The organism is Roseococcus sp. SDR (assembly GCF_019083995.1).
GTDB lineage: Bacteria > Pseudomonadota > Alphaproteobacteria > Acetobacterales > Acetobacteraceae > Roseococcus.
The window spans coordinates 110296-223187 of the sequence record NZ_JAHRCU010000006.1 but is presented as its reverse complement, the minus strand read 5'-3'; the positions used below and the strand labels follow the sequence as shown (position 1 = coordinate 223187).

General features: G+C 70.3%; 104 protein-coding genes (2 of these 104 only partly in view). 50 read left to right on the top strand and 54 right to left on the bottom strand.

Annotated features, from left to right (window positions below; genetic code table 11):
* Positions 1-3659 carry the 3' portion of a Calx-beta domain-containing protein gene (locus tag KTR66_RS09290; RefSeq protein ID WP_213612294.1) on the top strand. 1099 nt of this gene lie to the left of the window's left edge, so the window shows 3659 of its 4758 coding nt (coding positions 1100-4758); the start codon falls outside the window, past its left edge; the stop codon is at positions 3657-3659.
* Between the two features lie 15 nt (positions 3660-3674).
* On the opposite strand, the gene nusB is transcribed toward KTR66_RS09290, so the two are convergent.
* The 13 genes from nusB to glcF form a co-directional block, all read right to left on the bottom strand.
* Complete coding sequence (nusB, locus tag KTR66_RS09285) at positions 3675-4157, bottom strand: transcription antitermination factor NusB (RefSeq protein WP_213612293.1); 483 nt, start codon at positions 4155-4157, stop codon at positions 3675-3677.
* Positions 4154-4645, bottom strand: coding sequence for a 6,7-dimethyl-8-ribityllumazine synthase (ribH, locus tag KTR66_RS09280; RefSeq protein WP_213612292.1), 492 nt, complete (start codon positions 4643-4645; stop codon positions 4154-4156). The genes nusB and ribH overlap by 4 nt, the downstream gene beginning before the upstream one ends.
* 25 nt (positions 4646-4670) lie before the next feature.
* The gene (ribB, locus tag KTR66_RS09275) at positions 4671-5792 is read right to left on the bottom strand and encodes a 3,4-dihydroxy-2-butanone-4-phosphate synthase (RefSeq protein WP_213612291.1); all 1122 of its coding nucleotides are present in this window, start codon (positions 5790-5792) and stop codon (positions 4671-4673) included.
* Entirely contained in the window at positions 5789-6391 is a 603-nt protein-coding gene (locus KTR66_RS09270; protein ID WP_213612290.1) for a riboflavin synthase, read from the bottom strand. Before KTR66_RS09270 ends, ribB begins: the two co-directional genes overlap by 4 nt.
* 4 nt (positions 6392-6395) lie before the next feature.
* Entirely contained in the window at positions 6396-7493 is a 1098-nt protein-coding gene (gene ribD, locus KTR66_RS09265) for a bifunctional diaminohydroxyphosphoribosylaminopyrimidine deaminase/5-amino-6-(5-phosphoribosylamino)uracil reductase RibD (RefSeq protein ID WP_249731973.1), read from the bottom strand.
* Complete coding sequence (nrdR, locus tag KTR66_RS09260; RefSeq protein WP_213612289.1) at positions 7493-7945, bottom strand: transcriptional regulator NrdR; 453 nt, start codon at positions 7943-7945, stop codon at positions 7493-7495. The genes ribD and nrdR overlap by 1 nt, the downstream gene beginning before the upstream one ends.
* A 158-nt stretch (positions 7946-8103) precedes the next feature.
* Positions 8104-9402 carry a serine hydroxymethyltransferase gene (glyA, locus tag KTR66_RS09255; RefSeq protein WP_213612288.1) on the bottom strand — a complete coding sequence of 433 codons (1299 nt, stop codon included), beginning with the start codon at positions 9400-9402 and terminating at the stop codon, positions 8104-8106.
* A 66-nt stretch (positions 9403-9468) separates the two neighbouring features.
* A complete protein-coding gene (gene rpiB, locus KTR66_RS09250; protein ID WP_249731972.1) occupies positions 9469-9906 on the bottom strand; it encodes a ribose 5-phosphate isomerase B in 438 nt (145 codons plus the stop codon).
* A 49-nt stretch (positions 9907-9955) separates the two neighbouring features.
* Positions 9956-10789, bottom strand: a complete 834-nt coding sequence (locus KTR66_RS09245; protein ID WP_213612287.1) for a dienelactone hydrolase family protein — start codon at positions 10787-10789, stop codon at positions 9956-9958.
* Positions 10786-11844: a bifunctional transcriptional activator/DNA repair enzyme AdaA gene (locus KTR66_RS09240; RefSeq protein ID WP_213612286.1), complete on the bottom strand. Its 1059-nt coding sequence runs from the start codon at positions 11842-11844 to the stop codon at positions 10786-10788. Before KTR66_RS09240 ends, KTR66_RS09245 begins: the two co-directional genes overlap by 4 nt.
* Before the next feature lie 49 nt (positions 11845-11893).
* Positions 11894-12460, bottom strand: coding sequence for a hypothetical protein (locus tag KTR66_RS09235; protein ID WP_213612285.1), 567 nt, complete (start codon positions 12458-12460; stop codon positions 11894-11896).
* Between the two features lie 50 nt (positions 12461-12510).
* The gene (locus KTR66_RS09230) at positions 12511-13506 is read right to left on the bottom strand and encodes a tripartite tricarboxylate transporter substrate binding protein (protein WP_213612284.1); all 996 of its coding nucleotides are present in this window, start codon (positions 13504-13506) and stop codon (positions 12511-12513) included.
* Positions 13503-14804: a glycolate oxidase subunit GlcF gene (glcF, locus tag KTR66_RS09225; RefSeq protein ID WP_213612283.1), complete on the bottom strand. Its 1302-nt coding sequence runs from the start codon at positions 14802-14804 to the stop codon at positions 13503-13505. Before glcF ends, KTR66_RS09230 begins: the two co-directional genes overlap by 4 nt.
* A 73-nt stretch (positions 14805-14877) precedes the next feature.
* Here glcF and KTR66_RS09220 point away from each other — a divergent pair, with 73 nt between their 5' ends.
* Positions 14878-15684 carry a hypothetical protein gene (locus KTR66_RS09220; RefSeq protein ID WP_213612282.1) on the top strand — a complete coding sequence of 269 codons (807 nt, stop codon included), beginning with the start codon at positions 14878-14880 and terminating at the stop codon, positions 15682-15684.
* Between the two features lie 5 nt (positions 15685-15689).
* On the opposite strand, the gene KTR66_RS09215 is transcribed toward KTR66_RS09220, so the two are convergent.
* From KTR66_RS09215 to cydD, 5 genes are all read right to left on the bottom strand, one after another.
* Entirely contained in the window at positions 15690-16676 is a 987-nt protein-coding gene (locus tag KTR66_RS09215; RefSeq protein WP_213612281.1) for a tripartite tricarboxylate transporter substrate binding protein, read from the bottom strand.
* 122 nt (positions 16677-16798) lie between these two features.
* On the bottom strand, positions 16799-18604 hold the full coding sequence (gene recQ, locus KTR66_RS09210) for a DNA helicase RecQ (RefSeq protein ID WP_213612280.1): 1806 nt from the start codon (positions 18602-18604) through the stop codon (positions 16799-16801).
* Positions 18604-19002, bottom strand: a complete 399-nt coding sequence (locus KTR66_RS09205; RefSeq protein WP_213612279.1) for an OmpA family protein — start codon at positions 19000-19002, stop codon at positions 18604-18606. Before KTR66_RS09205 ends, recQ begins: the two co-directional genes overlap by 1 nt.
* Positions 19003-19063: 61 nt before the next feature.
* Positions 19064-20710: a thiol reductant ABC exporter subunit CydC gene (gene cydC / locus KTR66_RS09200; protein WP_213612278.1), complete on the bottom strand. Its 1647-nt coding sequence runs from the start codon at positions 20708-20710 to the stop codon at positions 19064-19066.
* Positions 20700-22322, bottom strand: a complete 1623-nt coding sequence (gene cydD, locus KTR66_RS09195; RefSeq protein ID WP_249731971.1) for a thiol reductant ABC exporter subunit CydD — start codon at positions 22320-22322, stop codon at positions 20700-20702. The genes cydC and cydD overlap by 11 nt, the downstream gene beginning before the upstream one ends.
* A 147-nt stretch (positions 22323-22469) precedes the next feature.
* Between cydD and KTR66_RS09190 the strand changes: the two genes are divergently transcribed.
* The gene (locus KTR66_RS09190) at positions 22470-23357 is read left to right on the top strand and encodes a polysaccharide deacetylase family protein (protein WP_213612276.1); all 888 of its coding nucleotides are present in this window, start codon (positions 22470-22472) and stop codon (positions 23355-23357) included.
* Positions 23357-23890 carry a lipocalin family protein gene (locus tag KTR66_RS09185; RefSeq protein WP_213612275.1) on the top strand — a complete coding sequence of 178 codons (534 nt, stop codon included), beginning with the start codon at positions 23357-23359 and terminating at the stop codon, positions 23888-23890. The genes KTR66_RS09190 and KTR66_RS09185 overlap by 1 nt, the downstream gene beginning before the upstream one ends.
* A 57-nt stretch (positions 23891-23947) precedes the next feature.
* Here the strand turns inward: KTR66_RS09185 and KTR66_RS09180 are convergent, their stop codons facing one another.
* Both KTR66_RS09180 and KTR66_RS09175 read right to left on the bottom strand, forming a co-directional pair.
* Positions 23948-24703, bottom strand: a complete 756-nt coding sequence (locus tag KTR66_RS09180; RefSeq protein WP_371819069.1) for a TSUP family transporter — start codon at positions 24701-24703, stop codon at positions 23948-23950.
* Positions 24700-24867 carry a DUF3553 domain-containing protein gene (locus KTR66_RS09175; protein WP_213612274.1) on the bottom strand — a complete coding sequence of 56 codons (168 nt, stop codon included), beginning with the start codon at positions 24865-24867 and terminating at the stop codon, positions 24700-24702. The genes KTR66_RS09180 and KTR66_RS09175 overlap by 4 nt, the downstream gene beginning before the upstream one ends.
* A gap of 199 nt (positions 24868-25066) precedes the next feature.
* On the opposite strand from KTR66_RS09175, the gene KTR66_RS09170 reads away from it, so the two are divergent.
* From KTR66_RS09170 to KTR66_RS09140, 7 genes are all read left to right on the top strand, one after another.
* On the top strand, positions 25067-25669 hold the full coding sequence (locus KTR66_RS09170) for a histidine phosphotransferase family protein (RefSeq protein ID WP_213612273.1): 603 nt from the start codon (positions 25067-25069) through the stop codon (positions 25667-25669).
* Between the two features lie 159 nt (positions 25670-25828).
* Positions 25829-28336, top strand: coding sequence for a chemotaxis protein CheW (locus KTR66_RS09165; protein ID WP_213612272.1), 2508 nt, complete (start codon positions 25829-25831; stop codon positions 28334-28336).
* A gap of 15 nt (positions 28337-28351) precedes the next feature.
* Positions 28352-28843 (top strand): chemotaxis protein CheW, encoded by a 492-nt coding sequence (locus KTR66_RS09160; RefSeq protein WP_213612271.1) that lies wholly within the window; start codon positions 28352-28354, stop codon positions 28841-28843.
* 11 nt (positions 28844-28854) lie between these two features.
* Positions 28855-29229: a response regulator gene (locus KTR66_RS09155; RefSeq protein WP_213612270.1), complete on the top strand. Its 375-nt coding sequence runs from the start codon at positions 28855-28857 to the stop codon at positions 29227-29229.
* Positions 29226-30323, top strand: a complete 1098-nt coding sequence (cheB, locus tag KTR66_RS09150; RefSeq protein ID WP_249731970.1) for a chemotaxis-specific protein-glutamate methyltransferase CheB — start codon at positions 29226-29228, stop codon at positions 30321-30323. Before KTR66_RS09155 ends, cheB begins: the two co-directional genes overlap by 4 nt.
* Positions 30323-31168, top strand: a complete 846-nt coding sequence (locus KTR66_RS09145; protein ID WP_213612269.1) for a protein-glutamate O-methyltransferase CheR — start codon at positions 30323-30325, stop codon at positions 31166-31168. Before cheB ends, KTR66_RS09145 begins: the two co-directional genes overlap by 1 nt.
* 38 nt (positions 31169-31206) lie before the next feature.
* Positions 31207-32547, top strand: a complete 1341-nt coding sequence (locus KTR66_RS09140; protein WP_213612268.1) for an LLM class flavin-dependent oxidoreductase — start codon at positions 31207-31209, stop codon at positions 32545-32547.
* 6 nt (positions 32548-32553) lie between these two features.
* On the opposite strand, the gene KTR66_RS09135 is transcribed toward KTR66_RS09140, so the two are convergent.
* From KTR66_RS09135 to KTR66_RS09125, 3 genes are all read right to left on the bottom strand, one after another.
* Positions 32554-33408, bottom strand: a complete 855-nt coding sequence (locus tag KTR66_RS09135; protein WP_213612267.1) for a LysR family transcriptional regulator — start codon at positions 33406-33408, stop codon at positions 32554-32556.
* Between the two features lie 209 nt (positions 33409-33617).
* The gene (locus KTR66_RS09130) at positions 33618-34337 is read right to left on the bottom strand and encodes a DUF2076 family protein (protein ID WP_213612266.1); all 720 of its coding nucleotides are present in this window, start codon (positions 34335-34337) and stop codon (positions 33618-33620) included.
* Positions 34338-34432: 95 nt separating this feature from the next.
* Entirely contained in the window at positions 34433-34858 is a 426-nt protein-coding gene (locus KTR66_RS09125) for a CoA-binding protein (protein WP_213612265.1), read from the bottom strand.
* Between the two features lie 46 nt (positions 34859-34904).
* On the opposite strand from KTR66_RS09125, the gene KTR66_RS09120 reads away from it, so the two are divergent.
* On the top strand, positions 34905-35708 hold the full coding sequence (locus KTR66_RS09120) for a S49 family peptidase (RefSeq protein ID WP_213612264.1): 804 nt from the start codon (positions 34905-34907) through the stop codon (positions 35706-35708).
* Positions 35709-35711: 3 nt separating this feature from the next.
* Here the strand turns inward: KTR66_RS09120 and KTR66_RS09115 are convergent, their stop codons facing one another.
* The 5 genes from KTR66_RS09115 to KTR66_RS09095 all read right to left on the bottom strand — a co-directional run bounded on the left by KTR66_RS09115 (position 35712) and on the right by KTR66_RS09095 (position 39949).
* Positions 35712-36311 carry a c-type cytochrome gene (locus KTR66_RS09115; RefSeq protein WP_213612263.1) on the bottom strand — a complete coding sequence of 200 codons (600 nt, stop codon included), beginning with the start codon at positions 36309-36311 and terminating at the stop codon, positions 35712-35714.
* A complete protein-coding gene (locus tag KTR66_RS09110) occupies positions 36308-37534 on the bottom strand; it encodes a sorbosone dehydrogenase family protein (RefSeq protein WP_249731969.1) in 1227 nt (408 codons plus the stop codon). The genes KTR66_RS09115 and KTR66_RS09110 overlap by 4 nt, the downstream gene beginning before the upstream one ends.
* A 141-nt stretch (positions 37535-37675) precedes the next feature.
* The gene (locus tag KTR66_RS09105) at positions 37676-38350 is read right to left on the bottom strand and encodes an amino acid ABC transporter permease (protein WP_213612262.1); all 675 of its coding nucleotides are present in this window, start codon (positions 38348-38350) and stop codon (positions 37676-37678) included.
* Positions 38351-38354: 4 nt separating this feature from the next.
* Positions 38355-39035 carry an amino acid ABC transporter permease gene (locus KTR66_RS09100; protein ID WP_213612261.1) on the bottom strand — a complete coding sequence of 227 codons (681 nt, stop codon included), beginning with the start codon at positions 39033-39035 and terminating at the stop codon, positions 38355-38357.
* Between the two features lie 62 nt (positions 39036-39097).
* Positions 39098-39949, bottom strand: a complete 852-nt coding sequence (locus KTR66_RS09095) for a transporter substrate-binding domain-containing protein (RefSeq protein ID WP_213612260.1) — start codon at positions 39947-39949, stop codon at positions 39098-39100.
* A 158-nt stretch (positions 39950-40107) separates the two neighbouring features.
* Here KTR66_RS09095 and KTR66_RS09090 point away from each other — a divergent pair, with 158 nt between their 5' ends.
* Together KTR66_RS09090 and KTR66_RS09085 are read left to right on the top strand one after the other, a co-directional pair.
* A complete protein-coding gene (locus tag KTR66_RS09090) occupies positions 40108-40311 on the top strand; it encodes a hypothetical protein (RefSeq protein WP_213612259.1) in 204 nt (67 codons plus the stop codon).
* Between the two features lie 135 nt (positions 40312-40446).
* Positions 40447-42192 (top strand): amidohydrolase, encoded by a 1746-nt coding sequence (locus tag KTR66_RS09085; RefSeq protein ID WP_213612258.1) that lies wholly within the window; start codon positions 40447-40449, stop codon positions 42190-42192.
* 12 nt (positions 42193-42204) lie between these two features.
* Here the strand turns inward: KTR66_RS09085 and mtnA are convergent, their stop codons facing one another.
* From mtnA to KTR66_RS09070, 3 genes are all read right to left on the bottom strand, one after another.
* Entirely contained in the window at positions 42205-43284 is a 1080-nt protein-coding gene (mtnA, locus tag KTR66_RS09080; RefSeq protein WP_213612257.1) for an S-methyl-5-thioribose-1-phosphate isomerase, read from the bottom strand.
* A 66-nt stretch (positions 43285-43350) separates the two neighbouring features.
* On the bottom strand, positions 43351-43821 hold the full coding sequence (locus tag KTR66_RS09075; RefSeq protein ID WP_213612256.1) for a UPF0262 family protein: 471 nt from the start codon (positions 43819-43821) through the stop codon (positions 43351-43353).
* 6 nt (positions 43822-43827) lie between these two features.
* On the bottom strand, positions 43828-44253 hold the full coding sequence (locus KTR66_RS09070) for a DUF983 domain-containing protein (protein WP_213612255.1): 426 nt from the start codon (positions 44251-44253) through the stop codon (positions 43828-43830).
* Between the two features lie 69 nt (positions 44254-44322).
* Here KTR66_RS09070 and KTR66_RS09065 point away from each other — a divergent pair, with 69 nt between their 5' ends.
* From KTR66_RS09065 to KTR66_RS09055, 3 genes are read left to right on the top strand one after another with little or no spacing between them, the layout of a single operon-like run.
* Positions 44323-44994 carry an aspartate/glutamate racemase family protein gene (locus KTR66_RS09065; RefSeq protein WP_213612254.1) on the top strand — a complete coding sequence of 224 codons (672 nt, stop codon included), beginning with the start codon at positions 44323-44325 and terminating at the stop codon, positions 44992-44994.
* Positions 44991-45389 (top strand): ketosteroid isomerase-related protein, encoded by a 399-nt coding sequence (locus KTR66_RS09060; protein WP_213612253.1) that lies wholly within the window; start codon positions 44991-44993, stop codon positions 45387-45389. Before KTR66_RS09065 ends, KTR66_RS09060 begins: the two co-directional genes overlap by 4 nt.
* 7 nt (positions 45390-45396) lie before the next feature.
* Positions 45397-46329, top strand: coding sequence for an alpha/beta fold hydrolase (locus tag KTR66_RS09055; protein ID WP_249731968.1), 933 nt, complete (start codon positions 45397-45399; stop codon positions 46327-46329).
* A gap of 6 nt (positions 46330-46335) precedes the next feature.
* Here KTR66_RS09055 and KTR66_RS09050 read toward each other — a convergent pair whose 3' ends face one another.
* The 3 genes from KTR66_RS09050 to KTR66_RS09040 form a co-directional block, all read right to left on the bottom strand.
* Positions 46336-46737 carry a hypothetical protein gene (locus KTR66_RS09050; protein WP_213612252.1) on the bottom strand — a complete coding sequence of 134 codons (402 nt, stop codon included), beginning with the start codon at positions 46735-46737 and terminating at the stop codon, positions 46336-46338.
* 63 nt (positions 46738-46800) lie between these two features.
* Entirely contained in the window at positions 46801-47988 is a 1188-nt protein-coding gene (locus KTR66_RS09045; RefSeq protein ID WP_213612251.1) for an FAD-binding protein, read from the bottom strand.
* Entirely contained in the window at positions 47985-49424 is a 1440-nt protein-coding gene (locus KTR66_RS09040) for an FAD-linked oxidase C-terminal domain-containing protein (RefSeq protein WP_213612250.1), read from the bottom strand. Before KTR66_RS09040 ends, KTR66_RS09045 begins: the two co-directional genes overlap by 4 nt.
* A gap of 106 nt (positions 49425-49530) precedes the next feature.
* Here KTR66_RS09040 and KTR66_RS09035 point away from each other — a divergent pair, with 106 nt between their 5' ends.
* The 3 genes from KTR66_RS09035 (at position 49531) to KTR66_RS09025 (ending at position 52585) form a co-directional block, all read left to right on the top strand.
* Complete coding sequence (locus KTR66_RS09035; protein ID WP_213612249.1) at positions 49531-50343, top strand: phosphate/phosphite/phosphonate ABC transporter substrate-binding protein; 813 nt, start codon at positions 49531-49533, stop codon at positions 50341-50343.
* 67 nt (positions 50344-50410) lie between these two features.
* Positions 50411-51451 carry an amino acid ABC transporter substrate-binding protein gene (locus KTR66_RS09030; protein ID WP_213612248.1) on the top strand — a complete coding sequence of 347 codons (1041 nt, stop codon included), beginning with the start codon at positions 50411-50413 and terminating at the stop codon, positions 51449-51451.
* A 105-nt stretch (positions 51452-51556) separates the two neighbouring features.
* A complete protein-coding gene (locus KTR66_RS09025; RefSeq protein ID WP_213612247.1) occupies positions 51557-52585 on the top strand; it encodes an amino acid ABC transporter substrate-binding protein in 1029 nt (342 codons plus the stop codon).
* 123 nt (positions 52586-52708) lie between these two features.
* Here the strand turns inward: KTR66_RS09025 and KTR66_RS09020 are convergent, their stop codons facing one another.
* From KTR66_RS09020 to KTR66_RS09010, 3 genes are all read right to left on the bottom strand, one after another.
* Complete coding sequence (locus KTR66_RS09020; protein WP_213612246.1) at positions 52709-53470, bottom strand: hypothetical protein; 762 nt, start codon at positions 53468-53470, stop codon at positions 52709-52711.
* A gap of 113 nt (positions 53471-53583) precedes the next feature.
* Positions 53584-57870: a CusA/CzcA family heavy metal efflux RND transporter gene (locus tag KTR66_RS09015; protein ID WP_213612245.1), complete on the bottom strand. Its 4287-nt coding sequence runs from the start codon at positions 57868-57870 to the stop codon at positions 53584-53586.
* Positions 57871-57873: 3 nt separating this feature from the next.
* Positions 57874-59010, bottom strand: coding sequence for an efflux RND transporter periplasmic adaptor subunit (locus KTR66_RS09010; RefSeq protein WP_213612244.1), 1137 nt, complete (start codon positions 59008-59010; stop codon positions 57874-57876).
* Between the two features lie 259 nt (positions 59011-59269).
* Here KTR66_RS09010 and KTR66_RS09005 point away from each other — a divergent pair, with 259 nt between their 5' ends.
* The 9 genes from KTR66_RS09005 to KTR66_RS08965 all read left to right on the top strand — a co-directional run bounded on the left by KTR66_RS09005 (position 59270) and on the right by KTR66_RS08965 (position 67534).
* On the top strand, positions 59270-60019 hold the full coding sequence (locus tag KTR66_RS09005; RefSeq protein ID WP_213612243.1) for an SDR family NAD(P)-dependent oxidoreductase: 750 nt from the start codon (positions 59270-59272) through the stop codon (positions 60017-60019).
* Positions 60016-61266 (top strand): cytochrome P450, encoded by a 1251-nt coding sequence (locus KTR66_RS09000; RefSeq protein ID WP_213612242.1) that lies wholly within the window; start codon positions 60016-60018, stop codon positions 61264-61266. The genes KTR66_RS09005 and KTR66_RS09000 overlap by 4 nt, the downstream gene beginning before the upstream one ends.
* Positions 61254-62303, top strand: a complete 1050-nt coding sequence (locus KTR66_RS08995; protein ID WP_249731967.1) for an Ldh family oxidoreductase — start codon at positions 61254-61256, stop codon at positions 62301-62303. The genes KTR66_RS09000 and KTR66_RS08995 overlap by 13 nt, the downstream gene beginning before the upstream one ends.
* Entirely contained in the window at positions 62296-63072 is a 777-nt protein-coding gene (locus KTR66_RS08990; protein ID WP_213612241.1) for an RNA methyltransferase, read from the top strand. The genes KTR66_RS08995 and KTR66_RS08990 overlap by 8 nt, the downstream gene beginning before the upstream one ends.
* A gap of 55 nt (positions 63073-63127) precedes the next feature.
* A complete protein-coding gene (locus tag KTR66_RS08985) occupies positions 63128-64234 on the top strand; it encodes an MlaE family lipid ABC transporter permease subunit (RefSeq protein WP_213612240.1) in 1107 nt (368 codons plus the stop codon).
* Positions 64234-65013 carry an ABC transporter ATP-binding protein gene (locus KTR66_RS08980; RefSeq protein ID WP_213612239.1) on the top strand — a complete coding sequence of 260 codons (780 nt, stop codon included), beginning with the start codon at positions 64234-64236 and terminating at the stop codon, positions 65011-65013. The genes KTR66_RS08985 and KTR66_RS08980 overlap by 1 nt, the downstream gene beginning before the upstream one ends.
* Positions 65014-65022: 9 nt before the next feature.
* Positions 65023-66036 carry an MlaD family protein gene (locus KTR66_RS08975; RefSeq protein ID WP_249731966.1) on the top strand — a complete coding sequence of 338 codons (1014 nt, stop codon included), beginning with the start codon at positions 65023-65025 and terminating at the stop codon, positions 66034-66036.
* On the top strand, positions 66033-66623 hold the full coding sequence (locus tag KTR66_RS08970) for an ABC-type transport auxiliary lipoprotein family protein (RefSeq protein WP_213612237.1): 591 nt from the start codon (positions 66033-66035) through the stop codon (positions 66621-66623). The genes KTR66_RS08975 and KTR66_RS08970 overlap by 4 nt, the downstream gene beginning before the upstream one ends.
* A gap of 116 nt (positions 66624-66739) precedes the next feature.
* Positions 66740-67534, top strand: a complete 795-nt coding sequence (locus KTR66_RS08965) for a DUF2939 domain-containing protein (protein ID WP_213612236.1) — start codon at positions 66740-66742, stop codon at positions 67532-67534.
* Positions 67535-67626: 92 nt separating this feature from the next.
* Here the strand turns inward: KTR66_RS08965 and KTR66_RS08960 are convergent, their stop codons facing one another.
* The 8 genes from KTR66_RS08960 to KTR66_RS08925 all read right to left on the bottom strand — a co-directional run bounded on the left by KTR66_RS08960 (position 67627) and on the right by KTR66_RS08925 (position 75523).
* On the bottom strand, positions 67627-68397 hold the full coding sequence (locus tag KTR66_RS08960; RefSeq protein ID WP_213612235.1) for an ABC transporter permease: 771 nt from the start codon (positions 68395-68397) through the stop codon (positions 67627-67629).
* The gene (locus tag KTR66_RS08955; RefSeq protein ID WP_371819067.1) at positions 68394-69155 is read right to left on the bottom strand and encodes an ABC transporter ATP-binding protein; all 762 of its coding nucleotides are present in this window, start codon (positions 69153-69155) and stop codon (positions 68394-68396) included. Before KTR66_RS08955 ends, KTR66_RS08960 begins: the two co-directional genes overlap by 4 nt.
* Positions 69156-69186: 31 nt before the next feature.
* Complete coding sequence (locus KTR66_RS08950; RefSeq protein WP_213612234.1) at positions 69187-70203, bottom strand: ABC transporter substrate-binding protein; 1017 nt, start codon at positions 70201-70203, stop codon at positions 69187-69189.
* Positions 70204-70270: 67 nt separating this feature from the next.
* Positions 70271-71146 carry a 3-hydroxyisobutyrate dehydrogenase gene (mmsB, locus tag KTR66_RS08945; protein ID WP_213612233.1) on the bottom strand — a complete coding sequence of 292 codons (876 nt, stop codon included), beginning with the start codon at positions 71144-71146 and terminating at the stop codon, positions 70271-70273.
* Positions 71147-71187: 41 nt separating this feature from the next.
* Positions 71188-72741, bottom strand: coding sequence for an alkaline phosphatase (locus KTR66_RS08940; protein ID WP_213612232.1), 1554 nt, complete (start codon positions 72739-72741; stop codon positions 71188-71190).
* Complete coding sequence (locus tag KTR66_RS08935) at positions 72734-73414, bottom strand: DUF599 domain-containing protein (protein WP_249731965.1); 681 nt, start codon at positions 73412-73414, stop codon at positions 72734-72736. The genes KTR66_RS08940 and KTR66_RS08935 overlap by 8 nt, the downstream gene beginning before the upstream one ends.
* Positions 73415-73424: 10 nt before the next feature.
* Positions 73425-74030, bottom strand: a complete 606-nt coding sequence (locus KTR66_RS08930) for a 2-hydroxychromene-2-carboxylate isomerase (RefSeq protein WP_213612231.1) — start codon at positions 74028-74030, stop codon at positions 73425-73427.
* A gap of 278 nt (positions 74031-74308) precedes the next feature.
* Positions 74309-75523, bottom strand: a complete 1215-nt coding sequence (locus KTR66_RS08925) for an NADP-dependent isocitrate dehydrogenase (RefSeq protein WP_213612230.1) — start codon at positions 75521-75523, stop codon at positions 74309-74311.
* A gap of 205 nt (positions 75524-75728) precedes the next feature.
* Here KTR66_RS08925 and KTR66_RS25175 point away from each other — a divergent pair, with 205 nt between their 5' ends.
* Together KTR66_RS25175 and KTR66_RS08915 are read left to right on the top strand one after the other, a co-directional pair.
* Entirely contained in the window at positions 75729-77075 is a 1347-nt protein-coding gene (locus KTR66_RS25175) for an Hpt domain-containing protein (protein WP_213612229.1), read from the top strand.
* 90 nt (positions 77076-77165) lie between these two features.
* A complete protein-coding gene (locus KTR66_RS08915) occupies positions 77166-78338 on the top strand; it encodes an acetyl-CoA C-acetyltransferase (protein WP_213612228.1) in 1173 nt (390 codons plus the stop codon).
* Between the two features lie 175 nt (positions 78339-78513).
* On the opposite strand, the gene KTR66_RS08910 is transcribed toward KTR66_RS08915, so the two are convergent.
* From KTR66_RS08910 to KTR66_RS08900, 3 genes are all read right to left on the bottom strand, one after another.
* Positions 78514-78747, bottom strand: coding sequence for a hypothetical protein (locus KTR66_RS08910; RefSeq protein WP_371819066.1), 234 nt, complete (start codon positions 78745-78747; stop codon positions 78514-78516).
* A gap of 243 nt (positions 78748-78990) precedes the next feature.
* Positions 78991-80346, bottom strand: a complete 1356-nt coding sequence (locus KTR66_RS08905) for an ammonium transporter (RefSeq protein WP_213612226.1) — start codon at positions 80344-80346, stop codon at positions 78991-78993.
* Between the two features lie 62 nt (positions 80347-80408).
* A complete protein-coding gene (locus KTR66_RS08900) occupies positions 80409-80747 on the bottom strand; it encodes a P-II family nitrogen regulator (RefSeq protein WP_213612225.1) in 339 nt (112 codons plus the stop codon).
* 214 nt (positions 80748-80961) lie between these two features.
* On the opposite strand from KTR66_RS08900, the gene KTR66_RS08895 reads away from it, so the two are divergent.
* The 12 genes from KTR66_RS08895 to KTR66_RS08840 all read left to right on the top strand — a co-directional run bounded on the left by KTR66_RS08895 (position 80962) and on the right by KTR66_RS08840 (position 95168).
* The gene (locus KTR66_RS08895) at positions 80962-82224 is read left to right on the top strand and encodes a UbiH/UbiF/VisC/COQ6 family ubiquinone biosynthesis hydroxylase (RefSeq protein ID WP_213612224.1); all 1263 of its coding nucleotides are present in this window, start codon (positions 80962-80964) and stop codon (positions 82222-82224) included.
* 57 nt (positions 82225-82281) lie between these two features.
* Entirely contained in the window at positions 82282-84075 is a 1794-nt protein-coding gene (locus KTR66_RS08890; RefSeq protein ID WP_213612223.1) for an IlvD/Edd family dehydratase, read from the top strand.
* A gap of 217 nt (positions 84076-84292) precedes the next feature.
* Positions 84293-85639, top strand: a complete 1347-nt coding sequence (locus tag KTR66_RS08885) for a site-specific integrase (protein WP_213612222.1) — start codon at positions 84293-84295, stop codon at positions 85637-85639.
* A gap of 376 nt (positions 85640-86015) precedes the next feature.
* Complete coding sequence (gene kdpF / locus KTR66_RS25270) at positions 86016-86105, top strand: K(+)-transporting ATPase subunit F (RefSeq protein ID WP_213612221.1); 90 nt, start codon at positions 86016-86018, stop codon at positions 86103-86105.
* Between the two features lies 1 nt (position 86106).
* Positions 86107-87804: a potassium-transporting ATPase subunit KdpA gene (gene kdpA / locus KTR66_RS08875; RefSeq protein ID WP_213612220.1), complete on the top strand. Its 1698-nt coding sequence runs from the start codon at positions 86107-86109 to the stop codon at positions 87802-87804.
* Positions 87805-87815: 11 nt separating this feature from the next.
* Positions 87816-89840: a potassium-transporting ATPase subunit KdpB gene (kdpB, locus tag KTR66_RS08870; RefSeq protein ID WP_213612219.1), complete on the top strand. Its 2025-nt coding sequence runs from the start codon at positions 87816-87818 to the stop codon at positions 89838-89840.
* A gap of 3 nt (positions 89841-89843) precedes the next feature.
* Positions 89844-90383, top strand: coding sequence for a potassium-transporting ATPase subunit KdpC (gene kdpC / locus KTR66_RS08865; RefSeq protein ID WP_213612218.1), 540 nt, complete (start codon positions 89844-89846; stop codon positions 90381-90383).
* Between the two features lie 11 nt (positions 90384-90394).
* Positions 90395-91159, top strand: coding sequence for a TorF family putative porin (locus tag KTR66_RS08860; RefSeq protein WP_213612217.1), 765 nt, complete (start codon positions 90395-90397; stop codon positions 91157-91159).
* Between the two features lie 165 nt (positions 91160-91324).
* The gene (locus tag KTR66_RS08855) at positions 91325-91555 is read left to right on the top strand and encodes a hypothetical protein (RefSeq protein ID WP_213612216.1); all 231 of its coding nucleotides are present in this window, start codon (positions 91325-91327) and stop codon (positions 91553-91555) included.
* Entirely contained in the window at positions 91552-91761 is a 210-nt protein-coding gene (locus tag KTR66_RS08850) for a hypothetical protein (protein WP_213612215.1), read from the top strand. Before KTR66_RS08855 ends, KTR66_RS08850 begins: the two co-directional genes overlap by 4 nt.
* Positions 91762-91794: 33 nt before the next feature.
* Positions 91795-94482 carry a sensor histidine kinase KdpD gene (locus KTR66_RS08845; protein ID WP_213612214.1) on the top strand — a complete coding sequence of 896 codons (2688 nt, stop codon included), beginning with the start codon at positions 91795-91797 and terminating at the stop codon, positions 94480-94482.
* The gene (locus KTR66_RS08840; RefSeq protein WP_213612213.1) at positions 94479-95168 is read left to right on the top strand and encodes a response regulator; all 690 of its coding nucleotides are present in this window, start codon (positions 94479-94481) and stop codon (positions 95166-95168) included. The genes KTR66_RS08845 and KTR66_RS08840 overlap by 4 nt, the downstream gene beginning before the upstream one ends.
* Before the next feature lie 276 nt (positions 95169-95444).
* Here KTR66_RS08840 and KTR66_RS08835 read toward each other — a convergent pair whose 3' ends face one another.
* The gene (locus tag KTR66_RS08835; protein ID WP_213612212.1) at positions 95445-95867 is read right to left on the bottom strand and encodes a helix-turn-helix domain-containing protein; all 423 of its coding nucleotides are present in this window, start codon (positions 95865-95867) and stop codon (positions 95445-95447) included.
* 222 nt (positions 95868-96089) lie between these two features.
* Between KTR66_RS08835 and hdhA the strand changes: the two genes are divergently transcribed.
* The 3 genes from hdhA to KTR66_RS08820 are packed head-to-tail and all read left to right on the top strand — an operon-like array spanning position 96090 to position 99390.
* A complete protein-coding gene (gene hdhA, locus KTR66_RS08830) occupies positions 96090-96851 on the top strand; it encodes a 7-alpha-hydroxysteroid dehydrogenase (protein ID WP_213612211.1) in 762 nt (253 codons plus the stop codon).
* A gap of 17 nt (positions 96852-96868) precedes the next feature.
* A complete protein-coding gene (locus tag KTR66_RS08825; RefSeq protein ID WP_213612210.1) occupies positions 96869-97663 on the top strand; it encodes an SDR family oxidoreductase in 795 nt (264 codons plus the stop codon).
* Positions 97660-99390 carry an alginate export family protein gene (locus tag KTR66_RS08820; protein WP_213612209.1) on the top strand — a complete coding sequence of 577 codons (1731 nt, stop codon included), beginning with the start codon at positions 97660-97662 and terminating at the stop codon, positions 99388-99390. Before KTR66_RS08825 ends, KTR66_RS08820 begins: the two co-directional genes overlap by 4 nt.
* A gap of 1108 nt (positions 99391-100498) precedes the next feature.
* Here the strand turns inward: KTR66_RS08820 and KTR66_RS25265 are convergent.
* The 5 genes from KTR66_RS25265 to KTR66_RS08795 all read right to left on the bottom strand — a co-directional run bounded on the left by KTR66_RS25265 (position 100499) and on the right by KTR66_RS08795 (position 108128).
* A complete protein-coding gene (locus KTR66_RS25265; protein WP_371819064.1) occupies positions 100499-103618 on the bottom strand; it encodes a type I restriction endonuclease subunit R in 3120 nt (1039 codons plus the stop codon).
* Entirely contained in the window at positions 103615-104646 is a 1032-nt protein-coding gene (locus KTR66_RS08810; RefSeq protein ID WP_213612208.1) for a virulence RhuM family protein, read from the bottom strand. Before KTR66_RS08810 ends, KTR66_RS25265 begins: the two co-directional genes overlap by 4 nt.
* Positions 104643-105890 carry a restriction endonuclease subunit S gene (locus KTR66_RS08805; RefSeq protein ID WP_213612207.1) on the bottom strand — a complete coding sequence of 416 codons (1248 nt, stop codon included), beginning with the start codon at positions 105888-105890 and terminating at the stop codon, positions 104643-104645. Before KTR66_RS08805 ends, KTR66_RS08810 begins: the two co-directional genes overlap by 4 nt.
* Positions 105877-107454 carry a class I SAM-dependent DNA methyltransferase gene (locus tag KTR66_RS08800; RefSeq protein WP_213612206.1) on the bottom strand — a complete coding sequence of 526 codons (1578 nt, stop codon included), beginning with the start codon at positions 107452-107454 and terminating at the stop codon, positions 105877-105879. Before KTR66_RS08800 ends, KTR66_RS08805 begins: the two co-directional genes overlap by 14 nt.
* A gap of 83 nt (positions 107455-107537) precedes the next feature.
* Positions 107538-108128, bottom strand: a complete 591-nt coding sequence (locus KTR66_RS08795) for an HD domain-containing protein (protein WP_213612205.1) — start codon at positions 108126-108128, stop codon at positions 107538-107540.
* A gap of 638 nt (positions 108129-108766) precedes the next feature.
* On the opposite strand from KTR66_RS08795, the gene KTR66_RS08790 reads away from it, so the two are divergent.
* From KTR66_RS08790 to KTR66_RS08775, 4 genes are all read left to right on the top strand, one after another.
* Positions 108767-109777 carry a hypothetical protein gene (locus tag KTR66_RS08790; RefSeq protein ID WP_213612204.1) on the top strand — a complete coding sequence of 337 codons (1011 nt, stop codon included), beginning with the start codon at positions 108767-108769 and terminating at the stop codon, positions 109775-109777.
* A gap of 437 nt (positions 109778-110214) precedes the next feature.
* Positions 110215-111018: a helix-turn-helix domain-containing protein gene (locus KTR66_RS08785; RefSeq protein WP_213612203.1), complete on the top strand. Its 804-nt coding sequence runs from the start codon at positions 110215-110217 to the stop codon at positions 111016-111018.
* Entirely contained in the window at positions 111011-111724 is a 714-nt protein-coding gene (locus KTR66_RS08780) for a hypothetical protein (RefSeq protein WP_213612202.1), read from the top strand. The genes KTR66_RS08785 and KTR66_RS08780 overlap by 8 nt, the downstream gene beginning before the upstream one ends.
* A 644-nt stretch (positions 111725-112368) precedes the next feature.
* On the top strand, positions 112369-112892 hold the beginning of the coding sequence (locus KTR66_RS08775) for a site-specific integrase (RefSeq protein WP_213612201.1). 772 nt of this gene lie beyond the right edge of the window; only the first 524 of its 1296 coding nucleotides appear in the window; its start codon is at positions 112369-112371; its stop codon lies beyond the right edge, outside the window.

Below are 112892 nucleotides of genomic sequence, written 5' to 3'. Positions count from 1 at the left end.
AGAGCGTGACCGCCAGCTTCGCCACGCAGGATGGCACGGCGCTCGCCGGGACCGACTATGTGGCGCAGAGCGGCAGCATCACCTTCGCCGCCGGCGAGACGAGCCGGACCATCTCCGTCGCCGTGAACGGCGATACGGCGATCGAGGCGGACGAGACCTTCGGCCTCGTCCTGAGCAATGTGGTCCGCGCGACGCTGGCCCCGGGTGGCGGCACCGGCACCATCCGCAATGACGACCTGCCGGCGGCCACGCTCGCCATCAGCGATGCGCAGGTGACGGAGGGCAATTCCGGCACGAAGCAGATGCTCTTCACCGTCACGCTGTCCCGCGCCCTGACCAACACGGCCTCCGTCACCTGGGCGACGCAGAATGGCACCGCGGTCTCCGGCAGCGACTACACGGCGGCGAGCGGCACGCTGAGCTTTGCGGCGGGCGAGGTGAGCAAGACCATCGCCGTCACGGTGCGCGGCGATGCGGTGGTGGAGGCGGATGAGACCTTCTCCGTCGTGCTCGGTACCGCCACTCGTGCCACCATCGCGGATGGCACGGCGCTCGGCGTCATCCTGAACGATGACGTGCCGCCCGCGCTCTCCATCAGCGATGCGCAGCTGTCCGAGGGCAATTCCGGCACGAAGCAGATGCTCTTCACCGTCACGCTCTCGCGCGCCGCGACCAGTGCCGTCTCGGTCACCTGGGGGACGCAGAACGGCACGGCGACGGCCGGCAGCGACTATACCGCGGCCAGCGGCACGCTCAGCTTCTCGGCCGGGCAGGTCAGCAAGACGATCGCGGTGACGCTGCGTGGCGATGCGGTGGTGGAGGCGGATGAAACCTTCACGCTGCTGCTCGGCACCGCGACGGGCGCCACCATCGCGGATGGCACGGGGCTCGGCACCATCCTGAACGATGACGTGGCGCCGCCCGCGCTCTCCATCAGCGATGCGCAGGTGACGGAGGGCGATGCGGGCACGAAGCAGATGCTCTTCACCGTCTCGCTCTCGCGCGCCGCCACCAGCGCCGTCGCGGTGAATTTCGCGACGCAGAACGGCACGGCGACGGCCGGGAGCGATTACGTCGCCACCACCGGCACGCTGAGCTTCGCCGCCGGCGAGACCAGCAAGACCATCGCCGTGACCGTGAACGGCGACACGGCGGTGGAGACGAATGAGAGCTTCAACCTGCTGCTCTCCGGCGCCAGCGGCGCGACCATCGCCGATGGCACGGGGGTGGGCACCATCAGCAATGACGACGTGCCGCCCAGCCTCACCGTCACCGATGCGCAGGTGACGGAGGGCGATGCCGGCACCAAGCAGCTCCTCTTCACGGTGGCACTTTCCCGCGCCGCCACCAGCGCCGTCGCGGTGAATTTCGCGACGCAGAACGGCACGGCAACGGCCGGCAGCGACTATGTGGCGACCAGCGGCACGCTGAGCTTCGCGGCGGGTGAGGTGAGCAGGACCATCGCCGTCACCCTCCATGGCGACACGGCGGTCGAGGCGGATGAAAGCTTCAACCTGCTGCTCTCAAATGCCGTCGGCGCCACCATCGCCGATGGTACGGGCGTCGGCACCCTCCTGAACGACGACGTCCTGCCGACGCTGTCCATCGGCGATGCGCAGATCACCGAGGGCAACTCCGGCACGGCGCAGATGCTCTTCACCGTCACGCTCTCCCGCGCCATGGGAAGCGCGGTGAGCGTGAACTGGGGCACGCAGAACGGCACGGCGACCGCCGGCAGCGATTATGTGGCCGGCAGCGGCACGCTGAATTTCGCCGCGGGCGAGACCAGCAAGACCATCGCCGTCGCGATCAACGGCGATGCGGTGGCCGAAGCGAATGAGGGTTTCAGCCTGCTGCTCTCCGCCGCCAATGGCGCGACCATCGCCGATGGCACCGCCACGGGCACCATCCTGAACGACGACGCCGCGGCCTCGGGCGATACGGCCAGCTTCCGCGTGACCAAAAGCTGGAATGGCGGCTTCCTGGCCGAGATCACCGTCGTCAACGACGCGACGCCGATCGAGGGCGGCTGGACGCTCGCCTTCGACGCGCCCTTCCAGATCAAGACCATCTGGAACGCCGAGATCGTCAGCCAGTCGGGCAGCCATTACGTCATCCGGAACGCGCCCTGGAACGGCAATCTCGGCCCCAATGGCACCGCCACCTTCGGCATTGACGTCGAGGGTGCGGGCGAGCCCGCGAATTACAGCGTGAACGGTGCGCCGCCGCCGCCCGTCCTGCCGGGGCTGAGCATCGGCGATGCCTTCCTCACGGAGGGCGACAGCGGCAGCGCGCTGATGAACTTCACCATCAGCCTCTCCGCCGCCGCGGCCGAGGCGGTCACGGTGCAATACGCCACGGCCAATGGCTCGGCGCTGGCGGGCCTCGACTACCAGGCGGCGAGCGGCAGCCTCACCTTTGCGCCGGGCGAGACCAGCAAGATCCTCTCCGTCGCGGTGCTGGGCGACACGCTGCGCGAGGGCGGCGAGAACTTCCTCGTGAACCTGACGGCGCCCGCCAGCCTGCGGCTGCTGGATGGCCAGGCCACCGGCACCATCCGCGACAATGACGCGCCGGCGCCCAGCCTGCCGCCGCCCGGCTGGTATTCGACCAGCGGCAACCAGATCGTCGATTCGACGGGCGAGACGGTGCGGCTGAAGGGCGTGAACTGGTTCGGCATGGAGGGGTATCTCGGCGTGCCGGACGGCCTCTATGCCCGCAACTGGCAGAGCATGATGGACCAGATGAAGGCCGTCGGCTTCGACACGATCCGCCTGCCCTTCAGCCTGGACAACATCCTGCCGGGCGCGATGCCGAACAACATCGTCTACAGCCTGAATCCGGATCTCCAGGGCCTGTCCGGCCTGCAGATCCTGGACAAGATCGTGGGCTATGCCGGCGATCTCGGCATGAAGATCATCCTCGACTGCCACCGCAGCAGCGAGGGCGCCGGGCCCAACGAGAACGGCCTCTGGTACGACCAGAATTTCTCCGAGGCGCAGTGGATCAGCGGCTGGCAGAACCTGGTGCAGCGCTACGTCAACGATTCCACCGTAATCGGCGTGGACCTGCAGAACGAACCCCATGCCGCCAGCTGGGCCGACTGGTCAGCGGCGGCGGAGCGCGCGGGCAATGCCATCCATGAGGTGAACCCGAACCTGCTCATCATCGTCGAGGGCGTGGGGGCCTATGAGGGCGACTACTACTGGTGGGGCGGGCAGCTCGAAGGTGTGCGGGACGATCCGGTGGTGCTGCAGCAGGCCAATAAGCTGGTCTATTCGCCGCATGACTATCCCTACACCGTCTATCCCAACCCCTGGCTCGACGGGCCCGGCTTCAAGGACAACCTGCCCAACGTCTTCCGCGAGCATTGGGGCTTCATCTACGAGGAGGGGATCGCGCCCATCTTCGTGGGCGAATTCGGCACGGAGCTGACCGACCCGCGTGACGCCGCCTGGCTGGACGAGATCGTGAAGTACATGAACGGGGATTTCGACACGGATGGCGTGGTGGACATCGCCGCCGGGCAGGAGGCGATGAGCTTCGCCTACTGGTCCTGGAACCCGAACTCCAGCTTCACGGGCGGCATCCTGCAGGATGACTGGACGAATGTGCACCAGCACAAGCTGGCCGCGATCGAACCGCTGCTGATCGGCTGAGGCGCGCCCAGCGCCTCAGAATTCCTCGGCGCGCAGGGCGCGGGCCAGGGCATCCAGCACGCCGTTGCAGAAGCGGGGCTCCTCGCCGCCGAAGAAGCCGTGCGCGACGTCCATGTATTCCTTGATGACGACGCGCGCGGGCGGGCCGCCCATGTCGCGCAGCTCGCCCGCCGCGGCGCGCAGGATGGCGCGCAGCACCGGATCGAGCCGGTTCATCGCCCAGCCCGAGGCAAGATGGGCCGCGATCAGCTGGTCGAGGTCATCGGTGTGGGTCGCCGCACCCCGCATGATGCGCGCGAAGAGGGGCACATCGGCTTCCTCCACCCGGCCATCCTCGAAGCCCTGCTGGCCGGGCGCGCTGCCCAGGCGGTGGCGGATGAACTGGTCCAGCACCGTCTCGATGTTCTCGCCCGATTGCTCGGTCTGGAAGAGCGCCTGCACGGCGGCGACGCGCGCGCCCGTGCGGGGCCGGCCGGGCGGCTTGGCCGCGGCCTTCACGCCAGGCCCCAGCGGCGGCGCAACGCCACCTGCATCAGCGCGGCCTGCGCGGCCTCGGCCCCCTTGTTGTGGCTGTCCTGCCGCGAGCGGGCGATGGCCTGCTCGATGGTATGGACGGTCAGCAGGCCGAAGCCGATGGCCGCACCCGTCTCGGTCGAGATGTTCATCACGCCGGAGCAGGCTTCGCGGCAGATATGGTCGTAATGGTCGGTCTCGCCGCGCACGACGCAGCCGAGCAGCACGAAGCCGTCCCAGCGGGGCTCCTCGTCATCCGCGTCCAGCGCCATGCGCAGCGTGGCGGGAAGCTCGAAGGCGCCGGCCACGTCCACCACCTCGAGCAGGCCGCCCGCTTCCGCCACCACGCGTTCCACGCCCTGGCGCATGCCGCCCACGATCTCGTCGTAATACGGCGCCTGGATCAGCAGGATGCGCACGGGCGCGCCGGGCACCTGCACCGTGTCGCGCTTGGGGCCATCAACAGTGCTCATTGATCTGCTCCGCAGATGGGGCTCATCAGCTCTCTCCCACGACGGGCCGCGTGGCGACGACGCGCAGGCCCCAGCCTTCCAGACCCACCAGCGGGCGCGGATGGTTGGAGAGGCGGATGATGTCGGTCAGGCCGAGATCCGCCAGGATCTGCGCGCCCACGCCATAGTCGCGCAGCTGCGGTGTCGCGTTGTTGTCGCGGCTGCGGCGCACATGTGTGCTGATGCCGTTCGTCCGGTAGTCCCGCAGGATGACGACGACGCCGCGGCCCTCGGCGGCGATCGCCTCCATCGCGCCATGCAGCTCGCGCACGCCGCGGCCGCCCACCATGTCATGCATCAGGTTGGCCGCATGCATGCGCGTCAGCACCGGCTCGGGCCCTGTGATGTCGCCCTTGATGAGCGCCACATGCTCGCCGCCCTCCAGCGTCGAGTTGTAGACGACGAGGCGCCAGTCGCCGCCCACCGCATGCGCGATCTCGCCCTCCTCCACGCGCTGCACCAGGCGCTCGGTGCGGCGGCGATGGGCGATCAGGTCGGCGATGGTGCCAAGCTTGAGGCCATGCATCTGCGCGAAGGAGACGAGGTCCGGCAGGCGGGCCATCGTGCCGTCGTCGTTCATGATCTCGCAGATCACGCCGGCCGGGTTGAGGCCCGCCAGGCGCGCGAAATCCACCGCCGCCTCGGTGTGGCCGGCGCGGATCAGCGTGCCGCCCTCGCGCGCCACCAGCGGGAAGACATGGCCCGGTGTCACGATGTGCTCGCGCCCCAGCTCCGGGTTGATGGCGACGGCGACGGTGCGCGCGCGATCGGCCGCCGAGATGCCGGTGGTCACCCCGTCCCGCGCCTCGATGCTGACTGTGAAGGCCGTCTGGTGGCGCGTGCCGTTGGACTGCGCCATGAGCGGCAGCGCCAGCTGCTCAACCCGCTGGCGCGTCATGGCGAGGCAGATCAGGCCGCGGGCGAAGCGGGCCATGAAGTTGATGGCGTCCGGCGTCGCGAACTGCGCGGGGATGACGAGGTCTCCCTCATTCTCGCGGTCCTCGTCATCCACCAGGATGAACATCTTGCCGCGCCGGGCTTCTTCCAGAAGCTCCTCGGTGGGGGTGATGAACTCGTGATAGCTTGTGGTCTTGGTCTGGACGCTCACGCGCGAAACTCCATCAGCCGAGCGACGTAGCGCGCCAGGGTGTCGATCTCGATATTCACCGCATCGCCGGGCTGCAGCGTGCCGAAGCTGGTGACCGCGGCGGTGTGGGGGATGATGTTGACCCCGAAGCCCTCCGCGTCAACCTCGTTGACCGTCAGCGAGACGCCATCAATCGCCACGCTTCCCTTGACCGCGATGTATTTCGCGATGTCCCGAGGCACTCCGAAGCGCCAGCGGACCGAGGCGTTCTCGGGCGTCGCCGAGAGCACGCGGCCCACGCCGTCCACATGGCCGGAGACGAGGTGGCCGCCCAGCTCATCGCCCAGCTTCAGGCTGCGCTCCAGGTTCACGCGCCCGCCGGTGCGCCATTGACCCATGGTGGTGCGCGCCAGCGTCTCGGCGCTCGCATCGACCGCGAAGCTGTCGGCGTTCAGCTCCACGGCGGTCAGGCAGATGCCGGAGCAGGCGATCGAGCAGCCGAGCGCGGCGCCGGCCAGGAATTCGGGCGCCACGCCGATGACGAGGCGCATGTCGTGCCCCTGGCCGATCGGCTGCACCTCGCGCAGCGTGCCGAGCGCCGTGATGATTCCGGTGAACATGCGCCTACTCCTTCACGAACTCGCTCATCACATCCTCGCCCACCGCCTGGCTCGCCACGCGGCGGAAGCGCGGCATGGCGGACAGCGCCGCCACACCCAGCGGGCCGGTGCTGGGCCAGCCCTCGGCCCCCATCACGCCAGGGGCATGGAACCAGACGAGCCGGTCCACAAGCCCCGCCCGGAGCAACCCGGCTGCGAGGCCCGCGCCGCCCTCGGCCATCACACGGGTCACGCCGCGGGCGGCCAGCGCCGCGAGCATGGGGCGCGGCAGGAGCCCGCCGCCAGCCGCACGGCGGATGGTCACCACCTCCACCCCAGCGCCGATATAGGGCGCCAGCGCGGAAGGGCGATGCCCTGCGCCGGTCAAAAGCCAGGTGGGGTGTCGGCCCGCTTCCCGCACCAGGCGGGCCGAGGGCGGCGTGCGCAGCCGGGCATCGGCGATGACGCGCAGCATGGGCACGGGGTCCATGCCGGGGATGCGGCAGGTGAGGTCCGGGTCATCGGCCAGGACAGTGCCGCTGCCCACCAGCACCGCGTCATGCCGGGCGCGCAGCGCATGCACGGCGCGGCGGGATTCGGCGCCGGTGATCCAGCGGCTCTCGCCCGTCTGGGTCGCGATGCGGCCATCCAGCGTGGCGGCGAGCTTCAGCGTGACCAGCGGCAGGCCCTGGGTGATGCGCCGGATGAAGCCGGCATTGAGCGCCGCGGCCTCCGCCCCCAGCAGCCCTTCCTCGACCGTGATGCCAGCCGCGCGCAGCCGGGCGAAGCCGCGCCCATCCACCCGCGCATCTGGGTCGCGCAGCGCCACCACCACGCGCGAGACGCCGGCGCGGATCAGTGCGTCGCAGCAGGGCGGCGTGCGGCCGTGGTGCGAGCAGGGCTCGAGCGTGACATAGGCCGTCGCCCCCCGCGCCGCTTCGCCCGCGCGGTCCAGCGCCTGGGTTTCGGCATGGGGGCGGCCGCCGGGCTGGGTCCAGCCGCGGCCCACCACCTGCCCGTCCTTCACCAGCACGCAGCCGACTGCAGGGTTGGGCCAGGTATTGCCCAGGCCGCGCGCCGCCAGTTGCAGCGCCGCGCGCATATGGGCCGCGTCATCCGGCATCAGGGGGCGTCCAGGCCGCCCAGAAAGGCCTGGAAATCCTTGGCCTCGGAGAAATTCTGATAGACCGAGGCGAAGCGCACATAGGCCACCTGGTCCACGCCCTTCAGCGTGTCCATCACCATCTCACCAATGCGGCGGGAGGGGATCTCGGCTTCTGTCTCCATCTCGAGGCGGCGCTGGATCCCATTCAGGATTCGCTCGATCCGCTCGTCATCCACCGGGCGCTTGCGGCAGGCGATCTTCAGCGACTTGGCGAGCTTGTCACGGTCGAAGGGCACGCGGCGGCCATCGGATTTCAGGACGGTGAGTTCGCGCAGGGTCACGCGCTCGAAGGTGGTGAAGCGGTTGCCGCAGGCCGGGCAGAAGCGCCGGCGCCGGATCGCCGCCCCATCCTCGGAGGGGCGGCTGTCCTTCACCTGGGTTTCGTCATTTCCACAGTAGGGGCAGCGCATGGAGCAACCTTCCAGCCAGACAACAGCAGCAGGACGGACGCTACCCCCAGAGAATCCGGCCGCAAAGCGGCCGGCGCGCCCAAACTGCCCTTCAGCCCGGTGCGCCTTTGGCGGCGCGAAGCCAAGCGCGCGGAGCGCGCGCCCGGCGTCTGAGGGCACTAGTAGATCGGGAACTTGGCGCAGAGCGCCTGTACGTCCTTCGCCACAGCCTGCTCCACCGCCGTGTTGCCATCCGGGCTATTCGCCTGTGCCAGCCCGTCCAGCACGCGGACGATCAGGCGCCCCACCTCGCGGAACTCGGCCTCGGCGAAGCCGCGCGTGGTGCCGGCGGGCGTGCCCAGGCGCACGCCGCTGGTGACCATCGGCTTTTCGGGGTCGAAGGGGATCGCGTTCTTGTTGCAGGTCAGGTGGGCGCGGCCCAAAGCGGCCTCGGCCGCCTTGCCGGTCAGGCCCTTGGGGCGGAGGTCCACCAGCATCAGGTGGCTGTCCGTGCCGCCCGAGACGATGGCGAGGCCGCCCTTCACCAGCTCATCCGCCAGCGCGCGGGCATTGGCCACCACCTGCTTGGCATAGGCGCGGAAATCCGGGCGCAGCGCCTCGCCGAAGGCCACCGCCTTGGCGGCGATGACGTGCATCAGCGGGCCGCCCTGGAGGCCCGGGAACATCGCCGAGTTGATCTTCTTCGCGATCGCCTCGTCATTGGTGAGGATCAGGCCGCCGCGCGGGCCGCGCAGCGTCTTGTGCGTCGTCGTCGTCGTCACATGCGCATGCGGCACGGGGGAGGGGTAGGCGCCGGCCGCGACCAGGCCCGCGTAATGCGCCATGTCCACCATCAGGATGGCGCCGATCTCATCGGCCACGGCGCGGAAGCGGGCGAAATCAATCTCGCGCGAATAGGCCGAGCCGCCGGCGATGATGAGCTTGGGCCTGTGCTCGCGCGCCAGGCGCTCCATCGTCTCGTAGTCGAGCAGCCCGTCCTCGGCGCGGACACCGTAGGCGATGGGCCGGAACCACTTGCCGGAATAGTTCACCGGCGCGCCATGGGTCAGGTGGCCGCCGGCGGCCAGGTCCATGGCGAGGAAGCTGTCGCCCGGCTGCAGCAGGGCGAAGAAGACGGCGATATTGGCCGAGGCGCCGCTATGCGGCTGCACATTGGCGAATTGCGCGCCGAAGAGCTGCTTCGCGCGCTCGATGGCGAGCGTCTCCGCCACGTCCACGAATTCGCAGCCGCCATAATAGCGCCGGCCCGGATAGCCCTCGGCGTATTTGTTGGTCATCACCGAGCCCTGCGCCTCCAGCACGGCGCGGCTGACGATGTTCTCGGAGGCGATCAGTTCGATGCCGTCCTGCTGGCGCGTCAGCTCCTGCGCGATGGCGGCGGCCAGCTCGGGGTCGGCCTCCGCCACGCCGGCCTGGAAAAAGCGGGCCGGCAGGAAGCGGGCGGTGTTCTCGTTCATGGCAAGGGTCCTTGCGGGCAGGAAAACGGCATATCACGGCCGGGCGCGGCCGTGAAACCTTACGGATCAGGTGAGGGCGGTCTCGATCTTGGCAATCCGGCGCTCATGCCGCCCGCCCTCGAAGGCGGTGGCCAGGAAGGTGGCCAGCGCGTCCAGCGCCACCTCCACCCCCGTCGTGCGGGCGCCGAAGCAGGCGATGTTGGCGTCGTTATGGGCGCGGGTCAGCCGCGCCTCCGTGCTGTTGTGCAGCACCACGGCGCGGATGGCGGGGTGGCGGTTGGCCGCGATGCTCATCCCGATGCCCGAGCCGCAGACCAGCACGCCGAAGGCCGCTTCGCCGGCCGCGACCTTGGCGGCGACCGCATGGGCGAAGTCGGGGTAGTCCACGCTCGCCTCGTCATGCGTGCCGGCGTCGAGCACCGTGTGGCCCTGGGCCTGCAGGGCGCTGAGGATGGCCCGCTTGAGCGGCAGGCCGGCATGGTCGGAACCGAGGGCGATGATCATGGTGCAGCGCATTAACATGCCGGGCCCGGCCTTCGGAACCGCGCTCTGCTTATGGCGGACCGGCGTTGGCTGCGAGGAAGGCGGCCGCCCGCGCCCGGGAATCCGCCCGCGCCGCGCCATCCGGGCCGAGCGAGACGCTGCGGCCATTGGGCAGGTATCGGGTGCGGACGCCGCCGGTCAGCCCGTCGAAGCCGTGATGCGCGCCGGGGTAGCTGACCACCGTGATGACGCCGGGCGCGCGGGCGGCGAGTTGCTCGCAGGGCTGGGGCGGGGTCCAGTTGTCCTCCGCGCCGAGCAGCATGAGCAAGGGGACGCTGCCCAGGCGCGGGGCCTCGCCCTGGCCGCAGCCGGGATAGAGGGCGATGGCCGCACTCAGCGCGCCGGGGGCTGCGGTGGCCCAGGCGGCCAGCGTGGTCGAGCCGCCATGCGACCAGCCGATCAGGATGGGCGCCTGGCCGCGCCCCCAGGGCTGCGCCCGCGCCCAATCCGCCGCCGCCAGCGCGTCGAAGCGCCGCACGCCGACGGGCCCGGCCGGAAAGCCGCGCACGCCGCAGGCCTCGCCCAGGCCGCGGCTGCCGAAGCTGTCGGGAAAGAGCACGGGGTGCCCGGCCTCAAGCAGCCGGATCGCCCAGTCGCGCTGGTGCGGCGGCAGGCGGATGGGCCGCTCGGCCGGGCCGATTCCGGAGCAGGAATGCAGCGCCACGACGGCCGGGCGCGTCGGGTTGGGTGGGATGTAGAGCAGGGCGCGCAGCGGCGTGCCCTCGGCGCCGGGCACCGTGACGCGCTGCTGCGGGAAGGGGATTTCGCGCGGCGCCTCATCGACGGTGACAGCCGAGGCGGCGCAACCGGCGAGGAGCAGCAGCGCGGCGAGGGAGCGGATCACGAGGCTTCCTTCTCCCCGGCCAGCAGGCGCTTCTTGTTGGGCACGCCCCAGCGATAGCCCGTCAGGTCGCCGCTCGCGCCGATCACGCGGTGGCAGGGCACGGCCAGGCTGACCGGGTTCTGCGCGCAGGCCCGGGCCACGGCCCGCACCGCCGCGGGCTGGCCCATCCCGGCGGCCAATTGGCCATAGGTCGTCGTCTGGCCGAGCGGAATCTGCTGCAGCGCCTCCCAGACGCGGCGCTGGAAGGCGGTGCCGCGCAGGTCGAGCGGCAGGCGCAGCGCCGCATGCGGCTCGCGCAAAAAGGCGGCGACCTCGGCCACTATGGCCTCCAGCGCCGGGTCTTCCTGGACCGCCGCATGGGGGAAGCGGCGGCGGAGGTCGCCCTCCAGCGCTTCCATCGCCTCGCCGAAGCCGATGAAGCACACACCCTGGGCCGTGGCGCCGACCAGCAGCGGGCCCATGACACTTTCGGCGCGGGCGATGCCGATGGTCTCGCCCTTGGCACCCCGCCGGGCGGCACCGGGGGTCATGCCCAGGGTCGCACCCCGCCGCTCATAGACGCGGCTTTCACTGCCGAAGCCGGCCTCGGCCACCGCATCCGCCACGCGGGCGCCCTGGCTGAGGGCCGCTTGTAGCCGGCGGGCGCGCACACCCTCGGCATAGGAGCGCGGGGTGACCCCCGTGATGTCGCGGAAGAGGCGCAGGAAATGGTGCCGGGCATAGCCGGCGCGCTTGGCCAGCGCCTCCAGGCTCGGGATGGTCTCGGAGCTCTCGATCAGCGCGACGGCCGCCGCAATGGCCTCGCGGTGCAGCGCGGCGCGCTCGCCCTTCGGGTCGCAGCGCTTGCAGGCGCGGTAGCCGGCGGCCTCGGCGGCGGGTGCATCGGCGAAGAAGACGGCATTGCGGCGCAAGGGCGGGCGCGAGGGGCAGCCGGGCAGGCAGAAGACGCCCTGTGTGGTCACGCCATAGAGGAAGGGGCCGCAGGCCGGCGTCGCGTCCCGTGCCAGCAGGGCGGTCCAGCGTTGTTCATCGAGCGTGAGGGTCGTGTCGGGCATGGGGGGAATGTGACGGCGCGGGCGGTTCATCGCCATCCGCGCATTGCGCTCACATCTCCTCGCCCTCGGCGGCGCGGGTGAGCTCGCGCAGCCGCTCGGCCCCGCCCGCCAGGCGCGGATGGATGGCGAGCGCGGCCTCATAGCTGCGCAGCGCGCCCCGCGCATCGCCCGCCTCCTCCTGCAGGCGCGAGAGGCTGACCAGGGCGGCGAAGTGGCGCGGCTCCAGCCGCAGGCATTCGCGGAGATCCCCCGCCGCCGCCACGCGGTCCCCCACCTGCTGATGCGCCTGGGCGCGCCAATGCCAGGCATCGGCGACGAGGGGGGCCAGGGTGATGGCGGCGTCGAAATCCTCCAGCGCATCGCCCGGCTGGCCGGCGCGCAGGTTGCGGATGCCGCGGTTCAGCAGCAGGGCGACGGCGGCGCTGGCCTGGCGCGCCCAGATCTGGCGGATCGCCATCTCGGCCATATGCGCGCCGCGTTCATCCGGCGCCTCGCGCAGTGCCTCGAAGGCGCGGTCGAGGTCGCGGCTGGTCTGGGATGCAGCGGGCGGCGCGGGCGCCTGGGCGAAGGCCGGCAGGGCCAGCAGCAGCGCGAGGGCGAGGGGGGCGAAACGCATGCGCCGATGTTCGGGCGGGGCAGCCCCCCGTGCAAGCGAATCCTGCCGCCTCACCCGCGACCGAGCCGCAGCCCCGTCTCGCGCACGATGGCCTGGAACTTCGCCAGCTCGGCCGCCACGAAATCCCGCGTGCTGGCGGGCGTCGAGGGTTCGGCCGGATCAATCCCGGCCAGCGTCAGGCGGCGGCGCAGCTCGGGCTCGGCCATCGCCTCCATGGCGGCGCGGTTCAGCCGCTGCTGGATGGCGTCGGGCATGCCGCGCGGGCCCTGGATGACGTTCCATGTGATGATCTCGAAGCCGGGCAGGCCAGCCTCGATCAGCGTCGGCACCTCGGGCAGTTGCGGATGGCGCGTGGGGCCGGTGACGGCGAGCGGGCGGGAGGAGCCGTCGCGCAGATGCGGCAGGGCGGAGGCCATGACCTCGGCCGAGAAGTCGATCTCGGATTTGCGCATCGCCTCCAGCACGGCCGAGCCGCCGCGATAGGGCACGTATTCGCCCTGGAAGCCCGAGCGATGGGCGAAGAGGCTGCCCGTCAGGTGCCCGATGCCGCCGGAGCCCGAACTGCCCCAGAGCATCGGCGCGCGCGCCGCCTTGGCCGCGGCGACCAGCTCGGCCACGTTCCGGTAGGGGCTGCTGCCGGGCACGACGATCACCATGGGCCCGCCGCCCAGGATGGCGATGTGGGAGAAATCGGCCACCGGGTCGTAGCGCACCGTATCGGGCAGCGCGGCCGGGTTGGTGCCATGGCTGGAGGCGGAATGCACGCCCAGCAGATGCCCGTCCGGGTTTTGCCGCGCCACATATTCGGCCCCCAGCGAGCCGCCGGCACCGGGCCGATTCTCGATGATGATGCGGGCCTGAGGTGCCACGCGCGGCGCCATCCGGTCGGCCAGCAGCCTTGCGCCGATATCCACCGATCCGCCGGGCAGGAAGCCGACGACGAAGGTGATGGGCCGCTCGGGGAAATTCGCCCCCGTGGCATTGCTCTGCGCCTGGGCCTGCAGCGCCAGCAGCGCGGGCGCGGCGAGGAGGGCGCGGCGCTTCATGCGGGCAGGCCTTTCGGCTTCGGCCCGCCCGCCATCCAGTCCAGCAGCTCCACCGTATGCACCACGGGCAGTGCGTCGCCCGCCAGCTGCGTCATGCAGCCGATATTCCCGGCGGCGATCACATCGGCCCGGGTGCGGTTCAGGTTCTCAAGCTTGCGCGCCCGCAGCTGGCCCGCGATCTCGGGCTGCAGGATGTTGTAGGTGCCCGCGCTGCCGCAGCAGATATGGCTCTCGGCCGGTTCCTTCACGGTGAAGCCGGCCCGCGTCAGCAACTGCTTGGGCAGGGCCGTGATCTTCTGCCCGTGCTGGAGCGAGCAGGCGGAGTGGTAGGCGACGGTCAGGCCCGGCTTCTCGCGCGTGGCCGCATAGGCGAATGTCTCCAGCACCTCGGTGATGTCCATGGCCAGTGCCGAGACCTTCGCGGCCTGCTCGGCTTCCGGCTCCTCGCGGAACATGAAGCCGTAATCCTTGAGCGTGGTGCCGCAGCCCGAGGCATTCACCACGATGGCGTCCAGCCCCTCGCCGTTCATCTCGGCGCTCCAGGCGGCGATATTGGCGCGGGCGGCCGCCATGGCCGGGTCATGCTGGCCCATATGGTGGGTCAGCGCGCCGCAGCAGCCCTGGCCGGGGGTTATCACCACCTCGATCCCCATGCGCGTCAGCAGGCGGATCGTCGCCTCGTTGATGGAGGGGTTCAGCACCTTCTGCGCGCAGCCGGTGAGCAGGCCGACGCGGCCGCGCCGCGTGCCCTCGGCCTTGTGGATCTGCGCCTCCTGCACCTTGCTCGGTGGCGGGAGGGCTGCCGGGGCGAGGGCCAGCATGCCACGCAGACGCTGCGCCGTCATGGACTGGCCGGGGATCAGCTTGCCGAGCGGCCGGGCCAGCGCCGCGGCCCGCAGCGAAAGGCGGAACAGCGAAGGGTTGGGCAGCACCTTCGCCAGCACGCTGCGCAGCGCGCGCTCCGGCCAGGGGCGGACATAGGTCTCCTCGATATGGCGGCGCGCATGGTCCACCAGGTGCATGTAGTGCACGCCCGAGGGGCAGGTCGTCATGCAGGAGAGGCAGGAGAGGCAGCGATCCACATGCCGCACCTCCAGCTCCGAGGCCGGGCGGTTCTGCTCCAGCATGTCCTTGATGAGGTAGATGCGCCCGCGTGGCGAATCCAGCTCATCCCCCAGCAGCAGGAAGGTGGGGCAGGTGGCGGTGCACATCCCGCAATGCACGCAGGTGCGCAGGATCTTGTTGGCTTCCGCGGTGTCCGGGTCGCGCAACTGCTCGGCCGTGAAATGGGTCTGCATCTGGCGCCCCTCATTGACTGATGCGAGGCTGTTCATGGCGGGAAATCGCCCGCAGGTGAAGGGTGGGGACGCGATGAGGTCTTTGGAAGTGCTGGCGGCCCAGGGGCTCGGTGTCTTCGCCGTGCTGGTCTTCGCGAGCCTGCTGCTGGCCTATGCCGTGGGTGTGGGGATCGGCCGCTGGCACCAGGCCCGCACCGCCGAGACAGTGGAGGCGACGAGCTTTGTCACCAACGGGCTGCTCGGCCTTCTGGCCTTCACCCTCGGGCTCACCATCGCGATGGCGCAGGGCCGGTTCGAGACGCGGCGTGCCACCTCACTTTCCGAGACCAATGCCATCGGCACGGCCTGGCTGCGCGCCAGCGCCTTCGACCATCCCCGCGCGGCCGAGATCGCGCGTCTGCTGGAAGATTACACCCGCTTGCGCCTCGCTTTCGTCGAAGCGCCCCTGCAGAGCGGCGAGGTGGAGCGGCTGAGCGCCGAGGCGACCCGGATGCAGAACCTGATCTGGGGCCACGCCACCGCCCTCACGCGCGAGCGGGCGGACCCGCTGACGGCGGCGCTGCAGGCCTCGCTGAACGACGTGATCGATCAGGGGGCGGCGCAGCGCTGGGCCTTCGCCGCGCCGATCCCGAGCGAGCTCATGCTCTTCCTCATGGGGATGGCGGTGCTGACCATCGGCACCATCGGCTACCAGTTCGGGCTGAAGCGGGTCGGCAGCTCGGTGCTGGCCATCATGCTGGTCGGCGTCTGGACGGGCGCGATGGTCGTCGTGGTGGACCTCGCCACCGCGCGCTTCGGCGCGGTGCGGCCGGATTCGGCGCCCTATCTCTGGACCATCCGGGGCTTCCAGGGCGGCGTGGTGATCCCGCCGCCGCCCTGAGGCCCTCATTCCGCCCGGATGTTCCCGGCGCGGACCACGGCGCCGAAGCGCTCGAAATCCCGCTGGGTGAGGCTCGCCAGCTCCTCCGGCGTCGAGGGCGCGGCATCCACGGCCCCTTGCGCCAGGCGCTCCCGCACGGCGGCGGCCAGCATGACGGGGCGGTTGATCTCGGCCAGGCGCAGGATGATCTCGCGCGGGGTGTTGCGCGGCGCATACATGGCGAACCAGCTTTCGAAATTCACCTCCGGGATGCCGATCTCGCGCGTCGTCGGCACGTTGGGCTGGAGCGGTTGGCGCTCCGGCTTGGTAACGAAGAGGGCGCGAAGCCGCCCCGCATCCACATGCTGGCCGAGCAGCTGGATGCCATCCATGAAGATCGGCACGCGGTTGGCCAGCACATCGGGGATGGCGGCGGCGGTGCCGCGGAAATGCACGGGCTCCGCCTCCACGCCGATGGCGCGGCGCCAGGCCTCGGTCACCACATGGGTGATGCCGCCGCCGCCGGTGCTGGCATAGGTAAAGGGCGTCGAGGCCCGGCGCATCAGCGCCACCAGCTCCGCATGGTTCTGTGCCGGCACCTGCGCCGCGATGGTCATCAGGAAGTAGTTGGTCATCATCTTCGCGACCGGCGCCAGCTCGCGCATCGGGTCGAAGGGCAGGTTGGCGTAGGTGTGCGGGTTGATCACCACCTGGCCGGAATTGGCGATGAGGAAGCTGTGGCCGTCGGTCGCGCGGATCACCGCCTCGGTGCCGAGATTGGCGGCGGCGCCCGGGCGGTTCTCCACCACCACGGGCTGGCCCAGCGCCTCCTGGAAGCCGGGGGCGGCGAGGCGCGCCAGCGTATCGGTCGGCCCGCCCGCGGCGAAGCCCACGATGAAGCGCAGCGGCCGGTTGGGCCAGGCAGGTTGGGCGAGGGCGGGGGCGGCGAGCAGCGCAGCCCCGCCCAGCAGGGCACGGCGCGGCACGGCGCCGCGCATCACGGATTCACGCATGGACATCTCCCTGTGGAACCGGGTGCGGGCGTCACGCCCCCGCTTGGCCGGCATGCGGAAGATGTATTTTTGGTAAGAAATACGCAACCAAAACGTGCAGGCCCTGGCCTGAAATCCGCGTCTCAATCCGCCTCGGCCAGCGCGGCCAGCACCGCCTCGCCATAGCGGGCGAGCTTGCTTTCGCCGACACCCGGCACCTCGCGCAGCGTCTCCAGGCAGGTGGGGCGGCGGGTGGCGATCTCGGCCAGGGTCGCGTCGTGGAAGATCACATAGGCCGGCACCTGCTGCGCCTTGGCCTCGGCCTTGCGCCATTCGCGCAGCGCGGCAAAGAGCGGGTCATCCGCCGCCGGGCGGGGTGCGTCAGCCCGGCTGCCGCGGGCACCACGGGAGCTGCGCGGGCGGATCACCTCCTCGCGCAGCATGACGCGCGTCTCGCCGCGCAGGATGGGGCGCGCGGCCTCGGTCGGCACCAGCTCCCCGTGGTTCTCGACGGCGATGTCGAGCGCGCCCTGCGCCACCAATTGCCGCGCCACGCCACGCCAGGCGGCCTCCGCCACCTCGCGCCCCACGCCGAAGGTCGGCAGCTTGTCGTGGCCGAATTGCGCGACCTTGTCGGTGAGCTTGCCCTGCAGCACGTCCACCAGATGGCCCAGGCCGAAGCGGCTGCCGGTGCGCAGCGCGGCCGAGAGCAGCTTCTGCGCCGCGATGGTCCCATCGGTCAGCTTCGGCGGCGCGGCGCAGACGTCGCAATGGCCGCAATCCTGCTCGAGATCCTCGCCGAAGCAGCGCAGCAGCACGCGGCGGCGGCAGGTGCCGGCCTCGGCGATGCCGACCATGGCGTCCAGCCGCATGCGCTCGATGCGCTTCTGCTCGTCGGAAGCCGGGCTCGCCTGGATGCGCTGGCGGGCGAGGGCGATATCGGCCGCGCCATAGAGCAGCAGGGCGCGGGCGGGCAGGCCGTCGCGCCCCGCGCGGCCGATCTCCTGGTACCAGCCCTCCGGCCCCTGCGGCAGGGAGAGATGGGCCACGAAGCGCACATCGGGGCGATCAATGCCCATGCCGAAGGCGATGGTGGCGCACATCACCACCGCATCGCCGCGCGCGAAGCGGCGGTGCAGGTCGCGCTTGTCCTCGCTGGCCATGCCGGCATGGAAGGGGGCGGCGTCATACCCGTCGGCGCGCAGCCAATCGGCCGTCTGCTCGGCCCGCGCGCGGGTGCCGCAATAGATGATGCCCGCACCCCGCCCGTCCGCGGCCTCGCGCAGGAAGGCGCGGATCTGCGCGCGCTCCTGCTCGCGCGGCTCGGCGGCGAGATGGATGTTCGCGCGGTCGAAGGAGGCGCGGAAGACGGGCGCTTCCTCCAATCCGAGCTGCGCGCGGATATCCTCCACCGTGCGCTGATCCGCCGTGGCGGTGAGCGCCAGGCGCGGCACCTCGGGGAAATCGGAGCGCAGGAAGCTCAGCGCGCGGTATTCGGGCCGGAAATGATGGCCCCATTGGCTGATGCAATGCGCCTCATCCACGGCGAAGAGCGCGAGGCGGCGCTGCGCCAGCCGCTCCAGCATGCCGTCCATGCCCAGCCGCTCGGGGCTGATGTAGAGCAGTTTCAGCGAGCCATCGTTGATCCCGCGCCAGACCTCGCGCCGGTCATTCTCCTCCAGCTCCGAGTGCAGCGCGGCGGCGGCCACGCCCTGCTGGCGCAGCGCCGCCACCTGGTCTTCCATCAGTGCGATGAGCGGCGAGACGACGATGGCCAGCCCGTCCCGGCACAGCGCCGGCACCTGGAAACAGAGCGACTTGCCGCCGCCCGTGGGCATCAGAACGAGGCCCGATCCGCCCGCCATGACGTGCCGCACGATCTCGGCCTGGCGGCCCCGGAATCCGGGGTGGCCGAAGACCTCATGCAGGACCTGGTCGGGGTCCCGCATCAGGGTGCCGCGAAGCGGATCTCGACGCGGCGGCTCTCGACAGGCGCCATGGCGAAGGGCACCTCACCGCGGCCCAGCACGAAGACGCTGTCCGCCGGCACCCCGGATTGCCGCAGCAGATCCGCCACGTGCTGCGCCCGCGCTTCCGAGAGGGCGCGGTTGAAGGCGGCGCCGCCCACCGGGCCGGCATAGCCGAGCACGTTCACGCGCACCGGGGCGAGACGCCGCGCGACCGCGGCCGATTCCACCACCACGGCCTGGGCCTGGGCATCCAGCGTGTCGCTGTCCGCGGTGAAGAAGACCACGCGCACCGGCTCGGCGGCCGGGTCGCGGTTCAGTTGGGCGCAGGCGCCCAGCAGGGGCAGCATCGCCAGCATGCCCAGCCATCGTCGGTTCATATCCATGCTCCTCGCGCGGTTTTCGTTACGGCTACAACCTATGGGGTCATCCGTGGCCGGCTCAACCCGTCGCCGGCAGCAAGTTTCCACCGGCGAGGCGCAGCACGCGGTCCAGCGGCTCGGCGCCGGTCAGCTCGTGGGTGATGATGAGCAGGCTGCGGCCTTCCGTGGCGGTGGCCAGCGTCGCCATGAAGGCGCGCTCCGCCTCGGCATCCAGGCCCACCGTGGGCTCGTCCAGGATGAGGATGGCGGCGGGCGGCAGCAGGGCGCGGGCGAGCGCGATGCGCCGCGCCTCGCCGCCGCTGAAGCGGGTGCCGCCCTCGCCGCAGCGCGTTTCCAGGCCCTCGGGCAGGCTGCGCACGAATTCCGCGACGCCCGCCTTGGCCAGCGCGCGCCACAGCGCCGCATCCGGCGCGCCGGGGGCGGCGAGGCGGAGGTTCTCGGCGATGCTCACGTCGAACAGGCGCGCATTCTGCGAGAGACAGACGATGCGTTGGCGAAGCTCCGCGCTGGCAAGATCCTGGATGTCCGTCCCGCCCAGGCGGATCACGCCGGATTGCGGGGCGGCGAATTTCAGCAGGAGCGCGGCGAGGCTCGACTTGCCCGCGCCCGAGGGGCCGAGGATGGCCACCCGCTCGCCCGCCTTCAGGGTGAGGTCCAGCCCCTCCAGCACGGGCGCGGCATCGGCGCGCCAGCCGAAGGTGACGTGGCTCAGCACGAGGTCATTCCCTGTCGGCAGCGGCGCGGGATTGGCGGGTTCCTCGACCGGCGGCTTGGTGTCGGCTGCCTCGAAAAGCCGCCGGGCGCTGGCGGCGGCCCCCGCCATCAGCGCGCCGGCGCGCGGCATGAGGCCCAACGCCTCGGCCGCCGCGATGGCCAGAAACAGCGCCAGCACCGCCATGGCCGCGCCCGCGCTGCCCGTCAGCAGGCCCCAGCCCAGCGCCGCCAGCACCGCCACCTGCGTCAGCAGCGTGCCGGCCGTGCCGGCCGCGGCCGAGCGGACCGAGACCTCGCGCTGGGCGGCCATCAGCGTGGCGTCGGCTCGTTGCAGCCGGGCCAAAGCGCGGCCCTCGGCATTGGCGGCCAGCGTGTCCTCGAGGCCGGTCACGGGGTCCACGGCGGCCGCGCGCAGCCCGCCGCGCTCATCCGCCGCGCGCTGGGCGGCGCGGGCGGCGGCGGGGGCCAGCACCAGCGGCAGGATCAGGGCGAGGCCCAGCGGCAGCACCAGCAGGAGCATGAGCACCGGCTCCGCCCCCAGCAGCAGCGCGATGGCGGCCACCACGGCCAGCGCGGCGGCCGCCGGCATCAGGCCGCCGAGATAGAGCCGGTCCAGCGCCTCGACATCGGAAATCACGCGGCCCAGCAGATCGCCCGAGCCGCGCAGGCCAATGCCGGCCGGCATGCGCTCCGCCAGGCGGCGGAAGAACCAGACGCGCGTATCGGCCAGCGCCTGGAAGGCGGCGGCGTGGGAGGCCATGCGCTCCCACCAGCGCAGCAGCGGGCGGATCAGCACCACGGGCCGCAGCCAGATCAGCGCGGAGACGCCGACGAGGCCGATGCCGCCCGCCCCGGCCGCGACACCCTTGCCGGCCAGCGCCAGCAGCGCCACGCCGCTCAGCGCCGAGAGCATGCCGATGACGAGGCCCCAGGCCAGCGCCTTGCGGCGCGTGCCCCAGAGCTTGAGGACGCGGTTGAGGTCAGCCCACATGCTGTTCCACGCGCCGCTGCCCGGCCAGTTCGATGACACGGCCGGACAGCCCCATGAGCTGCGGCGAATGGGTGGCGATGATCGCCGTCCGCCCGGTGCAGAGGCGGGCGATGGCCTCCATCACCTCGGCTTCCGTGCCCGGGTCGAGCGAGGCGGTGGGCTCATCCAGCAGGACCAGCGGGGAGTCGCGGAGGAAGGCGCGGGCCAGGGCCACGCGCTGCGCCTGCCCGCCGGAGAGGCCGAAGCCGCCCTCGCCGACCTCTGTGTCGAGGCCCTGCGGCAGATGGGCCGCGAAGGCCATGACGCGGGCGGATTCGGCGGCGCGCTGCACCTCGGCATCGGTGGCGTCCGGCCGGGCGAGGCGGATATTCTCGCGGATCGTGCCGCCGAACAGATGCGCCCGCTGGCCGACATAGGCGGAGAGGCGGCGCAGTTCGGCGGGCTTCAGGCGCGTCACATCCTCGCCATTGATGGCGATGCGGCCCGCGCTCGGCGCCGCGAAGCCCATCAGCAGCCGCAGCACGGAGGATTTGCCGGCACCCGAGGGGCCGACCAGCATCAGCGTCTCGCCGGGGGCGAGCGCGAAGGTCAGGCGGGGCAGGGCCGGGCGGTCCATGCCGGGATAGGTCAGCTCCACCTTGTCGAAGACCAGCGCCACGCGGGGCGGCACCTCCTCCAGCAGAAGACCCGTGGCGGCGGGCGCCTCCAGCAGGGGCGCGAGCTCGGCCGCCGCGCCACGCGCCGACATCGCTTCATGATAGGCCTGCGAGAAGTTCCGCAGCGGCAGGAAGAAGACCGGCACGGCGAGGATGCAGAAGAGCGCGGGGGTCGGGTCCGTCACCTGGGGCGCCAGCAGCATGCCGTGCCGCCAGGCGAGGTAGCCGAGCGTGAAGCCGGCCAGCAATTCCAGCGCGGCGGAGGAGAGGAAGGCCACGCGCAGCACACGCAGCGTCCGCTGGCGGAATTCATCCGCCGCGGCGCCGAGCGCGCGCGCCTCATCCTCGGCGCGGTTGAACTGGACGAGGGTGGAAAGGCCGCGCAGCCGATCCACGAAGCGGCCGGAGAGGCGGCCCAGCACGTCGAGCTGCTTGCGGCTTTCGACCGCCGCGCCGATGCCGGTGAGCGCCATGGCGACGGGCACCAGCAGGCCCATCACGGCCAGCACCAGCGCGCTGGTGCCGTCGAACTGCGCGACGATCAGGATGACCGCCGCGGGCCCGAGGATCGCCAGCGCGGCCGCCGGCACCCAGCGGGCGAAAAAACCGTCCAGCGCCTCCACGCGGTCCACCAGCAGGGTCGCCTTCTCGCCGACGCCGCGGGGGTCGGCCGGGCCCAGCTCCATCAGCCGGGTGAAAAGGGCGGCGCGGATGCTGGCACGCGCCCGCTCGCCCGCCGCCTGCTGCGCCATCTCCTGCGTCATGGAGAGGGCCGCACCCAGCAGGGCCAGGGCGCCCGCCGCCGCCAGCTCACCGAAGCCGCCGCCCGGAAAACCGAGGATGGTGGCGAGCAGCCGCGCGATGAGGAAGACAAAGCCCACCTGGCACAGGATCCCCGCCAGGCCGAGCGCGACAGGCCAGGCCGCACGGCCACCCTGGGCGCGGACCTGCCGCATGAGCCAGGCCGAACCTTGGCGACCGTTACGAGGCGATTCCATCGCGCCTGACACTAAAAGAGTTTACGGCCGAGCGCCACGCCTCGCTCTCTTGCCCCGGGCGCCCCGGCGGGCCAGATGGGCGCCGTCCTCAGCCAAGGGTTTCGCATGCTCCCGCATCATGGCCGCTTCCCCTATTCCCCCTGGACCGCCCGGGCGCGGGAAAGCTGGCCCTTTGGCCGGAAGCTCGCCGTCTATCTCGGCGTGAACCTCGAGCATTTCGCCTTCGGCGAGGGGCTGGGTGCGGAACTCGCCCCCGGCGGCCCGCAGCCGGATGTGCTGAACTACGCCTGGCGCGAATACGGCAACCGCGTGGGCGGCTTCCGCCTGGTGCAGCTGCTGGATGAGCTGAACCTGCCCGCGACCGTCCTGCTCAACAGCGCCATGTACCACCACGCGCCCGAGCTGGTGGCCGCCCACCGCGCCCGCGGCGACGAGATGGCGGGCCATGGCCGCACCAACAGCGAGCGCCAGAGCACCCTGCCCGAGGCGGAGGAAGCCCGCCTCATCGCCGAAAGCACGGCCGAGATCGTGCAGCATGAGGGCAAGGCCCCGCGCGGCTGGCTCTCGCCCTGGATCGCCGAGAGCCGCGTGACGCCCGACCTGCTGGTGGAGGCTGGCTACACCTACAGCCTCAACTGGTGCATGGACGACCAGCCAGTCTGGAAAACGACGCGCGCCGGGCGACTGCTGAGCATCCCCTACCCGCAGGAGGCGAACGACATCCCGGCCATCGCCGCCCGCAAGGATGGCGCGAAGCAGTTCGCCGACATCATCGTGGATGACTTCCACGAGCGCCTGCGCCAGACGCAGGATGGCGTGCCGCAGGTCATGGGCATCGCGCTGCACCCCTATATCGTGGGCCAGCCCTACCGGATGCGCGCGCTGCGCGAGGCGCTGGCGGTGATCGCCGCGCGGCGGGACGAGGTCTGGATCACCACCGCCGGCGGCATCTACGACCACTGCCTCACCTGGCCGGAAGGGAGCATCGTCTGATGCGCGCGCTGATCCTCGCCGCCCTGCTGGGCCTTTCGGCCTGCGCCGCCACCCAGCCCGGGCCGGAGACGCCGCGCACTGTGGAGCGCGTGGACCTCGCCCGCTATGTCGGCCTCTGGCATGAGGTGGCGCGGCTGCCGCAGCGCTTCCAGGACAGTTCCTCGCTGCGCTGCGAGGAGACGACGGCGGAATACGCCTCGCTGCCCGATGGGCGGATCAGCGTGCGCAATTCCTGCGTGAACGCGCTCGACCCCGCCCGGCCGCGCCGCGTGGCCACCGGCCAGGCCTATGTGGTGGAGGGGAGCAACAACACGCGGCTGCGCGTCAGCTTCTTCTGGCCCTTCTATGGCGACTACTGGGTGATCGGCCTCGACCCCGAATATCGCTGGGCGCTGGTGGGCTCGCCCTCGCGCCGTTCGCTCTGGCTGCTCTCGCGCACGCCCAGCCTGCCGCCGGCGGAGATGGAGCGGGCACTCGGCATCGCGCGCGCGCAGGGCTTCGACCTGGGGCCGCTGATCGTCGCCGGGCGTTAGGGTCTGATCCGCGGAGGTGGAATCACCGGAGCGGTGAATCAGCCCCTCGGCGAAGCCTCAGGCCAGGAGAGCAATTCCGCCGGCCGTGACCAGCACGGCGAGCGCGAAGCGCTTGTAGAAATGCTGCGGGATGACGTGGAAGAGCCGCGCGCCCACCGGCACCGAAAGCAGCAGCACCGGCATCAGGATCAGCAGCTTCGCCAGCACCTCGGCCGTGATCATCCCGAGCCAGAGCGGGCCGAGGATGGAGACGACGGCGATCAGCGCGAAGAACAGGATGAGGTTGGCGCGGTGGCGCTTGGCTTCCTCCGGCCCTGCCAGCAGATAGAGGATGACCGGCGGGCCACTCATGCCCGTGGCGCCCTTGAGCAGCCCGGCGCTGGTGCCCACCAGCAGGTTCAGCCCGAGCGGTCGGCTGCCATGGTAGCGCCAGCCCGAGAGCAGCAGCATGCCGAAGACCAGCACGAAGCCGCCGATGCAGCGGCGCAGCACCTCGGGATCGGCCGTGAACAGCACCACGGCGCCGAGTGGCGTGGCGAGCGCCGCCGCACCCCCGATCGGCAGGATCACGCGCGTATCCGCATCCTTGAAGGCGCGGGGAAGCAATTGGAGGGAGACGAGCAGCTCCATCATCAGCATGACCGGCACGCCGGCGCGCGGGCCCCAGAGCACGGAGTAGATCGGCGCGAGGATCACCGCCGTGCCGAAGCCGGCATAGCCGCGCATCAGGCCGGCGATGGCGGTGGCCAGCGCCGCCGCCCAGACGGGCCAGTCGCTCAGCAGCGCGCCGGCGGTCGAGAGCAGCGCGCTCACTCCTCCACCTGTTCGAGCGTGACGACGGCGAGGTTCAGCAGCACCTTCCCCGCATGCTCGAAATTCACCGTGACACGGTCCCCCACCACGGACTGGACCCGGCCCACACCCCAATCCGGGCAGCCCGGGTGCCGTACCCGCATCCCGGGTTCCATGCCATGCATCTCAAGACCTCTCCTCGCGCGGGGAGCTTGGCGCGCATTTAAACCATCGGGCAACCCGACTCGGCTAAGCCGCCCTGAGGCCCCCGGCCGTCCGATCCTCGCCGGCCGGGCGCCGTGAATTGGCCCGCATCTTGCGCTGCGATGCCCGAGTTGGTCACCCTGCGCCATCCTCAGCGCGGCAGATTTGAGAGAACCTGAAATGCTCCAGCCCCACCGCCTTGCCGAGCTGATGGCCGCGCGGATCTTCCATGACCTGGGCTCCCCCATGGCCAGCATCACGGCGATCCTGCCGCAGGCGACCGAACCGGCCGCCCATGCCATCGTGATGGAGACGGCTGGCGAACTGCGCGCGCGCATGAAGCTGTTCTCCGCCGCCTTCGGCCATGGCGACGATCTCGGCTGGGCCGAACTGGCCGTGCTGCTGCGGGGTGCGCCCATGGCGCATCGGGTGCGTTTCGAACTGCCTGGCGCCACCGCCCCGATGGCCGCGGGCCGCGTGCGGCTGATGCTGTCCCTCGCGCTGCTGGCCGCCGAGGCGCTGCCGCGCGGCGGCGTGGTGCGCGTGGCCGAGGATCCGCATGGCTGGGTCAGCGTCCTGCCGGAGGGGCGTGACGCCGCCTGGTCCCCCACGCTGGCTGAACTCGTGGCCGGCGGCGCCCTGGAGACGGCGCTGGCCGATGGCCCGCGCCGCGTGCTGGCGCCCTGGGCCCTGGCACAGGCCGAAGCCGAGGGGATGGAGCTGAGCTTCGCCCTCGGCATGGGCCAGGCGGTCCCGCCGCTGCGCGTGGGCCCGACCGGCTGAGGGATCTCGCCTTGGCTTGCGATGCAAAACGCAATGCAAGCCGAGGAATCGAGGGCCCTCGATCCTCGCGCCCTGTTTACGCTTTCTTCGCGAGCCCCGCGCCATCTTCCCGCCTGACGCCACCCCGCCTGTCGCGGGGCATGCCGGAAGGGACGCCCGATGGACGATCTGCTCGCCGATTTCCTCACCGAGACCAATGAAGGTCTCGCCAGCCTCGACGCCGCGCTGCTGCAGCTGGAGCGGAACCCGGCCAATGGCTCGGTGCTCTCCGAGATCTTCCGCATCGTGCACACCATCAAGGGCACCTGCGGCTTCCTTGGCCTCCCGCGCCTGGAGGGCGTGGCCCATGCGGCGGAGAACGTGCTGGGGCTTTGGCGTGAAGGCACGCTGCCGGTCACGCCGGCCGGCATCACGCTGATCCTCACCGCCGCCGACCGGTTCAAGCTCATCGTCGCCGGGCTGGAGGCCACCGGCAGCGAACCGGCGGGCGATGACGCCCCTCTCAAGGCCGCGCTGGATGCCGCCGCCTCCGGCGAGGTCGCGGTCGAGGAGATCAACGCGGAGGCGGTCATTCCGGCGGCCGAGACCATCGCCGCCGAAGGCCCCGCCGAGGCCGCGCCCGCCGCCGGCAACGCGCCGCAGACCATCCGCGTCGCGGTGGATGTGCTGGAGGACCTCATGGTCCTGGTGAGCGAACTGGTGCTGACGCGCAACCAGCTCATGCAGCTCGCCCGGGCCGAGGAGAATGCGGCCTTCTCCGTGCCGCTGCAGCGCCTCTCGCAGATCACGTCCGACCTGCAGGACGGCGTGATGAAGACGCGCATGCAGCCCATCGGCAATGCCTGGTCCAAGCTGCCGCGCCTGGTGCGCGACCTCAGCCATGACCTGGGCAAGCGGATCGAGCTGGAGATGCGCGGCGCCGACACCGAGCTCGATCGCCAGGTGATGGAACTCATCAAGGACCCGCTGACGCACATGGTGCGCAACAGCGCCGACCACGGGCTCGAGACGCCCGAGCAGCGGCGCGCCGCCGGCAAGAAGGAGACGGGGCGCATCCTGCTCAACGCCTTCCATGAGGGCGGGCACATCGTGCTGCAGATCGGCGATGACGGGCGCGGCCTGAACACCGATCGCATCAAGGCCAAGTGCATCGCGCAGGGCCTCGCCACCGAGGCGGAGCTTGCCACGATGAGCGAACGCGACATTCATCGCTTCATCTTCCGCGCGGGATTCTCGACGGCGGCCGAGGTCACCTCCGTCTCGGGCCGCGGTGTCGGCATGGATGTGGTGAAGACCAATATCGAGCGCATCGGCGGGACGGTGGATCTCACCTCGCGCGAGCACAGGGGCACCACCTTCAGCATCAAGATCCCGCTCACGCTCGCCATCGCGGCGGCGCTGATCGTCGAGGCGGGGGGCGAGCGCTTCGCCATCCCGCAGGCCGGCGTGCTGGAGCTGGTGCGGGTCGGCGGCGTGGACGGCCCGAAGGTGGAGCGCATCAAGGACAGCGCGGTGCTGCGCCTGCGCGGCCAGCTGCTGCCGCTGGTCTCGCTGCGCCAGGTGCTGCGCCTGGACCATGACGCCGGCGCCGAGGCGGAGGGCTTCGTCGTCGTGACCCAGGTGGCCGGGCAGCTCTTCGGGATCGTGGTGGATCGCGTCTTCGACACGGAGGAGATCGTGGTGAAGCCGGTCGCGCCCATCCTGCGGCACATCACCATGTTCTCGGGCAACACCATCCTCGGCGATGGCAGCGTCATCATGATCCTCGATCCCAACGGGATCGCCCGCGCCTCGGGCCTTGGCCTTGAGGGCGGCACGGAAAGCGGCGCGCTGGAGGAGGCCGCCGCGACCAGCCGCCGGAGCGATCGCCACACCGCCCTGCTGCTGTTCCGCGCGGGCCCCGGGGCGCCCAAGGCAGTACCGCTCGGCCTCGTCGCGCGGCTGGAGAACCTGGATGCCGCGCGCATCGAGCGCACGGGCGAGAGCCTGGTGGTGCAGTATCGCGGTACGCTCATGCCGCTCATTCCGCTCGATCACGGCATCATGCCGGCGGAGACGGGCGAGCAGCCGGTGCTCGTCTTCGGCGATGGCGACCGCGCCATGGGCCTGATGGTGGACGAGATCCTCGACGTGGTGGACGTGCCGCTCGAGATGGACAATGCCGGCCTGCGCCCGGGCTTCCTCGGCAGCTGCGTGGTGGATGGCAAGGTGACCGACCTGCTGGACACCGGCTACTGGCTGAAGCAGGGCCAGTCCGACTGGTTCGAGCCCGCCGTGGTCTCTGGCGCCCGGCCGCGCGTGCTGGTGGCCGAGGACAGCGACTTCTTCCGCAACCTCATCGTGCCCGCGATCATGGCGGCAGGCTATGACGTGACGACCGTCGGCAACGGGCGGGACGCGCTGCGCCTGCGCGAGGCGGGCGAGCGCTTCGACGTCATCGTCTCCGACATCCACATGCCCGAGCTGGACGGCATGGCCCTGGCCCGCGCCGTGCGTGAGGGGGGCCCCTGGGCCGAGCTGCCGATGATCGCGCTCTCCGGTTCCGCCTCGCCGGCGGATGTGGAGCGCGGCCGGGAGGCCGGCTTCAGCGACTACATCGCCAAGTTCGACCGCGACGCGCTGCTGGCCAGCCTGCAGCACTGCCTCCAGCCCATGCTGGCCCGCTGAACCGAGGAACGCCCGATGCAGACCGTCCCCACCAACCCCTCGGCCGAATCGCGCCTGCCCACCGGCGCGATCGCCTCCGATGCCGCCAGCATGATGCTGACGCTGACCGTCGCGGGGCAGCCCTGCGCCGTCCCCGTCCTCGCCGTGCGCGACGTGCTGGGCGTGCAGGCCATCACCCGCATCCCGCTCGCGCCCCGCGAGGTGGCGGGCAGCCTGAACCTGCGCGGCCGCATCGTCACCGCGGTGGATCTGCGCGGGCGGCTCGGCCTGCCGTCGCGCGCGCCGGGTGAGGTCGCCATGTCCGTCGTCGTCGAGGTGGGCGGTGAACTCTACTCCCTGCTGGCTGATCAGGTGGGCGAGGTGCTGACGCTGAACCCCGAGGAGCGCGCGCCCAATCCACCGACGCTGGACGCCTCCTGGAAGGAGTTCTCGCTCGGTGTGCATCGCCGCGATGACCATCTGCTCGTGCTGCTTGATGTCGAGCAGCTGCTGGCGCTCGGCGTCTGAGGGGGCGTGCGATGAGTGGCGAATGCCTGGTGGTGGATGACAGCGCGGTGGTGCGCAAGGTCGCGCGGCGCATCCTGGAGCGCTACGGCTTCAGCGTGCGCGAGGCGGCGGACGGGCAGCAGGCGCTGGACGCCGTGCGAACCGCCATGCCGCGCGCGGTCCTGCTCGACCGCAACATGCCGGTGATGGACGGCATCGGCTTCCTGCGCGCGCTGCGCGCGGAATACGGGCCGGATGAGCCGGTGGTGGTGATGTGCACCACCGAGGCCGGCACGGAAAAGATCCTGGAAGGGCTGGAGGCCGGCGCCCAGGAATATGTGATGAAGCCCTTCGATGAGGAGATCCTGCGCGACAAGCTGGTGCAGGCCGGGCTGCTCGCCGAATGAGTCTCTCCGCGCCGAACGCGCTGCCCAGGACTTCCGCCGCAGGCAAGCTGCGCGTGATGCTCTGCGATGACAGCCCGACCGTGCGCTCGGCGCTGGCGCGCGTGCTGGAGGCCGACCCCGGCATCGCCGTGGTGGCCCGCGTGGGGGATGGCGCGCAGGCGCTGGCCGCGCTCGATGCCGCGCCGCCGGCGGAGCGCGCGCAGGTGGTGCTGCTCGACCTCGAAATGCCCGTGATGGACGGGATGACGGCGTTGCCGCTGATCCTCCGGCGCGAGCCGAAGCCCGTGGTGATCGTGGCCAGCGCGCTCACGCAGAAGGGCGCCAGCGCGACGATGGACGCGATGCGCGCCGGCGCTTCGGACTATATCCCGAAGCCCGGGGCGGCCGGCGGTGGTCTGGCCGATCCGAATTTTCGCGCCGAACTTCTCGCCAAGGTGAAGGGCTGGGCGCGGCTGCGCCAGCCGGCCGCGCGCGCGCCGCTGGCACCCGTGCGCCCCGCGCCGGCCCGCGCGGGCGATCCGCCCAAGGTGATTTGCATCGGCAGTTCCACCGGCGGGCCGCAGGCGCTGGCCGCGCTGGTGCGGCGGCTGCCGCGGCAGATCACATTGCCCGTGGTCATCGTGCAGCACATGCCGGCCGGCTTCACCGCCATGCTGGCCAAGCATCTGGATGGCCTGGGCGGCCCGCCCGTCGCTGAGGCGCGGCAGGGCGATGTGCTGGAGGCCGGGCGCATCCACCTGGCGCCAGGGGACCATCACCTGCTGGCCAAGGCGGAAGCCGGCCGCGTGGTGCTGCACCTCTCCGACGCGCCGCCCGAGAATTTCTGCCGCCCGGCCGTGGACCCCACGCTGCGCAGCCTGATCGCCCTGCATGGCCGCGCGGTGCAGGCCGTCATCCTGACCGGCATGGGGCATGACGGCCTGGCGGGCTGCAAGGCCCTGGCCGCGGCCGGCGGCACCATCTGGGCGCAGGACGAAGCCTCCTCCGTCGTCTGGGGCATGCCGGGCGCCGTCTCGCGCGCCGGCCTCGCCGCGGCGCAGGGAACCCCCGAATCGCTGGGCGACGCCCTGGCCCGAATCTGCGGAGCGCGCTGATGACGCCCACCACCTTCGCCTTCCTCACCGAGATCGTGAAGACGCGCTCCGGCGGCATCATCGGCCCCGACCAGGGCTATATGCTGGAGACGCGCCTGGCGCCGCTGCTGAAGCGCGAATCGCTGGCCGATCTCGACGCGCTGGCCGTGCGTCTGAAAGCACCGCGCGCCGATGCGCTGGCGCAGGAGATGACCGAGCTGCTGACGACGAACGAGAGCAGCTTCTTCCGCGATACCCGCCCCTTCGAGCATCTGCGCGCGCTCCTGCCCGAACTGCACAAGGCGCGCCCCGCCGGCCAGCCGCTGCGCATCTGGTCCGCCGCCTGCTCCACCGGGCAGGAGGCCTATTCCATCGCGATCATCCTGGCCGAGCTGGGCGAGGCTGATCCGGGCTTCAAGACGCGGCGCGTGGAGATCATCGGCACCGACATCACCAGCGCCGTGCTGGCGCGCGCGCGGGCGGGAATCTTCTCGCAATTCGAGGTGCAGCGCGGCCTGCCCATCCGCACGCTGATGAAGCGCTTCGTGCAGGAGGAGACGCGCTGGCGCATCCGGCCCGAAATCGCCGCGCCCTGCCGTTTCGAGAATTTCAACCTGCTGGGCGATCCGCGCCGGCTGGGCAAGTTTGACGTGGTGTTCTGCCGCAATGTGCTGATCTATTTCGACGTGCCGACCAAGGCGCGCGTGCTGGGCGGCATCGCGCAGATCATGGCGCCTGACGGCGCGCTCTATCTGGGTGCGGCGGAGACGGCGATGGGCGTGACGACGGCGCTGGTGCCGAAGCCCGGCGAGCGCGGCGTCTATGGCCTCGCCGCGGGCGCGGAGCCGCAGCGCATGCGGGCCTGATGGTTGCGGGGGTGCCGACCGCGCCCCACAATCCCGCCATGCCCCGAGAGATTCGCCTGAACGCCTTCGACATGGCCTGTGTCGGCCACATCCAGCACGGCATGTGGACCCATCCGCGCGACACCAGTGCCAACTACAACCGCCTGGATCACTGGCTCCATCTCGCGCAGCTGCTGGAACGCGGGCTGTTCGACGGCCTGTTCCTGGCGGATGTGCTGGGCGTCTATGACGTGCTGGATGGCAGCCCGGATGCGGCGCTGCGCGGTGGGGTGCAGGTCCCGCTGCTCGATCCCGCGATGATCATCCCCGCCATGGCGGCCGTCACCTCGCAGCTCGGTTTCGGCATCACGGCCAATCTTTCCTATGAGGCGCCCTATCTCTTCGCGCGGCGGATGAGCACGCTGGATCATCTGACCAACGGGCGCATCGGCTGGAACATCGTCACCGGCTATCTGGACAGTGCCGCGCGCGCCATGGGCCTTGGCCGGCAGATGGCGCATGACGACCGCTACGACATGGCCGATGAGTACATGGAGGTGGTCTATCGCCTCTGGGAGGAGAGCTGGGCGGATGACGCCGTGCGGCGCGACGCGGCGGCGGGCATCTTCACCGACCCCGCGCGCGTGCGGCGCATCGCGCATGAGGGCAAGCAGTTCCGGCTGGATGCGATGCATCTCTGCGAGCCCTCGCCGCAGCGCACGCCGGTGCTGTACCAGGCCGGCGCCTCCGCGCGCGGGATGGCCTTCGCCGCGCGGCACGCCGAATGCGTCTTCCTCAATGGCGGGCCCGCGGCGGATGTGGCGAAGCAGGTGGCCGCGCTGCGCGCGCTGGCCGAGCCACGGCCGATTCGCGTCTTCGTCGGCGCCACGCTGGTGATGGGTCGCACGCGCGCCGAGGCCGAGGAGAAGCTCGCCGAGTATCGCCGCCATTCCAGCGTGGAGGGTGCCTTGGCGCATGCGAGCGCCTCGCTCGGCATTGATTTCGGCCGCTACGGGATGGATGAGCCGATCGAGGCCGGCCCCGGCAATGCGATCCAGTCCAATGTCTCCGCGATGCAGCGCGCGACCGGGCCGCGCTTCACCCGCCGCGGCCTGATCGACCAGTTCATCCTCGGCAGCCGGCAGAAGCCGGTGGTGGGCAGCGTGCAGGAGATCGCCGACTGGCTCGTCGCCTATGTCGAGGAGACGGGCGTGGATGGCTTCAACCTCTCCCGCACCGTCTTTCCGGAATGCCTGGTGGAGGTGGTGGAGCAGCTGGTGCCGGCGCTGCAGGAGCGCGGCGTGTACAAGACCGCCTATGCGCCGGGGACCTATCGCGAGAAGCTGTTTGGAGAACCCCGCCTCGCCGCGCCCCATCCTGCCGCGCTCGCGCGCCGTTGAGCTTGGTCAGATCCCCGCGCCGTCGCAGAGCGACTGGATGAGGAAATCCGCCAGGTAATGCGGGCCTGACGGGTTGGGCGCCGAGAACAGGCACATCTCGGCGGTGCCGAGCGGCGGCAGGTCGGGCAGCTCGACCAGCCCCTCCGGCAAGCCCGCGCGGCCCATGACGGTGAGCGCGAAGCCGGCCTGCGCGGCGGCGGCGATGCCCATCAGGCTGGGCGAGGTATAGACCACCTCCGCCGCGAGGCCGGCGCGCGCGAGGGCGGTCAGCGCGCGGTCGCGGAACATGCAGCCCTGCGGCAGCATGGCGAGCAGCAAAGGCCGGTCTCGCGTCAGTTCGAAATCGGGTGCGGCGACCCACACCACCGCCTCGGTGAAGATGACGCGGCCTTCCGTCTCGCCATCGCGGCGCTTGCCCAGCACCAGGTCCAGCTCCTCCCGCGCCAGCGCCGCGCGGAGTTCATGGCTGCGGCCCACCTCCACCTCGATGCGCAATTCGGGCCAGGTGCGGGCGAAGCTGGCGAGTGCGGGCGCCAGATGGCGCGGCACGAAATGATCCGCCACACCCAGGCGCAGCCGGCCGGCGATGGGCGGGGCGACGAAGCGGCGCACCGCCTCCTCGTTCAGCGCCAGCATGCGGCGGGCATAGGTGAGCAGGCTCTCCCCCTCGCGCGTCAGGGTCACCTGTTTCGTTCCGCGGGTGAAGACCGGCTTGCCGAGCAGATCCTCCAGCCGCTTCACCTTCAGGCTGATGGCGGATTGCGTGAGGCCGAGCGCCTGGCCCGCCGCGGTGAAGCCGCCGCGTTCGGCGACCGTCACGAAGCCGCGCAGCAGGTCGAGGTCGAGATCAGGGACGCGCATGCGCCCTTATCGGCCGGCCAGGGCACAAAAAAAAGGGCGGCCGGAGCCGCCCTTTCCCGGAGGTGCAGCGGGCGACGAGCCGCCGAACCTCCCCAACCCATCCGGCCGCAACGCGGCCGGCGCCGCCCAACCGGGCGATGGGGCCAGCGCGCCCGTGGCGCGGCGAAGCCAAGCGCGCGGAGCGCGCGCCCGGCGCTTGAGGGCGAAAACTACACATCCTCCTCGTAGCCGCCGCCGGCATCGTCATAGCTGCCCGCCGCGTCGTCATAGCCGCCATTGTCGTAGCCGCCGCCCGAGGCGTCATTGCCGCCCCAGCCGGAATTGGCCGCCGCCGCGCCGGGATCGGTCCAGGCGGAGGAGGTGGGCACCGCCTCCTGCCCGAAGGCGCCGCCGCCCGTGGCCGCCGCGGCCGAGCCGCCGCCCGAGAAGGCGTTCATCAGCATGTTGCCCAGCACCATGCCGCCGGCCACACCGGCCGCCGTCATCATGGCGGTGCCGAGGAAACCGGGGCCCTGGCGCTGCGGCATCATGCCGCCCGGGGGCTGCATGGGCTGCGGGCGGGGCGGCATGGGCGCGGGGCGCGAGCCGCCAAAGCCCAGGAAACCACGGTTGTTCGCGGCCTGCGCCTGGCGGTTGGCGTTCTCCAGCTCCCACTCCAGCTCCTGGATGCGGTTCTGCGCCTGGACCAGCGCGTGCTCCTGCACGAAGGCGGTCTGCGTCAGGCGGAAGCGCGCCTCCGGATACTTCTGGAAGAGCTCGGCGATATAGGCATCGGCGGCGGGCTCGATCGGCGGCAGGTTCGCGGCCGGCTGCGCGCCCGTCTGCGGCACGCGGCCGCCCCAGGGGCTGCTCGAGGGCTGGGCGGCCTGCTGGACGCCCGCCACGCGCATCACATAATCGCCAATGATCCGGCGTTCTTCGTCAGTCATGGGGTCCTTCCCTTCAAAAAGGGGCGATTCGGGCCGCCCTGAATGCTGGGGAAATGGCCCGGCGCCCAACGCATTTCAAGAAGTTTAGTTATTCGTCACGCGGAAGAAATACGTGCCGGCAGCCCCGCGGGGCCCCATTCGATGACCGGGCAGCGATCCATCACCACCGTCACGCCCTTGGCGCGGGCGCGGGCGGCCGCGGCCTCATCCACCACGCCCAATTGCAGCCAGACGGCGCGGGCGCCGAGCGCCACGGCCTCATCCATCACGGCGCCCGCTTCCTCGCCGCGTCGGAACACGTCCACGAGGTCGAGCGGGCCGGCCTCGGCCAGGCGCGCCACCACGCGCTGGCCATGGATCTCCTGGCCGGCGAGGCCAGGGTTGATGGGCGTGACCGCATAGCCGCGATCCAGCAGGAAGCGCATGACGCGGAAGGAGGCGCGGTCGGGCTTGGGCGAGGCGCCGACCAGCGCGATCCGGCGGGTGGTGAGGAGCAGCTCGCGAATGTCCATGGCCCTCATATAGGCAAGGGCTTGTCCCGGCGCAGCGGGGGCGCACCTTAAGGCCATGTGGAATCCCTTCGCCCCCCGCCCCCCGGTCGTCGCCCTCGTGCGGCTGGAGGGGCTGATCGCCGCGCGCACCGGTCCCTTCGGCGGGCTGAACGCCTCGGGGATCGAGCCCATCCTGGCCCGCGCCTTCGGGCTGAAGCGGCTCGCCGCCGTCTTCCTCGCCATCAACTCGCCCGGCGGTTCGCCGGTGCAATCCTCGCTCATCGCCGGGCGCATCCGCCATTGGGCGGCGGAGAAGAAGGTGCCGGTCCTCGCCTTCTGCGAGGATGCGGCGGCTTCGGGCGGCTATTGGATCGCCTGCGCGGCCGATGACATCTTCGCGGACCCCGCCTCCATCCTGGGCTCCATCGGCGTGATCTCCTCGGGCTTCGGCTTTCCCGAGGCGATCCAGCGCCTGGGCATCGAGCGGCGCGTGCGCACCGCGGGCACCGACAAGTCGAGCAACGACCCTTTCCGCCCGCAAAGCGCGGAGGAATTGGCACGGCTGGATGGGCTGCTGGCCGAGCTGCATGTGGAGTTCAAGGACTGGGTGCGCGCGCGGCGTGGCGCACGGCTGAAGGCGAGCGAGGAGGAATTGTTCAACGGCCGTTATTGGATCGGCCGCCGCGCGCTGGAACTCGGCCTCTGCGATGGGTTGGCCACGCCGGAGGAAGAGGCGCGGCGCCGCTTCGGCGAGAAGGTGCGGATCATCCCCGTGGGCCGCGCGAAGCGCCGCTTCCCGATGAGCCTGCTGCCAGGCGCCGGCGCCGCGCTCATCCAGGTGATGGAGGAACGCGCGGCCTGGGCGCGGCTGGGCCTGTAGCCCTCAGTCCTTGTGCGACAGGTAATGCGCCAGCGCGACCAGGTCGGCGTCCGACAGCCCCTGCACCGCGCCGTTCATCTGCGTGTCCGGCCCGGCGCGCAGGCCGTCGCGATATTGCGTGAGCGCGTGCAGCAGGTAGTCCTCGCGCTGGGCTGCGACGCGCGGGATCTGCGCGCGGCCGCCATAGTCGGAGACATGGCAGGTGGCGCAATGGCGCGGGCCGCTCAGCGCCTGGCCGGCGGCGAACAGCGCGCGGTCCAGCGGGCGCCGGTCATCCGGCGGGCCCGGCGGCAGCGTGGCGAACCAGGCGGCGATGTCCTGGATGTCCTGGTCCGACTTGCCGACGGCGAATTGCGTCATGGCCGGAACCTGGCGCAGGCCTTCCCGCATGAGGATCATCTGGATGGTGATGAAATCGGCCGGCTGGCCGGCCAGCGACGGGATGTCGGGCATCTGGCTGCGGCCATTGGCCCCGTGGCATTGCGCGCAGGGCTCGGCGAGTGCCGCGCCGCGCTGTGCATCCTGCGCGGGTGCCACGCCCATGGTCGAAAGAGTGGTCGCGGCGGCCAACAGGGCCGCCGCGAAGGTCCGTCGAAGGCTCATCGGCGATAGGTGATCCGGTAGATCGCGCCCATCTGCTCGCCCGAGACCAGCAGCGAGCCATCGCGCAGCACATGCACCTCGGCCGGGCGGTCGGCGAAGCGCTGGTTGGCGTCGTCACGGAAGCCGGTCAGGAACTCCTCCACGCGGGTCACGTTGCCCTGGCCGTCCAGATGCGCGACCACGACGTCATAGCCGCTGAGGCGCGAACGGTTCCAGGAACCGCGGCGCGCGATGAAGATCTGGTTGCGATACTGCTCGGGGAACATGGTGCCCGTGTAGAAGCGCATGCCGAGGACCGCGGTGTGCGGCCCGAGCAGGGCGGCCGGCTGCGAGAACTCGCTGCAGGCGCGGCCGCGGTTGTATTGCGGGTCCGCCCAGGTGCCGAGGCAATAGGGGAAGCCGAAATCCTCACCCACGCGGCGCACGCGCAGCAGGGAGTCCTGCGGGTTGTCGTCACCCACCCAGTCGCGGCCGTGATTGGTGGCCCAGAGCTCACGCGTCGTCGGATGATGGGCGAAGCCCACGGAGTTGCGCACGCCGCGCGCCTCGATGCGGCGGTCGCTGCCATCGGGGCGGAAGGAGACGAGGAGGGCGAACTTGTCGCGGTCCGTGTCGCACACGTTGCAGTTCACGCCGACATTTGTGTAGATCCGGCCATCGGGGCCGAGCGAGGCGTATTTCCAGTGGTGATTGCCGCCATGCTCCTGCTCGGTCGGCAGGGCGAAGGCGGCCGTCAGGTCCACCGGCGCCGGCGGGCTGTCGAGGTTCGCCTCGACATTGTCGTAGCGCAGCACGCGGTTGACGGCGAAGATGTAGAGGCTGTTGCCGATCATCACGAGGCCGTTGGGCTGCGGCAGACCCTGGGCGAAGATGCGCGTGCGCGTCGTGCCGTCCGGGTTGCGCGTGATGGCATAGACGCGGCCGATGGCGCGGGTGCCGGCGAAGAGCGTGCCGCCCGGTGCTTCCGCGATGGCGCGCACGCCCGGGATGCCATGGGCAAAGACCTCGGCCTGGAAGCCCTGCGGCAGGCGGATGGAGGAGACCGGCACCTGGTCGAGCGGCGTGACCGTCAGGCGCGGCGCGTGGGGCGCGAGCGTCGAGCCCTCGGGCCGGCCGACGGCCCAGCCGGGCACGGGGGCCGGCGTGGCGGCGGGCGCCTGGGCGAAGGCGGGGCCCGCCATGAGCAGCGCGGCCATGCCTAGCAGATTGCGTCGGATTGTCATGAGTTTCTCTCCCTGCTCCCTTTGCGGGCGCCCTGTTGCGAGCGTTGCCCGGCAAGGGAAGGACGAAACACCGTGGCTGGCAAGCCCTGTCGCTGAGGGGATGATTCACCGCTTCGGTGTTCCACCTCAGCGGATCATGCCCTAGGCGCGCCGCGCGAGCTGCTTGTTCTCGAGCTTGGACAGCAGCCGCACCACCGGCCAGAGCAGGATGAAATAGGCGACCGCGGCGGCCATGATCGGCGTCGCGTTGAAGGTCACGCTCTGCGCCTGGCGCGCCTGGAAGAGCAGCTCCGGCATCGCCACCACGGCGGCGATGGAGGTGAGCTTCACCACCTCCAGCGTGTTGGAGATCAGATCCGGCAGCACATTGCGCACCGCCTGCGGCAGCACGACGAGGCGCATGGTCTGCCAGCGGCCGAGGCCGAGCGAGCGCGCAGCCTCCGCCTGGCCGGCCGGGACGCTGGCGATGCCCGCGCGCAGGATCTCGCCATAATAGGCGCCGGTGTTGAGGAAGAAGCCGATGGCCACCGCCGTGAAGGCGCTGACCTCCAGCCCCGCGAAGGGCAGGCCGGCATAGACGAAGACCAGCAGCACGAGCGGCGGCAGGGCGCGGAACACATCCACCCAGGCCATGAGCGGCCAGCGCACCCAGCGGCTTTTGGCGGTGGAGAGCAGCGCCAGGATCATGCCCCCCAGCAGCCCGAGCGGCACCACCACCACGGAGAGCAGCAGCGTCTGGCCCAGGCCCTGCAACAGGATGGGCCAGGCCTCCATGAGGATCTGGATGTTGAAGAAGGCGTCTATGAAATCCTGCATGGCGCTACCGCGCCCGCTTGTAGCGCTGCTCGACCCAGCGGCCGGCGATGACGACGGGCAGGAAGAGGATGAGATAGGCGACGGCGCCCAGCGTGAGCGGCGTCGGGTTGAAGGAGAAGGAGACGCCGGCCTGCGCCGCGCCCAGGATCTCCGGCACCGCGACCACGGAGGCCAGCGCCGTGCCCTTGGTGATGGCGATGGTGCGGTTGACCAAAGGCGGGATCACCATGCGCACCGCCTGCGGCAGGATGACCAGCGCGAAGGTGACGAGGAAGCCCAAGCCCAGGCTGCGCGAGGCTTCCCATTGGCCTTGCGGGATGGCGGTGATGCCGGCCCAGAAGATCTCCTCCGCGAAGGCCATGAGCACGAGCGAGAGCGCGAGCCAGGCGGCCACGAAGCCCGACATGGAGACGCCCGCCGCCGGCAGCCCGAAATAGAGCAGCACGATGATGACGAGCGGCGGCAGCGCGCGGAACAGGTCCACCGCGAAGATGATGAGCCAGTTCACCGGCCTGAGGCCCATGGCGCGGATCACCGCCAGCAGCAGGCCGACGACCACGCCGGTCACGATGATGCAGCCCGCCAGCGCCAGCGTCAGCCAGAGCCCCTCGATGATCTTGGGCGTGTATTCGGCGGCGACGCGGGCGTTGAGGAAGCTGTCGGCGAACTTGTCCCAGCCGCTCATTTATTCAGGCCCGCGACGCGCAGCCGCCACACCAACCCTCCGCGTCGCGGGCATACTGGATATCAACCGCAAGTCGGGTTCTGCGGCGTCGCGTCATAGCCGGGCAGGCCGGGCACGCCATAGCCCGGGAATTCCACGCGCTCGGCCTGATCCGGGCCGGGTGCATTGCCGAACCAGCGCTCGCTGAGGCGTGCGATGGTCCCGTCGCGCTTCATGCAGACGATCACATCCTCCACCTGGTTGCGCAGCGCGCCGCTGTCCTGGCGGAAGGGTGTGCCCCAATGCAGGCGCGTGCCGGGCAGCACGAAGTCGGCAACGTATTGCGGCGTGCGAGAGGCCGAGAAGCGCACCACCGTGTTGCCCGAGAGGTTCGCATAGGCGCGGCCCTGGATGACGGCCTGCACCGCATCGGGCTGGGTGTCGAAAGCCAGCAGCGTCAGGTTCAGGCGCTCGGCATTGCGCGTCACCCATTGCTCATAGGGCGTGCCCTTGTTCACGCTGATGGTCTTGCCGCGCAGATCCTCCTCGGAACGGATCGGCGGCGTGCCGCGGCGGATGCCGAATTGCAGCTCGGTCCAGAGATAGCCCTCGGTGAAGAGCAGGCTCTGCGCGCGCTCCGGCGTCACGGTCGTGGGCGCGCAGAGGAAATCATACCGGCCGGCATTCATCGCGGGGATGAGGCCGGAGAAGGAGGCGCTGTCGATCACGATCTCACGCCCCATGCGGCGCGCCACCTCGCGGAAGAGGTCGATCTGGAAGCCCTGAACGCCACCCTGCAGCGAGGGGAAGGCGTGCGGCGCGAAGGTGCCGTCCACGGCGCAGCGCAGCGGCGGCTGGGCGGCGGGGGCCTGCGCGAGGGCCAGGCCCGGCAGGGCAGCGGCAGCAACGGCCGCGGCGAGGAGAAGGCGACGCATGATGGACCTCATGAATTCCGGACGGCGCGAAGCTTCCACCTGTTTCGGGTGCGACGCAACGTGCCCAAGGCGCATGCAAGCCTGCCCCGAAATTGCCTCGCTTCGTCCCTTTTGCCGCCCGACCGGCCCGGCACAACCGCGCTCAGGAGATCATCGCCATGCAGCGCGTCGGGTTCAGCTTCGTCCTTTTCGGCCTCGTCCTCATCCTGGCCGTCGTTGCCGTGCTGCTCACCGATGGGCTGGCGCCGGGGCGGGTCGCGCCGGGCTTTGCGGCGCTGGCGGCCGCGCTGGGCGGGCTTTGCCTGGTGCTTGGCCTTTACGGGCTGGAGCGCGGGCGCGACGCAACCCGTCACATGGGCTGAGACGCGGCCCCTGTCATTGCGATCGCGCAAGGCGCGCGCGGTGAAACGGCAGCGCAGCCCAGCGTTCATTCTGCTTGCTTCGAGCCTGCGAGGGCATAGGCTTTCCTGGCCGGAGAACCGGCGGAGGGGAAAGCCATGTGCAACGGATGCGTCGCCAATATCTTCGGCAAGTTCACGCTGGGCCGGGGCCCGACGCGGCGCGGCCTGCTCGCCGCCTCGGCCGTCACCGCCGCCACCGCCGTGGCGGGCAGCCCCGCCCGCGCCCAGAGCGGCCAGGCCGAGACCATCTTCCGCGGCGGCGCGGTGCTGCCGGCGCCGGGGCGCCTGGCGCCCGCGCAGGCGCTGGCCATCGCCCGGGGCAAGGTGATGCTGGCCGGCAGCGACGCCGATGTGATGGCGCTGCGCGGGCCCAACACGCGCATCGTGGACCTCGCCGGCCGCACCTTGCTGCCGGGCTTCATCGATCCCCACCAGCACAGCCTGACCGGCGGGCTGATCACCGCCGTCTTCGACGATCTCGGCTACAAGACCTATCGCACGCGGGCCGAGGTGATGGCGGCGATGCGGGCCAAGGCGGCGCGCACTCAGCCCGGGCAATGGCTGCTCTGGTGCAATTTCGACAATCTGCTCCAGGGCGGCGACTTCTCGATGGCGGAGCTGGACACCGTCTCCACGCAGCATCCCATCCTCGTCTACTACATCAACATGCATGACGCGGCGGCCAACAGCGCCGCCTTCCGCGCCGCCAACATCCCCGACGATATCGGCCCGCTGCCTGGTGGCGGGCGCTTCGGCCGGGGCCCCGATGGCAAGCTGGACGGCACCATCTTCGAGGAATCGGCGCTCCGGAAATTCGCCGTCGCCATGCCGCCCATCACGCCGGCCTTCGTCGCGCAGGCGGCGCTCAACTGGTTCCGCACCAATGCGGCGGCCGGCAACACCACCGTGCACGAGGCGGGCGTCATCGGCGATGCCGCCATGCTGCAGGGCTATGCGCGCATCGCGTCCGAGGCGATGTGCCGCGCCAGCACCAGCCTGATGTTCGAGGCGATGGCGCTGGGCGATGCCTATAAGCAGTACGGCTACGGCGCGCAGGCGACGCAGATCCCGAATTCGCCGCTGACGATCTACGGCATCAAGATCGTGGGCGACGGCTCGAACCAGACGAAATCGGCGGACCAGACGCAGCCTTACCTGGGCGGGACGAGCAAGGGCTACCCGAACTTCAACGCGGCCGACATGCATCGCATGGTGGCGGAGGTGAAGGCCAATGGCTGGCCCGTGCTGGTGCATTGCAACGGCGATGCGACCATCGACCTGGCGCTCGACGCCATCGAGGCCGCCTATGGCGCCAACCCGGCCACCGGCGTGAACCGCATCGAGCATTGCACCATCACGCGGCCCGATCAGATCGAACGCATGAAGCGCCTCGGCGTGCAGCCGAGCTTCCTGATGAACCACATCTATTTCTACGGCGCCGCCTATCGCGACACGCTCTTCGGCCCCGAGCGCGCGGCGCGCGCCGACAGCGCCGGGGATTTCGTCCGCGCCGGCATGCCCTTCACCCTGCACACGGATGCACCCTGCTCCAATATCGGCGGGCTGCAACTGATCCAGACGGCGGTCACGCGCAAATGCAGCGTGGATGGCAGCATCGTGGGCCCCGAGCAGGCGATCTCGCTGGATGATGCGCTGAAGGCCGTCACCATCCACGCCGCGGGGCAGATCGGCCAGGCGCATCGCCTGGGCACGCTGGAGCGCGGCAAGGAGGCGGACCTCACCATCCTCGAGCGCAACCCCTACAGCGTGGACCCGAACACGATCATGGACATCAAGGTCAGCCAGACCTGGGTCTCGGGCGTGGCCAAGTTCGGGGCTTGAGCCGAGGGCGGTTCACGCCTTCTCGGGGTACATCGCCAGCAGCGCGGCCTCGTTCGCCGCGCAGCGGCCGCGCTCGGTGATCAGGCCGGTGACGAGGCGCGCGGGCGTCACGTCGAAGGCGGGGTTCGCCGCCGCGCTGCCGCCGGCGACGACGCGCACCGTCTCGATGCGGCCATCCGCGGTGCGGCCGGTCATGTCGGTGACCTCGGCGCCGCTGCGCTCCTCGATCGGGATTTCGGAAACACCGTCGCGCACGCGCATGTCGAGCGTCGAATGCGGCAGCGCCACCCAGAAGGGCACGCCATTGTCATGCGCGGCGAGCGCCTTGAGATAGGTGCCGATCTTGTTCGCCACATCGCCCGTGCGCGTCACGCGGTCGGTGCCGACGATGACGATGTCCACCTCGCCATGCTGCATGTAGTGGCCGCCGGCATTGTCGGCGATCACCGTGTGCTTCACGCCATGCGCGCCGAGCTCGAAGGCGGTCAGCGCCGCGCCCTGGTTGCGCGGGCGGGTCTCATCCACCCAGACATGCACGTCGAGCCCCGCATCATGCGCCATGTAGATGGGGGCCAGCGCCGTGCCCCAATCCACGGTGGCGAGCCAGCCGGCATTGCAATGGGTGAGCACATTCACGCGGCCCTTTTTCGCCGCGATCTCCTGCAGCAAAGGCAGGCCGTTCTCGCCGATGCGGCGGCAGGTCTCGGCATCGTCATCGGCGATGTGCGCGGCCTCGGCATAGGCGACGGCGGCGCGCTGCTCGGCGGGGAGGTTGTGCAGTTTCGCGCGCTGCCGGTCGAGCGCCCAGCGGAGGTTGATGGCGGTGGGGCGGGTTTCGTTCAACGCCTCCAGCACCGGGTCGAGATTCGCGGGGTCCGTGCGCATGGCGAGTGCGACGCCATAGGCGGCGACGGCGCCGATGAGGGGCGCGCCGCGCACCTGCATGGAGCGGATGGCGTGCGCCGCCTCCTGCCAGGTGGTGAGGCGGATCTGTTCGACGATCCAGGGCAGCTTGGTCTGGTCGAAGATGCGGACCGACCATTGGTCGTCATCGAGCCAGACGCTGCGATAGGCGATTCCGTTGATTTTCATGCTTGGTCTCTACGGTCCGGAGGTGCAGGAACCTGAGGTTCCTGCTGGGGTGAGGGGCAAAGCCCCTCAAACTCGCTGATGCAAGGCCGCGATCAGTGTGAACAGCCTGCGCGCCGTCTCGAAATCCACCGCGATGCGGCCTTCCAGCCGCGTGGTCAGCAGCTCCGCCGCCTCGTTGTGCAGTCCGCGCCGGCCCATGTCGATCGCCTGGACGCGGGCATCCATGGCACCGGTGGTCACCGCTTCCTCGTGGTTTTCCACCAGCATCAGATAGTCCTTGATGAGGCGGCGGAAGGGGCCGAGGACGAGGATGATGGCGCGCAAAGGCGCGTCGTCCTTGTCGCGGATGTCGAGGATGAGGCGGCCTTCGCGCACCATCAGATGGAGCGCGAAGGGGCCGGGGCCCAGGCCCTCGGGGTCGAAGCGGTTGCCGCGCAGCAGATCCTCGATGGCCTGGCGCCGGTCCGCCTCGGCATAGGCGGAGGGCGGGGGCGGCGCCTCGGGCAACTCGATGCGGATCAGGTGGCGGTCAGGCACAGGGGGTCAGCCGGTGGTGTCGTTGCCGAAGCCGAAGCGGCTCATCAGGCCCACGGTGGCGCCCTTCACGGGGCGCAGCAGCAGGGTGGTGGCGATGGCGAAGGTCGGAATCCAGACGGCCATCTGGATCCACATCTCCGGCGCATAGGCCTTCTCGATCCAGAGCACGGGCGGGATCAGGAGGTGGCCGACCAGAAAGATGGTGAAATAGGGCGGCGCGTCATCGGCGCGCAGCTTGCCGAGCGGCGCGTGGCAGACCTCGCACTCCTTGGCGACACGCAGATAGCCCTGGAAGACATGCCCCTCGCCGCAGACCGGGCAGCGGTTCCGGGCGCCGCGCCAGAGCGAGACGCGCAGCGGCGGCAGGGCCGCGGCCGCTTCGGGGGCCGGGCGGTCCGGTTGCCAGAGGGTGGGGGGGGCTGCTTCGGGCATGGTGCACCGCACAAATGAAGGTTCGCGGGCAGTGTGGCAAGAAAAACCGGTTCCTGCCATGCTGGTCGCATGCATGGCAGAATCCTGATCATCAATCCCAACTCCAGCCAGGCCTGCACGGCGGGCATCCGCGAGGCGGTGGCGCCCTTCGCCGGGCCGGGCCTGCCGCGGATCGAGGTGACGCAGCTGGACGAGGGGCCGCCCGCCATCGTCACCTGGCGGGACTGGTTCGGCGTGGCCGAGCCGCTGTGTTGCCGGATCGAGGCGGAGCCGGCCGAGGCCTATGTCATCGGTTGCGTCAGCGATCCGGGGCTGGAGGCGGCGCGGGGCGTCACGGACAAGCCGGTGGTGGGCATGTTCCGCTCGGCGGTGGCGGCGGCGCTGACGCGGGCGGAGCGCTTCGGCATCATCGGCTTCACGGAAAAGTCGCTGCCGCGCCAGCGCCGCGCCCTGCAATCCATGGGCGTGGAGGGCAACATGGCCGGCTGGATTCCGCTGAACCTGCCCATGCATGTGCTGACCGACCCTGTGGCGCCGCAGGCGCGCATCGCCCAGGCGGCGCGGCAGCTGGCGGACCAGGGCGCGGAGGTGATCGTGCTGGGCTGCGCCGGCATGGCGGGCCATGTCGGCGTGACCATGGAAGCGAGCGGCCTGCCGGTGGTGGAGCCCTGCCAAGCGGGGGCGGCCGCCGCGATGCTCGCCGTGGTGGGTGCGCGCATGCCGGCGCTGCTGTCCGCGTGAGCGCCGATCTGCTGCGGCGCTACTACGCCGCCTTCAATGCCGGTGACTGGGAGGGCATGCTGGCCTGCCTCACCGAGGATGTGGCGCATGACGTGAACCAGGGCGGGCGGGAAGTGGGCCGCGCGGCCTTCGCCGCCTTCCTCGCGCGCATGGAGCGCTGCTATCGCGAGCGGGTGGAAGACCTTGTCGTGATGGTCAGCCCCGACGGCACGCGCGGGGCGGCCGAATTCGTGATCCATGGCACCTACCTCGTGGCGGATGAGGGGCTGCCGCCGGCGCGGGGGCAGGGTTACGTCCTGCCTGTGGGCGCCTTCTTCGAGATCCAGGGCGGGCGCATTGCGCGGGTGACGAACTACTACAACCTGCAGGACTGGCTGCGGCAGGTGGGCGGCTGAGCGCCCCATGTTCCGCCGCGTGATGGTCTATGTGCTTGCGGCGCTGCCGCTGCTGCTCATCTTCGCCGTCTGGTGGCTCTACACGCCGGACAAGCCGCGTGCCGAGCTCGAGGCGCGCTACGCCGCGGCTCCCTCCCAATTCCTGGAGCTGAACGGCGTCCGGCTGCATATCCGCGACACCGGGCCGCGCGCGGCGCCATCGGTGCTCTTCCTGCACGGCTTCGGTTCCTCGCTGCACACCTGGGAGGAGGTGGCGGGTGGGCTGGAGCGCGACTTCCGCGTGATCCGGCTCGACCTGCCCGGCTTCGGCCTGACCGGGCCGGATGCGACGGGCGATTACAGCGATGCGCGCAGCCATGCGGTGATCCTGGCCTTGATGGCGCGGCTGGGGCTGGAGCGGGCGGCGCTGGTGGGCTCCTCCATGGGCGGGCGCATCGCCTGGAGCTTCGCGGCCGCGCATCCTGACCGCGTCACGCGGCTGGTGCTGATGGCGCCGGATGGCTTCGCCAGCCCCGGCATCGCCTATGACCAGCCGCCGCGCGTGTCGGCGCTGATGCGCGTGCTGCCCTATACCTTGCCCGAGGGGATGCTGCGCGGCTCGCTGCGGCCGGCCTATGGCGACCCGGCTGTGATGACGGAGGCGCTCTTCGAGCGCTACCGCGACATGATGCTGGCGCCAGGCGTGCGCCAGGCGATCCTGGACCGGATGGGCCAGCATGTGCTGCGGCCGCCTGAGCCGCTGCTGGCGCGCATCCCGGTGCCGGTTCTGCTGCTCTGGGGGGACCGGGATGCGATGGTGCCGGTGACGAACGCGCAGGATTATCTGCGCGCGCTGCCCGATGCCCGGCTGGTGGTGCTGCCCGGCATCGGCCATGTGCCGATGGAGGAAACCCCCGCCGAGGTGGCGCGGGTGCTGCGAGAGTTTCTCGCCGCACCCTGACGCGGCTCAGATCCGGAAATAGGCCGTCATCACCAGCGCGAAGCCGACCAGCGCGGTCAGCACGGGCAGGAAGATGTTGGGCATGGGCCCATCGGGATCCGCCAGCGCGATCTGACCCGCCGCCCGACCCCCGCCGGAGAAGCCGAGGCCGAAGCCCAGCACCGCCAGGATCACGGTGATCAGGCTGGCATGCTCGGCATTGAAGGCGATCAGCCCGTCGCGCGCGCTCTCGGCCGCGGCCAGCATGTCCACCGTCAGGAAAAGATGGCCGAGCAGCCAGAGGGCGGAGCCGGCGAAGACCAGCGGCAGGGCGATGCCCATCCAGCCGCCCTGCCGGCCGGTGAGCTTGCGCGTCTCGGCCAGGACGAGGGAGGCGCCCAGGAGGCCGACGGGGATCCAGATCGTCACGCTTATCTCCGAGTGGTGAGGTCGGATGTCCGTCACCACACCGGGACGCTCTTGGCAAGAGCGTCAGGCGCGCATTCGGCCCGGATTGAGCAGCCCATGCGGGTCCAGCGTCGCCTTCACGCGCCGCGCGATCGCGGCGAGCGGCGGCGGCTCCTCCGGCAGGACGGGCACGGTGGCGGCCAGGGAAGCGGGGGCACGGAACAGGGTGAAGCTGCCGCGCCCGCCGGCCGCGGCCTGCATCACCGCGCCATGCGCGTGTTCAGTGGCGGGGCCCGCCACCCAGATCAGCCCGCCGCCCCAATCGAGAAGCAGCTTGGCGTCGAAGGCGGCACGCAGCGCGATGACGGCGCGCGGCGCGGCGGAGGGGGCGACGGAGATGCGCCAGATCGCCTCATCGGGCGTGGCCCCCAGCGGTTCGGCATCGCGCACCGCGCGCCAGAGGCTGTGGGAGGCCGCGGTGTCGAGCAGCGTGGCCTCGCCCAGTTCGGCCAACTCCTCGCGCAGCTTGCCCATGCGGTAGGTCACGCTCTCGCGGAAATCCTCGATGCGGGCCAGGGCGACGGTCCCGGTGAGGCCCATGGGCGCGTGGCCGTCCATCAGCAGGGCCGCGCCGCTCACGCCATAGGGCGAGCCGAGCGCCGCACTCAGCGCCGCCACGCCGCGCGCCGCGTCCGGCACGCGGATGGCGAGCGTGCCGGTGGCCTCGGCGCGGGGCAGGACCTTCAGCGTCACCTCGGTCAGCACGCCCAGCGTGCCATGCGCGCCGGTGAGCAGCTTGCAGAGATCGAGGCCGGTCACGTTCTTCAGCACGCGCCCGCCGGAGCGGAAGACCTCGCCCTCGCCGGTCACGGCGCGGATGCCCAGCACATGGTCGCGCATCGCGCCCCACATGATGCGGCGCGGCCCCGAGAGATTGGTGGAGACGACGCCGCCCAAGGTCGCGGCCTCGCTCGCGCCGAACATGGCGGAGAGGTCAGGCGGCTCCGCGATGATCTGCTGGTTGTTCTCGGCGAGCGCGGCCTCGATCTCGGGGATGGGCGTGCCGGCGCGGGCGCGGATCATCAGCTCCGTCGGGCGGTAGAGCGTGATGCCGGTGAGGTTGCGGGTGGAGAGGGTGCGCGCGGCCTGCACCGGCCGCAGCATGGCGCGCTTGGTGCCGCGGCCTTCGATGCCGAGCGGCTCGCGCGCCGCATGGGCGCGGGCGATCTCGGCGGCCAGCGCTTCTTCCGTTTCGGGCAGCAGGAGGCTCATGCCGCGAGCTTCGGGTTGTCGGCCAGAGGGAAGACCTTGGCCGTGTTCAGCAGCCAGTCGGCGTCGAAGGCGGTCTTGATGGCGCGCTGCAGGTCCAGCTCGCGCGTCGTGAATTGCGCGGTCATCAGGTCGCGCTTTTCCACGCCCACGCCATGCTCGCCGGTCAGGCAGCCGCCCACCTCGACGCAGAGCTTGAGGATGTCGGCGCCGAATTCCTCGGCCTTGCGGAAGCTCACCGGGTCATTCGCGTCGAACATGATGAGCGGGTGCAGGTTGCCGTCGCCCGCGTGGAAGACGTTGGCGACGCCCAGCCCGTATTGCGTGCTCATCTCGCCGATGCGCTTGAGCACGTGCGGCAGCTCGCCCGTCGGGATGGTGCCGTCCATGCAGAGATAATCGGGGCTGATGCGGCCCACCGCCCCGAAGGCGCCCTTGCGGCCCTTCCAGATGGCGAGCGACTGCTCGGCGCTTTCGGCGAGCTTCATGCTGATCGGGTTGAAGCGGGCGCAGATGTCGCGGATCTTGCCCAACAGCATGTCCTGCTCGGCATTGCTGCCCTCGACCTCGATGATGAGCATGGCCTCGGCATCCAGCGGATAGCCGGCATGGGCGAAGGCCTCGCAGGCATGGATGCAGGGCTTGTCCATGAATTCGAGCGCGACCGGGATGATGCCCGAGCCGATGATGGCATCCACCGCGGCGCCGGCGACCTCGACGGAATCGAAGGCGGCCAGCATGGCGCGGGCGCCCTCCGGGCCGCGCAGGATGCGCACGGTCACGTCGGTGACCATGCCGAGCTGCCCCTCGCTGCCGGTGATGAGGCCGAGCCAGTCATAGCCGGCCGCATCCAGGTGGTTGCCGCCGATCTCCAGCACCTCGCCCTCGATGGTGACGAAGGTGACGCCCAGCAGGTTGTTCGCGGTCACGCCGTATTTCAGGCAATGCGCGCCGCCGCTGTTCATCATCACATTGCCGCCGATCATGCAGGCGAGCTGGCTCGAGGGGTCGGGCGCGTAGAAGAAGCCATCGCCCTCCACCGCCTTGGTGATGCCGATATTGGTCACGCCGGCTTCGACCACCGCGTAGCGGTCGTCCAGGTTGATCTCCTTGATGCGGTTCATCCGCATCAGCCCCACCACCACGGCGTCCGCCAGCGGCAGCGCGCCGCCGGCGAGCGATGTGCCCGCGCCGCGCGGCACCACGCGGATGCCGTTCGCGTGGCAATAGCGCAGCACCTGCGCCACCTCCTCCGTCGTGCGCGGCAGGGTCACGGCGAGCGGCATCTGGCGATAGGCGGCGAGCCCATCCGTCTCATAGGGCTTCATGCGGATCTCCTCGCCGATCACCGCATCGGCGGGGAGCAGGCGGCGGAGGTCGGCCAGGATCGTCTCGCGCCGCGCGAGGATCTCGGGCTTGGGGGCAGGAAGGCTGATCATGGGGCGCGGTCCGCGGGTGAATCCGGCCTGCAACATGTCGTCGGGGGGGCTTTCCCGCAAGCGGTCCGGCCCGCATGCTTTCCAGCCCTCTCGCCCGGAGCCCCGCATGCCGACCTGGCGCGCCAGCCTGCCCATGTACAACCTGCCCGAGATGCGGGCCGAGAACACCGCCTTCTGGGCCGCGCTGCGGGCCGAACTGGGGGCGGAAGGCATGACCCATCTGCCGGCGGAGCTGAGCTTCGACCGCCCGCCCGTGCCCGGCGCGATCGAGGCCGAAAACCTCTTCACCCAGGTCTGCGGCTATCCGTTGCAGACCATCTTCCGGGGGCAGGCGCGGCTGCTCGGCGTGCCGACCTATGCGGTGGAGCATTGCGCGCCGGGGCGGCATGCGGCGGTCTTCATCGTGCGCGCCGATGCGCCCTACCAGAGGCTGGCGGACCTCAAGGGGGCGGATTTCGTCTTCAACAGCCCGCATTCCAATTCGGGGATGAACCTGCCGCGCCTCGCGCTCGCGCGCATCGGTGCCCGCGCCCCTTTCTTCGCCTCCATCCGCGAGACGCACAGCCACCCCGCCAATGTGGAGCGCGTGGCCAAGGGCGAGGCGGATGCGACCTGCGTGGACAATGTGACCTATGCGTTCATGGCGCGGCACCGGCCCTGGGTGCGGGAGACAACGCGCATCCTGGCGCCCACGCCCAGCACGCCCGCCATCCCCTTCGTGACCGCCATCACCACGCCGGAGCCGATCGTGGCCGCGCTGAAGGCGGCGCTGCTGCGCGTCGGGCGCGATGCGCGCTGGGCAGAGGCGCGGGCGGGGCTGATGATGGCGGAGATCCTGCCGCCGGAGGTGGCCGACTACCCGGAGCAGATCCGCCACGAAGCGGAGGCGGCCGCGCTGGGCTATCCGGAATTTCGCTGAACGGAATGTTCCTTGACCGCAATGGTGGGCGGGCGCAGCCTTTCCCCAAAAGGTTGGAGGAAGATCCATGCGCCGCATCGCCCCGCCCCTGCTGGCCCTCTGGGCCATGCTCGGGCTCCCGCTCGCCGCCGCGGCCCAGACGGCGCCGCCCACCGCCCATACCTTGGAGCAGGTGCGTGCCCGCGGCACGCTGGCCTGCGGCGTGAACGCCAATACGCCCGGCTTCACCACGGTGGACAGCCGGGGCGAGTATCGCGGCTTGGTGGCCGATCTCTGCCGTGGGCTGGCGGCGGCCATCTTCGGCGATGCGACCAAGCTGCGCTTCGTGCCGCTCTCCTTCGCCACGCGCTTCACCGCGCTCGGCGCGGGCGAGGTGGACCTGCTCTTCCTCACCAGCACGCAGACCGTGCTGCGCGACACGACGCTCGGCCTGCGCTTCGTGCAGCCCTATTTCTATGACGGGCACGGCTTCATGGTCCGGCGCGACGCGAATGTGAGCGAGGTGCGGGGCCTCGCCGGTGCCACCATCTGCCTGCAGCCTGGCACGACGAATGAGCAGATTACGGCCGAGTATTTCCGCAGCCAGAACCTGACCTTCCGCCCCGTGCTCTTCGAGCAGAACGAACAGGTGCGCGCGGCACTCGCCGCCGGGCGCTGCGACGCCTTCGGCTTCGATGCCTCGGGCCTCGCCGCCATGCGCTCCTCCCTGCCGGACCCCAATGCCTGGGTCATCCTGCCGCAACTCTTCTCGAAGGAGCCCTACACCGCCGTCATCCGGCGCGGCGACGAAAGCTGGTTCGAACTGGTGCGCTGGTTCACCTTCGCCCTCTTCGAGGCGGAGGAGGCGGGCATCACCGCCGCCAATGCGGATGAAATGCGCCGTATCACGCAGGATGCGAATATCCGCCGCCTGTTGGGCGCCGTGCCCGAGGTGGGCCAGGCGCTGCGCGTGGACCCTGCCTGGGCGCTGAACGCCATCAAGGCCATCGGCAATTACGGCGAGCTCTATGCCCGCCACCTGGGCCCCCATACGCCGCTCGCCATGCCGCGCGGCAGCAACGAACTCTGGACGCGCGGCGGGTTGCATGACGCGCCGCCCTTTCGCTGAAAAAGGGAATTACAATGCGGTCACGCCGACAACAGATCGGTTGACTCGGGGCGCGGTCCCGCCCGACCATCCTGCTCAGAAAAGCAAGGTTGAGGCAGGCAAAGCATGAAGTGGGATCGGACCATCCGAGCCGCGCTGGTCGCGGCATGTGCGATGTTCGTGGGAACGGCAGCCCAGGCCGGCCCGACGCTGGATCAGATCCGCGCGCGCGGCACGCTGATCTGCGGCATCCATACGGGTGTGGCTGGCTTCGCGTTGCCCGACAGCCGCGGCACCTGGCAGGGGCTGGATGTGGATCTCTGCCGCGGCCTGGCCGTCGCCATCTTCAATGACGCGTCCAAGGTGCGCTTCGTCCCGCTCTCCTCCTCCACGCGCTTCACGGCGCTGGGCTCGGGCGAGATCGACGTGCTGTTCCGCACCTCGACGCAGACCATGCTGCGCGACACGACGCTCGGCCTGCGCCACGTGACCACCTATTTCTACGATGGCCACGGCTTCCTGGTGCGCAACAGCCTGGGCGTCCGCCAGGTGCGCGAGATGAACGGCGCCACCATCTGCCTCATCCAGGGCACGACGAATGAGCAGGTGACGGCGGATTACTTCCGCAGCATCAACGTGCCCTTCCGCCCCGTGGTCTTCGAGCGCACCGACCAGGCGGCCGCGGCGCTGCAGGCTGGCCGCTGCGACAGCTTCGGCTCCGACGCCTCGCAACTCGCCGCCGTGCGCTCCACCATGCAGAACCCGCGCGAATGGACCGTTCTGCCCGAGCGTTTCAGCAAGGAGCCCTACGGTGCCTATGTCCGCCGCGGCGATGATGACTGGTTCGAGCTGGTGCGCTGGTACACCACCGCGCTGCTGGAAGCCGAGGAACAGGGCGTGACCCAGGCCAATGCCGAGCAGATGCGCCGCACCAGCACCAACCCCAACACGCGCCGCCTGCTGGGCGTGACGCCGGAGCTGGGCCAGGCATTGAAGTTGGATCCGCTCTGGGCCTACAATGTGGTGCGCGCCATCGGCAATTACGGCGAGCTGTATGAGCGCACGATGGGAGAGAATACGCCCGTGGCATTGCCGCGAGGCCCGAACAACCTCTGGACCAATGGCGGGCTGATGTACCCCCTGCCGATGCGATGACCAGGGTGACGAGATAAGGTCCGGCCCCGACACAGGGCCGGATCACTCGCGGCGAAAGCCGGGACTGAGCCCCCTTCGGCCGCAAGGTCGGGGGGGTTTTTCGTTGGGCCGGGCGGCTTCGCGTCAGAGGGTGAAGAGGCGCCCATGCTGCGGCATGGCGTCCGCGATGCCGCAGGCCCTGAGCGCGCGCCAATAGCTGACCGGGTTGCTGGCCAGCACCGGCTTGCCCAGTTCACGCTCTGCCGCCCGCGCCACGCCGGCGAAGGGCAGGCCGGTGCCGACCTGGATGATGGCGTCCACCTCCGCGACGTTCAGGTCAGCGACGGCGGCGCGCATGCGGTCCAGCGGCACGCGGCCGATCGAAGCGGGGCTCGGCGCGCGCAGGCCGATCAGGCGCACCACCTCATGCCCAGCCTCCTCGAAGATGCGGCGCGCGGCGGCGTCGCCCACCGGCAGGAAGGGCGTGAGCAGGCCGATGCGCACCTTTCGGCCGAACAGCGCATCGAGCGCGATGCGGATGGCGGAGGTGTAGTCGGTGACGCCACAATGCAGGCGCTCGCCCACCTCGCGCACCAGGGCTTCGCCGGCGGCGCCCCCGCCCACGAAATTCTCGACCATGACGCCGAGGATGACGTGGTCCGGCCGGCAGGGCACCAGCGTCTCCACCGCGCCCATCAGCCCGCCCACCATGGCGGCGCGCACGGCCAGCGTATCGGCATCGGCCGCCACGCGCTGCTCCGGGTTGGCGATGCGGGCATGGGCGTTGATCACGCCTTCCAGGCGGAGGTCATCCATTTCGGCCTGGACGGCGGTGTTGGTGGCCGGGGCCACCACGCCCATGAGGCAGCGGTGGCCGAGCGTATCGCGCGGGTTGATCTCGGTCATGCCGCGCAGATTGTGGTCAACCGGGGTTGACCACAATCCTCGCAGATCATGCTCCCCTCCTGGGAGGATGATTCACCGCTTCGGCGAAGCCGCCTCCGCGGATCATGCTCCCGCTACGGCACCACCCCCGCCGCCTGGTTCAGGCGGGAGCGCGCGCGGCTGGCGGCGATGCTGGCCGCGCCCTCATCATTCGCCGCCTCCAGCCGGAGCTGGCGGACGCGGAACAGGTCGAAGGTGCCGGTCTCGCCCGCGCGGAAGGCGCGCAGCGCGATCGCCTCCTGCTCGCGTGCCAGGGCCAGGCGCTGGCGGGCGATGCGCAGCGCCTCCTCGCTCGTGCGCAGCTCGGCCTGGGCGCGGGCGGTGGCGGCCTGCACCAGGCGCCGCGCCTGGGTCAGTTCGGCCGTCGCGCGGGTGATGTCGCTCTCGGCCTCCGCGCGGCGGGGCGCGTTGCGGGCCTCCGTGGCGAGCGGGATGCGCACGCGCAGGCCAAGGCTTGTCGTGTCGCTCATTCCCGTGCCGCCCTCCTGCCGGCCGAAGAAGCCGAGTTCCGGGTTGTCCATCGGCGTGGCGGCGACGAGGCGCTGGCGTGCTTCCGCATGAGCCAGCGACGCCTCCGCCGAAACCACCGCCGGGTGGCGGGCGGCCTGGCGCGGCGTCTCCACCGGCAGGTTCGGCTCCAGCCCGCCGGTCAGCGTGCGATAGGCCTGGACGGCCTGCGCCGCCGCCGCATCGGCCTGGGCGAGGGCAAGTTCCGCGCTCAGCGTTTCGTTGCGCGCCAGCAGCGCCTCGGTGGGCGGGATGTCGCCCAGATCGGCGCGGCGGGCCACGTCGCGGGCGATCTCGCGCGCCGTGTTCAGGCGCTCGCGCGCGAGCTGGGCGGAGCGGCGCGCCTCGGCCGCGTCCCACCAGGCCTCGCGCAGCAGCCCGGCGACTTCGAGGCGGCGCAGGGCGATGCGGCCATCCACCTCGGTCACCGCGCCATCCACCGTGCCCTGCAGCGCGCTGCGCTGGCCCGGCAGCCACATGGGGGCCGCGATCTCCAGATCCGTCTCGCGCACCTGGCCCGGCCCCTGCGTGCCGGAGCGGAAGGAGCCGCCCAGGGCCGGGGAGCCCGCGATGGGCGAACGCGCGGTGGCGCCGCGAGCGGCCGCCGCGCCGCGCTGCGCCTCCAGGCCGCGGAAGCCGGCATCCAGCGCGAGCGCCGCCTCCAGATGCCGCGCGAGCTGGCCGTTCCCATTCCCCTGGGCCTGCGCGGCACCCATGGGCAGGATCACCGCGGCCAGCACCGCCGCCACCGCCGCCGCCGGCGCCTTCACCCGCGGCAGGGCGAAGCGCTCATAGAGGATGGGCAGCAGGATCAGCGTCAGGCTCGTCGCCGTCACCAGCCCGCCGATGACGACGATGGCGAGCGGCCGCTGAATCTCGCTGCCCGGGCCGGTGGCGAACAGGAAGGGCACGAGGGCGAGGGCCGCGATCATCGCCGTCAGCACCACCGGCGTCATGCGGCGCTTCGCCCCCTCGCGCACCGCCTGTTCGAGGCTGAGGCCTTCCTCCGCGATCAGGCGGTTGATGTAGCTGATCAGCACCACGCCGTTCAGCACCGCGATGCCGATGAGCGTGAGGAAGCCGACCGAGGCGGGCACCGAGATGAACTCGCCGGAGGCCCAGAGCGCGATCACGCCGCCGATCAGTGCGAAGGGCACGTTGCAGAAGACCAGCGTGGCCTGCCGCACGCTGCCGAAGGTCAGGTAGAGCAGCAGGAAGATGGCGCCGAGCGCGATGGGCACGACGATGGCGAGCCGCGCCTGGGCGCGCTGCTGGTTCTCGAACTGCCCGCCCCAGATGAGGCGGTAGCCCTGGGGCAGCTGGACGCGTTCGGCCACGCGCGCCTGCGCCTCGGCCACGAAGCCGCCGATGTCGCGGCCGCGGACATTGCTCAGCACCGTCGCGAAGCGTTCGGCCTGTTCGCGGATCACCTGCACGGCACCCTCCTCCTCGCGGATTTCCGCCACCTGGCTCAGCAGCACCGTGCCGCCGCCCGGGAGTGCGATCTGCACGCGGGCGAGGTCGGCGGCGGAGCGGCGCAGCCCCTCCTCGCCGCGCAGCAGCAGCGGGATGCGGCGGTCGCCCTCCAGCACCTGGCCGACATTGCGGCCATCCACCCAGACGCGCAGCGCCTCCTGCACATCGCTCGCGTTCAGGCCGAGGCGGCCGGCGGCGAGGCGATCCACGCGGACCGTCAGGTACTTCATGCCCTCGTTGCGCAGCGCGAAGACATCGGCGCTGCCGGTGACACCGTTGACGGCGGCCGCGACCTCGCGCGCGATGCGGTTCAGCTCCGGGATGTCGGGGCCGACGACCTTGATCACCACGTCGCCGCGCGCGCCGATGATCATCTCCTGCACGCGCATGTCGATGGGCTGGCTGAAGGAGAAGCTGGTGCCGGGGAAGCCCTCCAGCACCTGGCGCACCTGGTCGAGGATCCAGGGCGTGCCGCCACGCTTCGCCTCATCCCGCCATTCCTCCGGCGGGGCGAGGGTGAAGAACATGTCCGTCTCGTTCAGGCCGACCGGGTCGATGCCGAGTTCGTCGGCGCCGGCGCGGGACATGATGCCGCGCACCTCGGGCACGCGGGCGATGATCTCGCGCGCGATGCGCTGGTCGGTCTCGGCGGCTTCCTCGACGCCGATGGTGGGGTGCTTGCGCACCGTCACCACCGGTGTCCCTTCATCCATGACGGGGATGAAGATGCTGCCGATCCGCGTGAAGGCGAGGCCGGCGAGGACGAGCCCGATGCCGGCGGTGGCCGCGACCCGGAAGGGGCGCGCCATGGCCCATTCGAGGAAGGGGTCATAGGCGGCGTGCAGCTTGCGGACCAGCCAGGGCTCCTTATGGTGGCCGCCCTTCAGCAGGAAGGCGCACATCACCGGCACCACCGCCAGCGCCAGCGCCAGCGCGGCGACGAGCGCGAAGGCGATGGTGAGCGCGACCGGCCCGAAGAGCCGGCCTTCCAGCCCCTGCAGCGAGAGCAGGGGGACGAAGACCGCGATGATGATGATGACGCCCGAGACGAGGGGCACCATCACCTCGCGCGTCGCTTCCGCCGTGAAGCGGATGCGCTGGGCGAGGGTGAGCTTGGCCATCTTCTCCATGCCGAAGCGATGCGCCGCGTTCTCCACCACCACCACGGCGCAATCCACCAGCAGGCCGATGGCGATGGCGAGGCCGCCGAGCGACATGATGTTGGCCGAGAGGCCGAAGTAATTCATCAGCCCGAAGGTGACGAGCACGGCGAGCGGCAGGCTGAGCGAGACCACCAGCGCCGCCCGCCAGTTGCCGAGGAAGAGGATCAGCAGCACGACGACGAGCGCGATCGCCTCCAGCAGCACCTTCTGCACGGTCCAGACCGCCTTCCCGATCAGGTCGGCGCGGTCATAGAAGACGACGAGGTTCACGCCATCCGGCAGGGCGTTCTGGATGGCGGGGAAGCGCGCGCGCGCCCCTTCCACCACCGAGCGCGCATTGGCGCCGCGCAGGCCGAGCACGATGCCCCAGACCGCCTCGCCCTCGCCGTCGCGCGTCACCACGCCGTTGCGCGGCAGCGCGCCGAAGCGCACATCGGCCACATCGCCCACGCGCACCACGCCGGTGGGGCGGGCGGCGAGCACGATGGCGCGCACGTCTTCCAGCGACTGGATGCGGCCCTCGGCGCGGACCAGCAGCGCCTCCTCGCCGTCGCGGATGCGGCCCGCGCCGTCATTGCGGTTGTTGCGCTCCAGCGCCTCCTCCAGCATGCCGGTGGAGATGCCGCGCGCGGCCATGGCGGCGGGGTCGGGGACGACCTCATAGGTGCGCACGAAGCCGCCCAGCACGTTCACATCGGCCACGCCGGGCACGGCGCGCAGCTGCGGGCGCACCACCCAGTCCATCAGGGTGCGCGCCTCGGTGGGGGAGAGGTTTTCGCCCTCCAGCGTGAACATCAGCATCTCGGCGAGCGGCGTGATGATGGGGGCGAGGCCGCCCGAGACGCCGTCGGGCAGCTGGTCCTCCAGCTCGTTCAGCCGTTCGTTCACCTGGGCGCGGGCCCAGTAGATGTCGGTCCCGGCGGAGAATTCGAAGGTCATCAGCGTGACCGAGAAGCGCGTGACCGAACGCATGAAGACGAGGTTCGGGATGCCGCGCATCGCGAGCTCGACCGGGGCGGTCACGCGGCGCTCCAGCTCCTCCGGCGTGAGGCCCGGCGCGCGCATGGAGACGAGCACCTGCGTCGGCGCCACGTCGGGGAAGGCGTCGATCGGCAGGGCCCGGTAGGATTGGAAGCCCCAGACGGCGAGACCGAGGGCGGCGATGAGCACCAGCAGCCGCTGGCGCAGCGCCGTATCAACAAGCTTTCCGAGCATGGTTCAGCCCCCATCCGCTTCGGAGAGCTCGGCGAGCAGCGCCAGCAGGCCGCGCGTGGCGATCTGGTCCGTGGGCGCGAGCCCGCCGCGGATCGAGGTGAATTGCGCCGTCTCGTTCAGCACGGTCACGGGGCGCGCGGTGAAGCCGGTGGGGGTGCGGATGAAGACCCAGCTGCGCTCACGGTGGCGCACCACGCTGCCGGCGGGCACGCGGTATTGCGGCATGCCGTTGCCGCGCAGCTGCAGCGCCACGGTCACCGCCTGGCCGGGGCGCAGCGCATCGGCGCCGCGATGCATCTCGGCCACCGCGGTCACGCTCTGCGTCGCGGCATCGGCGGTACGGCCGATGCGCAGCACGAAGCCTTCCGCGCCCTGGGCCGGAACGAGCACGCGGGCATTGGCTTCCAGCGCGGGCGCGCGGGAGAGTGGGACCTGGATGTTGATCCAGAGGGTGCTGAGGTCGCCGATGGTCATCAGCGGCGCGGCCTGGGCGACGCGCTCGCCCGGCGTCGCGGCGCGGCCGAGGACGACGCCCGAGACCGGGCTCGTCACCGTCAGCCCCTGCTGGATGCGGCGGGTGCGGCGCAGCTCCGCCACCTCCGGATCGCTGAGACCGAGGAGGTTGAGCAGCTGCGTGCGCTCATCCAGCGCGGCGGCGGCCGCCGTCGCCTCGGCGCGGGTGACGATCAGGCGGCGCTCGGCGATCACGCGCTCGCGATACAGCTCTTCGTCGCGGCGGAGCTTTTCCTGGGCGAGTTCGGCGCCGGTCGCGGCCTCGAGGAAGAGGCGCTGCGCCTCCACCAGCTCGGTGCTGCGCAGCCGGGCCACGGCCTGGCCGGCGCGCACCCGCTCATCCGGGGCGACGAAGAGGCTTTCGATCAGGCCCGCCGCCGGGGCGGCGATGACACGGAGCTGCGTCGGCGGCACCACCACCTGGCCGGGGAGGAGGATTTCGGAGGGGCCGGTCTCGGGCTCGACGCGGCCGATTTCGAAGCCGCCGGCGCGGAACTGACGGTCATCCAGGCGGATCTGGATATCGGGCGTGCCGGGTTGCGCGAGGGCGGGGCGCGCCACTGGCGGTTGCAGGGCGGCAAGCAGAAGCATGGGCGCGCACAAGCGGCGCGCGATGCGGACGGGCATCACGACTCTCCAAATACAGGTCCTCTGGAGAGCGCACGGCTCAGCGCTCAGGGTCCCGGAGCGATTCCGGAAGTCGGCTCAACAGGCCCCTTGGACTGGTGGGGCGTGCCGCATGCCTGCGATCTCCAGCGCCGGCCGACAAGATGACATTTGGTTCATCTGTCGGAAGGTTTCAAGTCCCGGCGGGGCGGGGCATTACAGGGGCCTGCCTTGATCCCGCCTGAACCAAGGCTTGCGCCAAACTGAACGGAGCCCTCGCATGATCATCCTCGTCACCGGCGCCACCGCCGGCTTCGGCCGCGTCATCGCCCAGCGCTTCGCCGGCACGGGCGCGCGCATCATCGCGGCCGGGCGCCGGGCGGAACGGCTGGAGACGCTGCGCGCGGAACTGGGCGCCGATCGCCTCCTGCCGCTCGTGCTCGACGTGCGGGACCGCGCCGCGGTGGCTGCCGCCATCGCGGGCCTGCCGGCCGACTGGGCCGAGATTGACGTTTGCGTGAACAATGCGGGCCTCGCCCTCGGCCTTGCCGGCGCGCAGGAGGCGGACCTCGATGACTGGGACGCGATGGTGGACACCAACATCAAGGGCCTGATGTATGTGACGCGCGCGGTGCTGCCGGGGATGGTGGCGCGCAACCGCGGGCACATCATCAACCTGGGCTCGACGGCGGGCGAATTTCCCTACCCCGGCGGCAATGTCTATGGCGCGAGCAAGGCCTTCGTCCGCCATTTCAGCCTGAACCTGCGGGCTGATCTCTGGGGCACCAAGGTGCGGGTGACCGACATCGAGCCGGGCCTCGTCGGCGGCACGGAGTTCAGCAATGTCCGCTTTCATGGCGACGATGCGAAGGCGGCCGGCGTCTATGCCGGGGCCGAGCCGCTGACGCCCGAGGATGTGGCGGAGGCCGTGCACTGGTGCGCGACGCTGCCGGCCCGCGTGAACATCAACACGCTGCAGATGATGCCGGTGGGCCAGGCCTTCGGCCCGCTGCGCGTCCACAAGGAATGAGCGGCACGACGCCGCCCGTCCCGCCGCGCCACCGCGGCGACATCCCGGCCACCGAGCTTCTCGCCAAGGCCAGCCGCAGCCTGCTGGAGGTCTGGGGCGAGGAGATGTTCCGCAATTCCGGCACGCTGCTGGAGGCGCTGGGCCAGAAGCTGATCGTCTTCAACCGCCCGGCCGCCATCGAGGCGGTGCTGGTGACGCAGGCGGAGGTCTTCGCGGCCAAGCCCGCACAGCTCTCCAAGCTGCTCGTGCCGCTGCTGGGCGAGGGGCTCTTCGTGGCAGAGGGCAGGGCCTGGGCGGGCCGGCGCGCGGGGGTGGAGCGCGCCATGGCGGGCGCGCTGGAGAGCACGCCGGATGACTGGGCCGCCTGGCCCGCGGGCGCGACGCTCGACGTGATCGCCGAGATGGAGCGGATCTCGGCCAGCCTGCTGCTGCGCCTGATCTTCGGCAGCGCGGCGGATGACCCGCGCGAGATGATTCGCCTCGCCCGTGCCTATCGCGGCAAGATCAGCGGGGCCGGGCTCGTCACCCTCCTGGCCCTGCCGGAGCCGCTGGTGCGGCTGCGCCTCGGCGGCGATGCGAAGCGCATCCGCGCCCTGGTCGAGCCGCTGCTGGCGCAGGCGCGGAAAAGCGGGCAGGGGCTCGCCGCCGCGCTGCCGGAGGCGGGCGCGCGGGATGAGGCGATCTCGCTCTTCGCCATCGGTCATGAGGCGCTCTCCGGCCTGCTCGCGGCCGCGTGTTTCCTGCTGGGCCAGGCACCGGAGGTGGAGGCGGCGCTGCACGCGGAACTCGATTCCGGCAACGAGGACGGCCCCTGGCTGCGCGCCGTGCTGCAGGAGGCACTGCGGCTCTATCCGCCACTGCCGCTGATCGCGCGCGTGGCGGGGCGGGCGACGCAGGTGGGCGTGCTGCCCGTGCCCAAGGGCAGCATCGCCTTCGTGTCGCCCTGGCTGGTGCACCGCCACGCCGACCATTGGGAGGCGCCGGATGAGTTCCGTCCGGCGCGCTTCCTGCCCGACGCGCCGCCGCCCAGGCCCTTCACCTACCTTCCCTTCGGCCTCGGTGCCCGGCATTGCGTGGGCGAGGCCTTCACCATGCAGGCCGCCATGCGGGTGCTCGCGCATCTCGCGCGGCGCGTTCGGCTGCGCCCGCTGCCCGGGCCACCCGTGGTGCCGCGCGCAGGGCTGACACTCTCGCTGGCCGAGCGCTTGCCCATGCGTCTGGAGCGGCGGGCCGATTGTCCCCTCTGATTGCCCTGGGGGCTGATCCGCGCTTCAACCGGGGCATGACCATCAGCCTCGCCGAAGCCCGCGCCCTTGCCGCCGCCGCCCTGACCGCCGCCGGAGCCAATCCGGAGATGGCGGCGTTGACCGCCGAGGCCCTCGTGGCCGCCGAGGCGGAGGGGCAGGGCGGCCACGGCCTCTCCCGCGTTGCGATGTATGCGGGCTTCCTGCGCGAGGGGCGGGCGGATGGCGCGGCCCTCGCGCGCGTGACGCGAGAGCGGGGTGGGGCGGCCCTGGTGGATGCGGGCAACGGGCTTGCCTATCCCGCGCTGCGCCTGGCCGAGGAAGAGGCGGCGCGGCGCGCGGCGGCGCATGGTGTTTCCTTCATCGCCATCACCAACAGCCATCATGCGGGCGCCATGGCTTTGCCCGTGCGGCGCCTCGCGCGGCGCGGGCTGGTGGCGCTGGCCTTCACCAATTCGCCCTATGCCATGCCGGTGCCGGGGGGCAGGCGCCCGCTGCTGGGCACCAACCCGGTCGCCGCCGCCTTCCCGCGCCGGGATGCGGCGCCGATGGTGGTGGACCTCGCCCTCTCCGAGGTCGCGCGCGGCAAGATCATGGTCGCCGCCAAGGAGGGTCGGCCGATCCCGGAGGGCTGGGCGCTGGATTCCCAAGGCCGCCCGACCACCGACGCCAAGGCAGCGCTGGATGGCGCGATGCTGGCCATGGGCGGCGCCAAGGGCGCGGCGCTGGCATTGGTGGTGGAGGTGCTCTGCGTGGCGCTGGGCGGGGCGGCCTTCGGCTTCGAGGCGGACAGCTTCTTCGCCCCCTCGCCCAACCCGCCGCGCCTGGGCCACGCGATCCTGGCGGTGGACCCCGGCGCGCTGGCGGGAAGCGACGCTTTCCTGGACCGGATGGAAGCCCTGGTCACGGCCATGCTGGGCGATGAGGGCGTCCGCCTGCCCGGCGCGCGGCGAGACGGGCTCACCGCCCGCGCCGAGGACGCTGGCATCGCCGTGCCGGAAGCGCTGTTGGCGCAGCTCAAGGCCATGGCCGATGTCTGAGTTCCGTGGCGGCTACGGCCCCTCCGCCTATCCGCCGCCGCCCCGCCGGCCGGAGCCGCAGCGCATCTGCGGGGTGAATGCGGTGCGCGCCCTCTTTCTCCGCCGGCCGGAGGCGGTGCAGCGGCTGCATTACCTGGCCGAGCGCCGGCCGGTCGCGGGGCCCCTCTGCCGCTATCTGGCGCGGCACCGAAAGGCCTATCGCGAGGTGCTGGAGGATGAGCTGGCGAAGATCGCGGGCACCGAGCACCATGGCGGCATCGTCGCCATCGCCGATCCGCGCCGCGCGCTGCCCATCCCGAACCCGCCGCCGCCCGTGCTCTTCGCCGCCCCCGTGCTGCTGGTGCTGGACGGTATCGGCAATCCGCACAATCTCGGCGCCATCGCGCGCGCGGCCGCCTTCTTCCACGCCAAGGCGCTGCTGCTCTCGGGCGACCAGCGCCAGGCGGATCTCTCGGACGCCGCCTTCCGCACCTCCGAGGGCGCGCTGGAGCACCTGGCCGTGTTCCGCGCGGAGGACCTGGGCAGCACGCTGCGGCGTTTCTCGGGCCAGTGGCATGTGGTGGGCGCCGTCGCCTCGGGCGGGCTGCCACCGGCGCGGATCGCGCGCAACAAGCCCATCGCGCTGGTCATGGGCGCGGAGGAGACGGGGCTCTCGCCCGAGATCCTGGCCTGCTGCGCCGAGCGCGTGACGCTGCCGGGCTCGGGCCTCGTCGAGAGTCTCAATGTTGCGGCAGCCACGGCGGTGCTGCTGCACGCCTTGCAGGCCTGACATCCCGGGAAACCTCTTGAACGCCTGCACGCGGGGCGTGCATGGTCCCGGCCAGATGCCAAGCGCCCCCTTCCAGGCCGAGACCGAGGCCGGCCGTCTCGTCCTGCGCTTCCGCGGCACGCTGGACACCGCCGCCGCCACGGCCGGCTGGGAGGCGGCGCATCGCGCGGCGCGGCCGGGCGATCCCCTGACGCTGGACGCGGCCGGCGTGACGCAGCTCGATTCCGGCGGCGCCGCGCTGCTCGTCTCGCTGGCGCGCCAGGCCGGCGCGGCCGAGTGGCGCGAGCCGACGGAGGCCGCGCCGCGCGGCGCCCTGGAGCGTTTCCGCAAGGCCATCCCGCCCGAGCCGCCGGCGCCCGCGCCCCGGCCCTTCCGCCCGCTGACCATGATTGGCGCCGCCACGCTGGACCGGCTTCGCGCCGTGGCAGCGCGCATGGCCTTCCTGGGCGAGACGGTGCTGGCATCCCTTCGCCTCATCCCGCGCCCCTGGCGGCTGCGCTGGGCCGAGGTGATGCGCCACCTGGACGAGGCGGGCACGCGCGCCTTCCCCCTCTGCATCCTGCTCGGCACGCTGATCGGCGTGATCCTGGCTTTCCAATCCTCCGTTCCCATGCGGCAATTCGGCGCGGAGATCTTCATCCCGCAGCTGGTCGGCATCTCGCTGACGCGCGAGCTGGGGCCCTTGCTCGCCTCGATCATCCTCGCCGGGCGCACCGGCTCGGCCTATGCGGCGGAACTCGGCACCATGCGGGTGAACGAGGAGGTGGACGCGCTGAAGATCATGGGGCTCGACCCCGTGGCCTGGCTGGTGGTGCCGCGGATTCTCGCCTCCACCCTGGTCATGCCGGCGCTGGCGATGGTGATGAACGTCACCGGCATCCTCGGCATGATGATCGTGATGGCGACGCTGGGCTTCCCGCCGGTCGCCGTGCTCAACCAGCTCGAGCAATGGCTCTCGCTGGAGGATCTGGCCGGCGGCCTGGGCAAGGCCGCGATCTTCGGGCTGGCCATCGGCTATATCGGCTGCCAGGCGGGCTTGTCCGCCGGGCGTGGGCCGCGCGCGGTGGGCGATGCGGCGACCGCCGCCGTGGTGGGCGGCATCGTGGCGCTGGTGGTGCTGGACGGCCTCTTCGCCATCCTCTTCTTCCGGCTGGGCTGGTGATGGTGGAAACCCCCCCGACTCCATCCCAGGGCGCGCCGGCGGTGCTGACGGCCGAGGGTGTGGCCATGCGCTTCGGCGCGCGCACCATCTTCAAGGATGTGACCTTCGAGGTCCGCCGCGGCGAGGTCTTCGTCATCCTCGGCGGCTCCGGTTGCGGCAAGTCCACCCTCCTCAAGCTGCTGATCGGGCTGATGCCGCCCTCCAAGGGCAAGATCCGCGTGCTGGAGGGCGACTGGACGGGGCTGGAGGGCGAGGCGCGGCGCGCGCTGCTGCGCCGCATCGGCGTCATGTGGCAATCGGGCGCTCTGCTCGGCTCGCTGACGCTGGCCGAGAATGTGATGCTGCCGATCGAGGCGCACACCAAGCTGCCCCAGGCGGCGCGCGCGCTGGTGGCCAGCGCCAAGCTCGGCCTGGTGGGCCTGGGCGATGCGCAGGACCGGTTGCCCGCGGAAATCTCGGGCGGCATGCTCAAGCGCGCCGGCATCGCGCGCGCCATGGCGCTGGACCCCGAGATCCTGTTCCTGGATGAGCCGAGCGCGGGGCTCGATCCCATCACCTCGGCGGGGCTTGATGCGCTGATCCTGTCACTCGCGCGGGAGACGGGGACGACCTTCGTGGTGGTGACGCATGAGCTGCAATCCATCCTGGCCATCGGGGACCGCTGCATCATGCTGGACAAGGAGGCGCAGGGGATGATCGCCGAGGGCGACCCGAAGCGGCTGCGGGACGAAAGCGAGCACCCCACGGTGCGCGCCTTCTTCCGGCGGGAGGTGATGTAGATGGCGAGCATGCGCAGGATCCAGCTCTCGGTCGGGCTGCTGGTGGTGGTGGGGCTGGCACTCCTGGTGGGGGTGGTGCTGTTCCTGACGCAGAACCGGCTGAGCCGCAGCGACGTGATGTTCGAGACCTATATCCGGGAGAGCGTGCAGGGGCTCGAGGTCGGCTCGCCCGTGCGGTATCGCGGCGTCTCGGTGGGGCGGGTGACCGAGATCGGCCTTGCTTCGGCCGAGTATCGCCGGCCGGAAGGCGAGGCCTTCGCCGCGGCCTTCCAGCTCGTGGTGGTGCGCTTCGCGGTCAGCCTGACGCGGGTGGGCGACGTGCCCTCCACCGATGACGCGGTGGCGGCGGGGCTGCGCGCGCGGCTGGCGAGCCAGGGCATCACCGGCGTCGCCTATATCGAGCTGGATTTCCTGGATGCCGATCGCTATCCGGTGCCGACGCTGCCCTGGACGCCCCGCTTTGCCTGGATTCCGGCCGTGCCCTCGACGGTGGCGCAGGTGACCAGCGCGGCCGAGATGGTGCTGCGGCAGATCCAGGGCATCGACTTCGCGGCGGTGGTGGCGAACATCAACGACCTCTTCCTCGATCTCCGGCGGCAGACCGATACGGGCGAGGTGGCGGTGGCGCTGCGCGAGGCGGCGACGCTGATGCAGGAGCTGCGCGCCATCGCGAGCCAGGCCGATGTGCCGGGCGCGGTGTCTGAGCTGCGCGCCACGGCCGGCGCCATCAAGGGCCTGGCCGATGGGGCCGAGGTGCGGGAGACGCTCACCGCCATGGGCGCCGCCGCGCAGGATCTGCGGCGGGCGACGGCGCGGCTTCCGGGGACGATCGGGCAGCTCGATTCCAGCCTGCGGGCGGCGCGCAACGCCACCACCGATGTCCAGGCCGAGCTGGCGCCCCTGCTGCGGGATCTGCGCGCCGCCACCGCCAATCTGCGCGAGACGACCGAGGCGCTGCGGCGCTCGCCCTCCCAGGCCTTGTGGGGCGCGCCGCCCCCGGCCCCGCCCGGAGCCACACGATGAACCGCCGCATCCTCCTTGGCCTGCCATTGCTGGCCGGCTGCTCGGTCCTGCCGGACCGGCCCTTCATCGAATCCCAACGCTTTGCCCTGTCTCCTCGGCGGGAGGGGCCGCCGGGCGCGCGGCTGCGCCAGGCCCTGCTGGTGCGGAGCATGCGGGCCGCCCCGGGGATGGAGCAGCGCGGGCTGCAGCGGCTGCGTGGCGCGGGGCAGGTCGAGGTGGCGCCCTATGAGGAATGGCTGGCACCCCCGGCCGAATTGGCGGAGCTGGCGCTGCGGCAATGGCTGCTCGCCTCGGGCCGCTTCACCGCGGTGACGGCGCCCGGTTCACGTTTGGCGACTTTTCTTGTTTTAGAGACAGAGTTGGTGGCGCTCCAGGTGGGGCCTGATGGCGCCCGAGCGAGCTTGGCGGCGCTGCTTCTGGCGCAGGCGGGTGGGCTGGGTGACGCCCGCGCCCTTGGACAAACCGTTGTGGAAGGCCGGTCTCCGGTCGCGTTGGAGGCGGGCGCGGCGCAACGGGCCGCGGCGATGCAGGCGGCGCTGGGCCAGGCCTTCGCCGCGCTCGAGTCCTGGATTGTCTCTCTAGTCTAAGTTTAGGAACGGCGTTAACCAAGAATATACGCTTTTCCCGACATATTCTCAAAATGGAGACTTTGCTCTGATTTGAGCATCAGCCATTCTCGGCCTGGGGAATATGGGGGATTAAGATGAGTACCACGTGTAGCAATACGTGGGACGAGGTCTGGGCGGAGTTTGACGCTCGCCAGGCCGCTCGTTCCGAAATGTCCAACCCGGCGGGGATGGTGGCGGGGGCCACCCAAACCGCCCCGCGGCGGGACCCGGTGGGCCGTTTGCGTGGCCTCATCCAGGCCCGGCAGAGCCGCACCGGCGCCATCCGGCGCTCCTTCCTGGAAGATTCGGTCGAACGCTGGAGCACCGAGGCCGAGCGCCTGCGTGCCGCCCAGGCCGCCCGCCGCCAGGTGCAACCCAAGCGGGGCCTTGGGCGCTTCAAGCGCGTCCTGGCCGTCATGGCCTGTACGCTGGTCGCGGTCTATGCGGGCTCGCCCGTCGCTTCCGCCGTGCAGGTGGCTGCCGCGATCCAGCGCGGCGATGCGGCGGCGCTGGCCCACTACATCGACTGGAACACGCTGCGCCCCGCGCTCAACGCGGCGCTCGCCGCCGAGACGCAGCGCAACTCCACGGCACCCATGCCGGACTTCATCACCGGCATGGCGCAGGACATGGCCGAGCGCCTGGCCTCGCCCGCCGGCCTCGCCGTGCTGCTGAACGAGCGGCTCGCCGCCGGGGGCAGCCAGCCGGCGCGGGATATGCTCAGCCGGGTGCGGCTGGTCGAGGCCGGGCTGTGGGAGGTGACGCTCACCTCGGTCAACGTGCCCGACCGCTCGGCCACGCTGACCCTGGCGCTCACCGACCCGATGCGCCTGCGCTGGGAGGTCCAGGCCATCCAGCTCCCGGCGCAGCTTCCCGCGCGGCTGCGGTAAGCGGCGGAAACCAGATCCCCCCCGGGATGGCCGGGAGCGTGATGGACGGCGCCGCGCGTCCTTCGCCCTCCCGGCCCCAAGGGGGAGGGGGCCTACTTCGCCTCCTCGTGCCAGCGGCGCAGCAGCAGGTGCGAGACGAGGGTGAGGCAGAGGAAGATCAGGATGCCGAAGGCCGAGACCAGCACCAGCGCCGCGAACATGCGCGGGATCTGGAGCTGGTAGCCCGTCTCGAGGATGCGCGAGGCGAGGCCCGAGGAGGAGCCGCCCGTGCCGGCCACGAACTCGGCGACGATGGCACCGATCAGCGACAGCCCGCCCGAAATGCGCAGCCCGGCCAGGAAATAGGGCAGCGCCGTCGGCAATTGCAGCCGGACCAGCACCTGCCAGCGGCTGGCGCGGTAGAGGCGGAACAGGTCGCGCAGGTTCGGGTCCACGCTGTTCAGCCCGGTGGTGGTGTTGGCCAGGATCGGGAAGAAGGCGACGATCCAGGCGCAGATCAGCAGCGCGAGCCAGAGATTGTCGGCCCAGATGATGATGAGCGGCGCGATGGCGACGATGGGCGTGACCTGCAAAATCACCGCATAGGGATAGAGCGACATCTCCACCACGCGCGACTGCGCGAAGAGGATGGCGAGGGCGAGGCCCAGCGTGGCGGCGACGAAGAGCGCGGCGAAGGTGATCTGCGCCGTGATGACCAGCGAGGGCAGCAGCGAAGCCCAGTCCCGCACCAGCGTCTGCCCGATCAGCACGGGGCCCGGCAGGATATAGGGCGGGATATCGCGGGCCTGCACGAGCCATTCCCAGCCGCCCAGGAAGAGCAGGCCGACGATCGTCGGTGCCAGGATGCGCAGCGCGCGGTTCATGCGGCCATCGCGGCCGAGAGCGCGTGGGAGACGGCGCGGCAGTGCGCGGCATAGGACGAAGAGGTCCGGAATTCCGGCGTGGCGCGGTCCTCGGCTGGCACATGCAGCTCGGCCGCGATGCGGCCGGGGCGGGGCGACATGACCAGGATGCGCTCGGCCAGGAAGACGCTCTCGAAGGTGGAGTGGGTGACGAAGACGGTCGTGAAGCGCTCATCGCGCCAAAGGCGCAGCAGATCCTCGTTCAGGCGGTGGCGGGTGATTTCGTCCAGCGCCGCGAAGGGCTCGTCCATCAGCAGCAGGCGCGGGCGGGTGACGAGGGCGCGCGCGATGGAGACGCGCATCTTCATGCCCCCCGAGAGGGTGCGGGGCCAGGCGCTCTCGAAGCCGGTCAGGTCCACGCGGGCCAGGGCTTCGCGGGCGCGGCGCTCGGCCTCCGCGCGGGGCGTGCCGGCCAGTTCCAGCGGCAGGGCCACGTTGCGCAGCGCCGTGGCCCAGGGCATCAGCGTGGGCTCCTGGAAGACGAAGCCGATCCGGCCCGCCATGTCGGCGCCCCAGGCGAGGCGGCCTTCGCTCGGTTCGATCAGGCCCGCGATCATCCGCAGCAGGGTGGATTTGCCGCAGCCGGAGGGGCCGAGCAGGGCCAGAAAATCGCCCTCGGCGATATCGAGGGAGACGCCTTCGACGGCCGTGACGCCGCCGGGGAACTGCTTCCCGACGGCGTCCAGTCTCAGCAGAGATACGCTGCCCGGCCGATTCACGCCCTCGCTCCGCGAGGCCGATCGGACGGGGTCAGAGCCCCACCCGCTTGTTCACGAAGCGCAGGTCATAGCCGCGCCGGAAGTCGAGCCCGGCGGGATAGATCCCGGCATCGCGCATCGTGTTGTAGAAGCGCTCCCACCGCGCATCGGTCATGGCGCCCACGCCCAGGGTGTTGGCGTCGCCCGAGATGACGATGCCCTGCTCGTTCATCACGCGGATGGCGTAGGCGATGCGCTCCTCGTTCATCTCGGGATTGTCGCGGATGATGAGGCGGTTGGCCGCGGCGATGTCCTGGCCGCGCATGTATTGCGTCCAGCCCTCGATGCTCGCGTTGATGAAGCGCTGCACCACGTCGCTCCGCTGCTCCATCATGGGGCGCATGATGTCCACGGTCGTCTGGTAATTCTCATAGCCCGCATCGGCGATGAGGAAGACCTTGGGGCGCGCGCCGGCCTGGATGGCCGAGAGCGGCTCGGAGGAGAGAAACCCCTGCTGGATGGCCATGCGGTCCACCAGCCAGGGCTGGATGTTGAAGGTGTAGGGGCGCACCTGGTCATCGGTGAAGCCGAAGCGCGCCTTGAGGAAGGGCCAATAGGTCACGCGCCCGCCCGAGCCCACCAGGATGGGCCGGCCGCGCATATCCTCGAAGCTGTTGATGCCGTTGCCCTCATGCGTCATCAGGACCTGCGGGTCCTTCTGCATCATGGCGGCGATGGTGAGCGCGGGCACGTTCTCGCGCACATAGGTCAGCGCCTGGAAGCCGTTGGACATGATCATGTCCACGCGGCCGGCGACCAGCAGGCGCACCGGATCGAGGTTCGGGCCGCCCTGGCGGAGATCCACCTCGAGGCCCGCGCGGCGATAGAGGCCGGCGGCGACGGCCTGGTAATAGCCGCCATGCTCGGCCTGGGCGCGCCAGTTGGTGTGGAAGGAGACGCGGTCCAGGCTCTGCGGCACGGCGACGCGCGCGCCGGGCACGGCGGCCAGGGCGAAGGCGGCGCCGCCGCCCAGCAAGGCGCGGCGTTGGATGCGGTAGCGGGTGCGCATGGCTCTCTCCTGCGGGGCGTGTCCGATTATGTGATGCGCGGGTCGCGATGCGCCAGGGTTTCCGGAATCACGCCCCGCGCGGCGTGCCGCGCAGCATGTTGATGATGCCGGAGAAGTCCGCCCCCGCACCGCCCTCCGCCGCGAAACGCTCGTAAAGGGCCAGCGCCGCCGCACCCAGTGGCGTGGCCGCGCCCGCCGCCTCCGCCGCCTGCTGCGAGAGGCCGAGATCCTTCAGCATCAGCGCGGTGGCGAAGCCGGGCTTGTAGTCGCGGTTCGCGGGGCTGCCGGGCACGGGCCCCGGCACCGGGCAATAGGTGGTGAGCGACCAGCACTGGCCGGAGGATTTGCTCGCCACCTCGAACAGCGCCGCATGGCTGAGGCCGAGTTTTTCCGCCAGGGTGAAGGCCTCGCTGGTGCCGATCATGGAGATCGCCAGCAGCATGTTGTTGCAGAGCTTGGCGGCCTGGCCCGCGCCCGCCTCGCCGCAATGGACGATGGTGCGGCCCATCTTCTCCAGGATGGGCCTGGCCTTGGCGAAGCTCGCCGCATCGCCGCCCACCATGAAGGTGAGCGTGCCCGCCTCCGCGCCCATGGTGCCGCCGGAGACGGGGGCGTCGAGCATGGGCTTGCCGGCAGCGACCTCGCGCGCCGTCTCGACATCGATGGTGGAGCAATCAATGAGCACGGCATGCGGCTCGGCCACCGGCGCCATCTCGGCCCAGGCGGCGCGGACATGGGCGCCGGCCGGCAGCATGGTGATGACGATGTCGGCGCCGCGCGCGGCATCGGGCGCGGATTGCGCGCGCTGGATGCCGCCCTCGGCGGCGGCGTCCATCGCGGCGGCGCTGAGGTCGTAGCCGCGCACCTCATGGCCGGCCTTGGCCAGGTTGCGCGCCATGGGCAGGCCCATATTGCCGAGACCGACGAAACCGATGCGTGCCATGAAGCGCCCCTCCGTTGCTTGCGGCGAAGCTAGAACAAGCTTCAGGCGCGCTCCACCCCGCCGCCGCGCAACGGGGCGATGAACTGGCCCACGGTGGTGAGCGGCGCGCCCGGCTGCTGCACGAAGGGCACGGCGCGGTAGAGGGCGTGCATCTGATCCCGCCCCGCGATGTGCAGCGTGTAGCCGCGGCGGTTGCTGTTGAACTTGAGGTGCGGGTTGGCGGCCATGATCTCGGGCGCGGTCGCCTGGATGTCGCTGCCATCGCCCTCGCTGGTGATGGAGGTGCCGACGAATTCCACCAGCGGGCCCACATCATTGGCCCAGGCGCGATGCACGTCGCCGGTCAGCGCGATGCCGCCCTGGCGGTTGGCGAAGATGTCCAGCAGCCGCTGGCGGGCGGCGGGGTAGCCATCCCAGCTGTCCATGCTGCGCGTGCCGCGTGGGAAGAGGCGCGGGGCGAGGAAGATCTGCTGCGCCAGCACCTGCCAGGTGGCGGGGCTGTTCGCCACGCCGTCGCGCAGCCAGGCCTCCTGCGCGGCGCCCAGCACCTGGGCGTCGGGCCGGTTCACCGCGTCGCAAGGGGTGACGACACCATCGCCGCAGGGCTGGTCGTCGCGGAAGCGGCGCGTGTCGAGCACGTGCAGGTCGAGCCGCCGGCCGAAGCGCAGGCGACGGTAGGCGGTGATCTCGGTGCCACGCGGCTTCGCGGCGGGCCGCACCGGCATGTGCTCATACCAGGCCTGGAAGGCGGCGGCGGCGCGCAGCGCGAAGACCTCGTGCGGCGTCGCCACCGGGAAGCGCGCGCCGCCGTCGCGCTGGCTGATCAGGCCGACCCAATTGTTCTCCACCTCGTGGTCGTCATAGCTGACGATGAAGGGATGCGCGGCATGGGCCGCGGCCAGGTCGGCATCGCTGCGGTATTGCGCGTAGCGCGAGCGGTAGTCGTCCAGCGTCAGCGTCTCGCCGCCGTGATGCGTGCGGACGATCGGGCCCCAGCCGCGCGCGCCCGGCTGGCGTCCGGCATATTCATAGATGTAGTCGCCATAGTGGAAGACGAAGTCGAGGGAATCCTCCGCCGCCGCGTGGCGCCAGGCGGTGAAGTGCCCATGCTCGTAGTTCTGGCAGCCGGCATTGAGGAAGCGGATCTCGGCATCCGCGCCGGGCGCGGGCGCGGTGCGGGTGCGGCCGATGGGGGTTTCGAATTGGCCGAAGCGGAAGCGGTAGAAATAGCTGCGCGCGGGTTCCAGGCCTTCGAGCACGAGATGGACGGAATGCGCGTCCTCGGGCCGGGCCACCACCTCGCCGGATCGCAGGATGCGGCGCATCTGCTCGTCGGCGCCGAGTTCCCAGCGCAGCGTGACCGGCACGGGGGCCATGCCGCCGCCGGGCTCGAGCGGCGCGGGGGCCAGGCGCGTCCAGAGGACGACGCTGTCCGGCCAGGGGTCGCCGGAGGCCAGGCCCAGCGTGAAGGGATTGCCCGGCGCCTGGGCGCGGGCGCGCGGCGGCTGCGCCACGGCCAGCGCGGCGAGGCCCGTGGCCCCGCGCAGCAGGCCGCGCCGCGCGAGGGTCAGCATGTGGCGCGTGGCGCTATCCATCGGCCAGGGCATCCCGCACCACGGAGCGGAATTCGCGCCGGTGCAACTCGCGCAGCACGAGCAGCGAGGCGATGATCAGCGCGATGGGATGGATGATCCAGGCGAGTGCCGCGAGGCCGAAATAATAGGCGCGCAGCCCGGTGTTGAAGTGGCGCGCGGCGCGGTTCGCCACCTTCGCCGCCATCTCGGCCTGGGGCGTGAAATCGGGGCCGAGGCCGATGCCGCCGATGACGATGGAGCAGTAGTTGAACTGGCGCAGCGCCCAGGTCAGTTCGAAGAAGGCGCGCACGAAGATCAGCACCAAGAGCGCGATCCGCATCTCCCAGGCGATGTCGCTGGAGGGCGCCTCGGCGAAGGGCAAGGCCGCCAGCACGCGCCGGCCGAGATCGGGCGAGCCGAGCAGGGCCACCAGGCCCGCCAGGATGAAGATGGAGGTATTGGCGAGGAAGCCCGTGCTCTGCATCAGATTGCCGATGATCGCCGTGTCGCTGATGCGGTTCTCGCGGTTCAGCAGCGCGATCATCCAGCGCCGGCGATGCTCGTCCATCGCGGCGATGACGGAGCGGCGCTGGATGCGGGGCACGCGGTCCACCACGGCGGTATAGCCCGCCCAGCAGGCGAAGAAGACCACGAGAGCCGCGACATCCAGCGTGGAGAGCAGGCCGCCGATCATCCGTGTATCATCATTGGGGGGCGAGCTTCCTCTCGACGAAATCCAGCCGGTCCTGCCCCCAGAAGATCTCGCCCTCGATGACGAAGGAGGGTGCCCCGAAGACGCCGCGATCCAGCGCGGCCTGGCTGTCCGCCTGCCGCATCGCGGCCCATTTCGGATCGGCGGCCAGCGCCAGCAGGGCCGCGCCATCCTGGCCGCATTCGGCGGCCAGCGTCGCGAAATCCGCCACCGGATCGCGATCCTCCGCCCAGAGCGCCTTCATGATGCGATGCGCGAGGCGGATGGCGGGTGCGTCGCCCCCAAGGGGAGATGGCGTCTCGCGCAGCGCGATCACGGCTTGCGCCAGCATGGCCTCGGGGAAGGGGAAGTGCTTGGGCTCCAGCGTCAGCGGCAGGCCCGTCGCCTCGCGCCAGCGGCGCAGTTCCATCATGCGATAGGCCTGGCGTTGCGGTGAGCGCTTGGGCAGCGGCAACCCGCCCGAGGCCGGAAAGATCAGCCCGAAATCCACCGGCCAGAATTTCAGCGAGGCTCCATGCTTCGCGCAGAGCGCCTCGATCCGGGCCGAGCCCAGATAGGTCCAGGGGGAGTTCAGGGAGCCGTAATAGTCCACATGCATGGCGTGCATCCTCTCAAGGCGCACAGCCTGGGCGAAAACGCGCCCCACGCGAAGAGCAAAGCCGGCGAGCGGAAGCATTTCCGCCCCCCGGAGCCCTTCCGCGGCTTTGCCGCGGAAGGAGGAGCCGAGCCCCGAAGGATCAAACCAATCCCGGGGCCCCCGTGAACACGCGAAGCGGGTTCACGGGGATGAAGACGGGGCCCCCGTGAACACGCGAAGCGGGTTCATGGGGATGAAGACGGGGCCCCCGCGAAGACGCGAAGCGGCTTCGTGGGGAATTAGCCCATCTTCTTCTTCAGGTTCTCATCGAGCTTGGCGAGGAAGGCCTGGGTGTTGAGCCAGGGCTGGTCCTTGCTGATGAGGATCGCGAGGTCCTTAGTCATGTAGCCGCTCTCCACCGTCTCGATGCACACGGCCTCGAGCGCGTTGGCGAAGTCCACCACATCCGGCGTGCCGTCGAACTTGCCGCGATAGGCGAGGCCGCGCGTCCAGGCGAAGATGGAGGCGATGGGGTTCGTGCTCGTCTCGCGGCCCTTCTGGTGCTCGCGGTAGTGGCGCGTCACCGTGCCGTGCGCGGCCTCGGACTCCACCGTGTTGCCATCGGGCGAGAGCAGCACGGAGGTCATCAGGCCGAGCGAGCCGAAGCCCTGCGCCACGATGTCCGACTGCACGTCGCCATCGTAGTTCTTGCAGGCCCAGACATAGCCGCCTTCCCACTTGAGCGCGGAGGCCACCATGTCGTCGATCAGGCGGTCCTCATAGGTCAGGCCGGCGGCCTTGAAGCGATCGGCGAACTCGGCGTCGAAGATGCGCTTGAAGATGTCCTTGAAGGAGCCGTCATAGGCCTTGAGGATCGTGTTCTTGTGGCTGAGGTAGACCGAGAAGTTGCGCGCCAGGCCGTAGTTGAAGGAGGCGCGGGCGAAGCCCTCGATCGAGGTGTTGAGGTTGTGCTGCATCATCGCCACACCGCCGGCGTCGCCGATGGCGAAGTCGCCGATCTCCTGCGGCTGGCCGCCCTCGGGCGTGAAGGTCATGGTGACCTTGCCCTTGCCCGGCACCTTCATCTCGACGGCGCGGTAGATGTCGCCATAGGCGTGGCGGCCGACGACGATGGGCTTGTTCCAGTGCGGCACCAGGCGCGGCACGTTGGAGCAGATGATCGGCTCGCGGAAGATCGTGCCATCCAGGATGTTGCGGATGGTGCCGTTCGGGCTGCGCCACATCTTCTTCAGGCCGAACTCGGCGACGCGCGCCTCATCGGGGGTGATGGTCGCGCACTTCACGCCGACGCCGTACTGCTTGGTCGCGTTGGCGGCGTCCACCGTCACCTGGTCATCGGTCTGGTCGCGATACTCGATGCCGAGGTCGTAATACTTCAGGTCGATATCGAGGTACGGCAGGATCAGGCGGTCCTTGATGAACCCCCAGATGATGCGCGTCATCTCATCCCCGTCCATCTCGACGACGGGGGTCTTCACCTTGATCTTTGCCATATCCTCAATCCCTCGTGCCGCCTTGGCGGCGCCCGGCGGGTGCCGGCCGGCTGGCGGTCGCCCTTGATGTTGCAGTGCGGCGCGCAACATCGCACCGCCGCCCCGCCGGGACAAGCCCGCGAGGGCCGGCCGCCCGGAACGTGCCGCTTGCGGCACGGAGACACTGTCTGTTTATTGGAACAAACACCCTGGGGGTTTCCCGGCCATGGCCCTGTCCGGCCGCGCGCTGATCCATTCCTTGCTGCACCGCTCCTCCATCGCCTTCATGCTGCTGGTGACGACGCTGCTGGTCGCGAGCTGGCTGCTGGTCGAGGACGGCACGCATGGGCTGCGGCAGGCGGCGCTGGCCCGCGCCACCCAAGCCGCGGCGCGCGCCGCGCTCGTGGTGAAGGACGAACTCCAGGGGGCCGAGGCGCGGCTGGTGCAGTCCCAGCGCGAGGGCCGGGCCGGGCCGGGGGTCACGATCGCGGTCCTGCCGCCGGATGTGACGGCGGCGCTCCCGGGCGCCGAGGCCGGGCAACTCCGTTTCTGGCCCTTGGCGCGGGGTGGGGCGACCCCGCCCGAGGTGCTGGCCTTTCTGGTTCCGGCCCAGCCGGGCGCGCCCACGCCCATGCTGCGCATTCCCGTGGCCACGCTGGAGGCGCTGCTGGCGCCGCCGCCGGGCACGGCGCTGCGGCTGGTGACGGGCCTCGGCACCGAACTGGCCGCCGCGGGAACGCCGGGTGACGTGCATGCCAGCCTCTGGGTGCGGGAGGGCGCGCTCCGGGTGGATGCCAGCGCGATCCCGGCCAGGATGTCACTGGCGGTGCTGCTGATCCCCTTCTTCGGGCTCGGGACGCTCGGCTTCATCTTCCGCCGGCATCTGCAGCGGACGGACCGGGTGGAGCTGAAGCTGGCCGCGCTGCGCGGCAGCCTGGCGCGGCATGCGGCGCAATTGAGCGTGAATGAGGCGCGGATGCGCCTCTCGCAGAATGAGCGACTGGCGGCCGAGCGGCGCGAGCAGGCGCTGATCGAGGCCTGGCCGGTGCCGGTGGCGCTGCTCGACCCGGAGGGGAAGCTCTCGGCCTGGAACCAGGCCTTCGAGGCGCTGCTGCCGCCCGAGACGCTGCGGCGGGACCTGCCATCGGGCATGCTCACGCGGCATCTCGATATCCGCGCGCCAGGCAAGGACAATGGCCGGCGCGGCCCGGGCAACCGCCCGCGCGCGCGGTCCACCACCATGGCCGATGGCAGCCGGCTGCTGGAAGCCCTGCCCGATGCGCCGCCCCAGGGGCTGGACGAGGCGCGGCAGCTCTGCCGCGAGGAGATGCTGGCCCTGGCCCCGCAACTGCGCGAGGCGGTGCGGCTGGGCGATGGGGCGGCGGCGCGGCGCCAGGCGCATGCGATCCGGGGCCTCGCGGCCAATTTCGGGCTCTTGGCGCTGGTCCCGGTGCTGCAGGCCCTGGAAGCCGCCGCCGCCGCACCCCAGATGGCGGGTCTGGACGCGGCGCTTGCCGCCTTCGAGCGCGAATTCGACGCGGCCTTGCGGCAACTCGGCAGCGCGGCGGCCTGAAGCCCGCGGCCCTGGGCCGCTTTGGGCGGTTGCGCGGGCGGTAACGAAGCGCGAGACTGGCGCCAATCAACTGCCTGGAGGGCATTCGCCATGGATATCGTCATCGCCTCCGCCGCGCGCACGCCGGTGGGCAGCTTCAACGGGGCCTTCGCGAGCCTCGCCGCGCATGACCTCGGCAAGGTCGCGATCGAGGCCGCGCTCTCCCGCGCCGGCGTCGCCGCCAGCGATGTGGATGAGGTCATCCTGGGCCAGATCCTCTCGGCCGGTGCGGGCCAGAACCCGGCCCGCCAGGCGGCGGTGAACGCCGGCATCCCGGTCGAGCGCACCGCCTTCGGCATCAACCAGCTCTGCGGCTCGGGCCTGCGGGCGGTGGCGCTGGCGGCGCAGCAGATCGCGACGGGCGATGCCTCCATCGTCGTCGCCGGCGGGCAGGAGAGCATGACCCAGGCGCCGCATTGCGCGCAGATGCGCGCTGGCCAGAAGATGGGCAGCCTGGAGCTGGTGGACACCATGCTGCGCGATGGGCTGATGGACGCCTTCCACGGCTACCACATGGGCAACACGGCGGAGAATGTGGCGCAGAAATACCAGCTGACGCGCCAGGAGCAGGACGAATTCGCCGCCGCCAGCCAGCGCAAGGCGGGCGAGGCGATGGCCGCCGGCCGCTTCAAGGATGAGATCGCGCCCGTCACGGTGAAGACCCGCAAGGGCGATGTGGTGGTCAGCCAGGACGAGTATCCGAAGCCGGAGACCACGACCGAGGTGCTGGCCAAGCTGCGCCCGGCCTTCAACAAGGAAGGCACGGTCACGGCCGGCAATGCCTCGGGCATCAATGATGGCGCGGCCGCGGTGGTCGTGATGTCGGCCGAGGAGGCGCGGCGCCGGGGCATCACGCCGCTGGCGCGCATCGTGAGCTGGGCGACGGCGGGCGTGGACCCCTCCATCATGGGCACGGGGCCGATCCCGGCGAGCCGCAAGGCGCTGGCCAAGGCCGGCTGGACGGTGAATGACCTCGACCTGATCGAGGCGAATGAGGCCTTCGCGGCGCAGGCCTGCGCGGTCAACAAGGATCTCGGCTGGGATACGGCCAAGGTGAACGTGAATGGCGGTGCCATCGCGCTGGGCCACCCCATCGGCGCCTCGGGTGCCCGCGTGCTGACCACGCTGCTCTATGAGATGCAGCGCCGGGACGCGAAGAAGGGCCTGGTCACGCTGTGCATCGGCGGCGGCATGGGTGTCGCCATGTGCCTGCAGCGCGACTGAGGCCGCAGGCCTCAGTCGGAGAAGGGGTCCGGGGCCAAGGGTTTCCCCCCTGGGGCCCCGGCGGGTCCAGGGCAGCGCCCTGGCCTTTTCCCTCTCGGAGCGTGCCGCGCCCGCGCTGCACGCTCTTTTTCTGTTGAGCGCGCGGCTCGGCGATCCCGCCTGAACGCGGCGCGTTTCAGATGAACTGTCCGCGCAGGAAGCCCAGCGCCGGCAGCGGCGTCCATTTCCGCGGCAGGTCCGAGCGGCGGATCGGCGTCACCGAGTAATGCGGCAGCGGTTGCTTCGAGCGTTCCAGGAAATCGGCATAGGCCCGCACCTGCTGGGCGCGCCAGGCGCGGTCCTCCAGCGCCGCCGCGCGGCTGCGGAAGATCTCGGCCACGCGGTTGGCGCGGCCGACGGTGGCGACCACGGCCCACAAGGTATCCTCGTCGCCTCGCGGCAGCGATGTGATGTCCCGCATGCCCTCACATAAGGAAACGGGCCGTCGCCGGGTCAAGCGGTTCCTGCGGCGCTCCGGCTGAAAAATCCGCCATGAAAAAGGCGCCGGAGGTTTCCCCCCGGCGCCCTTCGATTCCCCCGAACCATCAGCTGCGAGGCCGATTCACGCCCTTGGTGTGGCCACCAAGGGCGATCGGGCTCGGGTGGCGAGAGCTTACCCCAGGCGCTCGCCATGCTGCGTGACGTCGAGGCCCTCGCGCTCCTCTTCCTCGGAGACGCGCAGGCCGACCATGGCATCCACGATCTTCAGCAGGATGAAGGTGCCGACCGCCGAGTAGGCGATGGTCACCAGCACCGACTTCACCTGGATCCAGAGCATGTCCGGGTTGCCGTAGAGCAGGCCGGAATAGGCCAGCGCGGCTTCCGCGTCGTCGGTCTTGTAGAGCATGCCATAGGCGAAGACGCCGGTGAGGATGGCGCCCACGATGCCGCCCACGCCGTGCACGCCGAAGGCGTCCAGGCTGTCGTCATAGCCCAGCGCCTTCTTCAGCGCGGTCGCGGCCCAGAAGCAGATCACGCCGGACGCGCCACCGATGACCAGCGCCGCGCCGGGGAAGACCCAGCCCGAGGCGGGCGTGATGGCGACGAGGCCCGCGATGGCGCCCGAGATGGCACCCAGCGCCGAAGGCTTGCCCTTGGTGGCCCACTCGGCGAAGACCCAGGTGAGCGTGCCCATGGCGGCGGCGACCATCGTGACCAGCATGGCCATGCCCGCACGGCCATCGGCGGCGAGCGAGGAGCCGGCGTTGAAGCCGAACCAGCCCACCCAGAGCAGCGAGGCGCCGATCATGGCGAAGGCGAGGTTGTGCGGCGACATGTTGTCATGCCCGTAGCCCACGCGCTTGCCCAGCACGATGGCGGCCACCAGGCCGGCCACGCCCGCGTTGATGTGCACCACCGTGCCGCCGGCGAAGTCGAGCGCGCCCCAGGCCCAGATCAGGCCCGAGGGATGCCAGACCGCATGCGCGATGGGCGAGTAGATCAGCAGCGACCAGGGCACGATAAAGAGGCAGACGGCGCTGAACTTCATGCGGTCGGCCACCGCGCCGAAGATGAGCGCGGCGGTGATGATCGCAAACGTCATCTGGAACATGGCGAAGACCGTCTCGGGGATGGTCGTCGCGACCTCGCTCTCGCCGCCCAGGCCCTTGCCCAGGATGAAGGGGCCGTTCCATTCGATGCCGGAGAACATGATCTTGGAGAAGTCGCCGAAATAGAGGCCGCCATTGCCGAAGGCGATGGAATAGCCCGCGACCATCCAGGTGACGGCGATCAGCGCGGCCACGAAGAAGGACTGCATCATGGTGGCCAGCACGGTCTTCTTGCGGACCATGCCCGCGTAGAAGAGGGCGACGCCCGGGATGGTCATCATCAGCACGAGGCAGGTGGCGACGATCATCCAGGCGGTGTTGCCGGCGTCGAGCTTCGGCTCGTCCGCCGCCAGGGCGGGCAGCGCGCCCAGCGCGAGGGCCGGGGCGGCCAGCAAGGCGCCGCGCATCCAGGGTTTCATGGTCAGGCTTCTCCCAAGGGAAAGGGCGCGAGACAGCGCCGTGTCAGGTTGCGTGGGGCGGCTCACAGGGCGGCGCCGTCGGTTTCGCCGGTGCGGATGCGCAGCGCACGGTCGAGGTCGAGGACGAAGATCTTGCCGTCACCGATCTTGCCGGTGCGGGCGGCGCCGGCGATCGCCTCGACCACGGCATCCGCCAGTTCGGCCGCCACGGCGACTTCGATCTTGAGCTTCGGCAGGAAGCTCACCTGGTATTCGGCGCCGCGGTAGATCTCGGTCTGGCCCTTCTGCCGCCCGAACCCCTTCACCTCCGTCACTGTCAGCCCCTGGACGCCGAGCGGGGTGAGCGCGTCGCGCACCTCGTCCAGCTTGAAGGGCTTGATGATCGCCATCACGAGCTTCATCCGCCTGCCTTTCATGCAAAAATCCGCCGGCCCGAGCCCGGCTCCGGCTTTGCCATCCAAGAGTCGTGCCAGCAGCGAAACCCTTGTGCTTCCAAGCCTTGCGGGCGGCGTTGCCCAAATTGCGGGCAATTCTGCGGGCGCGAAGGCGAGTCTTTTGGCCCTCCCGGGCCCCCCTCTCTCTTGCAGCCGGCCGGAATGGCCTAAGCTCTGGGCCATGAACCTGATCGCCGCCCCTGACCTGATCTCAACCCCGAGCCTGGAGGTTGCCGTCGCCATCATCGGCGCGGGGCCGGTGGGGGCCACGCTGGCCGCGGCACTCGCCGCGCGGGGGGTGCCGGTGGCGGTGGTGGATGCGGCGCCGCTGCCGCCGATGGAACTCGCCGGCTTCGACGGGCGGGCCTATGCCATCGCGCTGGCCTCCAAGCGGCTGCTGGAGCGGGCGGGCATCTGGGAGCGGTTGCCGGGCGCGCCCTGCCCGATCGAGGGCATCAAGGTGGCCGATGGCCGGGTGGGGGAGGCGCCCTCCTCGCTCGATCTCGATTTCGAGGCGTCAGAGGTGGCCGACGAGCCCTTCGGCTGGATGGTGGAGGCTCGCGCGCTGCGGGTCGCGCTCAATGCCCGCCTGCCGCATCTGGCGCATCTGCAGGCCTTCGCGCCGATGACGGCCAAGGTGACGCGCGATGCGGAGGGCGCCACCGTGACGCTGGCCGATGGGCGGGTGATCCGCGCGGCGCTGGTGGTGGGCGCCGAGGGGCGGGGCAGCCCGCTCCGGCAGCAGGCCGGCATCGGCACGGCGCGGCATGATTACGGGCAGATCGGCCTGGTCGGCGCCTTCGCGCATGAGAAGCCGCACCACAACCGCGCGCTTGAGCTGTTCCTGCCCGCCGGCCCCTTCGCGCAGCTGCCGCTGACGACGCTCGGCAGCTACGGGACGGGCACGCTGCCGCATGCCTCGAGCTTCGTCTGGACCGAGCGGCGGGGCGTGGCGCAGCGCATGCTGGCGCTCTCCGACGCGGATTTCGCGCGTGAACTGCGCCGGCGCATCGGCGACCATCTGGGCGCGATCGAGCCCATCGGCCGGCGCTGGCACTACCCGCTGACGGCGATGCACGCCACGCGCTACGTGGCCGAGCGCCTGGCGCTGGTGGGCGATGCGGCGCATGGCATGCACCCCATCGCGGGGCAGGGGCTGAACATCGGCTTCCGGGACGTGGCGGCGCTGACGGATCTCGTGTCCGAAGCCCATGCGGCGGGTGAGGATGTGGGCAGTGCGGCGCTGCTGGCGCGCTACCAGGCGAAGCGGCGGCCGGATGCGCTGATGATGATCGGTGCCACGCATGTGCTGGAGAAGCTGTTCGGCAATGATATCGGGCCCGTGCGTTGGGCACGGCGGCTCGGCATCGCGGCGGTGGACCGGATTCCCGGGCTGAAGCGCGCCTTTGCCCGTCAGGCGATGGGCCTGCCGCTGCGCGGCTGATTGACAGGCGCGCTCCGCGCCGTGTCCCCTCGCGCGAAACGCGCGAGGACCCGCCCCATGGACGATCACGACCAGACGAAGAAGCCCTTCAGGCTGCGCAGCCAGCGCTGGTTCGATGACCCCGGCGATCCGGGCATGACGGCGCTCTACTCCGAGCGGCAGCTGAATTTCGGCATGACCTTCGATGAGCTGCAATCGGGCCGGCCCATCATCGGCATCAGCCAGACGGGCAGCGACATCGCGCCCTGCAACCGCCACCACACCATCCTCGCCCAGCGCATCAAGGAAGGCATCCGCGATGCCGGCGGCGTGCCGCTGGAATTCCCGGTCCATCCCATCCAGGAGACGCTGAAGCGGCCGACGGCGGCGCTGGACCGCAACCTGCAATACCTCTCCCTGGTCGAAGTGCTGCACGGCTATCCGCTGGATGGCGTGGTGCTCACCATCGGCTGCGACAAGACGCCGGGTGCGGGGCTGATGGCGGCCGCCACGATGAACATCCCCGCACTCGCCTTCTCCGGCGGGCCGATGCTGGATGGCTGGCACAAGGGCAGGCTCGTGGGTTCCGGCACGGTGGTCTGGGAGGCGCGGCGCATGCTGGCGGCGGGCGAGATCGACTATCGCCAGTTCATGGAGATGGTGGCGGCCAGCAGCACCTCCTGGGGGCATTGCTCCACCATGGGCACGGCGCTCTCGATGAATTCGCTGGTGGAGGCCGTGGGCATGAGCCTGACCGGCTGCGCCGCCATTCCCGGCCCGCATCGCGAGCGCGCGCAGATGGCCTATTGGTCCGGCCGGCGCATCGTGGAGATGGTGCGCGAGGAGCTGACGCCCGCGAAGATCATGACGCAGAAGGCCTTCGAGAATGCGGTGGCGGTGGCGAGCGCCATCGGCGCCAGCTCCAACTGCCCGCCGCACATGATCGCCATCGCGCGGCACATGGGCGTGGAGCACAGCCTGGAGGATTGGCAGCGCGTGGGTGCCGACATCCCGCTGCTGGTGGATTGCCAGCCGGCCGGGCGCTTCCTGGGCGAGGCGTTTCACCGCGCGGGCGGCGTGCCGGCGGTGATGCGCGAATTGCTGGAGGCCGGGCGGCTGCATGGCGATGTGATGACGGCCACCGGCAAGACGGTGGCGGAGAACCTGGCAGCGATCCCGCTCTCACCGGATCGCGAGGTGATCCGCGCCTATGGCAAGCCGATGAAGGAGCAGGCGGGCTACCTGGTGCTGACGGGCAACATCTTCGACAACGCCGTCATCAAGGTCAGCGTCATCGATGCCGAATTCCGCCGGCGCTTCTTCTCGGACGACCCCGACGTGTTCGAAGGCAAGGTCGCGGTCTTCGAGGGGCCGGAGGACTACCACGCGCGCATCGAGGACCCGGCGCTGGGCATTGACGAGAAGACCGTGCTGGTGATCCGCAATTGCGGGCCGGTGGGTTATCCGGGCTCGGCCGAGGTGGTGAACATGCAGCCGCCGGCGGCGCTGATCAAAGCCGGGATCCGGGCGCTGCCCACCATGGGCGATGGGCGGCAGAGCGGCACCTCCGGCTCACCCTCCATCCTGAACGTCTCGCCCGAGGCGGCGGTGGGCGGGGGGCTGGCGCTGCTGCGCCATGGCGACCCGATCCGCATTGATCTCAAGACGCGGCGCGTGGATGTGCTGATCCCGGAGGCGGAGCTGGCCGCGCGCCGCGCCGCCTGGACGCCGCCCGCGCTGGTGAACAAGACGCCGTGGGAGGAGATCTACCGCAATTCGGTGGGCCAGCTCGGCAATGGCGCCTGCCTGGAGGCGGCGACGCTGTATCTCAACATCCTGGAGACCAGGGGCGAGAGCCGGCACAATCACTGAATGGGTGGGGGGCTTCTCGGGGGAGTGGTGGAGCTGAGGGGAATCTAATTGCCCTTCCATGGCGGTTCACATCGATCCAGGGATACATCATAAACTACTGCTTTTATGATAAAAAAATGTCAGGTCGCTTCATGGTGGTTCAGGCCGGTTCAATAGGACTTGGGGGTAGCCTTGGGGGTAGCGTATAACGGCGGCAGTTCGGTGGAGGCTTCCCCCTATGCCCCGTTTGACGGTTCCCGAGTTGCGCGCTGCCCGGCATTCCGGCCGCGTGACCGAGGGCGGCAAGAAGCGCCCGGAGCGCGTCCCCGACGGTGATGGGCTCTATCTCCAGATCACCCCTGAAGGGGCCAAGTCATGGCTCTTTCGCTTCTCCTTTGCCGGCAAAGCGCGGGAGATGGGGTTGGGCTCGGTCGCACTGACGGATGACCGGCGAGGGCTGACGCTGGCGAACGCGCGACGAGAGGTGGCCCGGCTGGCTCTTGCGGTGCGGGAAGGCCGTGACCCCATCCATGAACGCGATGCGCGCCGCGCCGAGGCAATCGCGGCGGTGGAGGCCGAGGTGAAGGAGGCCAAGCAGAAGGGGCGCACCTTCCGCGACGTCGCCGAGATCGTTCTCACCAAGGTCGAGCGGGAGCGGACGAACGCGAAGCACCAGTACCAGTGGCGCCAGAGCCTGGAGAGCTACGCCTTCCCTCTGATAGGAGACATGCCGGTGGCCGACGTCACGGTAGCTGACGTGCTTCGCGTGCTGACGCCCATATGGGAGAGCAAGACCGAGACGGCCCAGCGCCTTCGCGGCCGTATTGAGCGGGTTCTGACGGTCGCTGCGGCGATGGGGTTACGCCCACGCGACCAGAACCCAGCGGTATGGCGCGGCAACCTGAAGGAGATCCTGCCCGCGCCATCCCGCGTGGCCACGGTCCAGCACCAACCGGCCCTCGACATGGCCGAGGTCCCCGCCTTCCTGAAGGCATTACGCGCCCGAGAGGGCGTGGCCGCGCTGTCACTGGAGTTCTGCATCCTGACGGCGGCCCGCTCGGGTGAGGTCCGCGGTGCGCGCTGGGCCGAGATGAATCTGGCCGATGAGGTTTGGGAGGTGCCTGCGGATCGCATGAAGGCGCGCAAGCCGCATCGGGTCCCGCTGACGGCAGCTGCTTTGGCGGTCCTGAAGGAGGTCGAACCTTTGCGCCAGACCGCCACGCCCGAGGCCCTGGTGTTCCCCGGCTCCCGGGAGGGTAAGGCGCTGTCAGACATGACGTTGGCGGCGGTCATCAAGCGCATGAACGGGAAGAGCGACCCGCCGGCGTGGCGTGATAAGGCGGGCAACGCGGTGGTGCCGCATGGCTTCCGCGCCGCCTTCAAGCAATGGGCGCTTGTACAGGGATGGGCGGACCACCTGAGCGAGATGGCCCTGGCCCACCAAGACGCGAACAAGGTGCGTGCGGCCTATGCCCGTGAGGATCTTTTGGCCGAACGGCGGCCTATGATGGAGGCTTGGGCACGCTTCTGTACCGCGTCTGCCGGCCAGGCGGTGGTGGTCCCTCTTCGGACGGCCAAAGGCTGACGACCAGCGCCCTAGTTGGTCGTGACCTTGCCCTGAATGCTCTTGTCCACGACAGCGGCCTAATCTCCATTCGCCTGGGCGTGGGAATATGTAGCCGCTGACGCCGTTACCTCTCTGTCCGCGTTTGTCTCCCATGGCATCGAGGCTTCTCTTGCCATACCGAGGCCACGCCGGCAGATGCCCGCATCCGGCTAGTCCCTTTACGATTCCTTGATGCGCAGCCCCCGGCTTCCGCATCGTTTCCTCACCGCGCCCGACGCCATGGTCTTCCCCTCTTCCAGGGGATTTCCATGCTTGACTTCCTTCTCCTCCTCGCCGGCTTGGCCGGCTTTGGCGCGCTGGCGCTCTATGTCCGGGCCTGCGGGCGCGTCTGACCATGGCGCTGGAACTCTGGCTGGGCGGCGCCGTCGCCCTGTGCCTTCTCGGCTACCTTCTCTGGGCCCTACTGCGGCCCGAAAGCCTCTGACATGACCATGATCGGATGGGCGCAGATCGCCCTCGTGCTGGGCTGCGCGTTGGTGCTGGCCGTTCCCATCGGGGCTTGGCTTGCCGCCATGGCCCAAGGGCGACTTGGGCCGCTCGCCCGGCTGGATACGGCAGTCTTGCGGGTCGCCGGCGTGGACGCCGCGCGCGGCCAGGCTTGGCAGAGCTATCTCCTGGCGATGCTGGCCTTCAACGCTGCCGGCTTCGTCCTGCTCTACGCGCTGCTGCGGCTGCAGGACGTGCTGCCGCTGAACCCGCAGAGCTTCGACGGGATTCCGCCTTACCTTGCCTTCAACACGGCCCTTTCCTTCGTGACCAACACCAACTGGCAGGCTTATTCGGGTGAGGTGGCCATGTCGCATCTCAGCCAGATGGCGGGCCTAACGGTCCAGAACTTCCTTTCGGCGGCGACCGGCATCGCGCTGGCCTTCGCCGTTATCCGTGCCTTCGCCGCCGGTGGTGTGACGCAGCTGGGAAACTTCTGGGCGGACCTGACCCGCGTCACCCTCTTCCTGCTGCTGCCCGGCGCTGTCCTGGCCGCCTTCGCCTTCATCGCCATGGGCGTGCCACAGACGCTGGAAGCGAGCGTCACCGCCACGACGCTCGAGGGCGGGGAGCAGGTGATCCCGCTCGGCCCCGTGGGCTTCCAGCTCGCGATCAAGCATCTCGGCACCAATGGCGGCGGCTTCTTCGGCGTGAACTCGCTGCACCCCTTCGAGGGGCCGAGCGCCCTCGCCACCAGCCTGCAGATCATCCTGCAGGTGGTGATCCCCTTCGGCCTCTGCCTCGCCTTCGGCCGCATGGTGGGCGATGCGCAGCAAGGACGCGCGCTGCTCGCCGTCATGCTCGGCTTCGTGCTGGCCGCGACGCTCGCCATCTACGCGGCCGAGGCGGCGGGCAACCCTCTGCATATCGCAGCCGGCGTCTCCCCCACGCAGGGCAACATGGAGGGCAAGGACGTCCGCTTCGGCCTCGCTCTCGCCGCCCTCTTCACCGCCACCACCACGGGGGCGAGCTGCGGCGCGGTGAATGCGATGCTGGACAGCTTCACGCCGCTCGGCGGCCTTGTCCCCCTCTTCCTCATCCAGCTGGGCGAGGTGCTGCCCGGCGGCGTTGGTTCCGGCCTTTACGGCATGCTGGTCTTCGCCCTGCTGGCGGTCTTCGTGGCCGGGCTGATGGTGGGGCGCACGCCGGAATATCTCGGCAAGAAGGTGCAGGCGCGCGAGGTGAAGCTCGCCATGCTCGCCGTGCTGGTGCTGCCCGCCGCGATCCTCGGCCTCGCCGGCCTCTCGCTGGTGCTGGAGGTGGGCACCGCCTCGCTCCAGGATGCCGGGCCGCATGGCCTGACGGAGATGCTCTACGCCTTCACCTCGGCCGCGGGGAATAATGGCTCGGCCTTTGGCGGGCTGACGGCGGATACGCCCTGGCTCAACACCACGCTGGGCTTCGCCATGCTGGCCGGGCGCTTCGGCTTCGTCATCCCGGTGCTTGCCATCGCCGGGAGCCTGGCCGCCAAGCCGCGCGCGCCGGAAGGTGCGGGCACCCTGCCCACGCATGGCCCGCTCTTCGCCGGGCTGCTGGCCGGCGTCATCCTCATCCTGGGCGGGTTGCAATACCTGCCCGCCCTCGCCCTCGGCCCCATCGCGGAGCATGTCGCGATGCTCGCCGGGCAGAGCTTCTGAAAGCCATCCTGATGCAAAGCCAGATCGCGTTGTTCGACGGCGCCATCCTCCGCCGCGCGGCGCTCGACGCCGTGCTGAAGCTCAACCCGCGCCATCTGGTGCGCAACCCGGTCATCTTCGTGACGGAGGTGGTCTCCATCCTCGTCACGCTGCTGGCCCTGCGCGATGCCGTGCTGGGCCAGCCCTTCGCCTTCCAGGCGGCGGTGGCGGCCTGGCTCTGGCTCACCGTGCTGTTCGCCACCTTCGCCGAGGCGGTGGCGGAGGGCCGCGGCAAGGCCCGCGCCGCCTCGCTGCGCGCCGCGCGCGGCGAGACCATGGCCCGCTACGTCCCGATGCCGGAGGACCCCACCCTCACCCTCCCCCGCGCGGCGGCCGAGCTGAAGCGCGGCGACCATGTACTGGTGGAGGCGGGTGAGATCATCCCCTCGGATGGCGAGATCATCCAGGGCATCGCCAGCGTGAACGAGAGCGCCGTGACGGGCGAGAGCGCGCCCGTCATCCGCGAGGCCGGCGGCGACCGCAGTGCCGTCACCGGCGGCACGCTGGTGGTGAGCGACCGCATCCTGGTCCGCATCACGGCCGAGCCGGGCGGCACCTTCCTCGACCGCATGATCGCGATGGTGGAAGGCGCTGCGCGCCAGAAGACGCCGAACGAGATCGCGCTCGACATCCTGCTGGCCGGGATGACGCTCATCTTCCTGATCGCCGTGGTCACGCTGGTGGGCTTCGCCAGCTACAGCGGCGCCGCGCCGTCCGTGGTCGTGCTGGCGGCCCTTCTGGTCACGCTGATCCCGACCACCATCGGCGGGCTGCTCTCCGCCATCGGCATCGCGGGGATGGACCGCCTGGTGCGCTTCAACGTGCTCGCCACCTCGGGCCGCGCGGTGGAGGCGGCGGGCGATGTGGATGTGCTGCTGCTGGACAAGACCGGCACCATCACCTTTGGCAACCGCCAGGCTGCCGCCTTCCTGCCCGCCCCGGGCGTGACAGAGGCCGAACTCGCCGAGGCCGCCGTGCTGGCGAGCCTGGCCGACGAGACGCCCGAGGGGCGCAGCATCCTCGCCTTCGCGCGCGAGCATTTCGGCATCACGGCCAGCATGCCCGAGGGTGCCCGCGCCGTCCCCTTTACCGCGCAGACGCGCATTTCGGGGATGGACCTGGATGGCGGCGCCTATCGCAAGGGCGCCGTGGACAGCCTGGCCGCGGCGCTCAACGTCGCCATCCCGCCCGAGTTGGCAGCCGGCATGGACCGCATCGCGCGCACTGGCGCCACGCCGCTGGCCGTGGCGAAGGATGGCCGCATCCTCGGCGCGATCGAGCTGAAGGACATCGTGAAACCCGGCATGCGCGAGCGCTTCGCCGAGCTGCGCCGCATGGGCATCCGCACCGTGATGGTGACGGGCGACAACCGCCTCACCGCCGCAGCCATCGCGGTGGAGGCCGGCGTGGACGACTTCCTGGCCGAGGCAAAGCCCCAGCAGAAGCTCGACTATATCCGCGCGCAGCAGGCGGAGGGCCGCCTCGTCGCCATGGCGGGCGACGGCACGAATGACGCGCCGGCCCTGGCCCAGGCCGATGTGGGGCTGGCCATGCAGACCGGCACCCAGGCCGCGCGCGAGGCCGGCAACATGGTGGATCTGGACAGCGACCCCACCAAGCTCATCGAGGTGGTGGAGATCGGCAAGCAGTTGCTCATCACGCGCGGCGCGCTCACCACCTTCTCCATCGCCAATGACGTGGCGAAGTACTTCGCCATCCTGCCCGCGATCTTCGTCGCGACCTATCCGGGCCTTGGCGCACTGAACGTGATGGGCCTCACCAGCCCGCAAAGCGCCATCCTCTCGGCGGTGATCTTCAACGCGCTCATCATCGTGGCGCTGGTGCCGCTGGCGCTGCGCGGCGTGGGCTATGCGCCCATCGGCGCGGCCGCGCTGCTGCGGCGGAACCTGCTGGTCTACGGGCTGGGCGGCCTCATCGCGCCCTTCCTGGGCATCAAGATCATCGACGTCCTTCTCACCCTCATCGGAGTGGCCTGAGCCATGTTGCGCCCGCTTCTCTCCCTCCTGCTCGGCGGTACCTTGCTGCTGGGCATGGCCGTGCCCGTCGGCGTCACCGCGCTGGCCGGGCTGGTCCTGCCCGAGCAGGCCGGTGGCAGCCTGATACGGCGCGAGGGTCAGGTCATCGGCTCCGCGCTGGTGGGCCAGGACTTCCAGGGCGACCGCTGGTTCCAGGGCCGCCCCTCCGCCACTAGCGCCGCGCCCTACGATGCGAGTTCCTCCGCTGCCTCGCAGCTTGGCCCGACCAGTGCCGCGCTGCTGGAGGCGATCACCACGCGCCTCGTCGGCGCCCGCGACGTGCCCGCCGATGCGGTGACGGCCAGCGGCTCCGGCCTTGACCCCCATATCAGCGTCGAGAATGCGCGGGAGCAGATCCCGCGTGTCGCCGCGGCGCGGAACCTGCCTGCGGAGCGGATCTTTGCGATCCTGGAGCGGTCCATCGAGGGCCGTGAGCTCGGCCTCCTGGGCGAGCCGCGCGTGAACGTCCTGCGCCTCAACCTGGCGCTGGAGGCTGTGCGGTGAAGGCATTTTCCATGTTGCGCCAGCTCACCTTCGGCATCGCCCTGCTGGCGGCCGTCCCGGCGCAGGCTCAGCTCCGTCTCGGTGAGACAGGGCTCTCCCTGACCGGCACCGGAACGGTCGCGACGGACTACCTGTTTCGCGGCATCAGCCAGACGCGATCACGCCCCGCCTCTCAGATCTCCAATCTGGAGCTGTCCCATGAGAGTGGCCTCTATGTCGGCGCCTTCCTCTCGAATGTCAGCTTCGCTGGGACCAATGCGCGGCAGGAGATCGACATCTTCGGCGGGTATCGGTTCGCGGTGGCCGGGTTCAACCTCGATCTCTACGGCATCTGGTACACCTACCCCGGCTACGCCCCCGCACCCGGCCAATTTGGGCTGAACTACGCTGAGGGCGCGCTGAAGGTGACGCGGGAGATCGGCTCAGTGACGCTCATGGCGACTGGTGCTGCGTCCCCCAACTTCTTCGGCTCTTCCGGGACAGGCATCTATCTTGAGGCCGGGGCGGATTGGCGCACGGGCCTTCTCGACCTGACGGCTGGCGCGCGGGTCGGCCACCAGTGGGTCGAGCGGAACATACGCTTCGGTGCGCCAGACTACACCTGGTGGGCACTGACCCTGGCCCGGGACTTCGCGATCGCCGGCATCGGAACGGTGACCGCCAGCATCGGCTACTATCAGACGTCCATCAGCCGCCAGGATTGCGCGCCCATCAATGGCCGTGGCCAGGACATCTGCGGGGCGCGTGCCCTGGCCGCCCTCTCGTTCAAGTTCTGACCATGGCCGATGCCCTCCGGCGGCGGCATCCGCCCCTGGCGCCGGAGGGGGCCGCCTTGACGCCCCCCTTACGCCAGAGCGGGGCCTTGCCGATCGCGCGCTTGCGCGGGCTTGGCGCATATCCCGCTCCTCCCCGAGACGCAGGCCCTGGGCCTGCAAGGACCCATGGAAGACCCGATCCGGTTTCAACACCTTCTCATTGCCCTCGCGCCGGCGCTCGCGCTGCTCTGGCTCTGGGGCCTGGCGCGCGTGCTGCGCGACCTGCGGCGGCGCGAGGCGCCCGGGGCCGATCTCTCGCGCTGCGGCCTGCCCAACCGGCCGCTCTCCCCGCCGCCCCTTCTGCGCTGGCTGGCCCGGCCACGCAGCCTGCCGCCGCACGGGCTGCTCCTGCGATGACCAAGCGCACCGGCCTGAGCCCGCAGTCCGCGCGCGAGGTCTGGGCGCTGGTCCTGATCCTGCTGATGGCATGGTGCGGCCTGGTCTGGACCATGCATGGCCTCGCCGCGCTCTCGGCTGGGCAGGCTCTGGCCGTCGGCCTCGCGGGGGGCGTCGCCATCCTCGCGGCGGGCGCGGCCTGCGCCTGGCGCTGGCGCCGTCGCTGACGTGCGGCCTGCCCTGGACTACCCTCGCCCGTGATGAGCCAGGCTGAGCCCGCACGCCCTGACCCCGACGCCCTCGCGGAACTCGCCGCGCGGGAGGGGCGCGGCCGGCTCAAGGTCTTCCTCGGCGCCGCCCCCGGCGTCGGCAAGACCATGGAGATGCTCATCGAGGGCCGCCGCCTTCTGGCCGCGGGGCGCGACGTGGTGATCGGTCTGGTCGAAACCCATGGCCGCGCCGAGACCGAGGCCGCCATCGCCCCCCTGCCCCGCCAGCCGCTCAAGGCCATCGCCTATCGCGGCCGGGTCCTGCACGAATTTGACCTCGACGCCGCTCTCGCACGCCGCCCCGCCATCCTGCTGCTGGACGAGCTCGCGCACAGCAACGCGCCCGGCAGCCGCCACGCCAAGAGATGGCAGGATGTGGAGGAGCTGCGCGACGGCGGCATCGAGGTCTGGACCACGATGAACGTTCAGCACCTGGAGAGCAGTGCCGAGGCCGTGGCGCGCGTCACCGGGGTGCGCGTGGCCGAGACGGTGCCCGATGCTGTGCTGAAGGGCGCCGATGCCGTGGAGCTGGTGGACATCCCGCCCGCCGAGCTCCTCGAACGCATGCGTGCCGGCAAGATCTATCGTCCCGAACAGGCGGAGCGCGCGCTGCGCGGCTTCTTCAAGGAGGGCGCCCTGGCGGCGTTGCGCGAACTGGCGCTCCGCCGCACGGCCGACCGCGTGGATGCCGACGTCACCTCCTGGATGCGGCGCAACGCGGTGGCTGGCCCCTGGCCGGTGGGGGATCGCGTGCTCGCGCTCATTCCCGGCGGCGCCGCGGCCGAACCGGTGCTGCACCAGGCCCGACGCTTGGCCGATGCGCTGCACGCGCCCCTGCTGGCCCTGCATGTGGAGCAGCCGGGCCAGGCCGAAGATCCCGGCCCCGGCATCGCCCTCGCGCAGCAGCTGGGCGCCGAGACCGAGGTGACGACGGCGACCGACCTGCCCGCCGCCATCATCGCCCATGCGCGCGCGCGTCGTGCCACCCACATCATCCTCGGCCGCGGCGCGCCGGTCTGGTGGCGGCGCATGCTGGGGCGCCGGCTGATTGCCTCGCTCGCCCGCCAGGCGCCGGAATTCACGCTGCATGTGGTGCCGAGCCCGGCCGCCGCGCGCGCCCCAGCGCCGCCCCGCGCCTGGCCGGGCTGGACCGCCTGGCTTGTGGTGCCGCTGCTGGTGGGCGGCGCGACGCTGGCCTGCGCCCTGCTGGATGGCATGGTCCCAGACGCCGCCTTCGGCATGGTCTATCTCGCCGCCATCGTCGCCATCGCCGCCACGGTGGGGCCGCTCCAAGCGGGAGCCGGCGCGGTGTTGGCCTTTCTCGCCTGGAACTTTCTTTTTCTGCCGCCGCGCTACACGCTGACCATCGCCTCCGCCCAGGATGTGCTGGGCGCGGTGGTGTTCGGCGCGGTGGCCGCCCTGCTGGCCGGAACCACTGGCCGGCTTGGCCGGAATGTGCGTTCGGCCGCGCTGCGCCTGGCCGCCTTGCGGCGCCTGACCGCGCTCTCGCGCCGGCTGAACGCCCAAGCCTCGATGCCGGAGCTGCAAATGGCGGTTGTGGAGGAAGCGGCGCGCATCGCCGGCGGCCCCGCCTGCCTGCTGCTGCCGCTGGACGAGGCGTTGGAAGCGAGCCTGCCCGGGCAATTCGCGCGCGAGGCAGCCCTGCCGGCCGAGCCCGTGCCGCGCGCCGCGTACCCGGCCGATGCGGCGCCCGATGACGGCGCCATGGCCGCCGCGCGCTGGGCCCTGGCCCGTGGCCGCCCCGCCGGGCGCGGAACCGCGACCCTGCCGACCAGCGCCTGGCGCTTCCTGCCACTGACGGCCCTGCGCGAGGGTGAAGTCGTCACACTCGGCCTGCTCGGCCTGCGCCCCGGAGCCGAAGTGCCGGACCCCGAGGCCGACCGCGCCCTCGAAGCCCTGCTGGACCAGGCCGCCGTGGCGCTGGAGCGCGCGCGCCTCGCCGACATTGCCGCGAATGCCCGTGCGCGCGGCCAGACGGAGGCGCTGCGCACCGCGCTGCTGACCAGCCTGGGGCATGATTTGCGGACGCCGCTCACCACCATCCGCGGGGCCGCCGAGACGCTGCGCAGCGCGGGCCCTGCCTTGAACGAGGCCACCCGCGCCGATCTCCTCTCCAGCATCGAGGAAGAAGCCACGCGCCTCGCGCGCTGGATGTCCGCCATCCTCGACATTGTGCGACTGGAGACCGGCCAGGTGACGCCTCGCCGCGAGCCGGTGGATCTGGCCGAGGCGATGCAAGCGGCGGCCGAGCGTGCCGCGCTGACGTATCCCGAGCGGGAGATTCAGCGTGACCTGCGCGCGGGTCTGCCGCACCCACGGCTTGATCCGGCGCTGCTGGACCGGGTGCTGGAGAACGTGCTGGACAATGCGTTGAAGTATTCGGCGCCGACGGGCGGGGTGCGCCTTTCAGCGGTGCGCGAGGGAGCGGAGGTGATGTTGCGCGTGGAGGATGACGGCCCTGGGATCCCGCCCGAGGATCTGCCGCGCATCTTTGACCCCTTCTTTCGCGCCGCCCGCGCGGACAGCATCGCGGCCGGCTCCGGTCTCGGACTCTCCATCTGCCGCGGGCTGGTGGCGGCGATGGGGGGGCGCATCACGGCCGAGAGCCCCATCGCCGCCGGACGCGGCACGCGCATCACGCTGCGCTTCCCCGCATGACGGTGGCCCCCCTTTCCGTCCTGGTGGTGGATGACGAACCGCAGATCCATCGCTTCCTCGGCCCGGCGCTGGAAGCGGCGGGCTATGCACCGCTGCGGGCCGAGACGGCCCGCGAAGGGCTGCGTCTGGCCGCCGCGCGCGGCCCGGCCTGTGTGCTGCTCGACCTCGGCCTGCCCGACATGGACGGCAAGGAGGCGCTGGCGCGATTGCGCGCCTTCAGCCAGGTGCCGGTCATCGTGGTGAGCGCGCGCGACCGCGAGGCGGAGAAGGTGGCGGCCCTGGATGCCGGTGCCGATGACTATGTCGAGAAACCCTTCGGCCTGGCCGAACTGCTGGCCCGGCTCCGGGCGGCGACGCGACGGGCCTTGCTGGTGGAGGCGCCGGTACCGCTGGTCACGGCCGGCCCGTTGGAGGTGGATCTGGAACGACGGCGCGCACGTGTCTTGGGGCAGGAAATGGCCCTCACGCCTCGGGAATGGGAGTTGCTCGCCGCGCTTGCGCGCAATCTTGGCCGTGTCGTCACCCAGCGCCGCCTGCTGGGCGAGATCTGGGGGCCAGCGCATGTCGAGGACAGTCAGTACCTGCGGGTCTATGTGGGACAGCTTCGTGCAAAGCTTGGCCCAGCCGCGAGGCTCCTGCGAACGGAGCCGGGGGTGGGCTACCGCCTGTTGGAGGCAGACGGGTGAACGCGGCAGCAGGGTGGGATGCTCCCGCCGTATTCTCGGGAGATCCGGATCACAAAGGGTCCCTAAGCCTATGGCCTGGAGACGGATTTCGAGATGCGGGGACGCGCAGACAGCTTGATTTGCTGTTGGTCGCTTAGGGCGCGGCCACGACCCGATCGACCCGACTGGTGCCTCGCCGGATCAGGCCCCAGGAACATCCGATGCCCCCGCTATTGAAGTCGGGCTTGGATGGCACTTCGAAGAAGAAGGTACGAGAGCCGCGCCAAACCCGTTCGTTTATCGCCCTGGCGCTCCGGCTTCTCCTAAGGCTGCAGCCTCGATGCGCTGGAACTCCGCCATCAACCGCGCCAGCCGTGCGACGAACTGGGCGTTCGCAGCCTTCATGTCCGCGGCCAAGGGCGCTCTTCCGTCGGGCAGGACGGCAATCCGCCAGGAACGGTCCTCGTCCTGCTCAACCCACCCGCGGCGGCGAAATCCCTCCAACTTCCGGCGCACCGTCTCGCGTGGGATCCCGGTGACCTCGGCCAATCGCTGCGCATTTGTCCAGCCTGGGCCTGTGGGGCGGCCATTGTATGTCAGCGCCCCGGCATCGCCTGAGCTGCGCGCCCCCCGCAGCTTCTCCGCCAGCGGGCCGAGGCCAAAAGCCGCCAGCAGCAGCGCATCCTCAAGGTCACTGAAATGGGCCCGCAGATCGGCCATGTGCCCCACGAAGAAGACCGACCAGGCGAGGTGGTATTCGGCGAAACGCTCGGCATAGGCGCGCCGGAACTCTTCCTCCGGTGACGGGGGAGCCTCTCGGGCAGGGGCGGTACGTCGCGTCTTGCGGGCTTCCCTCGGATGTGCCCAAAATGGGCACCCTCATTCTTGCGGCCCTGTCATCCAGGCGGCAAGCCGGTCGCTGTCACGGGGAGAGACAAGAAAATGACCGTCGAGATCAGCTTGGCCGGCCAAGTCGCCATTGTCACCGGGGCGGGAGCTGGCATCGGCCGCGCCTCAGCTGAGACGCTGGCGCGCGCGGGAGCGCGCGTCATCGTCAGCGACCGTGACGCGGCGACCGCAGAGGCGACGGCGGCCGGCATCCGCAACGCGGGCGGCGAAGCCCTGGGCCTGGCCTGCGACGTGACGGAAGAGGCGGCGCTATCGGCCCTGGTGCAGGCGGCTGTCACGCGCTTCGGGCGGCTCGACATCCTGGTGAACAATGCCGGCGGCGGCGGGCCCAAGCCCTTCGACATGCCCATGGCCGATTTCGAATGGGCCTATCGCCTCAATGTCTACTCGGTCTTCCGCCTCTGCCAGCTGGCCGCGCCGCACATGCAGGCCGTCGGCGGCGGCGCCATCGTGAACATCTCCTCCATGGCGGGTGAGAACACCAACAAGCGCATGGCCTCCTACGCCTCCTCCAAGGCGGCTGCGAACCACCTCACGCGCAACATCGCCTTCGACCTCGGCCCCATGGGCATCCGCGTGAATGCCATCGCCCCGGGCGCCATCAAGACGCAGGCGCTGGCCAGCGTGCTGACGCCCGAGATCGAGGCCGCGATGCTGAAGCACACGCCGCTCGGCCGCCTGGGTGCGGCGGAGGACATCGCAAACGCGGCGCTCTTCCTTTGCTCTCCGCTTGCCACCTGGGTCAGCGGCCAGGTGCTCACCGTCAGCGGCGGTGGCGTGCAGGAACTGGACTGAAAGAGGAGACACCCATCATGGCCTATGATTCGCTTGCCGCCTTCCGCATGGACGGCCACGCCGCCATCGTCACCGGGGGCGCGCAGAACATCGGTGCCGGCATCGCCCGCGCCTTCGCTGGCGCGGGTGCGCGCGTGATGATCGCCGACCTCGACGGCGCGAAGGCCGCCGCTACCGCCGCCAACATCGCCGCGGAGACCGGCCGGGACGTGCGCGGCATGGCCTGCGACGTGACGCGGGAGGCCGAGATCCAGGCCCTGGTTGCCGCCACTGTGGCGGCCTTCGGCGGCCTCTCCACGCTGGTCAACAACGTCGGCTGGGGTGGCGTGAACCCCGACCCGCTGGCGGTGACCGAGGCGCAGATGCTGGACAGCTACAAGCTGAACACCATCAGCGCCTATCGGATGACAGCCGCCTGCGTGCCGCATTTGTTGCAGGCGAAGAACCCGGCGGTGATCAATTCCGGCAGCTTCTCCTCCGCCGTGCCGGCCTATGACATCCTGGCCTATGCCACGGCCAAGGCGGCGCTGAACCAGATGATGGTGAGCCTGGCGCATGCGCTGGCCAAGAAGGTGCGCGTGAATTCCGTGTTGATCGGCACCGTCATCACCGCGGGCTATGCCTCGGCCGGCATCGATGCCGCGACGCAGGAGCGCATGATGCACCCCGACACGCTGACCGGCCGCCCGGGCACGCCCGAGGATGTGGCGAACGCCATGCTCTGGCTCGCCTCGCCCGCCGGCGGCTGGATCAGCGGGCAGACCATCAACGTGCATGGCGGCGGCAGCGTGGTGCGCCTCTTCGGGCATTGAGGCGGGCGCTTCTCCTCCTCGCGCTGCTGGCACTGGCCACGCCCGCGCGGGCGCAGATGGGGGGCAATGCCACGGGCCTGGGCGGCCCCGGCACGGCGGACCTGCCGGCGCTGGCGGAGGGCTCGACCATCGCGGCCGTGCGGGTCGAAGGTGCCGATGGTGCGCCCGTGGCGGCCGCGACCGAGGCCGCCGCGCGCCGCGCCTTCGGCTTGGCACCCGGCGCCGGGTTCGAGGCGATCCTGGCCGAGGCGGCGCTGGGCCGGGTGCGCGCGCTGCCGGGCCAGGGCGGCGCCACCTATCGCGTCGAAGGCGGCGGACGCAGCCTGACCATCGTCCTGCGCCTCGCCCCCGGTGCGGCCGGGCCGTCCGGCATCCTCGCCGCGCAAGGCATCCGCGCCTTCCCGACCATCTGGCGGGATGAGCGCAGCCTCGTCACCTTCATCGCCAATGGCGGCCTGGGCGCCTTCAGCGATGGCAGCCCCTGGTTCGGCCGGCCGGCGGTCTTCACGCGCGGCAGCCCGCTCGTGCTGAACCCGCCCCTGGGCGCGGGCACGGGCGCGCGGACGGGCTGGGGCGAGGCTTATGCGGAATACGGCATCGGCGGCGCGGCGCAGCTGCGGGACAGCTCCTTCTACCTCTACGGCGCCGTCAGCGGCCTTGGCGCCATTACCGCCGGGCGCGACATCTTCCGCGATGACACCCGGTCCACCAACGAACTCAACCGCGCCTATGCCGGCGTGATCTACGCGCCCACCGAGAACGACCTGCGCGTGAACGCCTCCTTCGGCAAGCAGCCCTTCACGCTGGAGGACGGCTTCCTCATCGCGCGTTTCACGCAGCGGCTGAATGCGGGCTGGCTGCCCGGCGTCTATCTCTCGCCCCGCACCGCGGCCGACCTCGCAGGGCTGGTGACGGCCCGCGCCGGCAACTGGGTGTTCCATGGCTTCTGGCTGGAGCCCAACCGGACGGAGGACATCCTCTCCCGCACGCAGATGCTGGGCGGCAGCCTGCGCTGGAACTTCGACGCGCACAGCCATGCGGCGGCAAACATCATCTACGTGCCGCAATCCAACACCGGCTATGCGGTGCCGAACGGCCTCTCCCCTGGCGGGCGCGAGGGGCTGGTGACGCTCGCCGCGCGCGGCCGGTGGGCGGACCCGGCGGTGCTGCCGGGACTCTGGGTCGAGGGCGCGCTGGCGCATCAGTCCAACACGAATTTCCCGATGTCGGCCTGGGGTGGCTATGGGCAGGTGGGGTTCCTGGCGCGCGACCTGCCCTGGCAACCGAGCCTGTCCTACCGCTACGCCGCCTTCAGCGGCGACAATCCCGGCACCACGCGCTACGAGCGTTTCGACACGCTCTATTCCGGCGGCCTCGACGAATGGCTCCAGGGCATCACCATGGGCAAGCTGCTGACTCAGTCTAACCGCGCGGTGCACCGGGTCCGGCTCAATGTCAGCCCGCGCGAGGGCACAAACCTCACGCTCGACTGGTATCTGAACCGCGCGATGGAGCTGAACAACCTCGGCGCAAATCCGCGCCTCGCGCAGCTCAGCTCACGCGATCTCGGGCAGGAATGGCAGGCGGTGCTGCGCATGCCGCTCAACGAAAAGCTCTACTTCCTCGGCGTCGCCGGCCTCGCCCAGCCCGGCGACGCGATACGCGCCGCGGGCGGGGGAGCCACCAACTGGACCACGCTCCAGGCGCAGTTGTTCTGGACATTCTGAGCTACGAGGCGGATTGGTGATGGTGCCGCGAAGCAGCCACCGCGGTGATCGCCGTCGCCTGCCCTCTTCGGCCCTGCGCTGGAGACGCTGGGCTATGCGCAGCTGTGGGCCGAGACCGCGCGCGAGAGCCAGCGCCTACCCGCTGCGCGCCCCCCCGCATGTGTGTTGCTGGACCTCCGCCTAACCAACATCGATGGTAACGAGGCGTTGGCCAGGCTGCCGGTCTGAGTGTTGTTTTCCTATGGGAGGCGCAGGTGGCGCGCTCCCTGCCGTAAGCCCCGCGCCCAGACCCCTTCGCCACCATACCGGACGTGTGCCCGCTCGCGTTCGGCAAAACGCGGTCGCCTCACCTTCTCGGGACCGTCGGCCTCCCGAATCCAGCATCGCTTCAAGCCATCCGATAGAAGCCCCATGCTTGGCCCGTGCCACTCGCCGAGGTTCAGGAGGCGGCAGTAGCCGCGCCGCATCCAGTTATCGTGCTGCACCTGGCCGTAGTGGGGGCAGTCACGGCAAAACCCACCCCAGGGGATGCCCTTGTGAGAGGCACCCTGGGGGTTTGCCGGCTTCGCCAGCCACTTCTTATCGAGGAAGGTTACCGGCAGGCGCGGGCGCCACAACTGGACGCGGGGCGGCCCAAAGAGCCAGTCACCCTTCGCTCCTCTTCGTCGTCCTCGTGCCACCTTTGGTCTCCTGGCTACGCTGTGAACAAGCCCGGTAACGGTTACGGTCGCAAAGCCGAATGTCCGGGGGAAATTGCCGAACAGCTGGATGGAGCATCCGCCCCGAAAGTTCCAGCGGGAGGTCAGTGTGCCCAGCTTCATCAAAGGCCGCGATAGGCCAGCGAGGTCGGGCGAGGAGGAGGTTAGTTGCGACCCATCGGTCGTTCGAGTTCGAGGGGCGGGGCGGTCTCGCCTGGCAGGGGGCAGCGTGAGACTGGAGGGGCCTGTGGTGAGACTCTCGCGTGTTCCAAGCCGCTGAAAATAGGCGGGTGTCTCACAGTATCACGGCGAGTCTCAGACTTTCGCGCGCGCTTCGCGCGCAGCATGTGCGCAGGGCCGGAAGCCGGTATACGACCGCCGGCGGGCGGAGCGGCCCGTTCGCCTTCCCGCTACCTCGCCATCTCAGCGGCCAGCAGCTCGGCCTGTTTCACCACCTGCCGAACCGCCGCGTCCTGGAGGTCGGGCGGGTAGCCGTACTTGCGGAGAAGCCGCTTCACCTGCACGCGGATGGCCGCGCGGGCGTCGTCGCGCTTCCACCAGTCCACCCTTGCATTCGCCCGCACCGCCCGCACCAGCTCGGCCGCCAGCACCCGAAGGTCCTCGTTCTTCATGACCTCGGCGGCGCTCTCGTTCTCGGCGAGCGCGTCATAGAAGGCCGCTTCCTGCCGGCTCAGGCCGTCCTCGGGCTGTTCCCGAAGGGCGCGGGCGATGGCGATCAGCTCCTCGATGACCTGCACCGCATCCACCGCCCGGTTGTGGTAGCGCGTCATCGCCTCCACCAGGCGGGCGCTGAAGCTGCGCTGCTGGACGATGTTCGTCCGCGTCCGCGCCGCGATCTCGTCGTTCAACAGCTTCCGCAATGCCTCGGCCGCGAGGTCCTGGCGCTCGATGCCGCGAAGGCCCAAGAGGAACTCCTCGGACAGGACGGAGATATCCGTCTTGCCGACGCCAGAAGCCGCCAGGATGTCCATCACCTCGGTCGAGGCCACCGCCCCGTTCACGAGCTGGCGCAGCGCGAGGTCCATATCCTCGGCGCCACGCCCCTGGCGCGAGGGCGCCTCGATGATCTTCAACAGCGCGGTGCGCGTGGAGACGAAGAAGGCGACTTCCTCCTTCGCGGCCTGGGCTTCCGCGCTGGTGACGGAAAGCCGGAACGCCGCGACCAGCCCCGCCACCGCATCCAGGAAGCGCCGCCGCCCGGCCGCCAGCCGGTCCTCGCCTTCGCCCTCCAGCCGCAACACGAAGTCCACGGCCGAGGCCAGCACCGCCAGCCGGGCCATGCCGCTGGGCGCGGTGAAGAAGGCGCTGATGTCGAAGCCGTGGAACATGGCCCGCAGCACGTCGAGCCGCTCCAGGAAGGCCGCCACCGCCTCGCTGCGGTCCAGCCCGGCGTGCTGGCGGTCGCCCTCGGCATAATGGGAGAGGGCCGCCTTCAGGTCGGCCGCGAGGCCGATATAGTCCACCACCAGGCCGCCCGGCTTGCTGCCAAAGACGCGGTTCACCCGCGCGATGGCCTGGATCAGGGTGTGCCCGCGCATCGGCTTGTCGATGTACAGCGTGTGCAGCGGCGGCGCGTCAAAGCCGGTGAGCCACATGCTCTGCACGATGACGAGCTTCAGCGGGTCGGCCGGGTTCCGGACACGCTCGGCCAACTCCTCCAGGCGGCGGCGCGGGCGGATATGGGGCTGGAAGTCCAGCGGGTCCGCCGCGCTGCCGGTCATCACCACCTTCACGGCGCCCGTCGCGTCATCCCCCGTCACCCAATCAGGCCGAAGTCGGGCGATGCGCGCGTGCAGGTCCACGCAGATGCGCCGGCTCATGCACACCATCATGGCCTTGCCGTCCTGCCCGGCGAGCCGCTCGTCCAGATGCGCCAGCAAGTCCTCGGCGAGGCGGTCCAGCCGCCGGTCGGCACCGACCAGGGCCTCCATGCGGGACCAGCGGCGCTTGGCGGCCTCGGCCTCGCTTTCCTCCGTGTCTTCGGTGATTTCCGCGTAGCCGGCGTCGAGCTTCTCTTGCGATGCCTCGTCCAGCGCCAGCCGCGCGACGCGGGCTTCGTAGTAGATCGGCACCGTGGCGCCATCCTCGATGGCGGCGGCGATGTTGTAGCTGTCGAAGACCTCGCCGAAGACCTCCACCGTGTCGCGCGCGCCCATGGAAACCGGCGTGCCGGTGAAGCCGACGAAGGCGGCGTGGGGCAGGGCCTGCCGAAGATGGTGGGCGTAGCCGTACACCACCTCGCCCTTCGCGGTGACGCGGGCGGCGAAGCCGTATTGGGTGCGGTGCGCCTCATCCACCAGCACCACGATGTTCCGGCGGTCGCTCAACTGCGGGAAGCGGTCCTCGCCCGGCTCGGGGGCGAATTTCTGCATGGTGCTGAAGACCACGCCGCCCGCCTGGCGCGAGAGGAGGCGGCGCAACTCGGCCCGGGTTTCCGCACGTTCCGGCGCCTGCCCGCCGAGAAGCGCGGAGGATTGCGCGAAGGTGGACCAGAGCTGCTCGTCGAGGTCCGCGCGGTCCGTCAGCACCAGCACGGTCGGGTTGGCCAGCCTCGGGTCATGGATGCAAAGCCCGGCGAGGAAGGCCATCAGCAGGGACTTGCCGCTGCCGGTGGTGTGCCACACCACGCCGGCGCGGCCATCGCCCGCCGCGGCGCGCGCCACCTGCTCGCGCCCCTTCAGCCCCGCGTAGAACTGCCGGTAGGACGCCACCTTCTTGATGAGCCCATGCCGCGCCGCCTCATAGACGGTGAAGCGGCGGATGAGCGGCAGCATCACCTCGGGGCGCAACAGGCCGCGGGCCAGCGTCTCTAGCCCCTCTTTCGCGGCGCCCTTGGGCAGGGTGGAGCCGTCCAGCGTCGGCCAGCGTTGGAAGCGGTCCAGCCCCGCCGTCATGCTGCCATAGCGCGCCGTGAAGCCATCCGAGATGACCGAGAAGGCGTGGCAGCGGAACAGCTCCGGCACCTGGGCGCGATAGGTCTCGATCTGCTGGAAGGCTTCGGTGAGGCCGGCATTGGCGGCCGAGGGGGACTTCAGCTCGACCAGCACCACCGGCATGCCGTTGAGGAACAGGACCACATCGGCGCGCCGGGCTTCCTGGCCCACGATCTCGAACTGGCTGACGGCGAGCCAGTCATTCACCGCCGCCCCGGCATCGCCCCAATCCACCAGCTGCACCTGGCCGGCGCGAGCCTCGCCGCCTTCCTCCCATTCCAGGGTCAGGCCATTGACCAGGGCCTCATGAATGCGGCGGTTCTCGGCCGGCAAGTCCCCGGCGAAGACGATATCGGTGATGCGCTGGGCGGCTTCCCGCTGGGCGAGGGGCGGCAGATGCGGGTTGAGGCGGGCGATGGCGGCGAGGAGGCGGGGGCGCAACACCGCCTCATGCCAGGCGGCCCGGAGGGCGAGGGGCGCATCCGGCGCGGTGGCCGAACCGGGGAGGTGCGGGATGCCTTGCTCCCAGAGGAGGCCAAGCAGCCCGGCTTCCAGTTCCGCCTCGCTGATGCTCACGGGTCGGCCTTGCGGCGTCGGCCACGTCCCTGCTGGGCGATGCGGCCGATCTCCTCGATGGCTTCGGCTTCCGCCTGGGCGGCCTCTTCCTTGCGGCGAGCCTCATCGAACTGGGCGAAGCGCTCGTGAACGATGGCTTCCATCCGCTCATGCGAGACCCGCCCTGGGCCTTGTAGCACCTCCCGCTCATTGAAGGTGAGAAAGCGGTCCGTCTGTTTGATCCAGTCCGCCATGTGGGTGACCTGGCGGCGGCTGGCCCGCTCTTCGGCGAAGTCCAGGAACATCGTCGTGAGGCGGTTCAGCTGTGTCAGCTCATCGGCCGCGAGGTAGTTCTTCGAGACGGTAACGTCCGCCTTTCGGACCCTGGCGCCAGCATGGCTGGTGAGGGCCATGTTGGGCTTGGAGGGGTCGGCGCGGTCCAGGATCAACTCGGCCGCGGTGCGGCCGGTGACGGCGAAGACCAGCTTGTTCTGGATGGTCGCGAAGAAGGTCTTTGCCGTCGCCGTACTGCCATCGTAGTCGGCGCTGGTGGCCGCGAAGAGGTCGCGTACCTTCTGGTAGAATCGCTTTTCCGACGCGCGGATGTCCCGGATGCGGGCAAGCAGTTCATCGAAATAGTCGAGGCCGCCGGGTTCCTTCAGCCGGGCATCGTCCATCACGAAGCCCTTGCGGAGATACTCGGCCAGTGTCGTCGTCGCCCATTGGCGGAATTCGGTGCCGCGCGGGCTACGTACGCGATAGCCAATGGCCAGGATCATCGGGAGGGCATAGAGCCGCATGGCACGGCGCACCTCGCGCCCACCCTCGACGCGAACTTGTAAGAGTTCCTTACAAGTTGCCGCCGGGTCCAATTCCCCCTCCAGGCCGATGTTGCGGATATGGAGGGTGATGTTCTGGGGGGTGGTGTCGAAGAGCGTGGCGATCTCGGCTTGGGTGAGCCAGACCGTGCCATCCACCGCGCGAAGATGGATGGCCGTTGCCCCATCTTCCGTCCGGTACAGGATGAGTTCGCCTTGGGCGTCGGTCACAGCACGGCCTCCAGGGCATGTTCGGCCCCCCGTAGGCGAAGTTGGCCGGAGATGAGGCGGGGGAGCAGCAGGTCGCGGAGCTCGGTGAGGGTCCGGGTTTCTTCCTGGTTGGTGCGGATGCGGTCAAACATGGGCCGCACCAGAGAGACGAAGCCTTCCATGATTCCTTGGGGAGGAACGAGCATCGGGATGGGGCGGAAGCTCGCCTTGCTGATCTCCATGAATGTGGACCCGTTCGCGCGGGCGTGGATGCCATCCATGTTGGCGCCGAGCCAGAGATAGACGAACTCTGGCCCAATCGCGCTGGTGCAACGCAAGCCGATGTAGCCCTGGTTGATGGCCACGGGGATGGCGGTGATGGCTCGGTATCCGATGGGGGCGCGCGAAGACAACAGCACGCTGCCGACAGGGAGGAGGCCCGAGGAGATACCCGCCAGGCCGGCCGCGCTGATCTTGCGGCTGGTGGTGAGAAGGAAGGGCTCGGGGCGCTGCGCGAGATCCTTCGGTGTGGTCCAAGCGTGTTCCCCGGGGTGCCACAGATGCGCGGCATCGGTGGAAGGCGTGGACCCGCCCACGCATTCGACCTCCTCCCCAACCGTGGAACAGCGCCACCCTCCCGGCACCTCGCCATCCGCCGTTTCGGTGAGGCGGTCGGGGAAGAGGGCGGCGAGGTCGGGGGCGAGGCCGGGCGGGGCGCGGCCTTCGGCCTTGGTGCGCACCGGGCCGAAGCGGATGAACCAGTCCTCGAACACCGCCCGCGCCATCGCCTCCAGCGTCGCGTTCATCTTCGCATGGAGGGCGATCTTGTCGTCCAGAGCGCCGAGGAGGGTCGCGATGCGATCCTGCTCCTCTCTGCCGGGGACCTCTATGGGGATGGGATAGAGGAAGTTTCGATTGATGGATGCCTGGGCGCTGCCAGAGTCGAAACGACGGAGATCAAGGGTCCTCAACAAGTAGTAAGCGAACCTCTCATTGTTCCCGAGGAAATCGGTCACATAGAGAACCGTGTTGTGAGGCCAGAAGTCAGTCGGCGAAAAGGATACGACTCCCGCCGACCCTACTCCGCTGCGGCCGATCGCAACGCCCGGCCCCTTGGCGAGAGCTGTATCATGACATCCATTCGGGCCGGCGGAACCAAATACAGGGATAGTGCCTGGCCGACGCGCATCGGCCGGCAGATCGTGTCCTCGCTGGAGCCGAACAAAGTCCCCCAGCGTCGTTCGGCGCCACTTACCCGCGGTCATGGGCGATGGCGGAGAGGCTCGCGCGGATGAGCGCCTCTAGGCGCCTGCTATCCGCAAACTGACGGTCGAGTTGCGAGGTAAGGTCGGCAAAGTGCTGCGAAAAGGGCAACCCTTCCTCAGTCGTTGTTGCCGAGCCGACATACCGCCCAGGAGTCAGCACGAAGCCGTGTTGCTGGATCGTCTCGCCATCCACAGACGCGCAGAAGCCCGGGACATCCGTGTATCCCTCACCCTGCCGCCACGCCGTGAAGGTTTCCGCCACGCGAGCGATTTCTTCCGCGGTGAAGGTACGAAAGGTGCTGGTCTCCATGAAGCCAAGATTGCGGGCATCCACGAAGAGCACCTGCCGCCGCGCATCCGGCGCGCGGCGCAGGAACCAGAGGCAGGCCGGGATGCCGGTGCCATAGAACATCTGGGCGGGCAGGGCGACGATGCCCTCCACCACGCCGGCCTCCACCATCGCGCGGCGGATCGCATCCTCCCCGCCCTGGCTCGAAGAGAGCGAGCCATTGGCCAGCACCACGCCGGCCCGGCCATTGGGGGCGAGGTGGTGCCAGCAATGCTGGAGCCAGGCGTAATTGGCGTTCCCCACCGGCGGCGTGCCGAAGCGCCAGCGCGGATCGGTGGCGAGCGCCGCGCCGTCCCAGTCGCTGATGTTGAAGGGCGGGTTGGCCAGCACCGTGTCGGCGCGCAAATCGGGCAGGGCGTCGCGCGCCAGCGTGCCGCCCTCGTTCCAGGCGATCTCCGCGCTGATGCCGCGGATGGCGAGGTTCATCCGCGCCAGGCGCCAGGTGGTGTGGTTCCGCTCCTGCCCATAGACGGCGATATCCCCCACGCGGCCCTGATGGGCTTCGAGGAAGGTCTCGGACTGCACGAAGAAGCCGCCGGTGCCGCAACAGGGGTCGTACACGCGGCCCGAGCGCGGCTGGAGGATCTCGACCATCAGGCGGACGACGCTGGGCGGGGTGTAGAAGTCGCCGCCGCGCTTGCCTTCCTTCCCGGCAAAGCCGCCGAGGAAGTACTCGTACACGCGGCCCAGCACGTCGAAGTCGCCCTTGCCGCCCGTCAGCGGCAGGTTGGTGAAGAGGTCCACCAGCTGGCCGAGGGCGGCCTTGGGCAGGGCGGGGCGGGCATAGTCCTTCGGCAGCGCGCCGCGCAGCGTGCCGGGGTTCGCATCCTCCAGCGCGCGCATGGCGGCGTCCACCACCTCGCCGATGCGGGGTTCGCGCGCCGCGGCCTGGAGGGTGGACCAGCGCGCTTCCGGCGGCACCCAGAAGGCGTTGAGCGCGCGGTACTCCTCCACATCCTCGGGGTCGGCGTGGGGCGTGGCGGTGATCTGGGCGCGGGCCTGCTGGAAGGCGGCGTCGATGTAGCGAAGGAAGACCAGCCCGAGGGCGACGTGCTTGTACTCGGCTGGGTCCATCGCGCCGCGCAGCTTGTCGGCGGACTTGAACAGGGTGACTTCGAGCTTCTCGGGCGGCGGGGCGGGTTTGGCGGCGGCTTTGCGGCCGCGCTTCTTCGGCTCGTCGGCGGGCAGCAACTCGCCTTGGGCGGTGTCCGGCATGATGGGGCGTGATCCTTGGTTGCCGCGATGATGGGGCCGGGCCTGGGGCGGCCTCAAGCCCGGTGACGCGGCCGCGCGGGTCGTTACGCGGCCAGCCGTTCCATCTCGTCCACCGCGCGGGAGAGCTCACCCGCGAGCCGCCCGGGGAGGAGGCGGGTGAAGGCATCGGCGAGGGAGCGGTAGTACCAGAGGGTGCCGTCGCGGCCGGCGTTGAAGCGGGACATCATTGCCGGGCCATGCTCGCGGAGGTCTTCGACGATGGCGCGGGCGTTGTGCAGCTTGTCGCACGCCGAGACCAGAAGCGCGTCGGCGCCGGTGTGGTCGAGATGCGCGAGGTAAGCTTCCTTGCGGGCGCGCCAGGGCGGCTTGGGGATGACCTCGGCGTCGGTACAGGCGCGGACGATGCCGGCGACCCGGGGGCCGAAACGCTCGGCGATGGTCGCCTCATGCTCGGCGCCGCAATCCTCGATGGCATCGTGAAGAAGGGCGGCCACGGCCTGGTCCTGGTCCCCGCCATGCTCCAGCACGAGGGCGGACACGGCCATGAGGTGGGCGAGGTAGGGGATCGAGGTCCCTTTGCGCCGCTGGTCTGCGTGAAGGCGGAAGGCAAGCGCCGCGGCCTCGGCGAGGGCATCCCATTGGCCGGTGGCGGTCAGGGAGGGTGCGTCGTTCATGTGAATAGTATGCGGAGGCGTTGGTCGAGCGTCCAGTTAAGACAAGTCTAGACGCTGCCGAGACCGAGAGGGCAGGGGTGTCCTTTCAGCGGATACCCTTGCGAGTGGGCTGCGAATTGGGCTCGTCACTGGCAGCTTCCGGTCAACCTTTGTGCCCCAGGCAATCGTCGCCCAGCACGGAACTGTTGCTCTCACCCCCCTCGTTATTGCCGAGGGTCAGAGCCTTGACGCTTGCGAACGAGTGCTCGCGGAGGCGGTAGCCGCAGTTTCGCAGGGGGTACCGCATCGCGCGGGATTCATGGGGGCTGGGAGGCTTACCCGATCGCGGGGCCTGCCCCAGCCCGTGGCGATTTAGGGTGGCACCCGGACCACCACCCTCCGCTCTCGCGGGGGACACCGCCATCAACGGCGGGGGCTTACCGGGCGCCGTCGCAACGATAGCCGTTCGTGTGGCAGTAGCTCAACGCGCTTTTGCTCATGGGGCGTCGGCGCTGCGCGACGGTACAAGTCCGATGGACGGACCGGCGGCCGCGGTATGGGTATCGCTGCCGGCTGATAGATGGGTGGCTCGCAAGGTCGGTTGATCCTCCTTCCCGGGCGCGTCACGCTGCTTCATCGTGAAGCATGCGGGACCAGCGATGCTTGGGAAGCAGCAAAAGGCCGCCGCCACGCCGGCAGCGGACAGCCGAAGGCGGGCACGCAAGGACGAGCCTTCGACGACCGCAGCCTTGCCCACCTCGCGCGACGCGTTTCTTGCTGTCGAGCCTGTGCCCGATGAGGTGCGCCGCTACCTCGACACACTCCCGCTGCCACAGCGCGTCACGGTCTATGCAGCTCTCGGGATGAGCGATGTTCCGCTTCCCGTCCGTGGGGGAACACCAGCTGATGTCATCCTGGAGTTGCTCTCGACGCGCTATCCCGCCGAAGTGGATGGCAAGACGCCCAGACGCCGGAAAGCCTCGGTGCCGACCGAGGCCCAGTTGCGACAGAAGAGCCTTTCCAGCGCTGAGCTCCACATCCTCTTGGAGTGCGCTTTGCGACTGAGAGGCGTCACCACGCCGGAGAGGATCGGTGAGTATCTGGTGCACTTGGCCGGTCGAGTCATCTTGTTGCAAGGGTTCTCGTGGCTATCGGGAGAGCGCCCGTTGCCGCACGAGATGTCGATAAGCCCGACGGACTTTCGCCGTGCCGTCATGATGGCGTTGCGAGAGATACCGCATGGATGGCCCGACAGCTTGGCCGAGCGCCTTCGCCGCGGGCTCAGGAAACTCGACGATGGCATCCTGTCGGACGACTTCACTTGGAGACGCGGGGCAAGGTCAGACCTGCGTCTGTCTGAAGAGCAGTTTATCGTCGGGTCCGTTGAGATGTGGGTGACCATGGGCGAGCGGCGCAAGCGCATCGAAGGCATGGTCCTCGATGCATGCGGAATAGATACACCCACCCTTCGCCTGTGGCAGAAGACTGGGGATCTCACACCCGCAAAGCGCCGGGAGAATGATGAGCGGGGCGCCATCGCGAGACAAGAATGGGCTGTTGAGTACCGTCGGTCCGCCGATACCCGGCTCAAGCACATCGAGCGAGAGCTTCATGAGGCCGCGGACCGGCTGAGGTCGCTTGGGCTGCGACAGCTAAAGACTGAAAGCTAGCGTTCTCCCTCTCGTGCCTGGCGAGGCGATGCCTCAGGCCCAAAGCGTTGAATCGGCGGCACAGGGTTAAACGAAAGTCGTTGATTTTCATTCGACCCGGTAGGCCCCGGGAGTGCTTCGCATGCCTGTGCGTCAAACCGGAGCAGCCCATGTCACATCCCCCCACGAACCCGATGTTGCCCTGGAAGGCGGGCGACGAGTTCCGTCTCGGGCAGCCCATCACCGCTACCCTTCCTCGGGCGGCGGCGTTGTCCGGATTGTCGGTCTCGACGCTCCGACGCCGCGCCAAGGACGGCCTTCTGGCGACGGTCCGCGTTGGCGGTCGGCGGCTTGTGGTGATGGAGAGCCTCCAGGCTCTGCTTCGCGGCAAGGTCTAGCGTGCAGCGCCCTTACCGCGCTTGTCGGGCGCGGCGGCGGGTTCTCTTTGGGGGCGTCGAATGAGTATCAAGGCGCTCCGCTGGGTCCGCGCGCTGAAGGCACCACCGACGCACAAGCTGATCCTCTGGGCGTTGGCTGATATGGCAAATAAGCGCTCGCAGTGCTGGCCCTCAATGTCGGCGCTCGCTGATGCGACCGGGCTCAGCGACCGCGGCATCCAAAAGGCGATCCCCGTGATGGTCGAGGCAGGGCTCCTGAGGGTCGAAAGATCGGCTGGCCGAAGGTCCAACCGATACATTCTGACGCTCGCCGAACCCCGAACGTCGTTCACCGTTGAACCGACGCAGACCCCGAACCCCATTCGGGGTGAACTCCAAGCTCCCTGTTTCGATAACCCCGAACCACGTTCACCATCGACCCCGAACGTCGTTCGCTCAACCCCGAACCACGTTCACCCGGAACCCTCAGAACCCCCATTTGAAGCAAGAGAGCTTACGCTCTCTCCGCAGTCGGTCGCGCCTGCCGACGGCTTCGCGTCCTGGTGGGCGCTCTACCCCCGGAAGGTTGGGAAGGATGCAGCCCGTACGGCCTATGCGGCGGCCCTGAGGCGAGGAGCCACTCCCTACCAGCTCGTCGAGGCGCTGAAGCGCCAGCGCTGGCCCGACGAGATGCGCTTCATCCCGCACCCGCGCACATGGCTGGCCCAGGGCCGATGGCAGGACGACCCGCGCCATGGAGCGCCAAGCGCGCCGGAGCGCGAGGAACTGCACGACACGATCGCGGACATCATGCGCGACCCCTTGGGCTGCAGCCCCACGCTACCACCCAGTTTCGATTTCGAGGGAGACGTCGACCGTGGCTGACGCAACGAACCTGCCCGCCCTCCAGCCGCTAACGCTGTCGCAGCCGCTGGCCGAGGCGATTGTCACCTTCGGGACGCCGCACCCAGATGCACTGCCCGATGCACCGCCCCGCTGGATGATGCCCGAGATCCGCGCGGCGCATGCCAAGCTGGGCGATGCCCTCGCCCCCACCGATGCGGCGACCATCGTGCGGTGGATCGCGCCCCTCGCCTCGATGGTCAGCAAGGCACCCGAGGGTCGGGCCCTCAGGGTGCGCGTCCAGGCCATGGCCCACGCCCTCACCGATCTGCCGCGCTGCTGCTGGACGCCGGAGACGCAACGCCAGGCTGCGCGGACCTTCAGGTTCTGGCCCAGCGTCGCGGAAATCGCCGAGCTGGTTACGCCAGCGGCCCAGCCCCTGCGCCACCAGCGCGCAGCCCTGCAGCGAATGATGTTCGTGGAGCCCAGCAGAGGCTCGCCCGAGGAACGTAGAGAGACGTCGGCCGAACGCGCGTCCCACGCGGAAGCCAACCGCCGCGCGGTCGAAGCTATGCGAGCGCAACTGGACCAGCGCGAGCGCGAGGACAAGGCTGCGCGTCGTAGGCGGGTACAACTCACCCCGGACCAGCTGGCCGCCCATCGACAGAACGCGGGTCTACGCACCCTGGCTGATGCAAATGCGAGCGCGCAGACCCTGAACCGCTTGGCACGGGAAGAGGCGAGCTGATGCGTTGCCTTCACGCCCGTGATGTCGCCGTTGTCCCTGGTGTACCTTGACCGTTTGCACCGGCTTAAAGGCCCCCACTGCGCATGAGACGGCACCGCGGAGTACCGGCCATGGGTACGCGATGGTCTCCGTGCCGCCCGAGGGGTCAGCTAACGGTGCCGGGCTGTGGGAAGCCGCGGCATACCTGTGGAGGGCCCAGCCGAGACGATGGCGACATGCAGTGGTGCGGCACCGCTTAGCTTGGGGGGCGATGGGGAGGTGTGCCGCCCGTCGCGTGCGCACCCCGCGCAGCGACGGACCCTATCGCGACCGTCTTCATCACGAGGCCGCCACGTAGAGCGGGCAACAGCCGGCCAGAAAGGGGTTGGGGGTAGGGCTGGGGGTAGCCAGGATGACTCCCCTTCAAACCCGCGGAAATCCTTGAAAAGTGGTGGAGCTGAGGTCCACCGAAACGATACTTCAGGGTGCCTCACCGAACGTCACGATAGGCCAATAAATATCCCTTTAAACAGCTACTTGAAAGAAAGTCTGCTTCACGCCGTTTCAGCTTGCATCACCCCAATCCATCACCCATGTTGGGAACGACGTTGGGAACGGACCCAACGCCCTACCGTTTCGGCGGAGCGTGTGGAGGTTGTTGGGACATGGCCGGAAAGCTCACAGCAAAGACGGTCGAAGCCCTCACCGCAAAGGATCGCCATACGGTCGGGCGACACACCGATGGGGGCGGGCTGCATTTGCATATCCGCGCTGACGGTCGGGCCGGCTGGGTTCTGCGCTATCGCCTTCATGGGCGCCAGCGGGACATGTCATTGGGTGGCTACCCGGACGTTTCCCTCAAGGCCGCGCGAGAAGCTGCCGACGCCGCCCGGCAGTCCATCAAGGCGGGGCGTGATCCAATCCGTGAGCGGCAGCGCGAGGTGCATCAGGCGACCGAGTCGGCCAGCAAAGATCGAACCTTCAAGGCCGCCATGGAATCCGCTATCGCCTCGCGCGAGGGTGTCTGGAAGAACGAAAAGCATAAGTGGCAGTGGCGGGCGACGCTGGAGAAGCACGCCTTGCCGATCCTGGGCGAGCTACCCGTGTCCGAGGTCGCAGGTGACGACGTGATGCGGGTGCTGCGCCCCATCTGGGCCAAGACACCGGAGACTGCCTCCAGGCTGCGAGG

Excerpts from the sequence above, each read along its gene's own strand:
- ribH (WP_213612292.1), bottom strand. The coding sequence starts at position 4,645 with ATGAGCACTGTTGATGGCCCCAAGCGCGACACGGTGCAGGTGCCCGGC.
- KTR66_RS09270 (WP_213612290.1), bottom strand. The coding sequence starts at position 6,391 with ATGTTCACCGGAATCATCACGGCGCTCGGCACGCTGCGCGAGGTGCAG.
- ribD (WP_249731973.1), bottom strand. The coding sequence starts at position 7,493 with ATGCCGGATGACGCGGCCCATATGCGCGCGGCGCTGCAACTGGCGGCG.
- nrdR (WP_213612289.1), bottom strand. The coding sequence starts at position 7,945 with ATGCGCTGCCCCTACTGTGGAAATGACGAAACCCAGGTGAAGGACAGC.
- glyA (WP_213612288.1), bottom strand. The coding sequence starts at position 9,402 with ATGAACGAGAACACCGCCCGCTTCCTGCCGGCCCGCTTTTTCCAGGCC.
- rpiB (WP_249731972.1), bottom strand. The coding sequence starts at position 9,906 with ATGATCATCGCCCTCGGTTCCGACCATGCCGGCCTGCCGCTCAAGCGG.
- KTR66_RS09240 (WP_213612286.1), bottom strand. The coding sequence starts at position 11,844 with ATGCCCGACACGACCCTCACGCTCGATGAACAACGCTGGACCGCCCTG.
- KTR66_RS09235 (WP_213612285.1), bottom strand. The coding sequence starts at position 12,460 with ATGCGTTTCGCCCCCCTCGCCCTCGCGCTGCTGCTGGCCCTGCCGGCC.
- KTR66_RS09230 (WP_213612284.1), bottom strand. The coding sequence starts at position 13,506 with ATGAAGCGCCGCGCCCTCCTCGCCGCGCCCGCGCTGCTGGCGCTGCAG.
- glcF (WP_213612283.1), bottom strand. The coding sequence starts at position 14,804 with ATGCAGACCCATTTCACGGCCGAGCAGTTGCGCGACCCGGACACCGCG.
- KTR66_RS09220 (WP_213612282.1), top strand. The coding sequence starts at position 14,878 with ATGAGGTCTTTGGAAGTGCTGGCGGCCCAGGGGCTCGGTGTCTTCGCC.
- KTR66_RS09215 (WP_213612281.1), bottom strand. The coding sequence starts at position 16,676 with ATGCGTGAATCCGTGATGCGCGGCGCCGTGCCGCGCCGTGCCCTGCTG.
- recQ (WP_213612280.1), bottom strand. The coding sequence starts at position 18,604 with ATGCGGGACCCCGACCAGGTCCTGCATGAGGTCTTCGGCCACCCCGGA.
- KTR66_RS09205 (WP_213612279.1), bottom strand. The coding sequence starts at position 19,002 with ATGAACCGACGATGGCTGGGCATGCTGGCGATGCTGCCCCTGCTGGGC.
- cydC (WP_213612278.1), bottom strand. The coding sequence starts at position 20,710 with ATGTGGGCTGACCTCAACCGCGTCCTCAAGCTCTGGGGCACGCGCCGC.
- cydD (WP_249731971.1), bottom strand. The coding sequence starts at position 22,322 with ATGCGGCAGGTCCGCGCCCAGGGTGGCCGTGCGGCCTGGCCTGTCGCG.
- KTR66_RS09190 (WP_213612276.1), top strand. The coding sequence starts at position 22,470 with ATGCTCCCGCATCATGGCCGCTTCCCCTATTCCCCCTGGACCGCCCGG.
- KTR66_RS09185 (WP_213612275.1), top strand. The coding sequence starts at position 23,357 with ATGCGCGCGCTGATCCTCGCCGCCCTGCTGGGCCTTTCGGCCTGCGCC.
- KTR66_RS09175 (WP_213612274.1), bottom strand. The coding sequence starts at position 24,867 with ATGCATGGCATGGAACCCGGGATGCGGGTACGGCACCCGGGCTGCCCG.
- KTR66_RS09170 (WP_213612273.1), top strand. The coding sequence starts at position 25,067 with ATGCTCCAGCCCCACCGCCTTGCCGAGCTGATGGCCGCGCGGATCTTC.
- KTR66_RS09165 (WP_213612272.1), top strand. The coding sequence starts at position 25,829 with ATGGACGATCTGCTCGCCGATTTCCTCACCGAGACCAATGAAGGTCTC.
- KTR66_RS09160 (WP_213612271.1), top strand. The coding sequence starts at position 28,352 with ATGCAGACCGTCCCCACCAACCCCTCGGCCGAATCGCGCCTGCCCACC.
- KTR66_RS09155 (WP_213612270.1), top strand. The coding sequence starts at position 28,855 with ATGAGTGGCGAATGCCTGGTGGTGGATGACAGCGCGGTGGTGCGCAAG.
- cheB (WP_249731970.1), top strand. The coding sequence starts at position 29,226 with ATGAGTCTCTCCGCGCCGAACGCGCTGCCCAGGACTTCCGCCGCAGGC.
- KTR66_RS09145 (WP_213612269.1), top strand. The coding sequence starts at position 30,323 with ATGACGCCCACCACCTTCGCCTTCCTCACCGAGATCGTGAAGACGCGC.
- KTR66_RS09140 (WP_213612268.1), top strand. The coding sequence starts at position 31,207 with ATGCCCCGAGAGATTCGCCTGAACGCCTTCGACATGGCCTGTGTCGGC.
- KTR66_RS09135 (WP_213612267.1), bottom strand. The coding sequence starts at position 33,408 with ATGCGCGTCCCTGATCTCGACCTCGACCTGCTGCGCGGCTTCGTGACG.
- KTR66_RS09130 (WP_213612266.1), bottom strand. The coding sequence starts at position 34,337 with ATGACTGACGAAGAACGCCGGATCATTGGCGATTATGTGATGCGCGTG.
- KTR66_RS09125 (WP_213612265.1), bottom strand. The coding sequence starts at position 34,858 with ATGAGGGCCATGGACATTCGCGAGCTGCTCCTCACCACCCGCCGGATC.
- KTR66_RS09120 (WP_213612264.1), top strand. The coding sequence starts at position 34,905 with ATGTGGAATCCCTTCGCCCCCCGCCCCCCGGTCGTCGCCCTCGTGCGG.
- KTR66_RS09115 (WP_213612263.1), bottom strand. The coding sequence starts at position 36,311 with ATGAGCCTTCGACGGACCTTCGCGGCGGCCCTGTTGGCCGCCGCGACC.
- KTR66_RS09110 (WP_249731969.1), bottom strand. The coding sequence starts at position 37,534 with ATGACAATCCGACGCAATCTGCTAGGCATGGCCGCGCTGCTCATGGCG.
- KTR66_RS09105 (WP_213612262.1), bottom strand. The coding sequence starts at position 38,350 with ATGCAGGATTTCATAGACGCCTTCTTCAACATCCAGATCCTCATGGAG.
- KTR66_RS09100 (WP_213612261.1), bottom strand. The coding sequence starts at position 39,035 with ATGAGCGGCTGGGACAAGTTCGCCGACAGCTTCCTCAACGCCCGCGTC.
- KTR66_RS09095 (WP_213612260.1), bottom strand. The coding sequence starts at position 39,949 with ATGCGTCGCCTTCTCCTCGCCGCGGCCGTTGCTGCCGCTGCCCTGCCG.
- KTR66_RS09090 (WP_213612259.1), top strand. The coding sequence starts at position 40,108 with ATGCAGCGCGTCGGGTTCAGCTTCGTCCTTTTCGGCCTCGTCCTCATC.
- KTR66_RS09085 (WP_213612258.1), top strand. The coding sequence starts at position 40,447 with ATGTGCAACGGATGCGTCGCCAATATCTTCGGCAAGTTCACGCTGGGC.
- mtnA (WP_213612257.1), bottom strand. The coding sequence starts at position 43,284 with ATGAAAATCAACGGAATCGCCTATCGCAGCGTCTGGCTCGATGACGAC.
- KTR66_RS09070 (WP_213612255.1), bottom strand. The coding sequence starts at position 44,253 with ATGCCCGAAGCAGCCCCCCCCACCCTCTGGCAACCGGACCGCCCGGCC.
- KTR66_RS09065 (WP_213612254.1), top strand. The coding sequence starts at position 44,323 with ATGCATGGCAGAATCCTGATCATCAATCCCAACTCCAGCCAGGCCTGC.
- KTR66_RS09055 (WP_249731968.1), top strand. The coding sequence starts at position 45,397 with ATGTTCCGCCGCGTGATGGTCTATGTGCTTGCGGCGCTGCCGCTGCTG.
- KTR66_RS09045 (WP_213612251.1), bottom strand. The coding sequence starts at position 47,988 with ATGAGCCTCCTGCTGCCCGAAACGGAAGAAGCGCTGGCCGCCGAGATC.
- KTR66_RS09040 (WP_213612250.1), bottom strand. The coding sequence starts at position 49,424 with ATGATCAGCCTTCCTGCCCCCAAGCCCGAGATCCTCGCGCGGCGCGAG.
- KTR66_RS09035 (WP_213612249.1), top strand. The coding sequence starts at position 49,531 with ATGCCGACCTGGCGCGCCAGCCTGCCCATGTACAACCTGCCCGAGATG.
- KTR66_RS09030 (WP_213612248.1), top strand. The coding sequence starts at position 50,411 with ATGCGCCGCATCGCCCCGCCCCTGCTGGCCCTCTGGGCCATGCTCGGG.
- KTR66_RS09025 (WP_213612247.1), top strand. The coding sequence starts at position 51,557 with ATGAAGTGGGATCGGACCATCCGAGCCGCGCTGGTCGCGGCATGTGCG.
- KTR66_RS09020 (WP_213612246.1), bottom strand. The coding sequence starts at position 53,470 with ATGACCGAGATCAACCCGCGCGATACGCTCGGCCACCGCTGCCTCATG.
- KTR66_RS09015 (WP_213612245.1), bottom strand. The coding sequence starts at position 57,870 with ATGCTCGGAAAGCTTGTTGATACGGCGCTGCGCCAGCGGCTGCTGGTG.
- KTR66_RS09010 (WP_213612244.1), bottom strand. The coding sequence starts at position 59,010 with ATGCCCGTCCGCATCGCGCGCCGCTTGTGCGCGCCCATGCTTCTGCTT.
- KTR66_RS09005 (WP_213612243.1), top strand. The coding sequence starts at position 59,270 with ATGATCATCCTCGTCACCGGCGCCACCGCCGGCTTCGGCCGCGTCATC.
- KTR66_RS09000 (WP_213612242.1), top strand. The coding sequence starts at position 60,016 with ATGAGCGGCACGACGCCGCCCGTCCCGCCGCGCCACCGCGGCGACATC.
- KTR66_RS08990 (WP_213612241.1), top strand. The coding sequence starts at position 62,296 with ATGTCTGAGTTCCGTGGCGGCTACGGCCCCTCCGCCTATCCGCCGCCG.
- KTR66_RS08985 (WP_213612240.1), top strand. The coding sequence starts at position 63,128 with ATGCCAAGCGCCCCCTTCCAGGCCGAGACCGAGGCCGGCCGTCTCGTC.
- KTR66_RS08980 (WP_213612239.1), top strand. The coding sequence starts at position 64,234 with ATGGTGGAAACCCCCCCGACTCCATCCCAGGGCGCGCCGGCGGTGCTG.
- KTR66_RS08975 (WP_249731966.1), top strand. The coding sequence starts at position 65,023 with ATGCGCAGGATCCAGCTCTCGGTCGGGCTGCTGGTGGTGGTGGGGCTG.
- KTR66_RS08970 (WP_213612237.1), top strand. The coding sequence starts at position 66,033 with ATGAACCGCCGCATCCTCCTTGGCCTGCCATTGCTGGCCGGCTGCTCG.
- KTR66_RS08965 (WP_213612236.1), top strand. The coding sequence starts at position 66,740 with ATGAGTACCACGTGTAGCAATACGTGGGACGAGGTCTGGGCGGAGTTT.
- KTR66_RS08960 (WP_213612235.1), bottom strand. The coding sequence starts at position 68,397 with ATGAACCGCGCGCTGCGCATCCTGGCACCGACGATCGTCGGCCTGCTC.
- KTR66_RS08950 (WP_213612234.1), bottom strand. The coding sequence starts at position 70,203 with ATGCGCACCCGCTACCGCATCCAACGCCGCGCCTTGCTGGGCGGCGGC.
- mmsB (WP_213612233.1), bottom strand. The coding sequence starts at position 71,146 with ATGGCACGCATCGGTTTCGTCGGTCTCGGCAATATGGGCCTGCCCATG.
- KTR66_RS08940 (WP_213612232.1), bottom strand. The coding sequence starts at position 72,741 with ATGGATAGCGCCACGCGCCACATGCTGACCCTCGCGCGGCGCGGCCTG.
- KTR66_RS08935 (WP_249731965.1), bottom strand. The coding sequence starts at position 73,414 with ATGATCGGCGGCCTGCTCTCCACGCTGGATGTCGCGGCTCTCGTGGTC.
- KTR66_RS08930 (WP_213612231.1), bottom strand. The coding sequence starts at position 74,030 with ATGCATGTGGACTATTACGGCTCCCTGAACTCCCCCTGGACCTATCTG.
- KTR66_RS08925 (WP_213612230.1), bottom strand. The coding sequence starts at position 75,523 with ATGGCAAAGATCAAGGTGAAGACCCCCGTCGTCGAGATGGACGGGGAT.
- KTR66_RS25175 (WP_213612229.1), top strand. The coding sequence starts at position 75,729 with ATGGCCCTGTCCGGCCGCGCGCTGATCCATTCCTTGCTGCACCGCTCC.
- KTR66_RS08915 (WP_213612228.1), top strand. The coding sequence starts at position 77,166 with ATGGATATCGTCATCGCCTCCGCCGCGCGCACGCCGGTGGGCAGCTTC.
- KTR66_RS08905 (WP_213612226.1), bottom strand. The coding sequence starts at position 80,346 with ATGAAACCCTGGATGCGCGGCGCCTTGCTGGCCGCCCCGGCCCTCGCG.
- KTR66_RS08900 (WP_213612225.1), bottom strand. The coding sequence starts at position 80,747 with ATGAAGCTCGTGATGGCGATCATCAAGCCCTTCAAGCTGGACGAGGTG.
- KTR66_RS08895 (WP_213612224.1), top strand. The coding sequence starts at position 80,962 with ATGAACCTGATCGCCGCCCCTGACCTGATCTCAACCCCGAGCCTGGAG.
- KTR66_RS08890 (WP_213612223.1), top strand. The coding sequence starts at position 82,282 with ATGGACGATCACGACCAGACGAAGAAGCCCTTCAGGCTGCGCAGCCAG.
- KTR66_RS08885 (WP_213612222.1), top strand. The coding sequence starts at position 84,293 with ATGCCCCGTTTGACGGTTCCCGAGTTGCGCGCTGCCCGGCATTCCGGC.
- kdpF (WP_213612221.1), top strand. The coding sequence starts at position 86,016 with ATGGCGCTGGAACTCTGGCTGGGCGGCGCCGTCGCCCTGTGCCTTCTC.
- kdpA (WP_213612220.1), top strand. The coding sequence starts at position 86,107 with ATGACCATGATCGGATGGGCGCAGATCGCCCTCGTGCTGGGCTGCGCG.
- kdpB (WP_213612219.1), top strand. The coding sequence starts at position 87,816 with ATGCAAAGCCAGATCGCGTTGTTCGACGGCGCCATCCTCCGCCGCGCG.
- kdpC (WP_213612218.1), top strand. The coding sequence starts at position 89,844 with ATGTTGCGCCCGCTTCTCTCCCTCCTGCTCGGCGGTACCTTGCTGCTG.
- KTR66_RS08860 (WP_213612217.1), top strand. The coding sequence starts at position 90,395 with ATGTTGCGCCAGCTCACCTTCGGCATCGCCCTGCTGGCGGCCGTCCCG.
- KTR66_RS08855 (WP_213612216.1), top strand. The coding sequence starts at position 91,325 with ATGGAAGACCCGATCCGGTTTCAACACCTTCTCATTGCCCTCGCGCCG.
- KTR66_RS08850 (WP_213612215.1), top strand. The coding sequence starts at position 91,552 with ATGACCAAGCGCACCGGCCTGAGCCCGCAGTCCGCGCGCGAGGTCTGG.
- KTR66_RS08845 (WP_213612214.1), top strand. The coding sequence starts at position 91,795 with ATGAGCCAGGCTGAGCCCGCACGCCCTGACCCCGACGCCCTCGCGGAA.
- KTR66_RS08840 (WP_213612213.1), top strand. The coding sequence starts at position 94,479 with ATGACGGTGGCCCCCCTTTCCGTCCTGGTGGTGGATGACGAACCGCAG.
- KTR66_RS08835 (WP_213612212.1), bottom strand. The coding sequence starts at position 95,867 with ATGGCCGATCTGCGGGCCCATTTCAGTGACCTTGAGGATGCGCTGCTG.
- hdhA (WP_213612211.1), top strand. The coding sequence starts at position 96,090 with ATGACCGTCGAGATCAGCTTGGCCGGCCAAGTCGCCATTGTCACCGGG.
- KTR66_RS08825 (WP_213612210.1), top strand. The coding sequence starts at position 96,869 with ATGGCCTATGATTCGCTTGCCGCCTTCCGCATGGACGGCCACGCCGCC.
- KTR66_RS08805 (WP_213612207.1), bottom strand. The coding sequence starts at position 105,890 with ATGACCGCGGGTAAGTGGCGCCGAACGACGCTGGGGGACTTTGTTCGG.
- KTR66_RS08800 (WP_213612206.1), bottom strand. The coding sequence starts at position 107,454 with ATGCCGGACACCGCCCAAGGCGAGTTGCTGCCCGCCGACGAGCCGAAG.
- KTR66_RS08795 (WP_213612205.1), bottom strand. The coding sequence starts at position 108,128 with ATGAACGACGCACCCTCCCTGACCGCCACCGGCCAATGGGATGCCCTC.
- KTR66_RS08790 (WP_213612204.1), top strand. The coding sequence starts at position 108,767 with ATGCTTGGGAAGCAGCAAAAGGCCGCCGCCACGCCGGCAGCGGACAGC.
- KTR66_RS08785 (WP_213612203.1), top strand. The coding sequence starts at position 110,215 with ATGAGTATCAAGGCGCTCCGCTGGGTCCGCGCGCTGAAGGCACCACCG.